This window comes from Amycolatopsis ponsaeliensis, assembly GCF_030182635.1.
GTDB lineage: Bacteria > Actinomycetota > Actinomycetes > Mycobacteriales > Pseudonocardiaceae > Amycolatopsis > Amycolatopsis ponsaeliensis.
The window spans coordinates 1-115,343 of sequence record NZ_JAPZLD010000038.1; the positions used below are offsets into that span (position 1 = coordinate 1).

The following is a 115,343-nucleotide window of genomic DNA, read 5'->3' on the forward strand; positions in this document are numbered from 1 at the left end:
CGCGGCTGACCTGAGCCCCGTGGTCAGCACTTCGGAACAGTCACTTCCCGAGCCTGCCGACTACAAGGATAGGGCAGCGGCTTCCTCGTCTGCTTGACACAGAGGGGAGCCATGAGCGTGCGTCCGGCGGACGACCGCTCAGCGGCATGAAGAGACAGTGGCCGGATAGGCTCTTCCTCGTGGAGGCTGGGGAGTTCGCAGTTATCGATCAAGGCTGGGACGGGCCGTTCTACCGAGTTCGGACCTCGGTCTTCGAGGTGACCTTCATGGTCGGCGGTGGCGAACGAATCGAGGCGGTGGAGAACGTCGATGCCGAAGTGCGCTTGCCCGACGGCTCTCGCTGGAGCGCGACGATCTTCACGCTGGCCGAGGTCGAGCGTCTTATGTCGGAATGGGCTGAGACGGGAGAGTACGGCGGGGGCGGTCACTTCTGGTGCTCCGATGGCCTGATTGTCGGTGCGCCCGGCCTGGATCACATGATCATCGCGCTGGAGGGCCTTTACCAGAGCGGCGACTTTCGCGACGCCCTGAATCGCCTCGATGAACCGGCCGGGTAGTTCCGGCAGCACGGTCCGAGCTGGACCGGATACAGCATTCCCTATACACGCACCTCGGCATGAGCGTGCATCCCGCGCGATTGGTGCGCGGATCCCTGCGATCGAAACTCGCTCGCCATGGCCGGCGCCCGCGACCTACCATCGCGACGAGCCGCCCAAGGCGCATCTACCCGGTAAGGATGGGTCCTACCCGTCGCACGGTGAGGGTGGCAGCCCGTTCGAGCCGGGCCGGGTCCGGGGAACCCGCTCCTCGACGGGAGGTGTCGGGGGTTCCCGCCTCAACGCCCGCACCGTGGCATGACCGGACGTTCGGCGACTGTGCGGCGATACCTCCATAACTGTGGTGCGTCCGGCCGGGTGACCGGGGAGGATCATCGCGTGGAACCGGCGAATGAGGTTGATGATCCGCGCGCGCGTTTCGAGGCGAGGCTGAAGGGGCTCCGGGGCCGTCGGCTCTTACACCTACGGGGTCGAAAGTCCTCGACGGCCGGATCGAAGACCATCTCAGCTTAGGTGACGAGGGCCCAGAGCGCATCGGGCCCGACGCCGGTCCCGGGAGCCTGTGGGACCGGTACCTGCGGACGCCGATTCGCAGGACCGCCGCGCATTGGGAGCGGCTGGAACTGGGGCCGAGCCTGCGAGCCGATGGCAGTGTCGGATCCGTGCAAGCTGTGGACGTGCCGATGGCAGTGCGTCTCGACTTCGCCGCGGGAGCGGTGTGGTTCGTCGCTGCCGTCCCGCAGCCGCCGGACTGGCAGCGCGTGTTCGGGGAGGCGACGAGATCATGGTTGTCTTCTCGCCCGAGAAGATGCGCGACCTGAGCTTCGGCGACGCCACGTTCGGTCAACAGTCCGGGTAAACGCTCATCGGCCGGAGCGGACGTTGGGCCAATTTTTCGTCGCTCAGTGGCCGTAGGAGTAGCGGAGATCGGCAAACAGCAGTTGGTTGAGCCGTTTCCGGAGGTGTCCGGTCTTGCTCTGGTCGGGGGCTTCGTCGGGGGTGAGCAAGGTGAATCTCAGGAGGGTCCCTCCGTCGGGTGAGGCCGTCAGCGTGAAATGTATCTGATCATGGGGCCGGCTTGGCCACAGTGATGACCACGTCGCGTGGCTCGGTTTCTGCGCGGTCAGGACTCGGGGTTCGACTTCGTCGGCCAGCAGGGAGAGCCACGGATGGGTTTCTGGCCGGTGAGGTTCCACGAGTGAGTTCCAGACGACGTGTGGAGGTGCCGGCAGGGTGCGCGCCCGCGAACCGATCTCGATCACATGAGCAGAGTATGTCGAACCGTCAAGGTGCACACACAGTTCGACATGACAAGGCAATCGGATGATCGACGGGGCGGGCAGGGGCGGCAACGCAATATCCGACGCGTCCAGGATGACGGATCGGTGACTGGACGTCGTTGGCTCAGTCGGCGGCCGGCCGCGGTGAGGGCTGGACCGTTCTGCGCCAGGCCGTCCGGAGACCTTCCAGTTCGTGGCGGGGGAACGGACGGCCCCACCGGGTCCGGTAGCCGGCCTCGCCCAGGTCGTCGGCGACGGTGTCGAATGCCCTGAGCACGGCTCTGGCGAGCGTGGTCGTTGGCTGCTCGCTCTGCCAGAGCAGGCTTCCCTCGTGTTCAGGTGTCTTCCAGTCGACTGCTTCGACAAGGCGGATCGTGACCGTGTCCGCGCGACGATGGAGAAACCAGCGGTAAACGGTGGGTTCGGCCTCGAACTCGGCCTGGGTGTGGGTCTCATGAAGGATGATCCTGGCGACGGCCCTCAGCAGCTGCTCGGGACCCTCGGTGACATAGGAAGCGAACGCTTCGGCGCTGGTGTGCTCGTCCTCGACGGAGCAGAGCGCCCAACCGTGGTGCTTGATCGTCCAGGTAAGTCGCACGTCCGCATTGTGGCCGGACACGATGGCCGCCGTCATCCGATTACCACTGTGGGCAGCCGGCTGCAGCGGCGTCCGCAATTCGGCATGTGCGGACAGTCAACCGAACGCGCGCCTCGCGGCATGAGCAGACGTTGGGATGTGGGTGGTTCGGTGTGGCTTGTGGCGGTCCACTCGGTTTGGTCGATACTGGTGGCTGAGAGTCCGGCGTTCAGGCGAGGGGTTGGTGTGATCGAGTCGGCGGAGCTGGTGGTGGCGGCGCTGGCGGCCGGTGCCGCGGCAGGAGCACGTGAGACGGCGTCCACGGCGGTGAAGGACGTCTATGCTGGCGTGAAGACGCTGGCGGTGCGGGTGCTGCGCCGCGCGGAGTTCGTGCCGGCCGAGGTCGTGGAGATGGTGAAAGCCGATGCGGTCACGCCGGCCGGGGACGAGAGCGGCACCGCGGGGCGCCGTGAGCTCGCCGCCGCACTGACCGCAGCGGACGCCGGGGCCGACGAGGAACTGGTGGCGGCGGCGCTGAAGATGCTGGAGCTGACCGACCCCGACGGCACCCAGGCGGGCAAGTACCGGGTCCAGTTGCACGGCAACAAGGGTGTGCAGGTGGGGGACCACAACACCCAGACCAACACTTTCAGGTGACCCGGCCTTCGATGACCAGTAACACGACGTCCTCGCAGCCTGAGCCCTCCCGTCCTGCTGCTTCGGAGGTGAGCAACAGCCTGGGTGTTCAGGTCGGCAGCCACAACACCCAGCGTAACTACCACACCGTCATGCAGGCTCCTCTGGCCGCGATCGAGTCGGTGCTGGCTGCGCCGGGCCTGTCCCGTCTCCCTCTCGACACGGCGCTGTTCGTGGGTCGCAATACTCGGGTGCGCCGCCGGGGCCTTCTCACGGTGCTTACCGCCCGGCTGGCAAAAGCCGATGCCAGTTCCTTAGCGAAGTCCGGGTCTTGTGCGATGTCGCGGCCGAGGTTGAGTCGCATCGTCTCCGCTTCGACCGGGTCCGACGGGTGTTCGGCGAATCGTGCGAAAACCTCGGAGCGGAATGGATCGGAATAACGTGCTTCTAGCAGGCTCTTCAACCCCTCCAGCTGTGCGTCGTATGCGGCAGTCCCCTCTGTCGATCTCCGGAGAAGATAGTGGGAGAGCACCGACACCGTTCTCCGGGACAGCTCGTCTTCAGTCATCGAATCCTCCGCGCACTTGGCCGGTAACCCACTGGTGGGTGAGCATACGCACAAAAACGATCACCGGTGTGTCGGGGGCGGACAACTGATCCGACTGGGAACTTTTCGTAAAAAACGACGCGCGAGAACTTCTCAGAACGTATTCGTCGGCGGCGCTAATCAAGCAAGCGGTACGAACCGGTAATCGGCCTCGTTTCCTAGGGCTTCGCACGCCGCGCACACGGCTCGAACTGGGCTGGCCTCCTGCTGTGCGTTCTTGAGCCCACGAACACAGCTCAGCTTGGAGGGCGAGGAACGACGATGCCCGTCGGCCAACACCGGCGCCAGCCGGACCGACTGTACCAGCCGCCAGGCCGAGGCTGGCCGCGCGAAGGAGGTGGGCTCGCAGCCGATTCGAGCAGTGCCACAGTACGCCGAACTGGTCTCCGTGTACGCGACCGCCAGCCAACACAAAGGCAAGTTCGACTTCGACGTCGGATTCTCGCCTTCGCCTAGGACGACACCCGGCGCGTCGACTACGGCACGACTGTCCAGAACGTTTCACTAGGGCAAGGCTCGCCATTCTCTCCGGGTACGCCCTCATTCGCGGAGTTGTTCCCACCCTTGTAGCTGACCTTGAACGCGCGCATCATGGTCAGGTGACCGAGAGTCAGCGTGTCGAACATTTAGACGATTCAAGCAGGAAGATCGCCAGAACTCGACGGCGATTTGTCCGAATTGTCGGCTGGGATGCCCGGGGGACCCACGTACTTGCATCCGGGCTTTTCTATGCATTTCTTATCTGCCGAGTTGTCACTTTGAGTGGATCAGCGGTCGTGCCCGTCTTAGCCCTGTACGAACCCGAACGCATTGTTATCGCAGCTGTCGGCGCGGTAGTGTTTCTTGCCGAGGTGGTGATCCGAGTAGCAAAACCTGGAGAGCACGCTCTATCGCAGAACCTTAAGGCGGACGCGCTCTTGTTCGAGCACAGGCGTTTCATAACCGGGGTTCCGCCATATGACAACCCTAAGGACAGATTCGAGCTGTTCTGTGCAGGTGTTTCAAACGCCAGGCGCGCGAATCAACAGTCTGAGCGCAGGATACTTGAGCAGACCTTCCAGATAGAGTCGAAACTAGGAGATGCACACCCGAGAGCCTCCGAATCGGAGTAAATTCCGCGCGCGTCGAACCTGAAACATACGAACATCTGCGTGCGATTCACGTCAGGCAAGTTTGATTCCACCCGAGTCAACTCAGCTTTCAGTTCGCGCTTGACGATCCGCGCACAGCACGTCGCCGTTCTTGACCGATAGGTCCAGCTCGCTTCTCATTTCTGGCTCGGTTGACGCCTTCCGAATCCCTCGTCGCCTTGGGGGGAATCTATTTGTCGACGCCAGTTGGCCCACACATACTGCTCCGCTGCCGTGATCTTCCGCCCTGAGGTCGAGCGTGCGAGCTCGTTCACGCGCTTCTGACGTGGCCGGTGACCAGGTAGCTCGATGCGCAAGATCGAGCATCGCAGTCCCGCGGGCTAATCCGCCGCAGCCGAGTCGACTACTCAGACTGGACCGCCTAGCGACCTGCGGCGCCGTCGTCGACCATCCCAGGCCGCAGCGGCCGGCTTGACCCCACAGGTTGCAGCTTGTGCCGGGGTAGTGCACATATTCGAAGGTGCCATATTCACCGAGGGAGTTCTGGCACGCTAGAGACACCGCATCGCCCGCGGCAAGCACGGCGGTCTCGACCGCAACTACCCACCGCTCGGCCATTCGGGTGGTCGGTATCCCACGCAGGAACGAGGCGAGCGTGGCCAGCGATCACTAGCCGTAGTGCACCGTAGAGTCGTACGCTCTCGCGTCGGGAGGCATAGTGGGGCGGATGGTGTGCGTCCACGGCATAGGCCAGCAGGTCGCCGCAGAACAGTTACTCCTGTGTGACTGGACGCCCGCTCTCCCTGATGGGCTCACCCGCTCTGGCCACGACGGGACATCGACCGCCGACGATGTTGTGAAGGGGTTTCTGCGGGAACCTGTTCCGTCCGGCCGGAGGGCTGCTGACAGTCAGGGGGCCAATGTTCACCGCCGACGACGTCGACTCTGGCTTCGAGGAAGGGTTGCTTCGGGTGTGGTGGCGGGCGGCCGCGAGGATGGACCCGAAGGTGGTGGTGGCCGCGCCGCCGGAGGCGGACACGCTGGTTCGGGTGCCCGGTTCGGTGCAAGTCGTGTTGCAGGTGCTCTCCCGGTCGCAACTATTCGGTGGCGTGGCGTTGCGTGCGTTGATGTTCGATCTCAAGCAGGTCCGCCGCTACCTGGAAGACACGGGGTTGCGGGAGGCAGCGCGGCCTGCGGTCGGCAAGTTGAGGTGCGGGTGGTGATAGGGCACTCATCGGGGTCAATAGTGGCCTGCGAGACGGTCGCGGCGACGCCGGGCCACGAGGTGCGGGCGCTGGTGTCCCAGGGGTCACAGCTTGGGATTGCAAACCTGATCTTCGATGAGCTAGACCCGGCCCCGCGCGGCGGGCTCGGCGCCTGGCCCGGCTCACACCAACTGCCCGGACTATCGTCGGTGACCGCGACGAGGTCATCACGCTCGAGAAGGATCTGCAACCTCGGTTCGGACCGACGAGCTTACCGGGCTGCGATCGGGGAGGCCTGTGCGACCGATGATTCACGACGGCTGCGGCGCTACCTCACCGCGACCGTGAGCGCGAAACATCCCAAGGCACCGTGGGACCGGTCATCGCAAGTCGAGGCATGCGACGAGGTCATCACGCTGTTCGCCGATGACCTCGGCAACCAGCACGTCAGCGCCCCGGGCGCCGGGCCGAGCAAGGACCAACCGTAATGGCGCGGTCGGTCAGTTTCGCCCATGCTGTCCGGCTCCTCGGCGGCCACAACAGCAAGCTGCTGAGCGCAATCGACACCGCCGCCGGCTGGCTAATGGTGGGCGCCGCCCCGCTGGCCGGAGAGGTGCTCAGCTGGTTCGATCACAAGGCTGACCTGAGTCGCTTGAGCCAGGAGGCGGTCCGCGGCTTTTACGAATTGCAGAGCGGGCTCTCTAAGTACAATCGCGCCGAACGGATCGAAGCCGCTCACACGGTTATCGTCATTGCCGCCTTCTTCGACGGGCTCAAAGAGGTTCGGCTGCCGACCAAGCTGACCCGGGCTGGTCAGATCGCCATCGGCACCGGAGGCGCGGCGATGTCCGGCAAGTTCGTCACCCAAATCATGTCGGCTGGACGGCTCTTGCCTGACGAGGGCCAAGCACCGGAGGATTTCGAGCAGGGCCTGCGTGGCTACTACCGGAACATGGTCGACGAGGTGAACGAGCATCTCGACGGCCTGGCAGTCGCCAGGAACCTGTCCCGTGCCGAACGCCGCCGGATCACCGAGGCGCTCGGCGTGGTCGCCGACCGGGCCCTTGGCTGTTACCGGAACTCGATGCTAGAATTAGCCAATTTCCCCGACTTCGTCTTCTGGGCCCAGCGCCAGGAACACCGAGCTACTCGGGTGGGCATCTCTGAGGTGAGGGACGACATCGTCGAGTTAAGGGCGATGCTGCGGGACCGCTACGCTGGACAAGCTCCTGACGAACAGCGGGCCCGACTCGCCAAGGCACACCTCGAAGACCTGCGGACCCGCACTACCGGTGTTGGCCCCCTTCCCAACGGTGTACGGGTTCCCGCACTGGACGAACTCTACTTGACCCGCCGTATCCGAGTGATGGACGTGACAGCGCCCGACCAGGTGAGTGAGGAGAGCCGCTGGGCGAGCCAAGAATGCCGCGACGATCCATGGCAGTTCCTCGGCGACCACTTGCAATCGGACCGCGCGGCCCGGGCGCCGCTGTTTCTGGTAGGCGATACCGGATCGGGCAAGACCGCGTTTCTTCGGATGGGCTGCGCATTGCTCCCGGCCGAGAGATTCCTGGTGGTGCGGATCGACCTGCGGCGTAAACCTGAACTGGTCGAGATTCAGGACCATATCGAAGAGGCGATGCGCGCAGCCACCGGAGAATCTTTGAACTGGCCGTCGTTGACACCCCCTGGTCGAGAGATCCAGCGCGTGGTCGCACTCGACTCATTCGACGAGTTCCTCCAGGCCACCGGCGCCGATCAGGCGGACCTACTCGAACGCGTCGCCGAGTTCCAGCGCCGAGAGTCCATTCAAGGTCGTCCTGTCGCCGTGGTAGTAACCAGCCGTACCGCCACGGCGGACCAAGCCCGGATCCCGGAGGGCACCCTCGCCATTCGTCTTGAGCCCTTCGGTGAGCCGCAGATCCGCGACTGGATCGCGTGTTGGAACAGCATCAACCCGGAAGCATCGCTGACCGTGGAGGCGATACTGACCCATGGCGATCTCGCTGAGCAGCCACTCCTGCTTCTCCTACTCGCGGTCCACGCCGCCGGTCTCCGACCGGCTGGCGGCCCGTACGAGCACGTACTCGGACTCCTGGCTGCCCGCGAGGTGGCCAAATATCGCCCTCAGCTGCATCGGCGCGAATCCACTGTGGAGACGGATCTCGGCATGCTCGCCGAGGCCGCGTTGGCGTCCTTCAATCGAGGCGACCGGTGGATCAGCGAAGCCGACCTCCATTGTGCTCTTAACAATGTCGAGCGGGCTTGGCCCCTAGCACTGCCGCCGACTGACTACGTGCTCGCACGCTTCCCGTTCCGGCGGCGGGGGCAGGGCTACGCCTTCACGTACTCCGCCTTCGCCGACGTGCTCGTCGCTCGTCTCATTTGGAACGAGCTTCGCAAGATCGAGAACGCGGACTATTCGGTGCCAGTAGCCGGGATCTCCGATGAGGACCTGCGAGGTCTTCTATCGACCCAGACGTTGGGACGCCGCCGCACGGTGATCGATTTTCTTACCGACATGATGACGGAGCTGCGGCCGAGCGCTTCAAGAAAGATCAAGGACCTGTTGGTGCGCATGTTCAGAGCAGTCCGGAGCTCGCCGGCTCAGCACGAGTTTCGACGTACTCTCATCTATCGCGCCAATCTGCTGCAGCTCCTGGTATGCGCACCAACGGAGAACGTCAGGGCGAGTGAACTATTTCCCGACCCGCTGGACCCGATCGCCGAGTGGCGCGCCCAGGCAATGCTCTGGGAGTCGCAACTCTCTCCAGAGAACAGACAGAGTCTGATCGACGCCATCACCGTGGAGCGCATCGAGGAGAACGGCGTCCGCGACATCCGCCTAGGGCCAGCACATGACGGTTGGGCCCCCGGCGCGATCGACCCGGCGTGGTCCTCGGGCCGTCCCAGCGCGGACCCCGCCGCATCTGGATTGAACTGGACCGATCTCCGGCGGAGGGCGAACTTCCGGTGCGACCCCGCCGACGACATCATGCTTCACGCCGTAGAACCGCTGTTTCGCCATTTTGACGGCACCGGCTGGCTCACCTCCGCGACTGCACTGCTGACCCTCTGGACAGCACCCTCACCCGAGGCTTATCAGCGATGCGCGCACATCGCGATCTCCGAGTCCTGGGCGCCCAGCGCCCAGGTCCAGTTCTTGGAGCTGCTGCTGCCGCATCTCAGTGCGCCCGGTCACATCGGCGCCGGAGAAGCAGCCGAAATCCTTCACCGGCTCGACGAGTCACTACGCCCGTACCTAACACCCCAACTCAGATCCAAGATGGTTGAGTGCCTGCTGACCCATCTCGACCGTGGCGAGAGCGGGCACGACGTCGCCCATGTCCTCGGAGCGATGCTTATCCCGGATCTTGAGGGCGTCGATACGGCGGTCGCTGCCTTAGCCCTGATCAGGCTCTTCGAGAGCAGTTTTCCCCGGCCTGCCGTCCGGCAACTCGCCTCCCAGCAAAATTTTGACGCGCTCGTCAGTAACGTCGGGGCGGAGCGACCCAGTCTGGTCAAGCGTCTTGCCCAACTAGCGCCTGAGGCGGCACGGCATGACGGAAAGGCAGGATGAGGGCCATGGCTCAGCGGTCACTTAGCTACGCCGATGCGGTCCGCCTACTCGGCGGCAGTGACAGCAAGATCCTCGGCGCGTTCAAACGGGTCGCAGGCCTTCTCATACTCGGTCCTGCTCCTCTGACGTCAGATGTTCTGACCTGGTTCGACGCGAAGGGCGAACTGGTACGCCTGAGCAAGGCGCTAGTCGGTCGGGCCGCTGAGCGCCAGGACGATCTCTCGCAATTCGACCGCATGCAACGCCTCGAAGCTGCACACACCATCATCGTGGTGACGGCGTTCTTCGAGAGTCTGGGCGAGGTTCGGCTACCGGTCGAGGTGACCCGCAGCGAGCAGCTCGCCCTCGCGGGGGGCGACCTCAACGGGATCCATGACTTCGCCGACCAGATCCAGTCAGTCGGGCGTGTGGTGCCCAACCCGGCGCAGACTGCGGGGTCTTTCCGCACCGACCTGCGCGACTACTACCTGGGGCTCGCGGATCGGCTGCATCAGTTCATCAGCGGTCTCGCCGCTTGGGATCAGTTGGCCGCGACCGAGCGGAATCGGCTCACACGGGAGTTGGTGGAGACGGCCGAGCGCGCCATCGACCGCTATCAGGAATCGCTACGTCGGCTGGCGACCGATTTCCCTGAGATCCAGGTATGGATTTTGTACGGGGAACATCAGGTGAATCTTGCCACTTTGACCGAGCGCGAAGAGGTGCCGGACCCGTTAATCCCAGGAAGAGCGTCCGACGCCACGCGGCAGCGTTTGGCCTCTGCGTACCGATCCTCCTTGCAACAACCTCTCGCCCGGCCCGGTGACTTCGCTGGAAGCGTTCTTTTCCCTACGGTCGACGAGGCCTATGTTTCGCCTCTTTTTCGGACCGCCGAAGCCACGCACGACGCCCGCATCAACGATGAGTCGTGGTGGGCTGAGCAGCCGATCCACGAAGCCCTGGAGACGTTCCTAACCAACCACCTCACATCTGCGAGGGCGGCGCGAGCGCCACTGATGGTGCTAGGTCAGCCAGGTTCGGGCAAGTCGCTGTTGACCAAGATGCTCGCCGCACGCCTGCCGTCCGACAGCTTCCTGCCGATCCGTGTCCCGCTGCGTCACGTGTCAGGCGACTTCGACATTGAACATCAGGTCGACCAGGCGCTCCGTATAACCACACACGAACGCATCAGCTGGCCTGAACTAGCCCGGTCCGCCGGCGACGTCTTGCCCGTCCTGCTGCTGGACGGATTCGACGAGCTCCTCCAGGCAACAGGGGTAAATCACAGCGACTATTTGGTGAGGATTGAGCAATTCCAGCATCGCGAAGCTGCACAGGGTCGTCCGCTCGCGGTGATCGTGACCAGCCGAACGATCGTCGCCGGTCAGGCCACGACACCGGCCGAGACCATCGCCCTGCGTTTGGAGCCCTTCGACGACAGCCGGGTGGGCGCATGGCTCGACAGCTGGAACCGCACCAACGCCACCGAGTTCGCCCGCCGCGGCCTGTCTCCGCTAGCGCTGGACACCGTCTTGTCCTATCGCGAGCTTGCAACGCAGCCGCTCCTGCTGCTGATGCTCGCCCTATACGACGCCGACAACAACGCCCTGCAACACCACGCAGCCGATCTGCCGACTCACAAACTCTACGAACGTTTGGTCAGCGGTTTTGCCTCCCGCGAAGTCAGCAAACTCCGAGCCGGCTTGTCCGGACCCAGCCTCTCGGAGGCGACTGAATTGGAGATCGGCAGGCTGTCCGTGGCGGCTTTTGCCATGTTCAACCGCGGCACACATTGGGTCACTGATTCAGACCTCGATGCCGACCTGAGAGCGCTCGACATCGCCCCCGAGAGTTGGCTGGCCCCGGCGGGAATGCGGAAGCCGACCGCTGCCGCTCAACTGATCTTCGGCCGGTTCTTCTTCGTCCATGAGTCCCAAGCCGCCCGGCATGAGACGCCTGTACGTACGTACGAGTTCCTGCACGCCTCCTTTGGCGAGTACCTGGTGTCGCGGCTCAGCTGGGAGGTGCTTCAAGCTGAGGCCGCCCGCGCGGCTGCCGCGCGCCGGTCGTTCAGACGTGCCCACGTGGAAGACCACTTGCTACGGGCGTTGCTGTCCTACCAGCCACTAAGTAGTCAACCCACCATCCTCGCGTTTCTCGACGGACTAGCCGGGGAGACGCCAGCCAACCAGGACAGCATTCGAAGCCTGGTGCTTACCCTGTTCCGGAACGCCAACCACGCACCGGGACTGGACCGCTATGCGGCCTACCAGCCGCACGTGCCAGGGGAACCGGCTCGCTGCGCAACCTATTCCGCCAACCTGCTGCTCCTCAGTCTGTGCATCGGGGCCGTCCGTGTCAGTGAGCTATATCAGGACCGGTCTGATCCAGTAGACGCGTGGCACGACCAGACCCTGCTCTGGCGCTCCCAGCTTAGTGCGGGCGGATGGCAGAGCCTGGTCGACGCGATCACCCTCGAACGGATCCGGGATGGCGAGCAGCGCGACGTCCGGCTCACGATGGGCTCCGGCCCGCATCAGCCGGCCATCGACCTGGCCTGGACGTTTGGCCATGACCCGGATACGCGCAGCGATCACTCGCTCCGCGCAATTGGCGGGTCAGCGGACTGGTTACGTCGCGAAAGCTATTTCCAGTGCGGCGTGCACGACGACCTAGTGCAGCATGCGGTCGAGCCACTCACCGCACGTCTACTCTGGACCGTGACCACGTTCACCGGCGTCGACACGGAACGGTTCCAATCAGTCGCGCACGCTCTGGCCGAGGTGCTAGCCGATCCGTCCCCCGCCGCCTACCGCGCGGCCGCCGCAATCGGTTCCCACGACGGACCGCCCTGGACCGGCGGCGAGAACATTCGATTCTGGCGGCTCCTGTTGGACCGGCTCGGCACTGGCGCCGGGGCGGATCCACTGACGGCGGCTGATGTCCTCGGAACGCTCCTCAACCAGGTCCGCGACGACGAGATCCCCGCCCTCGCGGACGGTATCCTACGATGCGTGCTGACCTATCTGGGCCAGGACCAGGAGGCAGACCTCGAGCTGGCGCGCCTGGTCGGTGTGGCTCTCGCCGTTGGTCTCGAGGCCGCCGATCTTGTGCTCGCCATCGATGCGCTGGTGCGTGCACACGAGTTGGGCCTGCCGGCGCCGATCCCAGCTAGGTTGCTGGACAGCACGGAGCGGGCTCGGCTCCTGGACCGGGTCAACCCGATCCGCCCTGATCTGCGGGCTCGTCTCGAGGCGCTGATAGGAGCGGGCTCCTGACCGCTTCATTCCGCCGGGGAGATGAAAGCAGCTGCAGGCTAGCCGCCAAATTCCCCTAGGCACGGAGTGAGTGCTGCTGGCGCAGTGGGACCTCGGCGCTTACGTGGGCAAGGTGGGCTGCTGGTGGCGGTGTCGTTCGTCGCTTACCTGGTCGGGGCATTCCTGGAGGTCGACCCGCTGCACCTCTGGGAGCACGGCGGCCAGCCGCAGTGGATCAACCGGGTGCCGGACCGGGCGCGGCGAGGGCGCTTCCGCCTCATCGGGACCTACCTGCTGTCGGACCAGACCCACCGCGACCTGCACGACTTCACCGCTGAGGTCCGCAGCGCCTCCAGTTGAGCCGCGCTTTCCTGCGCGTGACCGGGCATGGATCGGCTAGATCGCTTGCAACATTGCAGCTTCTCGGCTTGACAGCGGGCGGAACGTCTCGCAGTATCCGAACAAGTGTTCGATGACGGTTCGGGTTCGCTCGCGGCTTCCCCTCGCGGGTGTCTCCGGTGCGTGTTCGTGGTGCTGGAGGTGCGTGGTGGCGGTGCCGGAGGCGGTGGCCGGGCTCGCGGCGATCCCCGGCGTCCGTACGGCTGCCCAGCTGGGTGCCCCCGACGCGGCCGTCTCGGCTCCGGCCGGGATGCTGCCGGTGACGCCCGTCCTGGCCAAGCTCCTCCCCGGTGGCGGACTGCGTCGCGGCACCGCCGTGTCGGTGTTCGGCTCGACGGCGCTGATCCTTGCGTTGCTGGCCGAAGCCACCTGCGAAGGGTCGTGGGCGGCGGTCGCCGGCCTGCCGGAACTCGGGGTGGCCGCAGCCGCCGAACTGGGCGTCGAGCTCGATCGGCTCGCCCTGGTTCCTAATCCTGGCGCCGAGGCCATCGCGGTAGTCTCGGCGCTGATCGACGGGTTCGACCTGGTGGTCCTTGGCCCCGTCCTCGCCCGCGCGACTCAGCCGCAGGTCGCCCGCCGGCTGGCTGGGCGCGTCCGCAACCGGGGCGCTGTTCTGCTCACCGCCGGGCCATGGCCAGGAGCGGACCTCGAACTCAGCGTCTCAAGGCGTCGATGGCACGGCATGACTGATGACGGGTTCGGTCATCTGAAGGTCCGCGACGTCGTGGTGACCAGCCGCGGCCGCGGTGCCGCCGCCCGGCCACAGGCCCACCCCGTGCGGCTGCCAGGCCCCGGCGGCGCCATCGTGGCCGGCCAGCCCCGTGTCGGTGGACGGCCGACCGAGGTCGCCGGATGAACCGCAGCACGAGGCCGAGGCGCTCACCGTCCTCGCCCAGCCCGTCCCGGTCTCGCTGATGACCAGCGACCAGTCCGCCGGCATCGTTCGCTCGGGCGAGCGCGGTGAGTTCGGCGATCTTGTTCCGGTCCGGCCGGGTGCCGGCAGGACGGCGGTGTGCCTGCGTGACCACCGGCTCGACCTGGACCTCGACGACAAGCTCGCGCCCTACAGCCACCGCTACAAGCTGCACGGCACCCTGTGCGAGGTCTGCCGCGCGCAGGAGGGTCTCGATCCTTCTGAGCACCGCCTTGCCGAATGGGTGCATCTCGATGTCGCGGCCCAGTACACGCCGGAGATGGCGCCAGGTGCGGGCCTGGTGGTGGTCGTTCACCAGCCACCGGCCGGGACGCTCAGTGGCCGGATCGAACTGCGCCTCGACGGCCGCGAGGTCGCCACGGCGACCGCCTCGATCTGCGGCTCGTGCCGGACGGCGACCCTCGACTACGTCCACGTCACCGCCGAGCACCGCCGCCTCGGCTACGGCCGCACGCTCGTGGCGGCCGCGGTGGCCCGCGCGCCGGGGTACCGGTGGACGGCGCCGCTGCCCCGCGGGCTGGTGGCCTCGTCGTTCCGGGCGCGCATCGCGATGCGTCGAGCTGGACCGCCGTGCGCTCACAGCGGTGGCGACGATGTCGGTCGATGAACGCGCAGGGACTGGATCAGCCGGCCGTGTCAACCGACGTCCGGGACGGTTTCACCGGGGCTGCATCGAGTCGTAGAGGGCCTGCGCGATGGCCTTGACCTTGTCCTTGCAGCTCTGCGTGTCGTCCGAGGCGGCGTTTGCGTCGTCGATTCCGACCTTGAACGTCGCGTTGCTGTCCAGGACGACCAGGTCGCACATCTTGCCGTTGGGAGCCGGTCCCCACGCCGCGCGCTCGCCGAGATGCGTTGCCGGGTCCAGCACGTAGCCGCCTGATGAGGTGCCGATGTCGAATCCTGTGCGCTGCCGCGCCACGGTGTTCACTTCCACGTCCAGGTGGACCGTCACGGCGTTCGCCGGGTCGGTGAAAGTGCACAGCCAGCCCTTGCTGCCTTGCAGCGGCGTTTCCGAGCTCTTCGGCGACAGGTTCCCGACCCGGGCGGCGACATCGTCGCAGCTGGCCAGCGGCGACGACCCGTACTTGCCGTCACTCGCGTCGTAACTACTGCCGCCGCGGTTGAGCACGGCGAAGACCCCGACGGCGATACCAGCCACTACGACCACGCCGATGGCCACGATCGCGATGATCCAGCCGGTGGTGAGCCTTCGCTTCGGCGGCGGTGGCCCTCCGTAGTACTGCGGGAAGCCCGGGGGAACCGGTGCGTTCACGACTGTGTCTCCCGAGTCACAGGTTGACCGCTTGCGGCCATTGGCCTCCGGGCAGCCGGGGGTCGTTCATCAGCCCCTTGGCGTCGCGGATGCTGGCCAAGGTACCCATCAACCGGGTGGCGATCTCGGCCAACCGGTTGATCCCGTTGGTGACCAGCCCGCCGATCGCACCAGCCAGGTCCTTGGCCGCAAAAGGAATCCCAACGACGGAGGCAGTTTCGAGTGAGGCCGTTACCAGCGCCCCGAGGAAGTCGGCGACGATCTTTACCAGGCCGGTCATGAACTCGACGTTGAGCTTGGCGATGTTCATCAGCCAGCTGCTGATCGCATCGGCCTTCCCGCCTTGCCCGCCGATCGCCTCCACCGCGTCCCGCTGGGTCTTGGCCCGGTTGCGGTATTCGGTGGCGGCCGCGCCCTCCCAGTAGGCCAGGTTGGGGTCGGCAGGAGCTTCCACCGAGCCCACCATGGCGGAGAAGTCCTTCTGCACGTGGTCCTGCCAGTTGAAGCTCTGCACGATCAGCGACACGACCGGCATGTGGTGTTCAACGGCGTACTGCACCAGCTTCACCAGCTTGTCCAGACCGTCACGGACTCTCTTGAGCGCGTCGGAGATCCAGATCAGCGCCGGACCGAGGACGTACTTCCAGTCGTTGACGTGATGAACGGCGGCGTTGAACTTGTCGATGACCTTGTGGATCTCGCCCTCGATGGTGTTAAACATGCCGTCGAGAGGACCCGTGTAGGCCTCGGGGCCCGCTGGTGTGGTCATGGCTACTGTGGTGCCGTTCCGTAGATCTTCTTCAGGTCGATTTCGGTGACTTGCTCGGCCAGTTCGTACATCTGGGCCGTCTTCTGCAGCGCGTCGTCGACCTGGTCGAACTCGAGTACGGCTCCCGTGATCGCCGTTTCCACGTACGAGCGCAGGGATTCGTAGGTGTCGCTCAGCAGCGACGCGTTGAACGCTTCGGTGGCCAAAGTGAGGGGATCGCCGACGAAGAACGCCATCGGGCCCAGTGTCGCGTTCTGCACGACGGGTTTCACCTTGCTCACGGTGTCGGCGAATCCACGCCATTTCGTTCCCTCGACGCGCACCGCCGAGGTGATGACCTTGTAACCGACCATCGTCAGTCCCCCCTAGTCGTCGTACCGGAACTCGAATACGTCCTCGTCGTCGTCCTGCGACGGCGGCCGGGTCGAATGCGGCGCCGTCTCGGCGATGGACGCGGCGAGGCTGGCTGCCGCGAAGAGCTCGAGGACGTCCAGGCGCAGCCGGTCCGAGCCGGCGTTTGCCAGCGCGTTGACCGATCCGCTCAGCCCGGCGGGGCTTCCGCCTCGCAGGTGCAGGACGAAGAACCCTCGCGGGCTCCTGATATCGCTGGGCGGGGGCGTCGTCCGGCTCGCGTCGAGACGATGGATGTGTTCCAGCTGGTCGTCGATGTCGTTCATCCGCGCACGGATCGCCGCGATCCATTCGTCATACGGCAGGGATTCATCGAGGGCGGGCAATTCCGCCGGCCTGTCCGCTGCCGCTGGGTCTCTCGTGTTGGCGAGTTCGACGACCATGGCGCGCTGAATGGCGGTGACGTAGGTCTGGAACAGCACGCCGGCGAGTTGCGGGGCCGGTATCCGGGATACCCAGCTGCGTTGGATGCCGACGTCGGTCACCTTGCGTTGGGCGTCGACCGCGATTCTGATGGTGCCGCTGGCGTCCCGCGCTTCGTACTCGGCGGCGGGCTCGACTCTCTCGCCGCCTGGCTGCAACAGCTCGTTGAGCTGCGCGTCTACCGCGGCAACGCTGGGCATGTCGAGCTCTGCGAGCACGACGTGGTCAAGATTGAACGCCAACGGTCCTCCCCGTGCGGCCATGACTGGCTCTACCGTCGCGACGACCATACAGGTAGGTAGTTTCTTTCGCGCCGATTCACCCGTACGGGGGACTTAGACGACCTTGTCGGCAGTCACATACGCGGATTTCTGACCCAAGAGGACTGGGGCAGAAGAGGGGATCAGGCAATGAGAGTAAGGGGAGAGGCCGGGAAACGTTCGTTGAGGAGTATTTCCACGAGGCCCGGTAGCTCAGCCGGCAGCAGCTTGTCCGCACACTGCGACAGCTCGGCGACTGGCCACCAGCGCCGCTCGATAAGACCGGCGCGCTCGTTAGCGGTGTGCTGGAGGGTGACCTGCGGTGCGGTCCGGTCGGTGCGGGCGAGATAGACGTGGTCGAGGCGATGGTGGTCGCGGCCGCGGTAGGTGAAGCGGCTTTCGCGGGTCCAGAGCTTGCGGCCGATCTCGTCCAGGACGATCCCGGTCTCTTCGGCAATCTCGCGCCGCGCAGTGTCCTCGAGCTTCTCGCCGGGGTCTTGGCCGCCGCCGGGAAGTTCCCACCAGTGGTGGGTGGGGTCGTCGGGGTCGCGGGCGTGGATGAGCAGGACCTCGTCGTCGCGGTTGAGCAGCAGAACGCGGGCGCCGACCCGCAGGGCCGGTTCGCTGGCGACGGTCATCCGGTGGGTCCTCGTGCTCGGCAGCTGGAGTGGCGGCCGGGCAAGAGTACCCAGGTTCAGAAGAGCGTTGCCTCGCGGTCCGCGGCCGGGTCGGACGTTATCGGCGACGAGGTCGCGGTCAGTGCCAGCTCGACGGCGAGTCCCGAATGGTCCGTGAGCGTCGGCTCGCCGCGGCGGGTGTCGTGGACGTACGAGCAGCTGGTCAGGTGCTCGACCAGCGAGGTGGCAGCGTGGGCGTGGTCGTAGCGGTAGCCGAGCTCGGCGCGGCGGGCCCAGCTGTGCTCGACGGCAGTCGGGTGCAGCGTGCGGAAGGCGTCGGCGAGGCCGTGGCGCTGGGTCAGCTCGGTGTAGAAGGCGGTCTCGAACGGCGCGAATTGCCCGGGATGAGGTGGTACGTGTCCGGGTTCGAGGACGTTGAGATCACCCAGAAGAAGGACCGGCGCATCGTCGGCGGCGGCCTCGTACGCCCGGTGGAAGGCGTCGATCCAAGAGCGCTTGCGGGTGGTCTTCACCTCGGTGGCGTCGCGAGAAGGAACGTACGCACCGAGGATGCGCAGCGGCCCGCGCTCGGTGTCCACCACGATGCCGGCCAGCCGAGCTGGCAGGTACGTCATCTCGGCGCCGATGGGGTCCACTGTGGACTTCAGACTAGAGAGCAGCATGACGCCGCGTTCCTTGTCGGGGTGGTCGGGGTAGGTGACCGACCAGCCGGCGTCGGTGAAAGACTCGGCGATGAGGTGGGTGCCGGGGCCGGAGCCGGTTTCGGTGAGCACGAAGACGTCCTCGTCGCGGCGGGCGAGCCAGTCGCGTTGGCGGCGGGCTCGTTCGAGGGCGGGGTTGCCGACGTTGAGGGTGAGGACGGTCAGGGGCATACCGAGGTCTCCGTGCGGGTGCGGTGGATCAGGTCGATGATGGTGCCAGCCGTGGCCTGGGGATCGTCGGCGCAGTCGACTACCTGGACGGGCCAGCCCTGGTCGCGCAGGAACGTCGTGGCCGCCAGGTAGCCGTAGGTCTCCCGGAAGCTGCTCCCTGGTGCCCGTTCGAAGCGGCTGTGCCCGCCGCGCGTACGCAGCCGCTGTTCGATCTCTGCCGGAGCCGAGCTGAGCGTGCACACGAGGTCGGGCCGGTAGACGCCGTGGTTGAGGGCCCAGACGACGTCGAGGGGGATGTCGTCCATCCCCTGCAGGACCAGCGACGAGGCCACGTACCGGTCGCAGAGCACGACCTTGCCCTCGGCCAGGGCCGGGCGGATCTCGGTGGCCAGCTGGTGATGACGGTCGGCCGCGCAGAGACAGGCCAGGGTCATGTCGCGGTAGGTGTCGGTGCCGTGCCGGGCCAGCTCACCCAGGGGAGCGCGGGACGGCTGGATGGTGGCGTGCACGGGGACACCGTCCGTGTCGAGAAGCTCGGCGACCAGCTTGGTGATCGTCGTCTTCCCGACTCCGCCAGGCCCTTCGAAGGTCACCAACGTTCCGGGCAGGCGCGGCGCGGTCACGCGACGTCCAGCGGCAGCAGGCGGTGCCCGTCGGCGACGACGGGGCATTGCTCAGCGTCGACGTCGCCGATGCGCCCGCCACTGGCGACGACGGCGGCCGGGCAGCCCTTACCGCAGGCGGGCTCGATGCTGCAGGACGTGCAGGTCGGGTTCGCGCCGACCTGGAACCGGTCGTGGAAGCGGTAGGCATCAAGGCGGGCGGCGATGTCGCGGTCGGTGAAGATGTTGCCGACGATGAAGTCGGTGTCGGGATGGCGGGAGATCGGCGTGCGGGCGGCGAAGACGAGGTAGGGGCAGACGGTGACCTCGCCCGGGGTGAAAACGTAGATGATTGTCCCGGCTTCGCAGCCGGCCAGCGGTTTGCGGCCGGTGTTGGGGAAGCGGATGTGGGCGATGTCGAGGTCGGGGCCGTCGAACGGCGCGGTCAGCTCGAAGATCTCCTGCATGTGCATGGTGGTCTTGGCCAGTTTCCGCTTCGACTTCACACCGCGGCCCATGCTGCCCAGCGGGTTGAGCAGAACGTAGCGGGCGCCGTTCTCGCGGGCGAACGCGCACAGCTGCACGTATTCGTCGTTGGCGGCCAGAGAGTTCGGGGTGCACAGCAGTCCCTGCAGGAGCCCGGCCGCGGCGAGCTTGCGGACGTTGGCCACCGTCACGTCGAACGAGTCGCGGTCGCCACGGAACAGGCCGTGCGAATCGGCGGCAAACCCGTCGAGGGAGACGTTGACGTGGACTCCGGCCGTGGCGAGTTGCCGGATGAGCGTGTCGTCGAGCTCGGTGGCGTTCGTGCAGATACCGACGTCAATCCCGGCGTTGCGGAAGGCGTGCACGATGCCAAGGAAGTCCGGATGGATGGTCGGTTCCCCGCCGGTCAACGTCACCCGTCGCACTCGGGCGTCGGCCAGGCGGGGGACGACCTTCTTGACGACCTCGGTGAGCGGCATGTCCTTGCCGCGCTTCGTCGCGGAGACGAAGCAGTGCGCGCAACGCAGGTTGCACCGCTCGGTGATCTGCACGAGTGCCTTGCGGTTAGGGGTGTCGACGGTGGTGCGGAAGTAGCAGCTCGATGCCTGCTCGTCGACAGCGATCGGACGGACGGTCATCGTTCGGTCCTCCAAGTCAGGCGAGCTGGTGGCGGTGAACCGAGTAGACCACTCGATGCTCGCTGGAACAATAAATAAGCTGTAAGTGCTCGAAAGAAAATTTCGGAGTATTCTGGCTACTGTTGCTCGAACTAGAACTGGAAATATCCGAGTGGAAACATGTGAGGAGACGCTGGTGACGGACTCGGAAGTCGCCGAGTTGCTCGGCTTTCCGGCGGAGCTGCTCGACACCAGCCTCGACCAGCTGCGGACGCTGGCCGTCGTCCACGCCACCGGCAGCGCACAGCGAGCTGCCCGGATCCTGCAGCGGTCGCAGTCCAGCGTGCAGAAACAGCTCGACACGCTGAACGACGCCGCGCTCCGGCTGATGGGCGAGGCACTCGTCGCGAAGCAGGGCCGCGGGAAGGACTTCCTGTTCACCAGCTCCGGCGACGAGGTCGTCGCGCTGGCTGCGAGCACGCTGCGCGCCTGGGCCGAACGTGTCCACGGTGCCCGCCGGCGGGTCGGGTCCACCATCACGGTGGGCACCACCGAATTCACCGTCGAGTTCCTCGGCGAGGTCTGGCCACAGCTGCGCGACACCTTCGAACGCCGGGGTATTCAGCTCAAGATCGAGCACGTCCGGACCCGCGACCTGCGGGCCAAGCTGGACGCCGAACAGGTCGACCTCGTGTGCGGCTCGTTCGCCGCCGAGCGCGACCGCGGCCCGGACGTGCCGCACGACTTCCTCGAATGGCACCGCGAACGCGTCGCGCTGCTGACCAACCTGAGCGTCCGCGAGCTTCCCGACCGGCCGGTCGCGCGCGACGCGCTGGCCGCGCTGCCGCTGCTCACGCCGACCGCGGGCCTGCTGGCCGACTTTCTCACCCGCTGGTACGGCCCGGAGTACCGCGGCAAGCTCCACGTGGTCGCCGACATCGACGCGCTCAACTACGGCCTCAACCTGCTCAGCAGCAAGCTGATGTTCGGCTGCCTGCTCACCACCGAGCGGGTCGCCGACGCGGCCGTCGAGGGCCGGCTGCCCGGCGCGAACCTCCGCAAGATCGAGCTCGGAACAGGCTACGAACCTGCGCTCGAAATCGTCACCGGGATCTTCGCCCGCGCGGGCGAGCGGCAGCGGTACGCCGCCGACCATCCGCTCAATCTGCTCTGGGACGCCTTCGCGGCCGCAGCACCGGCTGCTCGCGCTGCTCAGCATGAACCCACCGCCACTCGGTAGTCAGCTGCTTTCCGTTGCAGAGCACTGAAAGTCCCCAGGTAGCGATTCACCGTGTCCGAATCGGACAGGTACGTGACCGTGTGCTCGTGCCGCAGGACGACGGCGAAGATCCTGTCCGCCGTCTCGTAGATGACGAAAGGTTCGGTCGTTCCGGTGACGCGCAGGCTGTCCGGGACGAGCTGAGTGCTCATGCGACCCGTCGCCGAGGTGGTGAGGTGCTGCAGCTGTGCGTCCCGGATCTCCGCGGAAAGGAACTCGTGGTCCAGTGCGGCCGCGCCCAACAAGACGGTGTGCCGGTGATGAGGATTCCGGTCGACCTGCCGGACCTGGCGAGTCAGGATCTCCAGGTCGACGTCGTCCGGCTGACTGGTCCGGCCCAGAACCGCGTGCGCGTACTCGGATGTCTGCAGAAAGTCAGGCACGACGCGCGGCGCCCACTCGTAGGTGTGAACTGCGTATCGCAAGTACACGTCTTGGAGACTGGCTTCGCCAGGCGCGAGACTCTCGATATGGCTGGCCCGCTCCGCCTGCCCGTGAAGCCGCATCATCAGCTGGTACTCGGCAGGTGTCACCTGGAGATAACCGAGATACCAGCCGAGCTGTCCGACATCGAGCGGTCGCACCCCCGTTTCCCAGCCCGAGACGGTGGATGGATTGAACCCCAGTTTGACGGCCAGCTGACGGAGGCTGATTCCCCGGTTGTCGCGAAGCTCTCTCAGCCTGCTCCCGATTACGTAGAGGCCAGGGAGGTGGGAAGGTCCGTCGGTCATGCCGGACGCCGTTCTGTGAGGTGGAGGCGCCGCGGAGTCGGTGCGATGCCCGAGTCGGTGTCGGCGGCGTGGGACTGGAGAAGATCGAGCAACTCTTCGACCTTGTCGGCGACTTGGCGCTGTTCATCGGCGGTTGCGGTGCCGTCCCGCAACTGAAGTGCGAGCAGGCCGGTTCGGGTCTGTGTGGCTCGGATCGCGTCGATGAGCTTGGCAGTGTCACGGAACATGGAAACTCCGGTCGAAAGTTGCGGTGTCTCCGAAGTGGACAGTCGGCGCAACCCTGCGAGGACGCGGCAGAGAAGGACGAACTCGGCTTCTTCGGCGTGTCGTAGGTCGACTTCGGAAGGCCATTCTTCTTTTTCGTTTGCTGGCATCGTGGTTCGCCCCAGTGCGGAACCGGGTGGCCGAGTTACGTTTCGGGGTGCACGACTCCGCCACTGGTCGAGTTGGTTAGGCGTGCTCGGTCACGTAGCTGATCGCGAGATCCAGGGCCGAGTCGCGGTTCGTCGGAGGCAAGGGAAGGCTTGCGAGATCGAGACTTTCCGAGACTCGACGTACCCAGCGGTCTGCGAGACGGCGGAACTCACGTTCGTCGTCATCGCGGTTTCCGTCTTCGGCGTGGGCATCGCCCGCCACCGCGGTTCGGAACAGCAGGTTGTAGTTCGAGCTGTGGTGCCGAACCAGGTCTTCAAGGTGCTCGATCTCCGTGTCGCTCGCTTCGTCGCCGCGATACTCAAGTGCGGCCCGGTAGTACGCCAGCGCGTCTGGGACGGCACCGTTCACCAGGATGATGTCAGCGTGCGCCCACGCCTCCAGTTCGTCGCTGATGCCGCGGGTGATGAACCACATCGTGGATGCCCAGGTGTGGTTGTGGAGGATCGGTATGCCCAGCCGCTGGGCCCGCTCCACGAGAGCTGGAATGGTGGCGACCTGATAGCCGCTCTTCCGGAGTTCCAGGGACAGGCGGGAGACGAACGTGCTCTTTCCTGTCAGGTGCGGACCCATGATTCCGATGGCCAACGGCCGCTCGGACGCTGTGGGCATCACTGCGCCCGGCCTTCCGGGTTCCTCAGATCAGGTATTGCTGTGCCGGATACCGGCTTGGTGGTTGTGGTCACGGGGTTCCCTCCTGCATCGTGGCGTCGGAACGATCACCATGGGACCCTGACCAGCTATGATGCGGGAAGGGGGTAAACGCCGAAACTGCGATTTACCCCCTCGGACAAATCCGGAGAACGACGTGACTGACGAACTGAGCGAGACGCGGCCGGCTGCGGACCATCTCGCCGGGGAGATTCGGCGCATCCGTCTGGCTGCGGATCTGAGCCAATCCGAGTTGGCGCGGAGGATTGGCTACACGCGCAACTACGTATCCATGGCCGAGCGGTTGGGACGAAACCTGCCTTCCCGTGAACTTGTAGACGCGCTGGACCGTGGACTGCACACGGCGGGTGACTTACGACGCCTTTGGGAGGCGGCGAAGCAAGAACAGGCGACACTGCGGCGCGAGAACCAGTCGCAGCGTGCGCCTCAGTTGAGAGACGATGTCGTCCGTGCCGGTATCCCGGCGCTGCGGCGAGCGCTGCTGGCGTGCGACGAGCCGGATGACGGCCCGGTTCGGCCATCGCATGTCCTGGAAGCGGCCGTCGCCAACGCGACGGAGCAGCGTGTGCAGGCGCGCTATGCGCAACTGGTCGCCGACTTGCCCGATCTCCTGATGGAACTCGGGCGGGCGCGCCACATGGCGACCGACGAACTGGAACGCGGTAACGCGACGGAATTGCTGATCCTGGCTTACCGCGCAGCTGATGGGGTGGCCTTCAAGTACGGCTACTCCGATCTTTCCGGGCAGATCATCACAGCCATGCGCCTTGCCGCAACGGAGATCGACCGGCCGCTGCTAGACGCCGCCGTCGCATACGTGCGCACTGAGACGTTCTTTGCGGCCAAGGACTTGCCCTCCGCACACCGTTCCTTGATCCGGGCTATCGATGGGATCCCGACCTCCGCGTCCACAAGGGACGCTGCTGTCGCGCGTGGCGCGTTGGCGATGCGGGCTGCGGTGGTCTCCGCGCGTGCAGGTAAGGCCGATGAGGCCGGCGACCACATCGCAGACGCGTATCGAGCCGCCGAGCACACGCCTGAGGGCATCTACCTCGGAACCGCCTTCGGTCCGGCATCGGTCCGAATCCACGAGGTCGCTGTCGCCCAGGAGTTGGGCGACAGCCCGACGGCCGTCCAGCGCGGCACCGGCTGGCACCCGCCGCGTGAACTCCCCGCTGAGCGTCGGTCCCACTTCTACATTGACCTGGCTCCGGCGCAGGTCGAAGTCGGCCGACTTGAAGACGCCTTCGTTTCACTCCAGATGGCCAAACGTGTCGCGCCGCTGCACACGCGGGAACATCCGCGGGTCAAGACGGCGCTCAAGTCTCTGCTTCGCGGTCAGCGAACGGTCAGCGACGAGCTGGCCACCTTCGCAGCCTGGGCCGACGTGAACTGATCAGGTCCTCGCGACCAGTTTGGGCAGTTCGGCCAGCGAGTCGATGACCCAATCGGCGCTCGCCTGGACGGCCGGATCGTCGGCCCACAGGTGTCCCCAGGGGCCGCGGCGGATCAGTGCGGTCCACAGACCCGCCCGGTGACCGGCGATCACGTCGTTGTCGCGGTGATCGCCGACGTAGAGCAGGTCGCTGGCGGCGACATCCGCAAGCTCGACGACGCGCTGGAAGAAGACCGGGTCGGGCTTGGCCACTCCCCATTCCGCGGAGGTCGCGATGGCGTCGACCGGGAGGTCGAGGTCGCGGAGTAGACGTCCGGCCTTCGTCGTCTGGTTGCCGGCAAGGCCGACCCAGAGCCCCTTCTGCCGGAGTTCCGCGAGCGCTGGCCGAACGTCGGGGTACAGGTCGGATTCGCCGATTTGCTCTCCGTTGCCAGTCTCCTCGCGACGTTGCCGCTCGGCGGCGACGTCGAAGTCCGGCTTGAAGTACCGGAACGTCTCGGCGTTGTCCCGCCCGATTGCGGTGACCGCGCCGAGCACGGTCGAGAACGTGTGCCGGCGGACTCCGATCCAGTCGGCCCAAGCGTGCCACTCGCGCGTGTCGTCGAGCACGGTCTCACCGATGTCGAGGACGACTGCCCTCACCGGCATGGCGCTTCCTTCCCGTCGGGGACGTACGGCGCCAGAGTCTTTCATCTCGTCTGCAGCGCGGCGGGACGCCCCTTGACCGTCACCAGCTCTAGCCGACCGAGGTTGGCCAGGTCGGCGAGCGGGTCGCCTGCGGTGACCAGCAGGTCCGCGGAGAGGCCTGGTGCCAGTTGGCCGGTGGTGTCGCCGATACCGAGCGCTTCCGCGCTCGTCGTCGTGGCCATCTCGATGACGTGTTCGCGGTCGAAGCCCAGGTGCTCGTAGAGCTGAAGGGCCCCGGCGTAGTTGTCGAACCCCGAGCTTCCCGCGCCGGCGTCGGTGCCGGGGATCATCCGGATGCCGTGCTCGGTCATCCACTCGAACCGGCTCGCGACCTGGTCAGCGCGGGCTGACCCCAGGCGGTTCATGAAGCCTCGCCAGTCCGAGGGCCAGGCGACGCACGCGAAGATCCCGCGCTCGGCGATCTTCGCGGCGACGTCGTCGCGCAGGTCGTAGCCGCCGCCACCCTCGCGCAGCCAGGTGCAGTGCTCGATGGTGGCGACGCCGGCGTCGGCGGCCGCGGCGATCGCGTCCGTGCCGTGAGCGTGCGCCGCGACGGGCAGCCCGGCCTTCGAGGCTTCGTCGACGATGGCGGCCATCTCGGCGGCGGTGAACTGGCTCTCCCACATCGACGGCGAGTTCGGGGTGATCTGGCCGCCGGACGCCATGACCTTGATGACGTCGGCGCCGAGTTCCGCGTTCTGCCTCACCCGCGCGCGGAGCTCGGCTTCGCCGTCGGCGGCGCCGCCGAGGAACCAGCAGTGCCCGTCGGGGACGGTGATCGGCGGCCCGGAAGCGACGATCCGCGGCCCTCGGGTGTGCTGGTCCCGGAACTGGATGGCGGCGCCGTCGCGGTCGCCGAGATCGCGGACGGTGGTCACGCCGGAGCGCAGAAGCTGGTCCGCGCGTTCGGCCAGCTCCGTGTGGGTCGCCTCGGCGGCTGCTCGCGCCGGGTCGCCGCAGGCGTCGAACACGAGGTGGACGTGGCAGTTGATCAGGCCGGGCAGGATGGTTCCGTCGGGGAAGTGTTGACGTTCGGCGGTGGGCGAGGTCAGTCCTTCTGCGGCCGCGCGCGGCCCGACGGCGAGGATGATGCCGTCCTGGATGAGCACGGCTCCGTCGGCGATCTGGTGGCCCGCTGGGCCGGGAAGGACCTGGTCGGCGGTGATGAGCTGCTGACGCACGAGCGGGGACCTTTCAGGCGGGGACGCACAGCTGGAACACGGCGATTTGCCCCATGAAGGGCAGTACCTGCTCTGGGGGCGCGTCACCGGGGAAGGGCCATTCGTCGGAGACGCGGGGGAGGCGGGAGAGGTAGCGGGCGACCGCTGTCGCGCCGCCTTCGTCTTCCACGAGGAGAGCGTTGCGGGACTCGTGCTCGTCGGGCTCGACGGTGCATTCGCCGGCTGCGAGGAGGTTGCGGACCCAGTCGCGGTGTCGGCTGGGTGAGCAGATGTACTGGACGCCGTCGAGCTGCATGAGCGCGATCGGAACTGCTCGTGGCTCGCCGGTCGTGCGGCCGGCGACGGTCAGCACCCGCAGTGCGTAGTGGCCCTCGCGGTGTGGCTGGGGATCTTGCGAGCGGATGCGTTCGAGCATCTGCTGGTTCCGGTCGCGGATCTCGGCGTTCGAAACCGTGGTCACGTGGCTCCTTCCCGGGCGAGGGCCCGTGAGAGGTGGATGAGCTGCCGGACATCGGAGTTGATGCCCGAGTCTTCGGGAGCCGCGACGAGCACGCCCGTCCGGCTGGTCGGTGTGCGGCCGCTGGCCTGGAGCTGAAGCGCGTGATGAAACGTGCCGAGCTGCTGGTCGGCGGGACGCTCGGCATCGAAGCCCGCGTCGACGAGCTGCGGGCTGAGCTGGAGCAGGCCGTCCCGGATTTCGATCACACGCCGCCAGTACCGGTGGCCGACCCGGTGGGGAAGCAACGTGTCGAGCCAGCTCTGGGTGGGCGCGTGGTCGAGGGTGTCGGCGGGGAACACCGTGTGCAGTGCCCGCCAGAGCGGCCACAGCTCGGCGTAGGCACGACGTCGGCGTAGCCAGGTCCTCAGCGCTGCGAACCGAGCCGCGAGGCCGACCGAGAACACGCCGAAGAGGAACACGAAGGTGCAGATCGGGACCAGCCGAGTGGTCAGCTGCATGATCGAGGCGCCGTATCCCGGGTGGCCCGCCCAGCGGATGATCGTGACGACCGTGCGGGCGCCGGTCGTGACGGCGGTGGCGACGAGCGCGACGGTGAGGACGTGAAGTCCGAACCGGGCGCGGCGGCTGGACTCGCCGGCGTACCGGAGTGCCCAGCGCGCCGCCTGCACTGCCGCGTAGAACATGTAGCTGCCGCCGATGATGTAGAACGGCGCCACGCCGGGATGGCTCATGTCGTTCGGCAGAACCCCGGTCAGCGGGTAGGCGCTGTCGCGAACTCCGGGCGGGAGCACGAGAACCGCAGCGGTCATCGCCAGGCAGACGCCAACGAGGATCGCCGTTTCGGTGCGAACCCGCCGCCATGAACCGCCCGCCGAGATCAGGAAGAAGAGCAGGAGGGCATAGCGCGAGGTGTTCAGCGCGATGTTCGTCAGCAGCTTCACCGTGCTCGATGACGGCAGCTCGCCGAACACCGTCCGGGTGAACGCGACGAAAGTGGAAGCGCCGAGCAGCTGACACGCCACGCACACCACGACGGCCCACAGCGCCGGATCGCGTGGCGAACGGGCCAGCCGGTAGAGGAACCAGGCCAGCACGAGCAGCAGGAAGTTCGTGAGGTTCACAGGATGTCGACCGGGTCGCCGAGGGACGTCTGCGCGCGGCGCGCTCGCGGTGACCGGCCGGGCAGGCTGATCTCCTGGGCTTTGACCGTGGCCTCCAGCAGGACGGTCGCGAGCGCTTCGGCTTCCTGCTCGTACTCGTTCTCGTAGGAGGTACGGCGGCGCAGGGCCTTCCGGATGACGTCGGGCGGGATGTCGGGCAGCAGCTGGCGCCACATCGAGTCGTCGCCCTCGTCCGACGGATGATCGGCGAGGAGGTGGCCGAGCTCGTGGGCGATGATGTGCTCCTGGTGAAACCGCGTGGTTCCGGTGCCCTGGTACAAGATGATGTCGGCTGCGGTCGTCTTGATCCACAGGCCGAACGGACCCGGCACCTCCATCGGAACGGCCAGCAGCCGGATGGGCTTACCGCGGCGCTCGCCGAACCGGGCGCAGATCTCGGCCATCGGCGTCGGGCCTTCGACGCCCGCGGCGCGCAGCTCTGACCGCAGCCGACGGCGCAGGCCGGCGATTCGCCGGGCGCGGTGCACGCGTTGAATCTGGATGCTCACGACGGTCCTCCCAGGCCGTTGTTGATCACCTTTGACCGATCGTCGCAGATCGGCCGCGGTGTTCGGCGGGTTGGACAGCAAGTCACCCGGATGTGTGGTTCTCGCCGCCGCGGCTGGCTTGGAAGTCGATGAAGTCAAGGACGCTCGGCAGTACATCGGGGGAGAGAGCGCTCGCACGGAACGCGATGTCGCGAACACCCTGCTCGGAGAGGCGCTCGAGCATCGCGTACTGCCCCTGGAGCTGGCGGGCCCGCTCGCTGTTGCCGAAGTACTCGAGATCGACGTCGAAATATGCCGCGAGTTCCATGGCCAGCCTCAGCTTCGGTTCGTTCAAGCCCTTGATCAGGTTGTACAGCTGGCTCTTGGAGATGCTGACGTCGTCGGCTACCTCGGGAACGGTGTACGAGCGCCCGTTGTCGTGCTTCTTGAGGTAGATCAACCGCTCGAGAAGTACGCCGAACGGCTCGGCCTCGTCGCGCTGCGGATCCTTGGACTCGGACACGTCCACCCCCTTCGGATCGGATTCCAATTTCTTGGAATCTGGACCGCGATGCGTCCGGTTTGTTTGACTCTGCGTTCAGGCTTTCGTACTGTCGAAGTTGATCACTCCAATTTACTGGACCTCGGGCATCGCAGGAACCGCCCGATCGAGTGTCTGCCACCAGGTCCAGTTGACTTCCGGGTCCCCGCCCAGGCAGATGCGTCACCCGGCGCGTCTCGATGCGCGGGGAGGCGCGATGAGGACGATCGACAGCTTCGCGGCGGCGGTGCACCGTAAGCGGAGAGAGCGTGGCCTCACGCTCGGCGAGGTCGCCACGATGGCCGGCTACAGCGCGAGCTACCTCTCGAAACTGCTGCACGGCCACCGCACGCTGCTGCCGGCCGTGGTGCACGACCTCGATGCGGCGCTCGCGGCTGACGGCGAGCTGGACAAGATCGCGGCAGATCAGCGGGGCGACTCCCGCGCGGTGACCCGCCCCGTGCAGTTGCCCCCCGCTGCCCCTGATTTCGTCGGTCGTGAAGAACAGCTCCAAGCGATGGACCACGCGCTGGTCACCCAAGGCCGTCCCGATGCGACCGTCACGATCGTCATCGAAGGCGGGTTCTGGACCGGCAAGACCGCGCTCGCGGTGCACTGGGCATCCGTCATCCAGGCTCGCTTTCCAGGTGGGTGCTTGTTCGCCGACCTGCGCGGACTCGCGCCCGGCGCACCGGCCGACCCGGAGGAGATCCTGGACGGATTCCTCGTGGCTCTCGGCGTGAGCGCCGCCGAGCTGGGGACCTCCAGTCTGCCGACCCGGATCGCGCGTTACCGATCGCTGCTCGCCCAGCGTCCCGCGGTCGTGATCCTGGACAACGTCGCCGACTACCGGCAAGCCGAATGGCTGCTCCCCGGCGCTGGCAGCGTGGCGCTGGCGACGAGCCGGGAACGGCAGTCCGGCCTGCTCGCACGCACAGGTGGAACGGCGATCGAGCTGCCGCCGCTTGCGACCGAACAAGCGCTCGAGCTGCTGGGACGCCGAGCTGGGGAGGCGCGCGTGCGAGCCAGCGCGGCCACTGCCGAACTGGTCGTCGAGCGGTGTGGTTGCTTGCCGATGACGGTCCTCATCGCCGCCGAGCACCTCCAGCGCCACCGGGAGACGTCGCTGGACGACCTGGCCAGGCGACTGGATTCCGACAAGACTCGCCTCGACCTGTTCACCTCGAGCGATCCGGCGGTGAACATCCACGGCGTCGTTGACGTCTCGTATCTGGCCCTGCCGGCCATGGCGAGGCGGGTCTTCCGGTACCTCGGGGTCGGGCCGGCCAACGTCGTCGGAACCGAGGCGGTCGCCGTCGTCGCCGAGCTGGACCTCGAACGCACCCGCGAAGCCCTCCGGCTGCTGGCCGAGGCACACCTCGTCGAGCCGCTCGCCGACGGCCGGTACCGGATCAGCCCCTTGCTCCGCGCCTACGCGCACCAGCGTGCGCTGGTCGGGGAGCGGCTCTGCGAGATCGAGCGCGCCCACGACCGAGCCCTGCGTTGGTACGCCGCGACGGCCTGGAACGCGAACAACACGCTGATCCCCAGCTGGGCGGACAGCGGGATCACGCCGGTGAACCTGGCCGGGGTCGAGCCGATGTCCTTCAAGGACGGCGGCTTCGACGCGGCGATGGCCTGGTGCGAGCGAGAGGTCCCCATCGCCCTCCAAGTCGCGCGAAGCGCGCGGACCTACGGGGCGAAGGACGTCTTGTGGCTGCTGCCCACGGTGTTCCTGCCGTACTTCGTGCTTACGCGCAGCTGGAACACCTGGCTGGTCGCGGCGCACGACGGGCTGGCGGCGGCTCGCGCGGCCGGCAGCGACGCCGGGATCGCGCGGAGCTTGGAGGCCCTCGGGTGGGTGGAGCACGAGCTCGGCCGGACCGACGACGGCATCGCTCACCTCGAGGAGGCGCTCCGGCGCCACGACGAGCTTGGTGATGATCGCTCTCGGGCCTGGACGGCGTACGGGCTTGGCCTCGCGTACGTGAGTCGTGACCAGATCGTCGAGGCACGAGAGCTTCACGAACTCGCTGACCGCTTGTTCACGGACTCCCACGTCAAGATCGGCCTTGCTGTGAATCGCGCCGCGCTGGCCGACGTCTGCGACCTCCTCGGGGATTCGGAAGTGGCCATGAAGTTCGCGCTCGACGCGCTGGATCGAGCGCAGGCCTTCCGGTCCAAGGCGGTCCTCGGAATCGCGCACCAACGCATCGGCGTATTGCTCACCCGTCGCGGTCGCCACCGAGCTGCACTGAAGCACTTCGATGACGCGTTGGCGGTTCGGGGCAGGAGCTGGCAGCGGTGGGGCGCGGCGGAGACGTTGATCTCCCGAGCCGAGGTCCTTCATGAGCTGGGGCAGACCGCGCGGGCGCGGGACACGTACGGTGTGAGTCTCAAGATCCTCGATGCTCTGCGGGACGGTAGAGCAGCGGAAGTCCGTACTCGACTCGCTTCGCTGGACGCGGTTATCGCCAGCCCCTGAGCTTGCGCCGAGGTCGGAAACGTCATCCCCTTCCGCGGGATGTCAAGCCTGCGGGCCAGGAAGCTCCCTCCGCGGCCGACGTGCCTCGATGGCCGGAAAACTGGCTTGTCGATTGAACAAGCCGTCCACGGCATCGGCGATCTCTTCCCGATCTCCGGTGGGGGGCACGCTGCCCAGAGTGTCGACGGCGTCGTTTGCGACGTCGTCGGTGCGGCCGGCCAAGAGAAGCCGCTCCTTGCCGTCAGCGCCCGTGAAGCGTGCTTGGACCTCGTTGGTTTCCTCGCCGTGACAGCGTGCGCCAGACGTAGGATCCCAACGACCCAAGAGTGCCGAGGCCGGCGAGCGGGTAGGAGATCAGCGGGGTCATCGGCCGGCCGCCATCAGGACGCACACGACGCTCGAAATCAACGCTGCCGCGCCGAAGCCGATCGTCACGGCGACGAGGTTGTCGGTGGCCGGAACGAAGACGTAGGCGAGCAGGTTGGCCACGCCGACCGAGAGGGCGAACATGGCGGCGGAGACGGCCAGGTTCTTCTCCTTGCGAGGGATCGTTGCCGCGAGGACCTCGCTGACGCTGCCGAACGTGAGCGCCCCGCCGATCACGAACTGTTCACCCTTGGACAAGATCATGTCGAATGACACGTGTCCGCTGTGCAAGCCCCGAAAGATTTCGGTGTAGATGGGGAACGCCGCGAGAAGCACGCCGGTGAACAGCCACAGCACGATCCTGCGGACTCGGAGCATGCTCACGTCCTCGACGGAGATGTAGCCGTCAGTCTCTGCCACGACAAATCGGTCGAACTTGCGCCTGGTGGTGCTAGGGCCTACCGATGCTCTGTCCGAGTGAACATGAACGCCGTGTGGGTTTCCGTCGGCGACCGACCTTATTGGCGAAACTGATTTTCATCTTGACTGAATCGGCACCACGATGGGACTGAACGAGCACAGGTTTGTGTCTCTTTTGCAGTTCCCTGATCGCCGGTTCAAGTCCAAAGTGGAGTCAACAGAGCTTGCAAGTTCAGGCAGGCTCAAGGTGAATCCGTGGAGGAAGAATGAGTTCCCGAACCCTGCGTTCCAAAGCCATCCGCATCCTGTGCATCCCCATCGCGGCGCTGACGGTCGGCCTGGCAGCTGCGAGTCCCGCCGGCGCGGCTTCCCAGGTCCAGCTGCGCGAGCAGTGCGGCTACCTCGGTGGCGGCGAGTACCGGCATTGCGACAACGGCACGGGCACGAGGGTGGACCTCGACGTCCGGGACATCTGGGGCAACCTCTACCGCTACTGCGTCGGACCTGGCACGACCAATCTCCAGCCGGTGATCCGCTGGAGGGTCGTCGGCGCGTGGTGGAACGGCGGCGTCGGCTGCTACGAGGGATACGAAGGTCCGGCGTAGTCACGAACTCGAGGACGGCTCCCAGTCCTCGGCCAGTCGACGCGGCGGGCGCCCTTGCTCCCTCTGCAGCGCCCGCCGCGTCGGCATCAACTCGATCAGCCGGTGATCGCGAGCATGGCCGTCATCCCAGCCAGAAGGCACGGGCCGAACGGAACGGCTGCACCTCCGCCGCCCTTACGCGGCACGAGCAGAAGAACCAGCGCCGCGAACGACGCGAGCACCAGCGTGCCGGCCAGCTCAGCCCAGCCGGACCACCCGGTAACCAAGCCGACGACGGCCGCTAGGCCCACGTCACCGGAGCCGACACCGCCCTCGACCAGGACGGCGAGCACGAGATAGAAGCCCGCAGCGGCGAGCATCGCCCAGAGCGCCCGGACTCCCGGAGCCGCGTCGGAGCGTGCGACGCACAACCAGCCCAGCCCCACAGCACCGCCGAGCAGCTGGGGCACCACGACAATCCGAGGTAGCCGATGTTCCACCCAGTCGATGATCGCGAGCGGAACGCCCAACGCCAGCACGAAGGCGTAGATGACCAGCTCACCGCGAGTGCCGATGCGCCAGCCGAGCACGGCGAGCACCAGCGCCGTGATGATCGCGCCAAGCCACCACGACGACGCGATACGGGCTCGCTGACGCAGAAGCCGCCCGGTGAGCAGGCTTCCGACGGCACCCAGCACAAATCCCGCGCTCGCCGCGACGACGGCGGGCCAGGCGTTCACCACGCCTCCGACACGCCGTCCGCGCTGATTCCCGTCCCCATGACGCCATGCTGGCCAGCTCGCCAGGCCGGCGCACCACTCGTCCTACCAACGGGTGAACCTCCGCCGACGTGGTCCTTCGGGGCGGGCGGCCAGCTGATCATTCCAAGGGGAGGGGAATCCATGAACCTGCGTCGAACGGCCTGCATCACGATCGCCGGCTCCGCGATCCTGCTGATTGCCGGCTGCAGCACAAACGAGCCCAGCCGACCCACGGCCTCGTCGAGCGCGCCGATGACCACGAGCGCAGCACCGCAGCCGAGCGACGTCGCGACGCAGCAGGCCACCGCTGCGTACCTCGGCATGTGGAGCGACATGGCCGACGCGGCCACGACGTCGGACTGGCAGTCGCCCAAGCTGGTTCGGAACGCCACCGCGGAGGCGTTGCAGACCATCTCGCGCAGCCTGTATGCCGATCACTACAACGGCTTGGTCACCAAGGGACGTCCGCTCAGCTACCCGCGCGTCCTGTCGGCGGAACCGCCTGCCAGTCCGACGGCCGTCACGATCACGGATTGCGGCGACTCGACGAACTGGCTGAAATACCGCGCCGACAACGGCCAGCCCGCCAACGACGGGCCTGGTGGCCGCCAGCAGATCGAGGCTCTGGTCAAGAAGGCAGTCGACGGCTCCTGGAAGGTCACAACCTTCGCCGTTCACGAGGTCGGATCATGCTCAGGCTGAACAAGGCCGCAGCACCTACCGTGGTGGCATTCAGCGTATGGCTCCTGCTGACGCCGCATGCTCATGCGAATGGCTGGGGCAACGTACATTGTGGACAGGATGGCAACCCGTCCTGCGAACTCGGTGCTGGACGCGACGGCGAGGCGAAGCCACAGCCGCCCGCGAGGCCGGGAAAGCCTGCAGTGCCACATCCGGTGCCTGGCCAGGAACCGCCGTCGGGCGACAGCATCCTCGGCGGCAAGGACACCTCCGCTAAGTGCTCTTACGTCCGCAGTAACTACCAGCCGCCCGCGAACGGCGTGCAGACCGTCGCGTTCCGGCTGGATCCTGGCGGTGGCGGTTCGTGGTACGTCTACCGGTGTTCAGGACCCGGCTTCCGTGACGGCTTGTACCGAGCCCCGATTTGGCTCCCGGACGGCGCGGTACCCGCGGAAGCCGCGCCGCCGTCGCCGCAGGAGCTGGCCGACCAGGCCCACGCGCAGCTGCGCTTGCCTGCCGTACGCATCGTCGCGAACCCGGCAGGTGACAAGCTCGTCAGCCTGCCGACCTGGCTGTGGCTGGACCGCGCAAGCTGGGGAACCCAGCAAGCGACGGCGGCCGTCCCCGGCGTCTCCGTGACGGCCGCCGCCACGCCGACCTCCGTCTCGTGGTCGATGGGCGACGGCGAGACCGTCAACTGCTCCGGCCCAGGGACTCCGTTCTCGGCGGGTGCGGATCCGGCGGCCGCTTCGCCGGACTGCGGCCACACCTACCGCCGGTCCTCGGCATCAGCACCTGCCCACCAGTTCCCGGTCCGGGCGACCGTGCACTGGACGGTGGCGTGGTCAGGTGCCGGGGCGAGCGGCACCTTCCCGGACATGACGACCTCCGGCTCGGCGGCCTTCCGCGTCGCCGAGGTCCAAGCGCTCGGCACCGGACACCGCTGACACGTCCAGCCGGTCCCCGCACGTTCAAATCTCCGTTTCCGCTGTGCACCAGCGATTCGCTCGAGTGCACGGCGCGGTCGAACCATGCCTGGGAGGCACGTCGTGACCAGCATCCGTACCGGTGAACAAGGCGCCGGACCCGAGGTGGGTTCCGCGTCGTGGGTGGGAAAGAACGGGAAGTTGACCGCGGTGCCGACCGGGCGCCGAACCCGTCGGCGCCTGCCGCACCTGCTCGTCGGGGTCCTGCTCGTGGTGGTCTGCGTCGGTGGCGCGCTGTGGTGGTCGAGCAACGCACAGGACCGGGTACCGGTGCTGGCTGTGGCTCGGCCGCTGAGTGTCGGGCACGTCCTCGAACCGGCCGACGTCCACGAGGTCGAGATCTCCGCAGCCGACGCGGTCGCCACCGTGCCGACCGAGCAGGCGTCCGCCGTGCTCGGACGGCGCATGGCCACGAGCCTCGGCCCCGGCTCCCTGCTCACCCCGAGCAGTGTCGGTCCGGCGACGATTCCCGCCGCCGGGTACGCGGTCGTGGCGGTCGCCCTCAAGCCAGGGCAGTTCCCGCTGGAACTCGCGCCAGGTTCACCCGTCCTCGTTGTCCTTGCCACGTCGCCGCCTTCGGCGACTCAGCTCGCTGGAGACGATTCGACGTGGCCGGCGACGGTGACCGGCGTCGCCAAGGCGGAGACCGACCAGAACACCGTGATCTCGCTGCAACTGCCCGGCACCACCGCGCCAGCGCTGGCCCGCGTGCCGGCCGGTCAGGTCTCCCTGGTCCTGCTCGCCGGAGGTGATCGCTGATGTTGATCGCCCTGGCCAGCGTGAAGGGTTCGCCCGGCGTCACCACCTTCACCGCGGCACTGGCCGCCACCTGGCCGCTCACCGTCCGCCGACTGATCGTCGAATGCGACCCAGCCGGCGGAGACCTCGCACACCGATTCGGGCTGCGTTCCACGCCCGGCCTGCTCAGCCTGGCCGCCGCGGCCCGCGGCTCCACCGAACCCGAGGTGCTCTGGAACCACGCACAGCCGCTACCAGGCGGGACGCAGATCGTGTCCGGTCCGCCCGGCAGTCATCAGGCGCGCGCCGCGCTAGGCGTTCTTACGGCGTCCGGTTCGCCGGTGTACGGCGCCGGGCGGGAGTCCGACGTGGCGATCTTCGCCGACTGCGGGCGAATGGACCCGGGTTCACCAGCGGAACCGCTGATCCGCCACGCAGACATCCTCCTGCTGCTCTCCGGCACACACAACGACGAGCTGGCGCACCTGGCCGGCCGAATCCCCGAGCTGGGCCGAACTGCCACCCGTCCGTGCCTCGTGCTGACCGGCGACGGGCACCCGACCGCTGAGGTCGAGCGCGAGCTCGGGATTCCCGTGATGGCGAGGATTCCTCACGACCCGGCCACGGCTCTCGCCGGTCACGGCGTGGCCGGACGACGTGGGAAGGGTGGACTCGTCCGCGCTGCCGGCGTCGTCGCTCGAGTTCTGCTCGGCGAAGCCATCCCGACGCAGGCGGCTGACTTTCCGCATCCTCCGGCCGTCGGCTCACAGATTCCCGGTGTGCCCCCTCAGCAGCTTCGGACGTCCAGCGTCCGCGGCGCCCCACCGGAACTGCTGCACAACGGGGTCGTACTCAGGAAGGACGCATCGTCATGACCGTGCTCGACGAACACCGCCGACTTGCCGCGCAGGACGGAGCTTCGGAGGCGCGGCTCCGCGCCCACCTCCGCCACGCACTTGCCACTGAGCTGCCCGGCCGTGCCGAGGAAGATTCGAGCCCAGACACCGGCGAACGCCGCCGCGAACTCGCCCAGGACGTCCTCCGGGCCGCGAGCGCCGCACACAGCGAGGCCGAGCTGGAAGCGGGGCGCGTTCTGCTGCCGGCTGAGGTCGAGGCGCGCGTCGCCGAGGCCGTGCTGGACGAGGTCTTCGGCCTGGGCGGCCTGCAGCAGCTGCTGGACGATCCCTCGGTCGAGACGATCAACGTCAACAGCTTCGACCGCGTTTTCGTGCAGTACGCCGACGGCTCCCGCGCCCAGGTCGCCCCGGTCGCGGCCTCGAACGACGAGCTGACCGACCTGATCCGCACCCTGGCCGCCCGCGCGTCCTCGGAGGAGCGCCGGTTCGACCGTGGCTCACCCGCGCTGAACCTCCAGCTCCCGGGCGGTGAGCGGCTGTTCGCCGTGCTCGGGCTCACGGCCGGCGGGATCACTGCGTGCTCGATCCGACGCCACGGCTACCTCACCACCAGCCTCGCCCAGCTGCGCCGCCGGGGCACCCTCGACGTCGGCCTCGAACGGTTCCTCCGCGCGCTCGTGAGGGCCCGCAAGAACGTCCTGATCACGGGCGGCACCGGTATCGGCAAGACGACCCTCCTGCGCGCGATGGCCTCCGAAATGGACCCCCTGGAGCGCATCGTCACTATCGAGGACGCCTTCGAGCTCGGCCTCGGTATCGATCCGGCACGCCACGCCGACGTCACGGCACTGCAAGCCCGGGAGGTCAACGTCGAGGGCGCCGGCGCGGTCAGCCAGGCCGAACTCGTCCGCTGGGGCCTGCGGATGTCTCCCGACCGCGTGATCGTCGGCGAGATCCGAGGGCCGGAGGTCATCCCGATGTGCAACGCGATGTCCCAAGGCAACGACGGCTCGATGGCGACCCTGCACGCGAGCAGCTCGAAGATCGCCTTCACCCGCCTCGCCTCCTACGCCGCGCAGGGCGCGGAGCGGCTGCCGCTGGAGGCGACCGCTCTGCTGGTGGCCTCCAGCGTGCACTTCGTCGTGCACCTGGCCAAAGCCGCCGACCGCACGACCAGGGTGGTCTCCTCGATCCGCGAGGTCGTCGACGCCGACGGCGGCACCGTCGTATCCAACGAGATCTACCGTCCCGGATCCGACCTCCGCGCGCGCCCGGTCGCGGGCGCCCTGCGCGCGGGCACGCTCGACGACCTCGTCGACGCCGGGTTCGACCCCGACCTGCTGGCGAGGCCGGAAGGGTGGTGGGCGTCGTGACCAGCACCGTGATCGGCGCCGTCACCGGACTCGGCGCCGCGGCGGGGCTGCTGCTCGTCCTGTTGGGGCTCCGACGGCCTCCGCTGGCGCCCGGACCGCGGTCGACAAGCGGCAGCTTGCCTTGGCACACCGACCGGCGCTGGGGATTCCGCTTGGCTCTCGCCATCGGTGCCGGGCTGGTGGCCGGTGTCGCAACCGGTTGGGTCGTGGGAGGTGCCCTCACCGCCGCAGCGGTCTGGTTCCTGCCGGCACTCGTCGGACCCGACCGCGCTCACACACGGCGGGTCGCCCGTATCGAGGCTGTCGCGTCCTGGACGGAGATGTTGCGCGACACCCTGTCGGCCGCGGCTGGCTTGGAGCAGGCGATCCTCGCGACCGCGCCGCTGGCTCCGATGGCGATCCGCGATGACGTCGCCACCCTTGCGCTGCGGCTGCGCAGTGGCCACCGTCTCGTCCCGGCCTTGCGGCTGCTGGCCGAAGGCCTGGCGGACCCGGCGGCGGACCTGGTCATCGCGTCGCTGGTCTTGGCCGCCGAGCACCAGGCCCGGCAGCTCGGCGACCTGCTCGGTTCCCTCGCCGAAGCCGCCCGCGCGCAGGTGGCGATGCGCATGCGCGTCGAAACCGGCCGCGCCCGCACGCGCACCTCGGTCCGGGTCGTCGTCGGGACGACGATCGCGTTCGCGGTCGGCGTCGTGGCCCTCAACCGCGGCTACCTCACCGCGTACGACAGCCCGCTCGGCCAGGCCGTCCTGCTCGTCATCGGCGCGCTCTTCGGCGGCGGGTTCTCCTGGCTGACACGGATCGTGGGCGGCGGTGGCGCACCGCGCGTGCTCTCCCTGCGCGAGCCGCCGGAACCCGAGCCGGCCGCCGCGGCTGTCGGGTGGGGAGGTGAGCGGGCATGATCGCCGTCGTCCTGGTGGGCACCGGAACCGGACTTGGCCTGTGGCTCGTCCTGACCTGGGCAATTCTTCCGCAGGAGACTCTTCGAGGCCGCCTCTCGGAGACGGCCCCGCTCGCCGAGGTCACCGACACGACGTGGGCTACCGCCCTGACGCGACCTCTCCTGCCCGGACTGCGCGCGCTCGGCCTGCCGGGGGAGCGCCTCGAACGCGACCTGCGCGTGCTCGGCCGCGGTGCCGACACGCACGTGGCAACCAAGTTCGTGCTGTGCTGCACGGGGCTGCTCGCGCCGCTGCTGCTTCAGGGGCTGCTTGCCCTCGTCGACCTTCAGCTCGGCATGGAGCTGCCGTTCGTCGTTGCGATCCTGCTGAGCATCACCGGCTTTCTCGTGCCCGACCTCGAGGTCCGGGCGAAAGCCGCGCGTGCACGTGCAGAGTTCCGCGCGGCGCTGTCGGCGTTCCTGGACCTCGTCTGGATCACCCTCGCCGGCGGCGCCGGAGTCGAGTCCGCCCTGCTCGCGGCCGCGGACGTCGGGCAAGGCCCGGCATTCGCCCAGCTCCGTCGCGCGCTCGCCGCCGCCCAGCTGACCCGCACCACGCCCTGGGCGACACTGCGCCGCCTCGGGGAGGAACTGGACATCGCCGAGCTCGCTGAACTCGCCGCGTCGCTCGCCCTCGCCGGCACGGAGGGCGCCAAGATCCGCGCGTCGCTGTCGGCTAAGGCCGGTGCGCTGCGCACGCACCTGGTCGCTGACGCCGAGGCCGAGGCGCAAGCCGCGACCGAACGCATGGCACTGCCGGTGACCTTGCTGTTCCTCGGCTTCCTCGGGTTCATCGCCTATCCGGCCGTCACGCAGGTCCTCAACGGCCTCTGAAATGTCCACAGGAGACAACCATGCTGCTCTACATCCGAATCCTCTGGAACCTCGTCACCGCCCGGATCCTGCGTGTGCTGGAAGACGACGACCGCGGCGAGATCACGACCACGGTCATCGTCACGGCCCTGATGGCCGTGCTGGCGATCGCGCTGATCGCGATCATCGCGGCGAAGCTGACAGCGAAAGCGAACAGCATCGACCTCGGCTTCGGCGGCTGACGTGCTCACACGCAGTCTTCCCTCAGCCACCTGGCGACGCGTCCGGCGTGCGCTGGCGGGGGAGCGAGGAGCGGTGACCGCCGAGCTGGTGATCGCGACGCCGTTGCTGCTGCTCGCGCTGCTGGCGATCATCCAGTTCGCCCTCTGGTCGCACGCTACCCACGTCGCCCAGGCGGCCGCCTCCCAAGCCCTGTCCGCGACGCGCGTGCAGGACGGCACCACCGCGGCCGGGCATGACGCCGGGCAACGGCTGCTCGACGACCTCGCCCGAGGGCCGCTGCGCTCGCCGCGAATCGAGATCGTCCGCACCACGACCTCGGCGTCGGTGAGCGTGCAGGGCGAGGCCGTCGCGGTCCTGCCCGGGGTGCACCTGCACGTGCACGCCGAAACCGCAGGCGAGGTTGAACGATTCGTTCCCGACGCCTGATCCGAAGGGAGAAGACCGTGCCATTGCTGGAAAAACCCGAGCCGGTGACCGAAGGCGACTTCGCCGACGGACCGGACGTCATGCTCTGGAATCCGGCCCTCACTGCGAAACGTTGGCGCAGCGTGTCCATCCACGCCTTCGTGTCGCGATGCTGCACGACCCAGTTCGTGATCGGCCTGCTGGTCTTGGCACTGGGGATCCGCATCGCGGAGTCCATCCCCGGCGCGCTGCTGGTCGGCGGAGCCGGCGCGCTCGTATTGAGCTGCCTCTGCGATGCGGCCATCACCGTGCTCTGCCTGGATACCGACCACAGTCACCCCCGCGGGCGTCCTTGCCGACTGGAGCGGGCTCCCGGCGAGTTCTTCCTCCGCGGCCGCGATTTCGCCGACCTCGGCCCACGAGGTCACTACGCGGCCATGCAGCTGATCGACCTCACCGGCGAGCTGCACTCCACAGTGGTCTGGGGCTGGCTCCCTTCCGGGCTTCCCGAGAAAGCGCACCAGCTGGCGTGGGAAGCGTTGATCCGCTTGGACCGCTCTCGAACTGCGCGTCAGAACGCCGCCCAACTCACGGAGGTGCCCGGCGAGGCCGAGCTCGCATCGGCGGTAGCCGCCGCGGTCGAGAAGTTCGACGACGAACTCGACGAGCTGGTCTTCGAGCTCCAGAGCTGTGCGACGCTCGCCCGGGCATGGGAAGCGAAGCTACGTCACGACCAGTTCGTCGAGCACGCCGTCGCCGTCCAGGAGGACCTACAAGCCGCCTCGATCGGCCCGGTCGCGGCACTCGCCGAGGACCTTCCGCGGTCCGTCTTCGCGTACGTCACCGCAGCCCGCGATCTTATGGCAGCCGGACCTTTCCCCTGGGAACTGCGGACCTCAACCGGGGAGGCGGCCCGGTGACCGCCTCACGCTGGGTTCGCTGGTGGCGGGCCGAACGCGGCTCGGTGACCGCCGAGGCCGTCTTGGTCACGCCGGTGCTGGTGATGCTGCTGGTCTTCGTCGCCGTGGTCGTCCACCGCGGCGTCGACGCGAGGCTCCGGCTCGACGACGCCGCGCACCAGGCGGCACGGGCCGCCAGCCTCCAGCGCACCCCGGCGGCCGCCGGCGACGCAGCGCAAGCCACCGCCACCTCAGCGCTCGCCCAGGCGAACGTGACGTGCCACAACGCCCAGGTCACCACGACGACCACGGCTAGCCCGGGCAGCACCGTCGTCGTCAACGTCCGGTGCACCGTCGACTTCGGCCAGGCGATGGTCCTCGGCGTGCCTGGCAGCAGGACCCTTACCGCCTCGGCCAGCGAGATCGTCGATCTCTACCGCTCCCAACCGACCGGCGGGAGCGCGTGATGACCACCCATCGGCAGAAGACGTGGTGGCGTGCGGAGGAAGGACGGGTGTCGGCCTTCGTCGTCGTCCTGGCGCTCGGGCTCGTGCTCCTGGCGGGCCTCGGGCTGGACGGTGGCCTCGCGCTCAGCGCCAAGGTCCGCGCCACCGGGCAAGCCGAGTCCGCCGCGCGCGCCGGCGCGCAAGCGATCGACCTCGCCGCCTACCGCGCGCGCGGCGAGTTGCGACTCGTCCCCGCGGACGCCGACGAGCTGGCTCACCGGTACCTCGCCGGAATCGGCGCGGTCGGCACCGTGACGGCCACGGTCGACGCGGTGACCGTCACGGTCACCACCAGCCAGCGCACCCAGCTGCTGTCCCTCATCGGCATCCGGGCCATCGGCGCCCACGGCAGCGGCGCTGCACACCCCCAGCGCGGTATCGCCGCGCTCGAGCCCTGACCACCGGAGGAGAAATCATGATCACAACCGACGAGATCGAACGGCGCGTCGAGAAGGTCGACGCGGAGAAGAGCGCGAGGAGGACGGCCGCAGCCCGCGAGGTCGGCGACCTCGCGCACCGCCGTGCCGCGCTGGCCGAGGAACTGGCCGAGGTCGAACGCAAGCTCGGCACCGTGCTCGCCGCGGCGGCGGACGTCGTCGGCGTCGACGAGCTGGCCGAGTTCACCGAGGTCGCGGCCGCCGACCTCACTAAGTGGCTCACCGCCGGCAAGCCCCGCGCCCGACGCGGACGACCGCCCGGAAGCCGACGGCCGAAACCGGACCCGCATCCCGGGGCCGCGCCGTCGGAACTTCGACCGAGGCCGCAGGTCCCCGATCCGGAGAACCCGGTCGTTCAAGGCCAGCGAAGCTGAGTCGGGGCACTGTTGTGCCTGCAGAACGGCAGACCAGAGCCGGACCGCGGCGAGCTCGTCGTGCGTTCCTGCGCGCCGCACGACGGCTGCTGCAAGCCGGCGTGGCGCTCACGCTGCTGTCCGGACTGTGCGCCGGGCTGCCGTGGGCGCTGGTGCAGTTCATCGGCTGGCCCCTGCCGGATCACCTGCCCACGGCGGCAGAGCTCGGCGGGGTCCTGACGGCTCCGCTGTCGACAAGTCTGCTGCTGGACGTACTCGCGTGCGGCGCGTGGCTGCTGTGGGGCGCGTTCCTCGTCGAGCTGGCCGGCTGTGTGCGCGACCTCGTCTTTGCCGCCGGCCGGCCGGACCTCAGCCGTATGGGCAGCCCGCTCCGCCGGGTCGCCGCGGTGCTTATCGCCGCCGTTGTCGTGTCGTTCGTCAGCCGCTCTGCCCTCGCCGCGTCCGGCGGGAGCAGCGGAGTCCAGGCCGGGGTGAGCTCGTCGGCCACCGCGCGGTCTGTCGTCGGTGACGTCGCGGAGGAAGTCGAGGTGGTGCGGCCACCATGCGACGGTGTCCACGATTCGCTGTACCGGATCGCGCAACGCCGCCTCGGAGACGGCGACCGGTGGCCGGATATCTGGCGCCTGAACACCATGAGCACCCAGCCCGGCGGTCGCACGCTGACCTCGCCCAGCCTGATCCATCCCGGCGACCAGATCCATCTACCGCCGACGACCAGGCCCGTCCAGCCGAAACCACCGCAGCTGCAGCCTCCGCCCCCACCCGCGGCTGCCTCCCCGCCGAGCCTGGTTGTGCCTCCCGTCGGCTCACCGGGCTCTGGCTCGTGGGAGCCCGGGGTGTACGTCGGTGTCGGGCTGGCGAGCGCGATCAGCGCGGCGCTGCTGGTCGCCCGACGACGGCAGCGCGCCGGCTACCGGCCCGGCAGCGGCCGGCGCGACGAGCTGCCCGTCGCGCCGGTCGTCTATCAGCTGCACCTCGCGCACCAGCACACCCTCGGCGGACTCGACGAGGCCGATGTCGCCGGCGCGGCAGCGGATGGTGACACCGCCGAGCCCGGTACAACGCCCGAGCTGGGGGAGCCCGCCGATGAGGCCGCTGCGGAACTGGCGCTGGACCTCGCGGCGACGCACGGCCTCGGACTCATCGGACCCGGCAGCCACGCCGCCGCCCGCGCGCTGCTGCTCACGGCCATGACCTCCACCAGCCACCCGGAGGTCGTCGCACCAGCTGCGGATCTGCGTGGCTTACTCGGCGTCCCAGATCATGGCGCCGAACTACCGGAATGCGTCCACGTCGTCAACGACCTCGCCGCGGCCCTTGCCCGCCTCGACGGCCAGAATCCGCCCGGCAGCGCCAGCAGAATCCTCCTGGCGAGCGTGCCGACAGGCGAACCCGATCACACCCGGCTACAGCACGCCTTCGCCGAAGCCCGCGCGAGGACGACGATGCTGCTGCTCGGCCAGTGGCACCCCGGCGTCACGGCCTACGTGGACTCGACGGGCGCCATCACCGCCACGTCACCCGGGCCGGGGGAGCCGCTACGCGGCCGGCGAGCCTTCTCCCTCCCCGAATCCGCGACCCGCGAGCTGTTCGCTCTCTTCGATGCCGCACACGGGGCTCCGGACGACCACCCTGAGCCTGCGGCCGAGTTGACTCATGGGTTGGAAATCGCAGGCCCTCCGGCCCTCGACCACGCCGAAGCGATACCTGAGCCGACCCCGGTGCCGACCGTCGAATCCCAGCACGACGTGGCCACGCCGCTGGTGCTGTCGGTGTTCGGGCAGCCGACGTTGTCATGGCGACCGGACGTCACCAGCCCGGACCACACCGTCGAAGTCACCGGCAGCCTGTCCCGACGGCTGTGGGCGCTGCTGATCTACCTCGCCCTCCATCCCGGAGGAGTTCCGCGCGCCGCGATCACCGACAGCCTGTGGGCAGATCGTCCAGCACGGGACCCGGCTGCCGTGCTGCGCACTGTCCTGTCCCGACTCCGCAGCACCATCGACAAAGCCACCTCGCCCGACCTCGGCGACCTCGTGGTCACGCAGCACGGCCGGTATCGCCTCGAACCCGCGGTCGTCGAGGTCGACTACTGGGTATTCGCCGACGCGCTCGCTCGACGCCGCACCACGACCGACGACCAGCAACGTGCCGCGGCCTACGCCGCGATCGTTGCGAGCTACGGGGGCGAATTGGCGGCCGGCGTCGAAGCCGAATGGCTCATCGCACTGCGGGAAGGCGTCCGCCGTGACGCCCTCGACGCCGTCGCTGCCCTGGCACGCGCGCGGGTTCAGAGTGATCCCGAGTCCACGCTGGAGTTACTGGAATCGGCGCGGGACTTCGACCCGCACAACGAGCTGCTCTATCGCGACATCATGCGTCTCGAACACAACCTCGGCCGGCACGACGCGATAGCCAGGACGCTGCGCCTGCTCGAAGCACGCCTCGCCGAGATCGACGAAACACCGACCGCCGCGACAATCGAGCTCGCCGAGCGCCTACGAGAACGCCACATTGGCATCGCGATCCCGAAGGCCTGAATCATCCGTGTCGAGGCCTTCGAAATGCCTCTACATCGAAATAGCTGATCACCCGCGACCGATGTTAGTGTCGACCTGCTGATAGTCATCGCGCAGAAAAGTCCCACGGTGTCTCCGTTCAAATTCGCCCTCATTCGTCGCGTCACCCTCCGGGGTCCGCGACGCTTCGCGTGGACAGATACGGCGTCGTGCCGACTTTGCGAGTGGACTGTGTACTGGAGCTGTTCGAGCTGGATCTCGACCCTTCGGGTACCCGCCAGCCGCCGGGAGTGCCCATGCACCTGCCGATCGCACTGGCGTTCCGTGTGCCGCCTAAGGCGGATCCCCTGTGTGCGCGCATACGAGCAGGTCAGCACATATATGCAGGGATCCGCTGATATCCCAGACTCGCTTGGCGACAAGCAGGTAAGCACATCAGGCCCGCCCCGTCGGTCCAGCTGCTGTGATCCGGTCCCCGTGGCCCCGCTTCGACGGTCATCTCACCTCGTGTCGACAGCTGCTTCCCTTTCTATTTTGTTCTTTCAAATGAAATACACATCCCGTTCCTTTGTTGGGGCCGCCGCCGACTGTTCGGCGCCTGTGACCTGCGAAAACGGTTCGGCGGAATGTGCATGACTTCTTGATTTAAACTGGAATTCGTCACCCGAATGGGGCGCGTAAAGGTATTGTGCGCACCGGGTTTATCGAGCTACTTTTGTTGTGTCACCCGGAAAATCCGGAAACCAAATCAAGGGTCGCAACGAATCGTTCTGATTCGCCGCAACGCCCGCCCCCCGTCCAATTGGAAAGGAATACCCGCGATGACCACGCCCACCCCGCCCGCCACGGCACCCACCACCGGGCCGACCACCCCGGCGGGTGGGACGGCGACCCGGCTCCGCAACGGCGAACTCCGCGCGATGGTCGCCAAAGTTCTCGCCGACAACCCCGCGACCATCCACACCCCGGGCGGCATCGCGCACACCCTGAATCGCTCATCCGGCGCAGTCGGCAACGCCTGCAAAGCGTTGACGGACAGGGGAGAAGCTGAACTCGCCGTGACTGCACCCCTGGCCTACCGGGCGACCGCGACGACAGCGGCCACCGCCGCAACCGCCATCACCCCCGCGCCGCCACGCGCACCCCGTCCGCCACGTCGCACGCGGCCCGCGATGACACCCGCCGCGCCCCCAACGACGGCCGCACCGTCCGGTGCTGGCAGCGCCACCACCCGACCGGCGCGCAAGGTCACCGGCCCGGTGAAGCGTCCGAACGGGATGGACTATCACCCCCGGCTGCTGTCCGGGATGCCCGACGTGACCGCGCTGGCGCGGCTGCGCGACGCCGGGGTCGCCGCGCTGCTGTACGGCCCGCCCGGCACCGGAAAGACCTCGGTGGTGGAGGCAGCGTTCAACGACTGCCTCACCGTTCAGGGCGACGGCGACGCCGTGGTCGCCGACCTGGTGGGCGACTACACCAAAACCCCCGACGGTGACTTCGTGTTCGTCCACGGCCCGCTGGTCCGCGCGATGCGCGAGGGTGTGCCGCTGTTCATCGACGACGCCACCCTGATCCCGCCAACGGTGCTCGCGGTGGTCTACCCCGCGATGGACGGACGCCGCGAAATCGTGGTCAAGGCCAACGGCGGCGAAGTCGTCCACGCCGCACCCGGGTTCTATGTCGTCGCCGGTCACAACCCTGGCGTCCACGGGGCGATCCTCACCGACGCGCTGTCCTCCCGGTTCTCTGTGCACATCCAGGTCTCCAGCGACTACGCCCTCGCCGAACAGCTCGGGGTCGACAAGAAGGCCGTGCGGGTGGCGCGCAACCTGGCGACCCGGCAGGAGAAGGGCGAGATCGGGTGGGCGCCGCAGCTACGTGAGCTGCTGGCGTTCAAGAAGCTCGCCGACGCGTGGGACCTTGACGCCGCCGCCGGGAACCTGGTCGGGATCGCGCCGGAAGAGGACCGCGTCACCGTCGCTGCCGTGGTGCGCGACGTCTTCGGCAAAACGGTCACCCCACTCGCCCTCGGTGCCCGCATCACCACCAAACCCTGAACCCCCACCCCCGCGAACCTGTCGCGAAAGGACCCGCGCCATGACTGCCCACTTCGCCGCTGACCCGGCCGCCACCGGTGCCGCCGTGTTCCCCGCGCGCCCGGAATGGCTGACCCTGTCCGCCGCGTTCGCCGACGAGGTCCCCGTGATCGCCGACCGCGACGACCTCGTGGTCAGCGTCGCCCCCGGCGCGGGCGGCGGGGCACCCGCCTGCTTCTACCCGCACCGCGCGCTGATCGAAGTCGACGGCGACCACCTCGGCGTGGACCTCGCCACCGTGGACCCCGCCAACCTGTCCGACCGCGCCCGCTACGCCCCGGCATGGGGTGCCCTCACCCACGAGTGCGGCCACGCCAAACACACCGCGTGGGAGCCCCCGGACGGCGCCCCGCCCGCCGTGGTCGCCGCCGCCATGCTGCTGGAAGAGCCCCGGATGGAGGCGGCGCACATCCGCCGCCGCCCGGACGACCGGCACTGGCTGCGGGCGTGCGTGCAGGGCATCGTCGCCACCGACCTGCACCTGTACGCCGACCCCGCGACGGCACCGAAGATGACCGCCGCCGACGCCGCGCGCACCGCTGCGCTCCTGCTGGGACGGGCCGATGGCGGAGTGCTGAGCCACGCCGAGGTGTACCCGGTGGCCCGGGCCGTCGAGGGCGTGCTCGGCAAGGAGGTCCTCGGCAAGCTGCTGGCGGTGTGGCGGCAAGCGCTGCGGACCGCCGACGACGCGGGCGAGCAGATGCTCGACCTCGGGCGGCAGTGGTGCGAGATCCTCGGCACCGACCCTGACAGCACGGACTCGGCCTCGCCGCCGGCCTCGCCCGGGACCTCGGACCCGTCGGACGGGGCGCCCGGCCCCGGCGCACCCGTGAACCCGTCACCGCTTACGGATGCCATCGCCGCCGTGCTGGGCAGCGTTGCGGCGAACGTCGCGGGCGAGAAGGCGCCCGAGGACCCTGCCGCCGTCGCCGCTGCCGCGAAGGAATGCGAAGACGCCGCTGCGAGGAAAGCCGCACGGGTGGCGCTGGGAGTGTTCAGCATGGGCGGTGCCCCCGACGGCGACACCCTGACGGCGGGCACCCGGCCGCCCACACCGGAGGAGCACACAGCTGCGCGGGTACTCGCGCGGGCCCTGGACACCGCCGGAACCCGGGAACGGGTGGCCGTACGTTCCACCTCGCAGGTGCCGCCGGGGCGACTGCGGATGCGCGGGGTGCGTGCCGCCGAAGCCCAGCATGCCGCCGGGGCCGTGGTGACCGCCGAGCCGTTCACCCGCACCATCCGCAAACCGGTTCCCGTGCCGCCGCTGCGGGTAGGGATCGCGTGCGACGTGTCCGGCTCGATGGGCTGGGCGCGCGCTCACGTGGCCTCGGCGGCCTGGATCCTGGCCAACGCCGCCCGCCACACCCGCGTACCCGCCGACACCGCGAGCGTGATCTTCGGACACCACGTGCGCCCGCTGACCCATCCGGGCAAGCTGCTCGCCGAGGTCACCGAATTCTGCTCCCGCGACAACTACGAGGACATCCCCCGAGCGCTGGACGCCCTCGACGGCGCCCTCGGCCTGTCCCGCCCCGGCGCGGCACGGCTCGTGGTCATCGTGTCCGACGGCGAATACCGTGCGACACCCCGCCGCCACGGGCAGAAGAAGCTCGACCGCCTACGCGCGTCCGGGTGCGCGGTGCTGTGGCTGACCACGAGCCACACCGACACCCCGCTCGCAGGGGCCACCGTCCACGTCCTGACCGACCCCACCACGGCCGCCCGTGCCATCGGCCACGCCGCCACCACGGCATTGCGCGCGACCGCCCGCCGGTAGGCGCGTCGGGCGCCGCACCTATGTCCCTCCATACCCCCGAACAACAACGGAAAGGTGAACCGACATGGCTACCCGCGAAGAGCGAATCATCGGCGCAGTACTCGATCTGACATCCGACCTGGCCGAGTCGTGGGGCCTGGCGACCTATGTACGCAACTACGGCTACATGACCAGCTTATACGGCCGCATGGTGCTCCTCGGCCCATCAGGCGATGCCCTGCGCATCGATCCGGTAAGGAACCGACGGCCATGGGCCTACACCATCCAACCCGTCTTGCCGTATGACGAGGACGAATTCGCGACCGGGTGGGTCGAGCCTGCCGGGTACGTCCACCACCCTCGTCTGAAGTACCCGCCGGGCTGGTTCATGCCCAGGGACTATCGCCCACGCCCGCTGGTCGTGGAGACTCGCACGCCGATCAAGGAAGTGGCCGACCGCCTCGAAGAGGACGTGCTTCCCACTTATCGATACTGGGCCGACCGCATCCGGGCACGCAACGCCCGACGCCGTGAGCGACTGGCGCAAGAACGCGCAACCGCGCTCGACCTCGCGCAACAATTCGGCGGGCCAGTGCGTCTCGTGCCCGGGCTGCCGAGCGTCACCTCGTGCCGACTCGACGACGGGCAATCGCGCATCCAGTTGGACACTCGTTCGCCCTACGTGGAGATGTCGTTCTTCGTCCCTTGTGATCGCGCTGCCGCGATCACACCGCAGTTGGCTCGCCTGCTGGGTTTCGCCTCGACTACGACGACCTGAAAGCATTTCGAAGGAACAGCGCAAGCCCACACCAGAAATTTCGCCGGTTCAGGCGGACGTTGCAGAGCCCGGCCATCGTGGTGCGAGGCATCGCACAGGTCGCCCAGGGCACCGCGTCGGTCGGCGTTGACCAGATCGCCCCGCTGGACCTGCGCGCCCTCGCGGGCAAGAGTCGTGACTTCCGCTGACCCGGCCGCTCGACGCGACGGGTGTAGGGTCTCACGATTTGTGTCGCAATCTCGCCGTCGGTGTCATGCGAATGTCATCGACGACATTCTCGTGAGATTCCGCGTGGCACAAGTTGATGGTGGGCCGTTCGCGTGGTGTCGCCGACGCGCGCGCCACGGTCACGCTCGCAGTAATCGCACAGGTGTAGGTGTTGAGCCCATTAGATTCCGTTCTTGTTGCCGAGGAGGCCGTCATGACCGGCGGATCCGGGGATGCGCTGGTCAGGTTTCGGCTGCCCGGCGACCTTCGTGATGCACAGATGGCCGACCATTTTGGCCGGCACCGGGACCGCTGAACGGGGCTTACCTGAGCCTGCCCGGCCCCGGGACGGCGCTCGGCGCCCGGATCCTGGGCGAGTTCGGTGACGACCCACACCACTACGCCGACGGCAAAGGCCGCCGCAACTACGCCGGCACCTCACCGGATTCACCCGCGCCATCCCGCAGTCGCCGGGTCGTGCTGGCTCGTTACGCCCGCAACCGGCGTCTCGCTGACGCGGTGCATCAGTGGGCGTTCTGCGCGATGCGCGGCACACCGGGCGCCCGCGCCTACTACCAATCCCCGCGGGAGCGCGGCACCGGCCATCAGGCTGCTCTACGCCAGCTCGGCAACCGCCACGTCGGCATCCTGCACGGCTGCCTAAAGACCAGAACGGCCTACGACGAGGCCACCGCCTGGGCCCACCTTCAACCCCAGACTTGACTTTGAAAACATGGGATGTCTGCCGCAGGTGTCGAGGGTCAGTCCGGGTCTGCTGGCATGAGGCCGTTGCGGTAGGCCCAGATGACGGTCTGTACGCGGTCGCGGGCGCCGATCTTGGACATGGCTCGGCTGAGGTGGCTCTTCACGGTGCTTACCTCGACGACCAGGGCGGCGGCGATCTCGGCGTTGGACATGCCCTGGGCCAGCAGTTTGACGATCTCGGCCTCGCGGGCGGTCAGCGCGTCGGCGGTGCCGGCGGCCGGGCGTGGGGCGGACGCGGCGGCGGGGCGGCGGCGGGCGAACTCGCGGATCACGCGACGGGTGACCGACTGGTCGACCAGGCCCTGGCCGGCGGCGACCCGCCGGATGGCGTCGACCAGGTCGTCGGGTTCGGTGTCCTTGAGCAGGAAGCCGCTGGCGCCCGCCTCGAGCGCGCCGAACACGTACTCATCCAGCTCGAAGGTCGTCAGGACCAGAACCGCGGGGGCCGGTTCGATCTCGTGGACGATCTCGCGGGTGGCGTCGAGGCCGTTGCCGTTCGGCATGCGGACGTCCATGCAGACCACGTCGGGGCACAGCAGGCGGGTGAGGCGTACGGCTTCGGGGCCGTTGGACGCCTCGCCGACCACGCGGATGTCGTCGGCGAGTTCGATCAGGGAACGGAAGCCGGCCCGCAGCAACTGCTGGTCGTCGACGAGGAGCACCGTGATCACGGAGGTGGTTCCCCTTCTGCTCGCGGCACGGTGAGTTCGACCTGCCAGCCCCCGTCGGCGGCCGGGCCGGCGGTCAGCGTCGCGCCGATGAGCGTGGCGCGTTCCCGCATGCCGATCAGCCCGAAGCCGCGGCGGTCGCCGTTGGTGGGTGTTGCGACGACCGCGGGTGGGTCGTTGCGTACCAGCAGGGTGGTGCCGTCGCGGCGGTGCCGGATGGTGATCGTAACCGGGGCGCCCGGTGCGTGATCACGGGCGTTGGACAACGCCTCCTGCGCGACCCGGTAGAAGGCCATGTCGGCGGCCGGCGGGACGTCGCGCGGTTCCCCGGTGACGGTCAGCGAGGCGCCCTGGCCGGACGCCAGCTCGGCGATCCCGGCCAGGCCGGCCGCCGGGGCACCGTTGGTGCCGTCCTCCCGCAGGGCGCCGACGATGAAGCGGAGGTTGCTCAGCGCCTTGCGGCCCTCCTCGCGGACGGTGATCGCGCCGGTGCGCGCGGCCGCAGGGTCGCGTTCCACCAGGCGTTCCACCAGGGCGGCCTGCACGATCACCGAGGTCAGATGATGGGCGGCGACGTCGTGCAGTTCGCGGGCCATCCGGGTGCGTTCGGCGGCCAGCGCCGACTCGACCCGGGCGGCCTGGGCCCGGGCGGCCTCGGCGGCCCGGAGCTCGACGAGTTCGGCGTAGCGGCGGCGCATGGCGACGTTCTGGCCGATGAGGGCCGCGCCGCCGTAGGCGGCCAGGGCCACGAGAAGTTGCCCGGCGGCGCGGGCGACCACTGCGGACAGCTGCATCACGGGGGCGGGTCCGAAGGTGGCCGGCACCGCGCTGAACAAGACATAGCCGGCGATCTCGGTGCCGGCCGCCGCGGCGGCCAGGGCGAACGAACGACGTACGGTCAGAAGCGTGCCGCAGGTGTAGACCGCGATGGCGACGGCCGGCCCGCGCACCCCCTGCCCGGTGGGTACGACGGTGGAGAGCACGGTCTGCAGGACGAGCACCAGTGCGATGCACACCAGTGGCCGCACCCGGCGCAGGCACAGCGCGATCGCCTGCGCGGCCAGCAGGGTCAGCACGACGAAGCCGGTGGCGGTCACGGTCGGGTCGGGAAACCACAGCACGGTCGCCGACAGGAGCGCCACCAGCGCCGCGAAAGCACAGTCGCGGCGGAACGGCGAGGTCAGGCCGAGTGCGTCCCACGGCCGTACGGAATCGGTCATGGCCTGTCCGGATTCGGGGGGTCGGTGCGGGTGCGGCCGGGTCGCGGCCGCACCCGAGAATGGTCAGCGGTGCCGGGCGAGCCACTTGCCGATGTCGGCCAGCACGACCGGGTCGGGGTTGGCCTCGGCCGGGTTGTACTGGGGAGTCACGTTCAGGAAGTGACCCATGCCCGGGTAGGTGATGAGCTTGTGGTCGCGGTTGCCGGCCGTGGTGAGCGCGGCGTCGGTGACGATCGCACCGCGCACCCGGGTCTGGATGTCGGTCTGGCCGTTCAGCAGCAGCACCGAGCCGTGGTAGTGGACCAGGTCCTGGGCGGGGGTCGGGAACCGGGCGATGTCAACGAGGTAGTCGGCGAAGCCCTTCGGGGCGTTCGTGAGATTCGGGTACTTGGCGAAACCAGCGGCGGCCTCCACGGCCGGGCGCACCTCGGCGTCGATGGCCAGCTTGCCGTCGCCGTTCGCGTCGAGCCGGCTGTTGACCTTGTCGTCGTGCACGCCGTCGAGCAGCAGCGGGCGCAACTGCTGCGCCGTGTCGGCCGGTTGACCCAGCAGACCCTTGGTGACCTCGTCGGCGGTGAGCAGGCCGTCGCCGTCGAAGTCGAACTCGTCGTGCAACTGTCCCAGACCCGCTCCGACCGCCTGGTAATACACCACCTCGCGGGGCGTACCGCTGACCACGCCCATTTCGACGACGCCGGCCGGACCGGGGATGCCGTAGGTCCGTGGGGCGGCGGCCAGGTTGCTCGCCACCTGGGTCCCTTCGCTGTGGCCGAACAGGAACAGCCGCCCGGTGTCGACCCGCGACGACTTCGCGGCGAATCGTACGGCCGCGGCCGCGTCCCGCACCACCTGCTCATAGGGCTTGGCCGGATAGAGGAAGGCCGGATTATCGCTCAGCTTCGGGCCGACGTCGACGACGCCCCGCTTGTTGAAGCGCAGCACGGCGAAGCCCTGGTGGTTCGCCGTCTGGGCGACCTGCTCGAGCGGGGTCGCGCCGGTGTCGACGGTCTCGTTCAGGTCGTTCTTGCCGCTGCCGTGCAGCAGCACCACGGTGGGTAGCCGGCCCTTGGCGCCGCGCGGATAGGTGAGCTCGCCCTTCGACACCCACCCGCCGTCCATCGGGATCGTGACCTCGTCCCGGACGATCCCGGCCCAGCCGTCCGACGTCGCCGGCACGAGCGATGCCTCGGCCCGCGCGAACGGCACCGAACCAACCGCCACTGCGGCGGCGACCACGGCCACGGCCGCCCCGGCGAGGACCGACAGCGTTCTACGCTGGCGCCTTCGTTGCGAATTCGCGTGCTCGACCATGGTGAACTCCCTCGGGCTGCCGATGGCGCCGGCCGGACGACCGGCGCCGTGGCTTGAACCCTTCCGTCCACCCGTGGTCCGGCACATCCGTCGCAGGCCGGAACTCGGCCTTACGACCTCCGATGGAGATCGGGGCCGCGGATCGTGCGGTCAGTCCTTGCGGGCCACCCCGGCATAGAGGCCGACCGACTTCGGGTCGGGAATCTCGGTGCCCGCGGCCGGCCGCCACTCGCCGGCCGGCACTCGCCGGCCGGCACGATGCCGGGCTCGATCAGCGTGAATCCGTCGAACACCGCCGCCATGTCGGCGCGGGTCGCCGGCCACACGTCGGAGCGCCCCTGATCGAGCATCGTCCGGTAGGTCGCGATCGCCTCCGGCGTCTCGAAGTCCTGGGTCGCGTGGGACGCGAGCAGGTAACTGCCCGGGGGTAGGGCGGCCATCAGCTCGTGGACGAACTCGGCCGCCCGGGTGCGGTCGGTGATGAAGTGCAGCACCGCCAGCAGCACCAGGGCCACCGGCTCACCGAGGTCGAGGGTCTTCCCGCAGGGCGGGCCGGCGCAGGATCGCCTGCGGATCGTTCAGGTCGGCGTTGACGTAGTCGGTGCGGCCCTCGGGCGAACTGGTCAGCAGGGCCCGTGCGTGCACCAGCACCAGCGGGTCGTTGTCGACGTAGAGGATGCGGCTCTCGGGGGCGATCCGCTGGGCCACCTCGTGGGTTGTCGGCGGTCGGCAGGCCGGTGCCGATGTCGAGGAACTGCCGGATACCGGCCTCCTCGGCCAGGTAACCGACGGCCCGCCGGAGCAGGCGCCGATTCTCCACTGCCATGACCCGGATGGTCGGGAAGAACTCGGCGATCTCGTCGCCGGACTCCCGGTCGGCCGCGAAGTTGTGCTTGCCGCCGAGCAAGTAGTTGTAGCGCCGAGCGGGGTGGCCACCGAGGTGTCGAGGGGGTGATCCATGGATGCCATCATTGCTCGTCTGGGACCACGCAGCGATCTCAGACGACATGGCAGACATCGAGGTCAGAAGAACCGATCCGCCCCTGCTGAATGTGCTGCGGTCAGCTGGAAGTGAAGCGCTTCGGTGCCTCACACGTTTTCGTTGCCAGGCCGTTGGTGACGAGCTTTTCCAGGGCGTTGTTCACTGCGCCGCTGGACCGGAGCAGCTCCGTGCCGATCTTGGCGGGTCCGAACTCCTCGCCGGGATGTGTCTGCAGGAATGCAAGCACCATGTCGTACAGCGCGCCTTTGGACAGCCGTTCCCTCTTCGGTGCGTCCGTCGTTGCGGCTTCTGACGTTGCCGGGGCGCAGCCGGTGCCGACCTCGGAGTCGGGCACGGGCGAAGGATCGCCTTCTCGCGCGTCGGTTTCAGCGGTCGGTTCCTCCGTGCGCTGATCTGCCGTGTCGGCCGCCGCTTCTTCGGTCGTGGCAACTTCGGCCGCCTTGTCGTTCTGGTCGTCGTCGCGCAGCGTCCAAGTGACGGGGACCGACTGGTCTTTGCCTGCGGTCCGGGTGACCAATCCCTCGGCGGCCCAGCGGGAGAGAAGTTTCGACGCCGTGGAGCGTCCGACTCCGGCCGCGCTGGCGAGGGCCGCGGTTGTCGCGCCGGGATTGGCTGCCAGTGCGCGTCGTACCTTCGGTTCCGCGGTTTCCGGCTGGGCTTCGGTCGCTGAGGCGTTCTTGGTTTCGGGCATGACAAGCTCCGTTTCGGAAGAAGCGGTGGATGGTCATGCCCCGGCCGGGGCGTTCGCCCGCCGGTGCGCATCCGGTGCTTCGGGCTACACGTCTATGGACGCTCCGTGCACCGCTTCATGTCAAGCGTTCGTCCAAACAAGACGCATGTATCGCCCGGAAGTGCTTTTAGAAAGCTGTTTTCAGTGCTGCGTGGTCGGCCTGGTTGCGCCGACATAGTCGTCACCAGGGTGACGGTACGGCTCCACTTTCACTGCCTGCCCGAAGTCAGGGGCGTCGATCATGTTGCCGCCGCCGATGTACAGCCCGACGTGGTGGACGCGCCCAGTGGTCGCGTAGAAGACGAGGTCGCCGGGCAGGAGCGGCGCGCCTGCGGGCACGCGCGGTCCGGCGGCGTACTGCTCGCGCGACGTCCGCGGCAACGCGATGTCGGCAGCGCCGTAGGCGGCTCGGGTCAGGCCGCTGCAGTCGAAGCCGGTGTCACCGTTCTCGGGGCCGTTGCCGCCCCAGACGTAGGGCAGCCCCCGTTGCCCGCAGGCGTAGTTGATGGCGGTGAGCGCGGCGGACGTCGGCGCGGTGATGGTTCCGCAGTCCCCGCCACCGGTGTGCTCGCAGGTCACTCCCGCGACCGCGGCCACGATGGCTTCGGCGTCCAGCTGGTGCTGGCCGTAGGCGTCGGGTGTCCCGGAGCGCTGGACGGCCTGGGCGGCGTCGTTGAGGCTCATCTGTTGCCACCCGGGGACGGCCTGCAGATGCCGGTAGAACTGCGTCGCTGCGTAGGTGGGGGCCATGATCTGCTGGGGCGTGCCCCAGCCTTGGGACGGGCGTTGCTGGAAGAGGCCGAGGCTGTCCCGGTCGCCGTGGTCGAGGTTGCGCAGCGTGGATTCCTGGATGGCGACGGCGATCGCGATGACCCACCCGGGCTCGGGGACCTGCAGCTGCCTGCCAACCGAGGTGATGATCGCCGCGTTGGCGAGCTGGTCGGCCCCATAGCCAGGCACCCCGGCGGAGTTTGTGCCGCTGGGTGTGCAGGTTGTGCTTCCGGCGCCGGTGAGCGAGGTGACGACGGCTTGCGGCACGGCGCCGAGCAGCACCGGGAGCATCGCGAGCACGGCGGCGACGCCGACCGCGATCTTCGATCCCATGACGCACTCCTCGCGTGGTCAGGCCCCGGGCCGGCGCGCTCGGCTGGGTGTGGCGTCCGGCGGCATCGGAGACGGCGGCGGCAGCCGGTAGGCGACGGCTTGGCCGGACGTCGGGCCCGTCGCGTCGTCGAGGCCGGAGGACGCCGTCGGCGCGAGGGCTGGCCAGGCATGCGTCAGCTCGCTGAGCCGGTGCCGCGGCGAGGTAGCCCGGTTCGATGACCTCGCGTTGAGCGGGAGCCAGACCTCGTCGGCCGGGCTCGGGCACGCCGTGCTCGGATCGAGGAGGTCGGCGGCCGCGGTGGCGACGGGGACGTCGGCGCTCTGGTCGAGGTCGGCGTGGATACGGGCGAGCGCGGTGCGGGCGCCGGCTTCGCGGCGGCTGGTCGGTAGCCAGAAGAGGACCGGGGTGGCGATGCCGGTGGAGTCGGCGAGCCGGGCGTAGGCGAGCAGCTTGCGGGCGAGCTTGGTCAGCGACTCGCTGCCAGTGTCGTACTCGAGGAAGAACTCCAGCTCGCCGCCGATGCCGGCCCAGCGGCTGTAAGCGTCGGGGATGACGAGGTCGCCGAAGTGGCGGGCGCAGCGGGCCTCCGACCACCAGGCCGTGACCCCCTCACCATCTCGGACAGGGTCACGACGTCGGCTGCGTGCGATCAGGGAGGTGAAGAAGTCACCGACGCCGACGGTGTGGGCGAGGCGCTGGTTGTGGGCGACGGCCATCGCGCGGTCGTGCCGGTAGCCGAGGTCCTTGACCTCCAAGCCGTGTTCGGCGGCCAGGACGGTGGCGCCGGCGGGCCCGAGGACGTAGTGCATCGGCGCGGAGCCGAGCTGGCGGAAGGGCTGGAAGCGGCTGACGGCGCGCCAGAGGTACAGCTCGCGCAGACGCTGACTGGTCGAGCGGCTGGATGGGAACGCGGCGTCCAGGATCTGGGCGGAGGTCAGGACGCGGTGCTCGAAGAGCAGGGCCAGCAGCCATTTGTCCCGGGCGGTGAGCCGGGCCGCGAGCGCCGCCTGGTGCTCGACCGAGCTGGCCATGCGGGTCGTCGTCCGGCCTGGAAGTGGCTGCCGGAGCTGGTGCTGGCGTGTGGTCGTGGTGATCAAGGGGCCTCCGAACTGGACGTCAGAGCTGGGCGCGGCGAGGGTCGGTCTTGCGGTCTTTCGGCGGAGCCGTGGCGCCGACGGGTCTCGACGGCGAAGGCCGGGATGTGCGGAGAGCGGCGCGGATGTCTTTGGCGCGGCCGGGAATGGCGGGGCGCATCGGCGAGGTGGTCATGGTAAACGGCTCGGTTTCGGCGCCGTTGACGACCAGGCGGGCGCCGACGTGGTAGACGCCGAGGTGCGCGAGGTCGTGCTCGGACAGCCGCGGCGTCGTGTGGCGGGCGAGTTCGCGGGCGTCTTCGGGGGAGGCGTTGAAGAAGATCTTCGACCGGGCGTTGGTCGAGATGCCTTCCTTGAGCTCGCGGGGGAGCTGGCCGAGGTGCTGGTGCGCGAGCGTCATGGCGACGCGGAAGCCGCGGGCTTCGGCGAGCATGTCCTCGATGGGGTAGGGCAGGTTGAGGAAGTTGTGGCACTCGTCGATGACCAGGGAGGCGTCCGGACGTTCGCGTTGTGGGACGCGGGCGCGGCCGGTGGTGGCCTGCCAGGTGCGGGCGACGATGAGGGACCCGACGAGCCTGGTGGTTTCGTCGCCGAGGGAGCCCTTGGGGATCCGGACCAGGCAGATCCCGCCCTCGTTGAGGACCTGGTGCATGTCGACGGTGGAGCGGCCGCCGGCGATGGCGTCCTTGACGAACGGGCGCAGCAGGAACGCGCGGAGCTTGTTCATCAGCGGGGAGATGACTTGGGAGCGGCTGGAGTCGGTGAGCTCGTCGTACCACTCCCAGAACCCGGCGAGGACCGGGTCGGGCAGGCCGGCGGTGATCCGCGTCCGGAAGGCCTCGCTGGTCAGCAGCTTGGGCAGGTCGGCGAGCGTGGGTACGCCGTCCTGGGCGCGGAGGGTGAGGCAGGCGGCGCGCATGAGGTCGTCGGTGCGTGGGCCCCAGAACGCGGAGTAGACGCGGCGGAACACCGAGACGAGGTTGTCGACCTCGCGGTCGGTCTCGCCACCTTCGAGCGGGTTCAGGCACGGCGGCCGCTGTTTGGAGTCGGCGTCGAAGAGCACGACGCGGTCGGCGGCATCGCGTGGTAGCCGGGACAGGACGTCGGTGACGAGGTCGCCCTTGGGGTCGATGAGGACGATGCCGCGGCCGGCGTCCGCGTCGTCGAGGATCATGTTGCCGAGCAGGGTCGACTTGCCCGACCCGGTGGCGCCGAGCACGTGCAGGTGGTGGCGCGCGTCCGGCACGCGCAGCCCGACGGCGCGGGCGTGCCCGGAGTCGGCGACGCCGAGCGGCTTGACTTCGGGGCCCGGCACGGCGACGCCGGGCGGTGGGGCGACGGCTTTCGCGCCGGCGCGCTCGATGCCGGGGATCTCGGCGTCGACCGGTAGGTGCGCGATCGCCGCCAGCTCGGGAACAGATAGCAGGTCGCCGCGGCCGAGACGTCGGTCGGCGAGCGCTTCGGTGGGATGGTGGAGGCGGGTTCGGGTGTAGTGGTTGTGCTCGGTGAAGGCCGCGAAGCTCGCGGCCAAGGCATGAGCGCGACCACGGGCGGTGTCCCGAGCCCGCTGGACCTCAGCCTCGGGCGCGTCGACGGCCAGGTGGGCGGTGACGGCGTAGCGGATGACGGTCTCGTACTGGGACCCGCGCTGCTTGCCGACGATCGCGCGGTTCTGGGCGGAGTACTCCAGCGACAGCTGCGGGTCCTGGCTGACCCGGCGGGTATCGCGGGTGCGTCCGGACCGTGTTGTCGATGCTCCCGGCGTGAGCAGGTCGAGGACGCGGCCGCCGAGCCGCCCGGACGCGCCGGTGTGCACTCGCCGGGCCGCACGCCGAGCTTGACCGACGCGCTTGCCGGTGACGGGGCGGGCGAGGACCTGGACGCTGGCGTACTCGTCGCGGCCGAGGCCGACCGGTGCGCCGAGCAGCCCGCGGATCGGGTCGGCGTCGAAGCCGGTCCGGATCGGGAGCGCCTCGGAACGCGCGAGTCGCAGCTGGCCGCCGACCGCGACAGACCGTCGGCCGGCGGCGGGCTCGGGCAGCGGCGGACCGGCGGCGACGGTGCGGGTGTGGCAGCCCGGCCAGGCAGCTTCGATGGCGCGCTCGACGAGTCCGGGCGGGATCACGCCGGGCACCCACAGCTGCAGCGTGACGCCGTGTTCGGAGAAGCGGTACTCCCACACGAGGTGGGGCTGGCCGGCGAACCAGCGTCGCCAGCTCGGTCGCAGCAGGCCGACGAGGTTGGACCACAGCAGGGCGCCGCCGGCGGGGTCGACGGTCGGTGGGGCGAGCACGGTGATGCACCGCGCGTCGGCGACCAGCGTGGCGTGGCAGCGGCGTCGCCACCAGCGTCGGCCGATTGCCCGCCCGGCGATGACGGCAACGAACAGCGGCACGCCGACCGGCCCCCAGCGCAGCGCTTCGTCGGCCACGCCAGCGAGAACGTGGTGCAGGGCAGCCCATGGATCGGCCAGGTAGCTGCCGACCCAGCCCTGGTGGAAAGAGAAGTCGTGATCGGGCATCACGAGCGCGCTCCTTCACTGGCCGGTCCCAGGTCCACGACGTCGGGTAGCTCGGTGTCACCCAGATCGCGCGAGATCTCGGCGAGTTCGGCGGGGTCTGTGGTGACCAGGACGTTCTCCGTCGGCGACGCCAAGGCCTGAAAGGCAACCCACTCCGTGCCGGAGCCCAGCAGGCCCTGGCCGCGGTCGGCGGTGAGCAGGAACTGGCGCTGCCCTTCGGACAGGTTGAACGTCGCCGCGATGCCGTCGATCGCCTGCGGGGATTGGCGCAGCAGCACGGTGGTGGCGGCGTTGGCCACGATCGCGCGGCCGAGGTCGCTGCCCAGCACGTCCTCGATGTCCTGGGTCGCGACCGTGAGCCCGGCCCAGTGCTTGCGGAAGGTCTTCGACATCCGGAAGAGGAACTTCGCGCCCTCTGGGGATTGCATCAGCAGCCACGCCTCGTCGACGATGACCAGCCGACGCCGGCGGTCGGCCGGGTTGGAGACCCGCCGCCAGATCGTGTCGAGGGTCAGCAGCGTCCCGATCGCCTTGAGCTCGTCGGGCAGGTCCCGCAGGGAGAACACGACGAGGTGGCCGTCGGGCGCGGTGGTCGTGGGGCCGGAGAAGAGGTCGGCGAACGCGCCGTCGACGAACGGGTGCAACCGGGCGGCGAGGTCCGCGGCGACAACGTCTCCGCTGGCACCGAGGGTGTCGCGCAGGTCCCGCATCAACGGCGCCGGCCGCGTCCACGTTCGCGAGTCGGTGGTGATGCCGACGCCGGCGTAGGTCGCGATGATGGCCGTGTCGAGGACGGCGCGTTCGCCGGCGGTCAGCTCGGTGCCGAGGCACACGGCGAGCACCGTCTGCAGGAACAGCGCGCGCCGGGTCAGCGCGTCGCCCGGTGCGGTCCGCCGGCCGGACGCCGTGACGTGGATGTGCAGGTCAAAGGGGTTGAGCCGGACGCCGCCTGCTCCGAGGTGGACGTAGGCGCCGCCGACCTGCGCGGCGAGCCGGGCGTATTCGTCTTCGGGATCGATGACGAACGCTTGGACGTCGCGGTAGAGGCTGCGGAGCGTCTCGAGTTTGACCAGATAGGACTTTCCCGAGCCGGACCGGCCGAGGACGACGGAGTTGTGGTTGTCGCAGGCGAACCGGTCCCAGTGCACTAGCCCTTGGGAGCCGACGTTGTAGCCGTAGAGCACTCCGCTCGGCGCGGTCGATGTCGGATCCGCCGGCGGCAGGTCCGGGGAGGTGAACGGGAACGCCGCCGACGCGGCCGCGGTGTCGAACGTCCTTTTCAGACCTAGGGAGTCGAGGCCGAGCGGCAGCGTGGTGACCCAGCCCTGCAACGACCGGTATGTCGCCGGTTTGGCGTCCAGCAGCAGTGACGCGCACAGCGACCGCAGTGCGGAGACTTCCTCGGCGAGCGTGTCCTCGTCGGGTGCGTGAAGGGTCAGGTAGAGCCCGAACTTGAACAGCCGGCCTTCGCCGCGGGCGATCCGCCGCGAGAGATCGGCGGCGTCCTCGGCCGCCGCGTCGAGATCCGGATCGTCGAGGTGGTCGTGACGAGCGTGGTGGCGGCGCGAGGACTCGAGACGGGCGCGTTGCTTCTTCAGGCCGCTGGCCGCGGTTGCCGGGTCGACCGGCTGGACGTGGACGGAGACGTCGAGCCGGGCGGGGTAGGTCAGCAGGGGAGCGAGCCAGCCGGGGTAGACCTCTTGCGGGTAGCCGGTGACGCCGAAGGAGGCGACCCATTCGTTGCCGACCTCGAGGTGACGGGCGCCGACCGACAGCGCGTCCGGAGTGAACGCTCCGGCCGACGAACCACTGGGTTGGGTGCGGGACATCGCGGTCACCGTCCTTCGTCGTCGGTGTCGTAGATGCCGGCGGTCGCGGTGACGACGTCGTCGGCCCCGGCGAGTGCGGCCGAGGGCGGCAGGAACGTGTCGGGGTTGCACGCAGCAGCCAGAACGCCGGTCGCGGTCGCGGCGTCGAGGGCGGTGACGGTGATGCCGGCCGGGGTGAGCAGCTCGATGGCTTCGTTGAGCCGCCGCGCGAGCCGCTGTTCGGCGGCGTGGCGCGCCGCGGGATCGACCTCGCGCGCCGGGGCATCACGTCGGAGGTGGGACAGCACCGAGCTCGTGCTCGCGGCGACGGTGGGGCGGGTCGGTTCGCGCAGCACCAGGAGCACCTGGCGGCGCAGCAGGTCGGCGTGCTGGGTGAGCTGGGCGAGGTAGTCCGCGTGGTCCCGTGCGGCGGCTTCCAGCGCCGGGTGCGGCAGTCCGCCGGCCCGGTCGTGGAGGTCGGCGATCTGCGGTGCGAGGTCGAGGCGTTCGGCGCGGACGAGGAACTGCACCGGCGCGGTCAGCGAGTGCAGGTACCGCGCGAACGACGCGACGAGCGCCTCCTGCTCGCCGGGCGTGCGCAGGGAGAAGTTGACCGTCGAGCAGGCGGCGATCACCGCCAGCCCGTCCGAACCCAGATCCACCACGCCCGCGGTGCTCCCGTTCGTGACGCCGCGCGCCGGCAGCTGCAACGGCGTCGGCGCGACGTCCTCCCGCGACCGCCGCCCTTGCGTAGTGGCGGCGGTGAGCCACTCCGGCGCCGGCTGAACGCCCTCGGGCGCCGAGACCTGGTGACCGGGTGTGCGGCGCTGCCGGACCGCGGCCAGCAGGAGCCGGTCCAGAGCCACGCCGTCGCGGCGGCCGAGCGCGATCACCGTGACGGCCAGCCCGACCGGTATCGCAACGAGCAGGAACAACGGCAGCGGCAGGACGCTCCGGGTGGCGCCGTAGAGCGCGTACAGCAGCAGCCCGGTGACGCCGAGGATCGTCAGCTGCCGCGCGGTCAGCGGACCGAGCACTCGATCGGGGCGGTCGACGTCGGCGGGAATGCGCACGGGACGGGACATGACGGCGTACCTCACTTCGACTTGGGGCGACGCCGCCGAGGCGGCAGGTCCAGCGGCAGGGGCAACTGCGTCCCGGCCGGCTCTCGCGTCGGCGCGGCCTCCGGCTCAGGTGCTGGCGGTGGTGCGGGTTTCGGTTGGCGGCGGAGGCCGAGGGGGAGGGGGTACTGCCCGGATGCGAGCGGGCGGTTGCCGCTGAATGCGTCGGGAGCCGGACGTCGGCGCGCGCGGGCGCCGCGGTTGATCTGCCCCGACGGCGTGATCAGACCCGACCCGGTCTGTGGCGCACGGTTGGTCCGGGCGGGGTCGCCGAGGTCGTCGGCGAGGCTGCGCCGCGCGGGCCGCGGCGAATGCGGAGGCAGGTGGATCGGCAGCATCCCGGCGCTCGGGGCGATCAGCGCGTTCGGCAGCTTCGCCGGCGGCCGAGCGTTGCGGTTGATCCGGCCGTCCGAGGTCAGCAGCCCGGGTTGCCGCCGCGGCACGCCGGCCGCCGGGAGAGCGGCGAGGTCGTCGGCGAGGGTGCGTCGTGCTACCCGGTCCGGGTCGCGGCGCACGGTCATCGGCAGCCCGAGCTGATCGGCCGGCAGCGCATTCGGCAGATCCGTCAGCGGCAACGCGCGAGGGTTCGCGCGCATGCCCGTCTCGCCGTCGCGGACGCTCGGGGTGAACAGCGACAGCTGCCCCGGCCCCGGGCCGCGTCCGTCGAGCACGCCTGCGCGCGGAGGTTCGTCCCAGCCGCGTCGCGGAGTCGGGAACGGCTTTGCGACGCGTCGTGTCCGCATCGGCAGCATGAACTGCCCCGACCGCGTCGCGGGCGGATCCGCCGGCGCGCTCGGCCCGCTGGCGCGAGGTCGTCCGCTGCCCTTGCTGGCTGCGCCGGCGCCGGCCAGCAGGCCCATCGTCTTGTACGCGATCACGCCGCGAGCGAGGCGTCCGAGCATCGAGCCGCGGCCGGAACGCAGCGGGGCGAGGAACCAGAACGGGATCTTGATCAGCACGTACATCAGCGCGATGCACAGCAGCAGATTCACCAGCGCCGACACCGACGGCCCGAAGATCGTGAACCCGCCGGGGGCGAAGAAGACCTTCACCGTGACCACCAGCGTCAGCGACTGCCCGACCTGGATCGCCAGTACCCCGCCGACGCCTTTCCACCAGAGGTAGGCGATGCCTTCGATGTGGGGGAGGGCGTGGCACATCAACGCGATCGGGGCGCCGGCGATCAGCAGGATCGTCACGATCACCCGCACGATGAACACCACGAGCAGCACCAGCAGCATCGCCACCAGGCCGAGCCCGAGGACGCCGAGGAACAGGCCGCCGCCGTGCAGCGAGCCCTGAACCGTCGTGATCAAGCTGCGGGTCATCGCCGCCGGATCGGTGCCCTCGCCCAGTACCGCGGCGGAGAGGGCGTTGGCGATCTGGATGCCCTTGGTTGCGAGGAACAGCGACAGCGTTCCCGCGAGAAACCCGACGACGAGGCGGGGTGCGAGTTCTTTGACGGTGTAGCGGGCCTGCAGGGTCTGGTAGCTCATGATGATCAGCCCGGCCAGCAGCACGAGGATGACGTAGGCGGTGAGCAGGATGTGCCACGAGCCGGTCCAGGCGGCGCCGAGCGCGGGCAGCTGATCCGGTTCCGGCGTAGTCAGCAAGGTTTTGCCGAGCAGGTCCAGCAGTGGGTTCAACCCGGCCGCTACGACAGCGGCGAACAACGCGCTCGCGGCGACGATCATGCATCCGGTGAGGCTCGTCAGCCCGCACTCGGCGCTGTCCCCGCCGGCACCGTCGGGCACCGGCGCCGGCGGAACGGTGCTCGGGGTGAGCGTGGAGGGCTGAGGGATGCAGTTCGGCCCCTGACACGGCGTCGTGCTGTCGACCGGTGGAGCGCAGTCGGGTGCCAGGGAGCCGGGGAAGCACGACGCCGGAACCGGCAACTCGGTGATCGGCGGCAACGGAGACATCGGAATCGACGGAGTCGCGCTGGCGCTCGGAAAGTGACATGCAGGTTCTGCCGAGTCGGGTGCGCAACTCGGGTCGGGCGGCAGTGGCAGCGGCGGTTGGGCGTGGTCGATCGCGGCCGCGTGCCGCGGACCGGTCGCGGCCGAGCTGGAAGCGACCCCGCCGACCGCGATCACCAGCAGCACCGCCACGGCGACGAGCCACCGAGTGCGTCGCCCTCGACGGGTTTCGCCGGAGCAGTCCGGTGCGATCATGCGGCGCGACATCGTCTACACCCCGCCGACGATCGTTTTGAGGATCTCGACGACGATCGGCGCGAGCGCCGCCAGGCCGAACCCGACGCCGGACGCTTTGAACGAGCCTTTCGCCTTTTCGATCTCGCCTGGGTCGCCGGACGCCATGAGGTAGCGCAGTCCGCCGATGCTGAGGAAGACCAGCGCGACGCCGGCGAGGATGCCCATGATCCAGGCGCGGATGTTGGACAGGACCTGGTCGACGGACTGCGCGAGCGCGACGTACTGGACGGTTTCGGCGTGCGCTGCGGACCCGCCGAGTAGCAGCGCCGAGGCGATCAGCACGCCGGCCAGCAGGACCCAGCGGCGTGAGCGCCGCAGGGGAGAGGTCGGAGCTTCCGGCACAACGTCGGTGCGCCGACAGCTCGTGACACGAGCCAGCCGCCGGGAGGCCGCGTGGTGTGTGCGGCGGTTCGGCGGCCGCCGACCAGGGGCGTGCAGCGGGTGACGATGGCTGGGGCGGGACGGGATCAGTCGCATGTGGACGCCTCCTGAACGGCGCCCGGTTCCAGTTCGGACCGGGTCGGGTGAGGGCAGGCGGGCAGTCGGGCCCCGCGTTCACCAACTCCGGATTTCGGTGGCCGGGGAGACACCGGACGCCGCGACTTCTCCGCCCCCCGCACGCTGCGCCGCGTCCCGTTGCGCGGCTCACCACGGCGGTCCCGCGTCAACGACGCGCACTCGTCGCCGACGGTCCCGAGGTAGGTGGCGAGCCTGGCCTCGGCGCGGCGACGAGCTTGCTGCGTCGCCTTGTACGCCTGGCCTCGTGCGTTCGCGGCGTCGGTCAGCGACAGCTCGCCGAACCTCGTGTCCCCGATCAGCGCGGCCTCGGCCTCGGTGATAACGCCGGCGTCGACCGCGGCGAGCAGAACGAAGTCGGGATGCCCACCGACGTGCTCCTCGGTGGTTCCGCGCACGCCGAGATCGGCGACCGGCGCGGCGGCGTCGAGGGCCTGGCGCAGCGCGCGGTGTCCCGCCCGGAACCCGGCCCACCGCAGCCGCACCAGGATGGCCAGCCGGGTGAGGTCGACGTCGGTCAGCGCTTCGAGGAAGCCAGTCAGGACCGCGGCGTGGATGTCGTGGACGTCGCCGCGGAACCGGTTCGTCAGCTTGGCCGCGACCGGGATCATCACAGGCAGGGCGAGCCCGACGCAGGCGACGGTCCACGTGCTGCCCTCGGCGCGTGAGCGCGTTACGAGTTCCGTCCACACTGCGTCCCGGGTCTCTTGTGGACAGCTCTTGGCGCGAAGCAGCGCGCCGACCTCGTCCAGCGGCACCAGCCGCGGCGGGAGGCCGCGAACGTCGCGGCCGTCGAGGCTGACGGGGTGGGGTCCGGTGACGAGCCACGCGAAGGCATTGCGGGCGACGTCGAAGACGCCGGGCTCGGCGTAGGGGTTCTTCAGGTTCATGGCGGCACTCCTGGACGGCGGAATGTGACGTCGCCAGGAAGTCAGCCGGACCGCCTCAAAACCGCCTCAAGCCCAGGTCAGAAGCGCCTCGCAACCGTTTCAACAGCGTTTCAGCCCAGCTCACGGCGCCCGAAATTAGGTGAGTGGCGGCGCTGCGGCGATCCGGCAAATCGCCTTGGGATGACGGTGTCTCTTGCCGACCTCGTTTCCGGAGTTAGCCGGCGACAGTGCACACGCCGCCGGGTCCGTCTCGGCGGTACTCGCCACCGGAGGTCCGCTCGTGACTCACCGCCCGCCGCCCGCGGCCGACCGACCGTCCAACCGAGACGACTCGACCCGTCCACCTCGGACTCGCCGCGCCAACGGCCTCCCGTACCCGGGCGCACCCGTCTCCGACGCCCTGAGCGGCCCACCCCGCCGAACGACGGCGCGCAAGCCGCCTCGCGCGGACAAGAAGGACGTCATCCCGCCGACGGTGTGGACGACCGGACCGGAACCGATCGACCCGATGGAAACCTGGCCCGTGCCGATCATCGAAACGATCACCACTAGCTTCTCCGCCGCCGGCGCCCGGGTTCTGCTCGCCCCGTGGCCGAACGACGCCGAGCACGAGAGCGGCGCCGCCGAGCTGGTGGCCGCGCAGGACGCCGTGCTCGCGGCGGGGCGGGAGGTCGATGTCGTCCCCCTTGGCCGCGCCACGGAGACGTCGTCGCTGTCGAGGGTGTTCGGGGCCGGGTTCGTCGCCGACCCCCGCGACTCCGCGCAGCCGAGCGAGACCACTGACCACCCCGACGACCAGTCGCCGGCGGTCGGCGTTCCTAAGGCCGAGTTGATCATCACGACCTTGCCCGCGAACCGCGGAGCCGACGGCTCGGTCGAGGCGGTCGCGCTCGCCGCGGCCCAGGCGCTCACCTTCGGCGGCATCCTCGCGGTTTACACGCATAGCGACTGGTCAACGGGACGGCTGATCGACCCGTCGGGCCAGATGATCGCCGCCGCGCAGAACGCGGACCTGCTCTACCTCCAGCACGTCGTCACCCTGCTCACCCCGATCCGAAACGGGCAGCTCCAGGTTCCGCGATCACCGGCACCCGACGACGGCGGCGCCCACGCGCGAACTTCCGGCGCATCGGCGTCGCACGTCCGCGTGCACGGTGACGTGCTCGTTTTCGCTCAGGCACACGCCGACGTCGCACAGCGAGAAGACCTCCGATGACCGACCACGCGAAAGGTAGGTATCGCGCCATGGCCACCACTCCGCCGAGCACTCCGAACACGTCGGGCGACGAGCCGACCGTGCCGCTGTCCCGCGCATTTATCGACGCCCTCGACACCGCCCCGCCCGCCGGTATGCCGGTCGCCGAGGACGAGCTGCCGGTGTCGGTGTGGGCGACCGCGCAGACGTCACCGGCCGCACAGCGCAAGGGTCGGTACGTGCCGGAGTCGACCGCGCACCCGGCGAAGATGCTGCCCGCCGTCGCCGCGCACGCCATCGAGCACTACACGAGGCCGGGCGACGTCGTGCTGGACCCGATGTGCGGGATCGGTACGACGCTGGTCGAGGCGATCGACCTCGGCCGCCGCGCGGTGGGTGTCGAGTACGAGCCGCACTGGGTCGACATCGCCCGCGCGAACCTGCGGTTCGCGCGCAAGCTCGGCCAAGACCACGACGGCAAGGTCGTGCGCGGCGACGCCCGTCAGCTCGAGAGGCTGCTGCCGCCGGAGTACGTCGGGCAGGTCGCACTGGTCGTGACATCGCCGCCGTACGGGCCGTCGGTGCACGGGCTGGTGCGAATGGGCAAGGAGACCGAGAACGGAAAGGTCAGCAAGCGCCACTACCGCTACGGCAGCGCACTCGACCGCGGCAACCTCGCCAACATCGGCCACCACCGCTTGCTGGCCGGCTTCACCCGCATCCTCACCGCATGTGCCCGCGTCCTGCGGCCGGGCGGCCACGTGATGATCACGGTTCGACCGTGGCGCGAGCACGCCGAGCTAATCGACCTCCCGTCCCAGGTCATCGCCTGCGGCGTTGCGGCGGGCCTGGTCCCGGTCGAGCGGTGCGTCGCGCTGCTTGCCCGGTGCGCGGACACCGAGTTGGTCGTGCGCGGCAGCTTCTTCCAGCGCGACTTCATCCGGAAACAGCGTGAGGCGGGTCTGCCGCTGCATCTCATCGCGCACGAGGACGTCATTGTTCTTAGCAGACTGTCTGCGACCTAGTTTCACCAGCAGGCTCGATCGACGCAGCTGGGGATCGAAGGTTCGCATCGCGCTGCGTCTGACAGGTCGCGTAGGGTTTACGTGCGATGAAGAGGGGGCACGATGGCCGAGGTCGAAGATCAGCTCGCTTACCAGGTGGTCGAGAACGTGGAGGTCCTGACTGGCGAGCTGACCCTCAGTTCCGTGTTTGCTATCAAGCGCTCGCTTCAGTTCTCCCCCAACGATCGCGAGAATTGCAAGGCTGGCACACCCGGGGCCGTGCGGATGATACGACTGCGTGACATCTGGCCTGATGGCTCGATTAGGGATCCTGATACGGATCTTGAGTACTGGCGGTCCGACGTGCCCGATGCCCATCTGCTCCGGCCAGGTGATGTCCTGTTGTCGGAGATCGTGACTGGTGGCCGGCCCAAGGCCGCCGTCGTGCAGGATAAGGATCTGCCGGCGGTCGCAGTCGGCAGCGTTCTGATCCTGCGGCCGTTGCGCATGCTTGACTCGGAGCATTTGCGCCTGGTGCTGGCTTTCCTCCGGTCTACGGCGGTAGGCAAGCACGCGACGGGTGACTTCGGACGAGCTCGACTCGCCAGGAAGTCTTTGGAGACTATGGTGCTTCCGAAGGCTGATGACGGTCTGGCTGCGGCGCTGGTCGAGTTAGAGACAGCGGGTCGCCAGATCGGTGCGTGGAGTCTCGAAGCCGGGCGAGTTGCAGGTTCAGTTTTCGATGACGGACCGGGAACGGACGGGGCGCGCAAGGCAATCATCGCTGCGGGACAGCTGACGCGGCTACGGGCCGAGGCTGCTGCCCAGCTGGACGACTTCGGTTACGTCGTGCGTACCCGTTTTCCGTATCCGATCGCATTACGCTGGCGAGAGGTAGAAGCCAGGGTTAGCACCGAGGACTATCGAGACGCCTACGAGGCTGTCCTCGTCACCGCGGAGATCTTGCTCTGTTATTGCGCGTTGGTGACGGCGGCTCTGGCGCATGGCGCGAAGATCAAGTTGACTGCCGTGTCGACTCTGGGCGAGCGACTGGCCACCAAACCTGGTGGGCCGACTTTGGGGGACTGGAACGCGATTCTGCAGGAAGCGGGTAGCGCGAAGAAACGTCGCGGGCTGGCACCCGACCACCCGTTGCACGAACTGGGTGGTTTTCTGCTCGACGATCAAGCGACCGCAGCCCGTAAGAGCCTTTCGGAGCGTAGAAACGCGGAGGCGCATCTGCGCGCGGTGGATCCGGTCGATTTGCCGCGCGCAGTCAGCGAGGCGTTGCGGGAGCTGACGGTGTTGCTCGAGCGGGCCCGGTTTCTCGCCGACTGGTCTCTGGTCGATATCACGTCGGTGGTGTGGGACTCGCTTCAAGGTGAGGCGACGTTGACTATGCGCCGTTTGGTAGGTGACCACCCAGTAGTGCCAACCTCGACCATGTCTTACGCCAACAGCGCTGTGGATACTGGCAGTCTCTATCTGATTGATCGCGACCACCGCTTGTACCTGCTTCGCCCGTTCCTGGTCGGTGCTGTGTGCGCAAAATGTCGGACATGGTCGACCTTTCACGTCGACAAGGTGGAAGGTCAGCTCGCGCGGAAGAGCCTCGAACACGGGCACACTGCGCCTGACGAGGAAACGGATGCGCTACGTCAGGTCGGACTAGTGAGTTAGTCGGAGGCATCGGCTCTTGGCGATCGGCTGGCTGAGGTGCCGGATTGCCTTCGGCGCAGGACTAGCGTCGTGAGCGAGGCATCGCCGAGGTCGCAGTTCACAAGATCGAGTGCGGCGTGATGACGAGCTGCGGCGCTCTTCCGGTGGCCTCAGATCTGTTGCCCTTAGGTACGCGGCTATGAGGAGACGTCACGGTCTTCGACTGCCTGTGCCAGCTCAGTCTGGGTTCCTGATCAAGGGAGGCCCATGACTGAGCTTGGCGTTCGCCCGGCTGGCTGAATCTAGCGGGAGCATGTCGAGGCAGCGCAGCCAGGCTGGCGTTGTCGATGTCGCCGGCTCCGGCGCTGGTCAGGACCACTGATCAGGAGGAACGAGCTGAGATTCCAGCGTCGGAAGCACGGAATCCAGCGATGCGTCGGGCCACGCCTCCGGTGCTGGGCCGAATGCACGTCGGGCGGCCCGGACGGCCAGGGCGGCGTTGGCGCCACCGCCGATTGCTGCGCCGATACCGAACGGGACCACCCGGCCGAGCGCGATGATCCCTTGCTTGGTGCCGTACTTGGTGACGAAGTTCTTGCCCAGGACTTTGTTGACCTTGAGCAGGGTGCCTGCGGGCACCGTGCCGACGAGCTGACTGGCCCAGTGCTTTACCGGTGCGCTCGGCGACCTTGCCGATGGTCGTGGAGCCGGACTCGCCGAGCAGGATCCCCATGACCAGCGTGCGACGGCGTTCGATCTCGTCCAGCTGGCCGCCGTGGACCTCGGCGAGCGAGAGCACAAACAGGGTGCTCAGATCGAGCGAGGAGAAGAACTCGCCCGCCGACAGCGCCAGCGCGACCCGGTGCCGACAGCGGGCGCGGGCGCGGCCACGAGACGCTCGACAAGATCGCAACGAACGCCATTGGGCTTCGCCTCGGTGACGCCGAGCTTGCCCGCGATGCTTACGCCGACCTGCGCGAACAGGTCATTCGTTCCCCAGAGCGGTGGCGCAACATCGATGTGTCGGTGTCGCTTAGCCCTTGGAACGGCGGCCCGGCGCAGGGCAAGGACTCGATGTTCATTGCCACGATCCACTGGGAGTACGAGGTCCGGCCGACCAACTCGACGCTTCGCTTCGTGAGCACCAATGACCAGGTGGAGTACCGGGAGTTGCTTCGTGATCCGACGGTCGACGGCCAGTGGATGTTCGAGAAAGTCGGGGTTCTTGACGCGAGCTCGCAGGACACGTTCGAAGTTGTCCAGTTCGCCGTCGATGGGGCCAAACGTCCGATACGGCGGACGGTACGCAAGGGGGTGCACAGGTGTACACCGTCGCACTTGGCAAGACTGCGACGACAGGCAACGAAGTGACGATCTCGTACACCTACCGGATCCTCGTGCAGCGTCACGGGCATCTGCTTTATCTCGACCTACCCCGGCCGACGAAGGGGCTACACGTCCAGCTCAACTACGGGCAGGCGGGTATCCGCTACGTCAACGTGCTCGACTACTTCGCCAGCCCGGGCGCCTCACGTGTCGAGCTGTCGTCTGAGGCGGCGCCGACCAGGACGATAGATATCGGCTTCGACGGGTGGGTCTTCCCGCGGGCTGGTATGGCGTCCATGTGGGTACTCCAGGATGAACTAATCTCAACGGCGCCTGAGTCCCGGAACTTCAATTAGCGTTAGATGAGGGCGCTTTGACTTATGTGCCGTGGAATATTCAGCCACCAAGACGCGGCAGATCGTGCCGGAGCGGGAACGTCAGGGTTGCCGCGGACTCGCAGCAGCATTCTGTGATTCCGGGCAATCCCAAGCGCATATACGATCCGCTGCAGGATGGTTGAACGTATGTCTGATTTATCCCTTAACCACTGCGCTATGTGAAACGCAAGTGCGCGCTCCCAATAGGTGTCTTCGCTTTTGTGATCTAGGTGCCCAATTACCCGGGCGGCCATTGCGTGAGTTGAAGCAGGCAAACCTGGAGAGACTAAGAGTCGTTCGACGAAGCGGCGCCCTGGTGCGCCACCAAGGAAACGAAGTGCGTAGATCATGGCCTCCGCTTGATCTTGGTCTCCTTTCAGTCTGCTGCTAATCAACTCTTCGATCAAGACGTCTGCCAGTTGGGCGCCGTACGGCGTCACGGCAACTAATTTCGCTGAGTACATTCTTACGTCTGCGATAGGACTGAAAAGTATTTCATCGATAAGTATCGGCAACTGTTTATCGATAAATCTACCGATGCCGGTCGGCATCCTGGCGATCGTGGAATTGGTGACGCGATCGACTACGGCCTTCGAGAGATCGCTGTCGGCCAGTCGTCCCTGTGTGAGTACCTGAGAGAGCGCCAGGTCGTCGACTGTAAGTCGCGGAAACTTCTGCACAAACGAACGCTGATGAGTCGGAGACATTCGAAGAAGCTCGCCTATGAGAAGCCGTGTGTCATCTTCATATATGTTCGCTTGCAGAAGTTCGGCCAGAAGGTCCATTACGACGGTGAGTTGGGGTTCGCTGAAATGTCTGTACCGAACCTTTCGGACGCATGCTAGTAGCGCCCCGTAAAGCGCCTGACTATTGGTTGGGTTTGTCAGTTGACGTATCACCTGCGTGCTAGCATCTGGATGACGTGTACCCTCAAGTGCGCCGACGGTCTCTCCGAAGATCTGACCAGACCTATCCCGCCCTAGGCTGCTTGTGGCATCAACCGCGGCAGCCTGAGAAGCCGGATGTGCTAAAAGGCGGTTAAAGGAGGCAAACCGTGTCAACCATACCCGGTCCGAGATGATCGTTTCGGATACGAGTCTCTGAGTTAACGAACTCCAGTCCAGTGATTGAGTAGCCTCACGAGGGAGCGCGACCGTGAGTGCGATGGTGAGTTCTTCCCACTCCGAGGCAGTCATAAGTTGATCAGAATGAACCTGCTCGATCAGCTGGTTAACCCGTAGGAGACTGGCTCCTCCTTGGTTCGGGCGCACCTGAAGTGCATTGGCGCCGTCTCCGATAGGGGAGACGTACCAGTACATCGCGTCGATCATCGAGGTCAGAATGGTAGGTACTAGCCCAAGGATCTCTTCGTAGCGCTGTACTGCTGCCCGCGGAACGCGAATACGATTCGTTTCCCAGCGTGAGACCTTGCCCTGGTCGGCTGGTTCGGGCCAGCATCCGCCTCTGAACGCTGCGGCGAACGTACTAAGTCGATGCCAACGTTCGTCCTCCGAGTACAAGCGGTTGACGCGAAGAAGCCACGCTGCCCTGTGCCGTTGGACTGCCATGGCGCCCGAGGCGACCGGCTCCAGCTCTGAGCCGTACGGCCGGCCGCGACGCGCTCCTCCCGTATCACGCGACGTCATGTCACAAATTGTAGCGAAGTGGACGCCGGTCGGAGCACTGCAATAAATCGGCTCAGAGGCAGGACTGCGCTCTATCCTCGATCGAGACGCTAGCCACCGACTACCTGCCTTCCAAACGTGTCAACGACTAACGCTTGACAAGGATGTGTCGCCGTGACCAGTCCGTTCGCCAACATTGATGTGATGGCCAGCAACCTGCCGGAGGGGAGTCAGAGCGGGCAGCTACGATCTGTGATCATCGCGGAAACAGACTTCAAGGTTGACGAGCGGATCGGCGATCTGCTCGAGAAGATCGACTCTGTCGGATGCGCAGAGCGTGAGGCGTGCCGTCTCGCGCCGGCGTGGGCTGCGGCCCTTCCTGAGGGTGTCCAGCGAGCTGTCCTCATGCTCGCTCGTCTTCACCTGGCCGACGCTCTGGTGATTCGTCGGGTTCCGCTCGGCCGCATCGCCAAAGCTCGCACGCCGGTAGTGCACGGCGAAGCGAGGCGACTCGGCGGCTTCGAAGCAATGTGTCTAGCGATTGCGTATCTTTACGGGACGCCTGTCGGGTATGCAACTCAGCAAAAAGGAAGGATGATCAACGACATCGTCCCGCTTCGGCAGCAGTCTCACGTTCCCAACCACAGCGGCGGGTTTACGGAGAAATTCAAGTTCCACAGCGAAGACGCTTTTATGGCCTCCCCGCCCAACTTTATCCAGCTCGGATGCGTGCGTAACCCGACCAAGACTCCTCTGACTGTCTCCAGTATTTTACCTGGTGATATCGCCCCTGAACCGTATGCCGCCTTGCGGAGCAGTCGGTACCGCATCGGGGTAAATCCAGGGCAAGGGGGTACGCAGTTGGAGCCCTATCTCGGTGCCATCTTAGGCGGCGACAATGCACGGCCGAGTCTCCGCTTCAACGACGCTGAGACTACTTGTCTTGAGCCTGGCGATACGTCTCTGAACTCATTCGAGGAGACACTCGAACGAAACGCGACCGATGTCAACCTAGAGCCGGGCGATGTCATCATTGTTAACAATAGGAGGTTGGTGCATGCTCGGCGACCGTATGCCGCGAAATGTGATGGAACCGATCGATGGTTGCTCCGACTTGTTGCCTATCGTAGTATAGATACGGTGCAAGAACTGATTCCGGACGTCGAGTTCCCGATCCTGCACCCAAAGGTCATGAAATGATTGAAACCAGAACTACTATCGCTTGTGACAACGAGCAGCTATCTGTGGTTCGTACCTCGAGCGGCAAGCGGGATGCCCCGTGCGTTGTTTTGTTGCATGGCGCTGGTCAAGCGAACAAGGAGAGAACTCTTCCGCTGGCCAGAGATCTGGCTGGCGCGGGAGTCGACACAATCAGTTTCGACTTCTCTGGTCACGGCTACAGTACTGGCGCTTTGGAGAAGTTGAGCCTCGAGCGGCGGCTCAGGCAGGCGCGTGGAGTAATCGAGAACCTCACTAGCGACGACGTTAGACTGTTTTTGATCGGGTTCAGCATGAGCGGTCAGACTGTTGCAGACCTGATTCAGGCGTACGGTAGTCGTGTCGAGCGCATCGTGCTCTGTAGTCCGGCGGTCTACAGCAGGTCGGCTTGGCCGCTGGCCTTTGGTGACGGATTTACTGATGCGATCCGTATCTCCGACGGATGGCGTGATAGCAGCGCGCTTGAGAACCTCTCAGAGTTCGAAGGCCGAGCTGTTCTCGCCGTCCCAGGAGAGGACGTCGTGATCCCTACAGCTATTACTCACGAGATTGAGCAGTCACTGCATCGAAGCGCCGATTTGATCTGTCTGACGTTCGGCCAGGCAAGCCATCAGCTAGGGGCTTGGTTTGCTGAACGGCCCGAAGCTCGCAAGATGCTCATCAAGGCGCTCCTGACGGACTGACTTGGACTCGGCGGGCCGCCGGCTAGTGCAACCCCTGAGGTCCACTGGGGGGAATGTTACGGACAAAAACGTGACAGTACTGCGCCTGTTGTTACGTTTGCGTCACGTCAAGAGCTCGTTCAGAGTACTTGAACCGGATTTAGAAACACGTATCCGTGTTCTACGACTGTCCTGGTCGGAGCCGCTGGGTGTTCGGGGGCTCCACCGATGTCAAGGAGTCGATCGTGAAAGAAGCCGTGGCGGCAAGCGCGCCGACGAGGTCTCGGCATCTGGAACTGACGTTGCGTTCTTTCCGTTCAGCGGAGCTGCGCCGTCGGCGCCGGCCGTCGAACAGAGCGCTGCTTCTGGACCTTGCATCTCGTGTCATCCCCCTCTTGCTCGGGTACTCGTTGATGTTCGTACCGTGGCCGATCGACTATCTTGGAGTCGCGCTATTCGCGGTTGCGACCGTTTCGCTATTGGGTTCGTGGTTCCATGATGCGGTCCACGGTAATGTCCCGTGGTCTGCAATGGCTGCTAGGCTCGTCGAGCGCCTTGGTGCAGGCCCTTTGGGCATTAGTCCTCTTTGGTGGCAATACAAGCATGTACGTATGCATCATCGATATGTGAGCAATCCCGAGTTTGACCCGGATATCCAGTTTGGGCTACTGGCGCGAGTGTCGATTGCGCAGGACTGGTCCGTGTGACATAGGACTCAACATGTTCACATATGGTTCTTGATGCCTTTCGCAACTCTGAATATGCTGAAGCCCAACGAAGTCTGGTACTCGCGTCGATACCAAAAGTACAAAGAGTTTGGATCGGCGCCACCCGTCTGGGTCTTCCTTGTCGACAAGTACGTCGCCTTCGCCGTCGTGTGGATTCCGCTGTTCGTGTTCCGACCGCTGTCGGAGGCGCTCGTCGACTGGACATTGTTCATGTTGATAACAGGCACTCTGGCTTCTCTTATTACCCAAGTTCAACATAACACTGAGCTGGCGATCGGCGATGAGGAGTTCTCAGAGGTCTATCCATTATGTGAGCAACTTGTCCGAACGACCGATGTGGGAACATCCAGAGGGGCCTGGTGGTGGCTCTGCGGTGGTGTGAACTTCCACATCATGCATCACCTTGCCCCAACCTTGAGCTTTCTGGAGCTTCCTGCAGCGACGGGACGTCTGAAGAAGTGCTTGCGGGAAATGGATGTCGAATTGCCGGTTCATCAAACCATCTTCATGGCGGTGGTTTCCCATGCTCGGCTGCTCACGAAGCTTGCTCGACGTCCAGGGGATGAATCGGAACCGCAACCGATACGGGAGTACAGTTGACGAGACTAACCTCTATCACCACAGACGATGACGTCCCTGTCGAAGCGCCAGATCAGGTCCCTGACATAAATCCGTTCGAGGTCGATCCAATAATTCTGGGCAGATTGCATAAGTGGAACCTCAAGCCGTCGATCCTGGCGGTATGCGTAGGCGTTCTGTTTGTCGTTCTTGCAACCTGGACGGCCTCGATTTCGTCCATGTTCTTGCCTGGCAAATCCAGTCCAAAGATGTGGCCGGACCTGGTGGACTTTGTTTTGAGGAGGAACGGTGCTGGTGGACAAGTCCCGCTCTTGCGTGACTATCCGTCGCTTGTTCTTGGCGTCACGATTGGTGTGTCTATTTGTTTGGTGTACAGCTTATATCGTAACGCCTCCGTACTTCACTCGGCGATGAAGTCGGCCGGTTGTATCAAGTATAGTGAAGCTGGTCGCGTTGCGCTGACGGCCGCAGTGGACGAAGTGAATGCGAAGTTGCGCAAACGGGGCAAATACTCGTGGCTGGTGCTTGGGCTGGCGTTTGGGTTTACCCTGACGGTCAACCTTCTTCTGAAGAAAACGCTGTTCAACTTCCTGGAACCTGGAGGTCTCTACGATGATTGGTGGGCCAGTCTTCATCCTTTCCGTGTTGGCGGACTAGTCTGGTTGCTAATAGGCACTCTTGGCATATATATGGTATATGCGGAAGCCGTTTTGGGTTTGACCTACGTTCGCTTCCTGCAAAAATGTAAGGGTGACTATCAGTTCAAAGCCAACATGATCAATCCGGACGGCCTGTATGGGTGGTCTAAGCTTCGGCAAATTATTTCCAATATGGAGGCTGGTGTAGTTTGCACGCTACTGAGTGCGTGGGCAATGTCCTTCTTTGTACAGCCCTCACTTGGTAGTCCGGTCACGGTGGCTGTCCTCGTGCTTTTCGCTGGCGTCGTACTGTACGTCTTCATACAGGTGACGCTAAACTTTCGCCGACAGGTGCGGACCGATCGTAATGATCAGCGAGCAGAGATCGGTCGCAAGTTGCAGGAGGCGGCTAGGGAGGACTCCGTGCCATCGTCTCTTCGAATGCTCGTCGCCTATCAACAGCTTGAACTGGTCTCTCAGATTCCAGCTACGCCGATACGTCAACGTTGGCTCGTGGCCGGCGCTCTGTCGATCTTGGGACCGCTGTCTGCGATAGTGGTGCAGCTGGTCAAATACTTCACTCCGTAGGGCGTCGGGTTCGACGCCTCGTGGCGTATAATGGATGGGTATGATAATTTTGACGAGGAGCTCTTGATGATATCAATCGCGATCCAGGGCGGCGCGATGCGGTCTATTTACTGCGTCGGTGCTGTCCGTGCAATAGTCGAAGCTGGTTATGGTCATCAGGTAAAGACGATTCATGCGGCTAGCGCGGGTTGCGTATCTGCGGCGGTTCTGGCGAATCAAGTCTCTGACGAGAACGCACCGTCCGTTGCAGAGGTCACTGATATCCTTTTGTCAAGACTGGCAAGTACGCGATTTATTAATCAGCGTCGTTTGAACAAGATCGTCGATGTTGATTACCTTGTTGAGACCATGCGAGACGTCACGTCAATATCGTGCGCGACTCTTGGTGGGCAGGGAATCGTATTCGAGGTGGCTGCAACGGATGCTTACACGGCAAGTGCCGAGTATTTTGATGTTGCTAAATGCGAGAATGACGCTGATCTTGTTCTCGCGTTGCGTGCGACGATGGCGATACCGGTACTTTACCCAATCAAGGTGACTATAGGCGGCCGAAAGTATGTGGACGGTGGAATTTCGGACCCGTTGCCAGCCTTGAGGGCATTTCGACACAACCCAGATGTTGTCGTTGCAATCTCCAGTGTACCGTCTCTTACTCTGGCAGAAGTGGCGGATGGTAAAGAGGCGCGAATTATCCGATATGCACCCGGCATCTCGTCGTCGGTTCGGAATCTAATGTTGACCAGGAACCCGCTCGCTGGGGCTGTTGATAGCCTAATGGAGCTCGATTCCTTTATGGGCGCACGTGTTGTGCGGATCAGTCCTTCGGACCCCACCTTGGTCTGTAGCCGAGTAGAGACAGACGAACTGAAGCTGCGAAAACTGGAAGCGCTTGGGTATAGCGACGCTGTCAAGGCGCTCAGCCAACTACAGGTTGACTTGTAGTAGGCACGGCTGATTCGTCGGTGCCTGAGCTTACGGTTGGCGAGACTGACCCGGCGGGAAGTGGTTCAGGGTACTGTTTGAGTACAGATGGGTCTTGGATTAAGCCCGGCCACAATACGACGTGATACAGATCGTCGCCGTGGATGCCGTCACTCGAGATGGTTCCGAATCCCTTCGCGTAGACGCGCACGGTGTAGTCGCTGGTAGGCACTGCAGTGCGAGGCGGAGCGTCGCTGTAGTCGAGCATCGAGACGATGACTTTGCCCGACTCGACGTGCAGACCAGCCTCGGTGACGTGGTCTCAGCCGTCAAAGTTGTCGTCCGGCGCCTCGGATCGGACGTCGAGGATGACTGGCACAGTTGTGCGCCGTGCGGTGCCAACCCCGATCACGCCCTCGCGTGCTGCGATCATGTCCGTGATCAGTGCCTTCGCCCACGCGCGGTCCGGCTCGAACCGCGCGGTTTCGTCCTGCACCATGAAGCTGCTGTAGTCGGCGAAGACGTCGAGTTCGGCGTAAGCAAGCTGCTTGCTGCCGGGCGTGTCGGCCGGGGCGTGTTCAGCCATGAGGTGTACCTGAGCTCCGTCAGGTAGGTCGTGGATCGTCTGGGCGAGCGGGCCGCGGATGCGCATGCACGTGGCGACGTCCTTTATCACGACGTTATCGAAGTCGTACGGCCCGCCCATGGTGAACATCTGCAGTGGAATCAGTCGCTGGTCGTGCCCGAGCGCGCCGCGCTCGTTCTGCCAGGCAGTGGCGAACCGGCGGGCGCCGCGGACGTCCGGATCCTCGAGCAACCATGCTGCCCAGTCGTCGAGGCCGACCCCGACAGGCGTGCGTTCGGCGGTCTCCGGGTCGAAGACGACGACTTCGCGGTTGTCCGTAACCGCGAACTGGCAGCCGAAGAGGTCCTGGCCGAAGCAGAACAGGCCGTCAGCCAGCCCGGCGTAAGTGTCTTTCCAGGTCGATGGCTCGTTCCAGTGTCCGAGCTCGGGGCCGAGGCCGGCCGCACCAGCGTGGAAGACCTGCACCCCGGCGTTGAAGGCGGTGAACCCGTTCACCCGGGTGAGTAGCTCGGCGAGTTCGGCCAGCGGCCCGGTGTCGTGACCAAGGTCAAGCTGGATGTGGGGCCCGAGCGGTGCGCGGGCCGCGGCGAGCAGCTGGTCGAGCGGTCGCAGGTCGGTCATCTGTCAGTCCACCAGGATGGTGACGCGTCCGCCGTTGTCCAGGTCGCGGATCTGGTTTTTCACCGACGAGCCCGCGCCGCGGTTGTCAAACGGTTCGATGTACTTCACGGACGAACCTTCGCCGCCTTCCAGGAACACCGCCGGTGGGTACTCGTCGCGATCGTAGCCAGGCCTCGTCTTCGGGACCTGTTTCATCGATTCGGTGCGCCGGTCGTCCGCGCCTTCCCGGTCGATCGTGACGTCGGCCGGCGGGGTCCGCGGGAACGACTCGTCACCGCGCCACGACGTACCCATCTGTGCTTCGCGGGCATGGTCGGCGGCTTCGGGGTAGTCGCCCTGGTCGATGATCACGTAGTGCGATCCCTTGGGCTTCGGCTCGTCGCCGCTGAGGAACGCCTTGGCGTCGTTGCCACGCGCCCTGCAGCCAGTGCTCAGCGGCATCACCAGCGCGGTCGACTGCACCTCCGGCCTCGTGCATCGATGAGGTGAGGGTATTGCCGGCGTCTTTCAGGTCGTCCGAGCCGGTCAACTCCCCGACGTCACTGAGTACCCCGCCGACGCCGTCGCCGAGGTCATGAACGATGTCGCCAGCGGCGTGGACGAGGTTGTTGGTGATGTCGCCGGCCGTGTCTGTGAGAGTGCTCGTCACGTCGCCCAGGCCACTCGCCAAGTTGTGTCCAACGAACTCAGCGGCCGAGGTTAGCCCGTCGCCGACGTCATTGAGGAAGGTCGGCTCCTCTGGGGCACCGGCCTGGGCCTTATCGACCTGGCCGACTGCCTGGTTGCCTGCTGAGGCCAGCTGGTTTCGGGCCTCATTCAGGAGCGAGCGCGCCTGAGCACGCTTCGGCTCGCCGGGATCCTGGAACGGTGCCGCGGTCGGTGGCGGTTCGCTGCGGGACGCTGCTTCTCGCCCGGCCGCGGTGACGTCGCGGTCGTAGACGGTGCGGGCCTGGCGGGTGGATTCCTCGCCCAGGTTCCACAGGTCGATGGCTTGTTGTGCCTGCCCCTGCGCCCAGTCGAGCGTCGAGGCGTAGCCGTTGATCGCCGTGGCGGCCGCGTGGGAAGGCGTCGCCCGCAGTCAGCCAGCGGGCCGGTTCGGCGTGGGTGCGTTCGTGATACGCGTCGGCCGCCGGCCCCGACCAGCCACCGGTGTCCAGCTTCTTGAAGCCTTCGCCGATGCGGATCATGGTGTCGCCGTACACCGTGAGGTGGACGGTCGACGCCTGGATCTCCTTCGCCTCGCCGGGGACGAGCGCCTTCGGGTCGTCCGTCTCGCCGAGCTCAGCCATCGCTCATCGCCGTGGCGCCTGGGTCCGCGCCCGTGTCGTCGAAGATGCCCTTGAGCTTGTGCTCGTGTGCCTGGTCGGCCTTGATGTAGGCGCCAGCCGCGTCGACCAGGCGGCGGGACAGCTGCTCGCCGTCCTTGGTCAGGTTCTCGATGCCGAGCGCCCACCGGGTTGTGAACGACTCGTAGGAGTCGGCCAGCTTGGTGTGCCCGATGAACCTCCGGTCGCAGTCGATGTTCTCGACCTGCAGCTCGCCGAGGTCACCGAGTAGATCGGACAGCCCGAGCCCGGCGTACTTCAGTGCCTCGACGTCGACAGCAAAGCCGTCTGGCATCGCACCCTCCCCGTGGATGACCAAGATCGGCGTCCACCCTACGGCGTCGCGTCGACACGTTGAGCGACGCCATTCAAGCGTCACTCGTCGGCGGAGCGACTGCCGAGGACGTGCTCGCCGCCGGGCCGGCGGGGTGGCCGAGCTGGATGCCTTCGCCTTCCGGGCAGGTCGACGGATATCAGCGCCGAACTCGTCCGCAATCCTCGCCAGTTCCGCGGTCCAGGGTTGCTCCATGAGAAGTCTGTTGAACGTCGCGAACGCCTGCGCGAACGTGTGAAGGCAGAACTCGGGGCATGAGATGGTCTCTTCTGGATCCGGCATTTGTGTTAGCGACACAGCATCGCTTTGCGTCTTCACGAAGAACTGGACGCTCGTCATGGAGACGTGGCTGAAGCGGGACTCGGCAGCGTAGAACGGCTTGAGGCTGCTGTCGTACTCCTCGATGAGGTGCCAAGGCTTGAGCAGCCGTTCGTCCGGATGAGTTCTGCAGCGACCGGTTCAATACGTCAACAGCTGCGTCGCCTTCGTCAGCCAGCCAGACGAGGAAGAGGGCGTACTCGATGATCGTTCGTCGGTTTGGGCCAGCGCTGAAGCACACCTTGTCCCGGTGGGGCGTCAGCACGGCCCTGATCTGGTGGGCAACGGTGAAGAAGACGCCCCACCCAACCTGCGCCGCTCGGCTGGTTGGGTCAACGAGCTTGTACAGGTCCGGGTAGAGCAGCTTCTCAAGCTCAAGGATTCCGGCCTGCGGAGTGTTCTCGGTCACTCCGCCATGATGAGCGTAGCCGACGGAGGGTTGTCTGCGGGGGCTTCGTTGGCCTGCACTGCACGCCCGCGGGTGCAGCGCGACTCGCTCGTACGGCGTGCCCTTCTGTTCGACCGCGTTCGCTAGCGACTAGCCAGCCGGGGAGTCTCGGAGTCACCGGGGCAACGGGGAAAGTAGACGGCCAAGGGACATCGACAGGGCCACCCGCCGGGTGTCGAGATGGCGGGACTTCCTCCGCGTGACGACCACTCGTCGGAGTGAACATCGCGGCTACGCCATTCCCGCGGGTCGACACTGATCGTCTGAGCTCGAGCGCGTCGGTACTGCCACGCGGATCGGAGGACAGCCGTGACCAGCAGCGCTGAGCGCGATCCGTGGGCCGCCTTGGACGCATTGTGGGGCAAGGGAGCAGCGGAGCCAGTTGAGGTGACCGTAGACGCCACGGCCTTCTACGGCCGATGCTCCACGGAGGACAACCAGGATCCGCAGACCTCGCGAGGCTGGCAGCTGGGAAACGCTCGACGGTTCATCGAACCGCGAGGCGGGCGAGTTGTCGCTGAGTACTTCGACGTCGGCGAGTCCCGCTCGGTGCCGTGGCATCGGCGGCCGGCCGCCGCGCGGCTCTTGTTCGACCTGAAAGACCCGAAGCGTGGGTGGGCCGCCGTGGTGGTCGGTGAGGGGACCCGGTGTTGGTTCGGCAATCAGTTTTCCCTGACCGCGCCTAGACTGGCGGCGTACGGCGTTGACCTGTGGGTGCCCGAGCTGGGCGGGCGGTACGAGGCGCGGAACCCGTCGCACGCGATGCTGATGAGCCTGCTCGGAGGGATGAGCGAATCCGAACGTCGGCACGTCCAGCTGCGAGTACGCGCGGCGATGGACGCACAGGTTCGCAATGAAGGTCGGCATCAGGGCGGCCGACCTCCCTACGGCTACGTCGTGGTTGACGGCGGACTGCACCCGCATCCGCGCAAAGCTGCCGAAGGGCTCCGGCTCCGGGTGCTGCAGCTCGACCCGGACTCAGCGGAGATCGTGGCGCGAATCTTCGCTGAGTACCTGGAGAGCCGCACGGACCGCGAGATCGCGACAACCCTGAACCGCGACGGGATCCCATGCCCATCTGCGCGGTGTCCGGCGCAGAACCGACATCGACGCGGCGACGGCTGGCAGGCCAGCACGGTTCGCGCCATCCTAGAAAACCCCCGCTACACCGGATACGCCGTGTTCGGCCGCTGGTCGAAGCACGATGTCCTGCTTGACCCCGATGACGTGGCCGCCGGCCATGCCGTTCGATTCCGGCGAGCCGCTCTAGGCGATGTTGTGCGTTCGGAGCGACCCGCTCACCCGGGTATTGTGTCGGTGGCAGAGTTCACCCAAGTTCAACAGCTGCGCCGTGCCAAGGCTCATGGTGGCAGCATGGTCGAACGCGGCATGCGCCGTGCGGTGCACCGGTACCGCTTCCAGGGGATGATCCGCTGTGCACTCTGCGGCCGCAAAATGGAGGGTTCCGTCAACGGCGCTCGTATCTACTATCGTTGCCTCGCTCGGACGCTGCCGACCCGGCCGAGGTCGGCCGACCATCCGGCCTCGGTGTACCTCCGTGAGGATGCCGTCCTGGAGCGGATTGGTCCGTGGGTCGCAACGAATCAGCTGGCAGGGCTACCAGGCGCGGGCCAACGTGAGGACAACGCGGGGACGGCCGACGGGTACCGCGCTCTCGGGCTTGCCATTCGGTTCGACCCTAACGTGGCGACGCTGACGGCGATCATTGCTCCGAAACCTGTTGGACGGAACGAGCGGGCCGTCGAAACTCGACGCACATGGAGCAAGGTCACAGAACTACCCCGGCTGACGCACGGGCGAGACCAACCTCCTCAGGGTGGCTGACCGCGGATGTCATTGACGCGTGGGCTGCACCCTGGTAGCTTGTTGATTCTTCAACTAAAAAGTGGTTTGTGCAACTTGGTCTGTCCCTGAAGCGGCAGAGGTTGACCCTGGTGTGAGCTTTGAAGTGTGTATTGATATCTCTAATTCGGACCATTCACCTGCAGCAGATGAAGATCCTCGTGATCTGACGGTGGTGACTGATAAGAAGAAGGGAGACTCTAAAATGTCACTTAGGTTCCGTAAGGCCTTTGCGATTGCAGCACTGCTATTCCAGCTCTTCCAGGGGCAGACCAAGTTGCATAAACCATTCTATTGCTAGCAGCCGCCTTCTAACGAGCAGGGTCCGGCTCGATCAGCCGAACGCGCAAGTCACCGGGCCCGTCGCTGGCCTGCACCGTGACGGTGTTGGGCAGCAGACCGAGGAACTCCTTGAAATTCCGGCAGCCGTAGTTCCGCTCGTCGAAGGCCGAATCGAGAGTCAGCATTCGGGCTTTGAGCCAGGCTGCCACCGGTGTCGGCGTGTTGCTCTGCTTGATCGCCCGGACCAGCAGCTCTTCGCCGTGCTTGATGTCGAACGTCTTTTCGACCGTAGGCTTCGCGCTCGGTTCGACGGCTGCAACCAGGGTGCCCCAGTACTTGTACTCGGAGCAGACCGAGACCAGCCGCGGGCTGGCAGAGGCCTCGGTGCCGACGCCGACGACGTGCTTGCCGAACTCCCGTAGCCGCTGCACGAGCGGTGAGTAGTCGCCGTCGCCAGCCACCAGGAGATACGTCCCGACGTCCGGATGCGTGATCAAGGTTTCCATGGCGTCGACGGCCATCCGGATGTCAGCGGCGTTTTTCTGCTGGATCCCGAACCGCTGGATCTGGATCAGGTCGACGCCGTTCATAGCCAGGTCGTTCTGGTACTTGCCGAACTGCTGCTTCGCCCAGTCGGCGTAGGCGCGGCGGATCGAGGCGTTGCCGTAGTCACGGCAGACCAGCTCGAGTGCAGCGTACGGCACCGGGTTGGCCTGGTCGGGGAGGCTGTTGGCGGCGCCGATCGCCAGGTTCTCGAAGTCGATGAAGACAGCGACCTGATCGGCGTTGCCAGGCCCGGTAGCTGCGGTCATGTTGGCGCTCCGTTCATCGTCGGTGGCTGGGCGTTCCGTCAGGCCGCCTGGTCGCCTGCATCCAGAGGATGATGTCGAAGCAGCACAGCAGGCTGATGTCCTCGATGCCGCTGGCTACGGTGCCGGTCAGGAGCACTGATCAGGATGAACGAGGTGAGAATCCAGCGTCAGAGGCACGGGATTCAGCGATGCTTCGGGCCACGCCTGCGGGGCTGGGCCGAACGCACGTCGCGCGGCCCGGACGGCCAGGGCGGCTAGGGCGGCGTTGGCACCGCCACCGATCGCCGCGCCGATGCCGAAGGGGACCACCCGGCCGAGCACGATGATCCCCTGCCTGGTGCCGTATCTGGTGATGAAGTTCCTGCCCAGGACTTTGTTGATCTGGCGCAGCGTCGCGAGGGGCACTTTGCCGACGAGTTGGCGGCCCCAATGCTGACCGGTGCGCTCGGCGACCTTGCCGATGGTCGTGGAGGCGGACTCGCCGAGCAGGACGCCCATGACTAACATCCGCCGGCGTTCGATCTCGTCCAGTCGAATGCTGTGGACCTCGGCGACCGAGAGCACGAACAGGGTGCTCAGCTGAAGCGAGGAGAAAAACTCGCCCGCAGACAGCGCCAGTCCGATCCCGGTACCGACAGCGGGCGCGGCCGCAGTGGCCCCGACCGCGGCACCCGTTCCCGCCAGGGCGCTGACGTACATCCGCTCTAGGGTGCGGACGATCTCCGCCGGTGTCGCATCCGGCCTGCGCTGGCGCGCCCGAGCGATGTTCTTGCTGACCAGCGGTGCCTGCGCGCCGATGGCCTTGTCCAGCAAGTCGAGCACCGCCTGGCCTCGTCCGCTCGACTCCGGGACCGGTCCTTCGAGGGCGTCAGAGGCCACACCGAACTCCTTGCGTTGTCACAATTCACCCAGTTTCGTGCCGGAGTGGCCACGACCGTTCGCAGGTGTGTCCCTCGATGCTCATCGATGCCGCGGCGTCGACACTGACCAGTGCGGATAGTGCTCGTCGTACCGCTTGATCATCCGGGATGATCGTAGGGTGAAGTCGCGCTCGGCGGAGTGCTTGTTACGGCGGGGCGACCGGCATGCTGCACGGCCGCGCCGTCGTCGGGCTCCGGAATTCGTCGGCGACCCGCCGCGATCATGAAGCTGACCGCGGCAGCGCCACAGACCGTGGCCAGCACCCCAGCCCAGGTCGCGTTCATAACGATTGCAAGGTAGAGCTGGATCACGGCGACAACGCCATAGGTAACGGCGAGCGCTCGCCATGTTGCCTGACGTTCCATCAGGCACCTCCCGAAGCTTGCACCAGTACTTAGTCGCTTCGTTAGGTGCGCTGGTTACACGGGCTCGTCGGCCAAGCGACGGTGCTCGGGTCAGCTCTCGTCAGCCTTCTTCCGCGGCGCCCGTTTGCGGGCCGGCTTGGCAGCTGCATCCTCGACAGGCTCGGGTTCCCGTGCAACGGCTGGCTCAGCGGGCTCTCCGGCCTCGAAGGCTGCGTAGATCTCCTTCGAGATCCGTCCGCGCTCCGAAATCTCATAGCCATTGGCCATCGCCCAAGCACGGACCTGCTGGTTGTGCTCGCGGCTGGCCGCGCTGGTCGACTCGCCGCGGCTGCTGCCAGTGCCCGCCGTCGACTGGCCGGCCGCCACCTTGATCCGGCGTCCACCGGTGCGCCGACCGACCTCGATGTAGTGCGCGAACACGTCACGCAGTGCCTGCGCGTTCTTGTCGGACAGATCGATCTCGTACGAGACGCCGTCGAGGGCAAAGGGCACCGTCTGCGTGGCGGTCCCGCCGTCGAGGTCGTCGACGATTTCAACGAGGACTTTCTGAGCCATGAAGTAGGCCTTTCAACAGAATGACATGAGCACGCGATTAAGAGCGCATTATCGAGCATAGATTCAGTAGGCGGAGATAGCGGGCTGACACTCGGCGCCGGACGCCTCGTCGGCCGGACGAGCACCTTCGCCATAGCTCAGCCGCCTATACGCGAAGGGCGGCAAACCAGGTCGATTAGCTGGTCAGTCGCGCGGACGGGCTTCGTACGCGAACGCCAAGCCCTCGGGTGCGAGTGCGAGCAGGTTGGCAAGTGCAGGCTCGGTGTTTCGGCCCCACATCTTGCTGAGAATCCACGTCCGATCGGCCTCGCGTAGAGGCGACTCGATGAACCAGCGGCGCAGATTGCCTTTGGCTTTGGGGTATCGGGTGACGAACTCCTCGGCAAGGTCATCATCGCTGGGGGAGCCTGGCAGGCTGAGCATGCGCGGGCCAGGAATAGCTTCGGCCAGTTGGGTACCAGGCACGCCGGCGGCATGGAGTCCGCTCACCAGCGCGAGGACCGCTTGACGCTTGCGCAGCGGCTCGGTGGTCCCGTCCGGCGTGGTGATCACGTAGGGCGTCCAATCTCGCCCCTCACTGACCCGGGCGGCGCGAGCCTGAGATTCTCGTCGCCGAAGCTGAATGGTCAGGTCGGCAGCTTCCGGGAGGGGAATGACCTGCTGGACGTCGAGTAGTAGTCGCTCGCCGACCTTGTACGGGGTGAGCCGAATGCACTGGATGTCCAGGCCATACACCTCGTTCAGCCACAGGACGGTTGTGGTGATCTCCCTGTCGAACCCTCTGGACACCAACACCACGCGGACATCGCGCGTCAGGACGGCGTCCTCACCGCCGACGTCCTCAAGCCAGTCGGCCAGCTGGCCACGGGCGCTGTCCGCGGCGTCGGGCTTGACTTGAAGCAAGTAGCGCTCGTATGCCTCGCTGACGTCATCGAAGGTGAGGGCGGAGACCATCGCGGCGTAGCGCAGCGCCTGGAGCTCAAGATGGCCGCCGTCTGTGGTGCGTTTGAGCTCGATGACCACGGGCTTGCCCTCGCGGTCGATACCGAGAAGATCGATGCGTCGCCTGGCGCCGGCGAACTCGGCGAACTCCTCGCTGACGATGAGGACGTCTTCGACGACCGTGTCGATCTGTGCACGGAGGAGTCGCTGCAGATCGGCGCGCTCGAGAATTTGCTCGGAGGCGAAGGTCGACAACGGCACGGTCTTTAACTTGTCGGCGGTCAGTTCGAAGAGCGGCATGCGCGCCAGCTTCGCCGACCAATCTCGCTGTGGGAAGTACCGTCACGTCACAGCCGCATCGCCAAGCCGAGCACTGTCGTTCGTGCAACATGCTGGCCGCCACGGCAGCCGGTTCGTCGACAGATCACGATCTATCGACTGGGCTACGGCTCGCGCATGGCCTCGCCTTGACGTCCTTGCCGGTGCTACATCTGGACGATGGGTACGGACGCATACGGCCTCGGCCGCCTCGAGCAGTTGCCGAATCCCCGCGACATCTGGAAGCACGAGGCTGGCGACTTCACGCCCTGGTTGGCTTCGAACATCGACGTACTCAGTGACGTGATCGGCCTACCGTTGACCGTCGTGCGTCAAGAGGTGCTGGTTGGCGACTTCCGCGTCGACATCCATGCGACCGACCCAGACGGTAAGCACGTCATCATCGAGAACCAGCTCGAACCGAGCGACCACTCGCACCTCGGTCAGCTGCTCGTATACGCCAGCGGCCTTGAAGCGTCGATCGCCATCTGGATCACGACACGCCTCAGGGAAGAGCACCGGAGCGCGCTGGTCTGGCTCAATGAGCGCACCGACGCTGACGTCCGGGCCTTCGGGATCGAAGTCAGCGTCGTCCACATCGGTGCCTCGCTGCGTGCCCCCGTGCTCAACGTTGTCGTCGAACCCAACGACTGGGCAAAGGCGGCGAAAGAGACGTCCAAGGCGGTGGCTTCACCGAAGAACCAGCAGCGTATGGCCTTCTTCGAGGACGTCTTCGACCTGATGGCCACGACCTATCCGGCGATCCGGGCTCCGAAGACGCAGACCGCCAGTTGGTGCAGCTTCGCTTCTGGGCCGTTCGGCTACTACAGTCTCACCTTCACCAAGCAGGGCTACCGCGTCGAGATCTTCCTCGACACCGGTAGCAAGCCGTCGACAAAGCAGATATTCGACGGCCTTGCCGCCGACCGTGAGCTACTGGAGCAGACGGTCGGGTTCACGCTGGACTGGGATCGTCTCGACAACAACCGCAGCAGCCGTATCGCGACTTACCTGGCCGGCTTCGATCTCGACACCGCAGACGAAGACACCAGGCAGCAGGCGGTCAAGTGGAGCGTTGAGCGGGCGAGCGCGCTGCACCAGCACTTCGATGGCCGGCTGCGCAACTTGGCCAAGGCAGCCAAGGAAGCAGAGCAGGCCGCGGACCAGCTGGACGGAGAGGTCCAGTGACTGCGACCTCGGGGACGATCTCGGAACGTATCCTCGACACGCTGCGCACCAGCGCTCGTCCCTGGGATGACGACGAGCTCGCCCAAAGGCTCGGCGTCGCCCAGCGGCAGACGATTAACCAAGTCTGCCGCCGGCTCGCCGCCGATGGCCAGCTCCAGCGATATATCGGAAACGCCGGCAAGCTGGTCAACGCTCTCCGTGAGCCGCAGTCAGATGGCCGCGTCGTCGGAGCAGCGGCTCCGATCGAGCCCGTCAGTAACTCGATTGAGGTGACACCGGGCTCGAGTGCTGAGCAGCGGGCCGCCGAAGGCGTGATGATCGCCTACTTGGCTGACACGCTCGGCCTCAAGCTGGGGCCACAACGGATAGTGACGGCGACCGGCGCTCGAGTCGAGGTCGATGGGGCCGACGACAACCGCTCTTTGCTGGTCGAGGCGTGGGCTCACCAAGGACCGCCAAAGGTTGCGCAGAAACACAAGGTGCTGGCCGACGCCTTCAAGCTCGCCTGGATCGCGTCAACGCTGCCGATGCGGCCTCGGCTGATCCTGTGCTTCTCCGACGAGGCCGCCGCGAAGCCCTTCCAAACTGGTCGATCGTGGGCGGCCGCCGCGCTACGCGACCAGCACATCGAGGTCTTCGTTGCCGAGCTGCCGGAGCAGGTGCGCGCCGACATCCTCGCGGCTCAGCGCCGCCAGTACCGGTAGCTCCGCGCATCGAGGGAGTCCGGCCTGGTCGTGGTTGATCAAGGATCCGAGCTACGGCCGAAGGCAGTCAGACATTGGCGAGTCGACAGTAGCCGAAGAGATGAGTAGCCACTCGGTCGTGTGAATCGCGATATGGACGGATTGCCTGCGCGTCACGCTAACGGGTGTCAACCGCCATTTGGCGCGACTTGTCCCGCGGGTGCCGCCTACCGCCTGTCACTGGCCGCTTGGCGATGGAGCCGGGGTCGCTGCGAGGACTGTCGGAGCCTCGGCGCATCATGGGTTCACGCGGTCTTCACGGTCGCGGTAGAAACGCGGCCCCCTGTTCCAGCAGGGAGCCGCGTGATGTTCCAACTGAAAGTCCCGGAGTCGCATCCAGAACAAGGGAACGGTGGTGAGGGTAGAGGCGATTGCCGCAGCCCGCTAGTGCGAGCTTGATCACCGGCGGGTTCTTGTCTTGTTGGCTGTCCGGAGGTGGCGGCGTACGTGCGAGTGCGCCGTAGTTCCTCGCACCTCCCACCACCGAAGGGTTCTCCCTGTGCCCCCACGTTCTTCGTGCCGCCCGGTGTCCCTCTACCGTCTCGACGGTGGCCTTGACCTGGCGGAATACCTCTTGTCCGTCGAATCTGCCGACACCATCGTCAACCAGTATGTTCGGCTCGGTGAGGTGGAGTGCCTCGCGATGGGTGGCGTCCTGCGTTCGGACGCGCCGTCCTGGGCCGATCACATGCACTCTTTGACTGGCATCGACTTCAACTTCTCGGGCGACATGCCGTTCGGGGTGCTGCTCGTGCCCCTGCCGCCCTGGACGTACGCCCTGACCTGGGGCTCCGGTCATCTTCTCGTCGACAACGAACTGGTCGAGCAAGGCTTCGGCCTGATGTTCGGCATCCGCCGACTGGACTGCAGCCGACTTGGTCTGGTGGCTAGTTCAGCGCTGGACGTCACGGCTCGTGCGACGCAGACCTCCTTTCCGGGAGGTAGCGACCTGGGAGGCTTCCAGATCGAGCCCTACGGCGAGCTGGTCAACCGCATCGCCGGCCCCGCAGACCTCCGCGGCCTGACCTACGGCCGGGAGACCGGCAAGCCGTACCGCATCAAGGTCGGCAACGCGCTGTGGGCGCCGTTCGCACGTGAGCCGAAGGCTCTACTGGCCGACCTGCGAGCCGTCGGCGAGGCCGTCGACGAGTCGGACGACCACTCGGCGCTGCGCTTCGCTGCTCAGACACGTCCTTTGCCCAAGTCGTACATCAAGCGTGGCGAGCTCGAGTCACGGCTGGCCGCGGTGCTCGGCGGCGACGAGACCGCCGGCGTGCTGGGCCTGGCCTGGCCCGACGATGTTGTCCGCGACGTCGAGGAGGCCGGCTCCTTCAAGATCCAGCGGCTCGGCTCGTGGGGACCGTATGTCGTCGACACCAACATCGAACTGAGCGACTTCACCGAGCGGTTCAAGCTCATCTCGGCCCAAGATCGCCTGGAGAACCTGCAGGGCGCTCGAGTGATGACCTGCCTCGATGACGTCGGCCAGCATGAGTTCGGGTCGCTAACCTCCCTGCGGAAGTGGTTCGTGTTCGAGACGACCATCGACAACGTCCGGTACTGCTACCACCAGGGCAAATGGTTTCGCATCGGCGAAGGGTTCGTCGAGCAGATCCGTGAGCAGGTTGCAGCGCTCCTCGAGCACCGGAGCGACCTGTCGTTCCCCCACTGGACGCCGACAGGGAAGCGTGACGATGAGCACCGCTTCTGCGAGCTCACTGCTAAGCAAGACGGCTACATCTGCCTCGACCGGAACCTCGCATCGACGCCTTTCCATCCGCGGTTCGAACTCTGCGACATCGTCGGGCCGGCCGACGAGACGGTGCACGTCAAGTGGCTCGGCGGCGCGCCGGCCGCGAGCCATCTCTTCACTCAGGCCCAGGTCGCGGCCCAGGCCATCCGGGACGAGCCTGAAGCGATCCAGCAGCTGAACGACAAGGTTAGGGCGCTTGATCCGCTGCGGGCGACGATGGACCCGTCGGTGGTCGTGCTCGCGATCGCTGGCCGGACCTGGGACGTAGACCAGCTGTTCACGTTGTCTCAGCTCAGCCTGCTCCGGCTGCATCGGACGCTGCGTCACCTGCGGTGCACTCTGCAGTTCGCCGACATCCCATACACCCCGAAGACTCGATCGAAGGCCGCGAAGACCGCTGCTTGATCCGCTGGCAGACCAAGGACCGTCGCCAGACTTTCCTTCCTGATGCCCCTGAGCTGCGCCGATAGCACAGCTCAGGGGCATTACTCTCGAGCCTCTGTCTACGCGCCGGAGGAGACCTCATCAGAACGTCGGTGGGGCCGACTATCGTGAACTGATACCAGCAGCAAGTCACACTCGGTAACCAGAGGCTGCTACTCAGTGAGCGAAGGACGGACGACGAGGATGGCTAGGTCACTCGACCTCAAGCAGACCGCAAGGCTCAGCCGGACGACGTTGACCACGTCGAAGGCGGGGGCGTAGCCGTGGCACTCAGGAAGTCTGACCTTTACGGCTCTCTTTGGAGCAGTGCTGATGAACTCCGCGGCAGCATGGACGCCAGTCAGTACAAGGATTACGTCTTGACACTGCTGTTCGTGAAGTATGTGTCAGATAAGGCCAAGGCTGATCCGTATGCGCTCATCGAGGTGCCCGAGGACGGCTCGTTCGACTACCTGATCACGCTCAAGGGCCGATCGGACGTCGGCGAGAGGGTCAACGTCGCAATCCGCAAGCTCGCGGAGGCGAACGACCTCATGGGTGTCATCAACAACGCCGACTTCGACGACCCGACCAAGCTTGGCTCCGGCAAGGATCTCCAGGATAAGGTGTCGAATCTGATCGGCATCTTCCAGGACATGGACTTCTCCGGCTCGAAGGCCGAGGGCGACGACCTGCTCGGTGACGCGTATGAGTACCTGATGCGCCACTTCGCCACGCAGTCGGGCAAGAGCAAGGGGCAGTTCTACACGCCTGCTGAGGTGTCTCGTGTCATGGCGCAGCTGCTCCAGATCTCGGCCGGTACGCCGAAGTTCACGACGGTCTATGACCCTACCTGTGGGTCTGGGTCGCTGCTGATCAAAGTGGCAGACGCAGCCCCGAACGGCCTGAGCATCTACGGTCAGGAGAACGACAACGCTACGTGGGCGTTGGCTCGCATGAACATGATCCTGCACGGCAACGAGAGCCACGTGATTGTGCAGGGCAACACCCTGGCCGACCCGAAGTTCCGCGAGAATGATCGGCTGACCACCTTCGACTACCTCGTCGCCAACCCGCCTTTCTCTGTGAAGACTTGGAAGAACGGCGTAGAGAAGGACTATGGCCGTTTCGACGGTTTCGGCGCACCTCCAGACAAAAACGGTGACTACGCGTTCCTGCTGCACATGGTCAAGTCGCTGAAATCCACTGGCAAGGGCGTTGTCGTCCTGCCGCATGGCGTACTCTTCCGTGGCAACACCGAGGCCCAGATCCGGCAGGAGCTGATCAAGCGCGGTTATATCAAGGCGATCATCGGCTTACCGGCCAACCTCTTCTACGGCACGGGCATCCCCGCCTGTCTCATCGTGCTCGACAAGAAGAACGCCGTCGGCCGCACCGGAATATTCATGATCGACGCTTCCAAGGGCTTCGAAAAGGACGGCCCAAAGAACCGTCTACGCCCGCGCGACATGCACAGGATTGTCGACGCCTTCGTCAACCAGAAGGAGATCCAGAGGTTCTCTCGCATGGTGTCGCTGAAGGAGATCGCTGACCCGAAGAACGACTACAACCTCAACATCCCGCGCTACATCGACAGCTCGGAGCCTGAGGACATCCAGGACTTGCGTGCCCACCTCCAGGGTGGGATCCCGAACAGGGACCTGGATGCGCTGCAACCGTATTGGGATGCCTTCCCGAGCCTGCGTGCCGAGCTGTTTACGCCGTTGCGCGATGGCTACTCGGAGCTGGCAGTTGATAAAGTCGACATCCAGGCGACCATCACCCGCTCGAGCGAGTATCAGGCTTTTGCCGCAGGCACGAGCGAAACGGTTGCCGAATGGTGGGCCTCCCACCGCAAGATGCTGGTAGACATCACGAGCTCGACCCGGCCGAACGACTTAATCGAAGAACTCTCTGAGGCGCTGCTGGAGGACTTCCGCCCACGCCCGCTCATCGATGAGTACGGCGTCTATGAGCAACTCATGAGCTACTGGAACGCAACGATGCACGACGACGTCACTCTGATCGTCGGCGAGGGGTGGGACCCGGCGGCCAAACCACGTCCCGCGCGCTCGTGGAAGGACAAGAACAACAAAGCCAAGTATGAGGACTCCCACTTCGTGTTCGGCACTGGCGCCAACGCTAAGCGCTGGGTTATGGATCTGATCCCACCGGAGTACGTCATCGCTCGGTTTTTCCCGGAGGACAGGGTCAAGCTCGACGAGCTAATCGTCGAGCATGAGGCCGCTGTACAGGCCATCGAGGAGTACTTCGACGAGCACGCCGTCGAAGGCGGTCTGCTCTGGGATGCAGCGGACGACGACGGCAAGGTTACGGCAAAGCTCGTGAAGGATCGTCTCAAGGACGCAAAGGCTGAGAAGGCTGAGGCCGAGGAAATCGAGGCGCTCCAACAGGCAGTCAAGCTCATCGCTGCCGAGGGGGCTGCTAAGAAGGTCGTCAAGGACGCGACCATCAAGCTGAACGAGCAGGCACTCGCGCACTACGGCAAGCTCACGACCGAAGACATCCAGGCGCTGGTCATCGATGACAAGTGGGGTGGAACCATCCGCGGCCGAATTGGTGCGGAGGTGACGGCACTTCGTCAGGCATTGATTACGCGGCTGCGTGTGCTAGCTGACCGCTACGAGGCGACGGTGGGTGAGCTCGACGACTCCGTGAAGGAGCTCAGCACTAAGGTCGCTGCTCACCTCGCCGCTATGGGGGTGAAGGGATGACTTCGGAGTTCGCTGGACTGCCGGCCGATTGGGCCGTCAGAACGCTTGGGAGTCTCGGCCGGGTTGTTCGCGGAGGGTCGCCAAGGCCAGCGGGAGATCCTCGATACTTCAAGGGGTCGTTCGTCCCGTGGCTCACTGTCGCATCTCTCACCACTATCCCGCCCAGCCAGGTGTGGGTTACCGAGACGGGAGGCTTTCTCACAGAGGAAGGGGCTCGGCGCAGTCGGACACTCGAGCCAAACACGCTAGTCATTTCTAACAGCGGAGCGACCTTGGGCGTCGCCAAGATTCTGAAAATCCGGTGTTGCGCGAACGACGGTATCGGCGCGCTCATCGACCAGCACTCGGGCAATAAAGAGTTCATCTGTCAGTACCTGAACACTCAGACTGGATACCTGCGTGACGTGGTTGCGCCGGGAAACGGGCAGCCGAACCTGAACACATCACTGATCGAGGACATTGCGGTACCGTTCCCGAGTGAGCCCGAACAGGCAGCGATCGCTGCTGTACTGAGGGACGCTGATGACCTGATTTCGTCCTTGACAGCTGCCATCGTGAAGAGGCGCGCCATCAAGCTGGGCATGATGCAGGAACTGTTGACCGGTCGCACTCGCATTGGCAGCGTGGCTGGAGCTTGGCCGACAGTGAGGTTGCTTGATCTCGTCACCATCGCCAGCGGACAGGTCGATCCACGACGTCCTGAGTTTCGCGATCTTCCCTTAATCGCCCCTGACCACATCGAGTCAGGCACTGGTCGTCTCCTGGCGGTGAAGACTGCTGCCGAGCAGGGCGCGATCAGCGGCAAGTATCTTGCAGAGCCAGGCGACGTGATCTACTCCAAGATCCGTCCATACCTCCGAAAGGCACACGTTGCCAGGTTCCGGACACTGTGCAGTGCCGATATGTATCCGTTGCGTCCAAAGAGCGGCGTAGATCCCGAGTTCGTCCTTAATGCATTGCTCGGCGCGCGATTCACTGACTTCGCCGCTTCAGCGTCAATGCGTAGCGGCATCCCGAAGATTAACAGAGTGGAGTTGGCCGCATTCGAGCTCACTGTGCCTCCCTGCGAAGAGCAGCAGAAGATCGCGGAGGTATTGCTCGATGCTGACGCCGAGATTGCAGCTCTTGAGCGCCGCCTCGAATCCGCCCGCGCCATCAAGACCGGCATGATGCAGGAGCTACTTACTGGCCGCACCCGGTTGCCTGTGGAGGCTGTCTCATGAGTGACGTCGGCCAGAGAGAGCGCGAGACGCAGAACCGCGTCGTCAAGCTGTTCGTCGATCAACTGGAGTACGACTACGGTGGCAACCGGGAGGACTACGACAACTCCAACATCGACGAGACGCTGCTACGTCAGAACTTGGTCGCTCGCGGCTTCGACGAGGAGCTTGTCGGCCGCGCTGTTCAGCAACTCCTGACTGCCGTCTCCCTGGCGGGGGGTCAGTCGCTCTATGACGCCAACCGCAAGGTCTACGACCTGCTCCGCTATGGCGTGAAGGTCAAGCGTGACGTCGGTGAGAACTACGAGACGGTTTGGCTGATCGACTGGGCTAACTCGACGGCGAATCACTTTGTCGTGGCCGAGGAAGTCACTATCAAGGGCGAGCACGCCAAGCGCCCCGACTTGGTGCTCTACGTAAATGGTATCGCCCTCGGCGTCATCGAGCTGAAGCGCTCGTACGTGAACGTCAGTGAGGGCATCCGGCAGAATATCGGCAACCAGAAGCAGCACTTTGTGCGCCCGTTCTTCACGACGGTGCAGTTTCTATTTGCGGGCAACGACGTCGAGGGCTTACGCTACGGCGTGATCGAGACGCCGGAGAAGTACTGGCTGGAGTGGAAGGAGCCCAAGGCCAGCCCGATTGGGTCAGGTATCGCCAACCCGCTCGACCGCGCTCTGACGCAGATGGCCAGCAAGGACCGCTTCCTCGAGCTCATACACGACTTCATCGTCTTCGACTCGGGCGTCAAGAAGACGGCGCGTCACAACCAGTTCTTCGGCGTCAAGGCTTCCCAGGAGCGCATCCGCTCTCGTGAGGGCGGTATCATCTGGCACACCCAGGGGTCAGGTAAGAGCCTGACGATGGTCTGGCTGGCAAAGTGGATCCGCGAGCACCAGACCGACGCACGAGTTCTGATCATCACGGACCGTACTGAGCTTGACGAGCAAATCGAGAAGGTGTTTGGCGGCGTCAATGAGAAGATCTACCCGACCGAGTCGGGCACCGATCTCATCACCCAACTGAATAAGAGCACGCCGTGGCTGCTCTGCTCGCTCGTCCACAAGTTCCGCGGCTCGGACGACGATAAGGACCGCGACGAGGCTGGCGATGAGTTCATCCGTGAGCTCCAGGCCACAATCCCCGTCGGCTTTCGGGTCAAGGGCAACCTCTTCGTCTTCGTCGACGAGGCGCACCGCACTCAGAGCGGCAAGATGCATCGCGCCATGAAGAAGTTGCTGCCGGAGGCGATGTTCATCGGTTTCACTGGCACGCCGCTACTAAAGGCCGACAAAAAGAACAGTATCAAGACTTTCGGCAGCTTCATTCACGAATACAAGTTCGACGAAGCTGTGCGCGACGGTGTGGTGCTCGACTTGCGCTACGAGGCGCGCAACGTCGATCAACATCTCAAGGGCGCCGCACAGATCGACAAGTGGTTCGACCTCAAGACCAAAGGGCTCACCGACCTCAGCAAGGCCCGCCTCAAGAAGAGGTGGGGCACCATGCAGAAGGTCGTCTCGGCCAAGTCGCGCGCCGAGATGATCGTGCAGGACATCCTGATGGACTTCGAGCGGGAACCGCGCCTGATCTCGGGGCGCGGAAATGCCATGCTCGTAGGCGAGGACGTCTACCAGGCGTGCAAGTTCTACGAGCTGTTTGCCCAGGCTGGTTTCAAAGGCAAGGTAGCCATCGTCACGAGCTTCGTCCCGAATGCCACCGCCATTTCGAAAGAGGACGCTGGCGAAGGCGACACGGAGAAGATCCGCAAGTACGAGATCTATCGGCAGATGCTCGCCGACTACTTCAATCAGCCGGCCGACGACGCCGTGAAGCGGATCGAGGAGTTCGAGGCCGAAGTCAAGAGGCGCTTCATCGAGGAACCCGGTCAGATGCGGCTGCTGATCGTGGTTGACAAACTGCTGACTGGCTTCGACGCCCCGAGCGCTACGTACCTGTACATCGACAAGACCATGCGAAACCACAGCCTCTTCCAGGCCATCTGCCGCGTCAACCGTCTAGATGGTGATGACAAGACGTACGGCTACGTTATCGACTACCGTGACTTGTTCAAGTCGATTGACAAGGCTATCACCGATTACACCGGCGAAGTGCTGGACGGTTACGCCAAGGAAGACATCGACGGCCTGCTCAAGGACCGAACCGAGCAGGAACGCAAGGATCTCGATGAAGCGCTGGAGCACATCCGAGCGCTCTGCGAGCCAGTTGCCTCCCCCAAGGGCACCGTCGAGTACCAGCACTACTTCGTCTCGACTGTTCCCGGCGATGCGGATCAGATCAAGGCCAATGAGCCGAAGCGGATCGAGCTGTACAAGTCCGTAGCTGCTCTGCTGCGCGCGTACGGCGTGCTCGCCAACGACATGGATGCTGCCGGGTACGGCGAGGTTGATGCCATAGCCATCCAGAACGAGGTCAAGCACTACGTGGCGGTTCGCAACGAAGTCGAAGTTGGGGCGGGTGAAAATATCGACTTGAAGCAGTTCGAGGCAGGCATGCGTGCGCTGCTCGACACCTACATCCAGGCCGACCCCGCAGAGCCGGTTGCCACCTTCGACGAAGGTCTCGTACACCTGATCGTCGACCAGGGCATCGGGGCTATCGACGCCTTACCGCCTGGAATCAGAGAAAGCGATGAGGCCGTCTCAGCGACCATCATCAACAATGTCCGTAGGACCATCGTCGACGAGCGTGTTCTCAACCCGAGGTACTACGACCGGATGTCTGTACTCCTGGATGCACTTATCGAGCGGCGCAATCAAGAAGCAATCGAGTACGCAGACTTCCTCAACGAGCTTATCGACCTGACGCGACAGCTGGTCAACGGCGAATCGACGACGGCCTACCCGGATTGGGCTAGGACGCCAGCTCGTCGAGCGCTAGTGGACTTCGATTGGCCGGAGGGTTCAGTCGTTAACGCTGAGGACCTTCACGACGTCATTCAGAATTCTAAGGAGCATGGTTGGGCTGGAAATGCTATGAAGGAGCGGGCGCTGGCCCGGGCACTGGTCAAGGCGCTGCCGGCAGGACTCGATTCTGACGATGTCAAGCGGCTTATTGCCCTCCTGAAGGAGCATGATGAGTACCGCTAACGCTTATCTGACGGTTGCAGGACTCGGTGTCGATGTCATCTACAAGGACATCAAGAACCTGCACATCTCCGTTTACCCGCCGATGGGCCGTGTACGCGTAGCTGCCCCGGCGCGCACCGATGAGGACACTATTCGGCTAGCGATCGTGCAGCGCCTGCCGTGGATCAAGCGTCAACGTGAGCAACTACAGAATGCAGATCGGCAGACGAAGCGTGAGATGGAGTCGGGCGAGACACACTACGTCTGGGGTCAGCGCTACCTCTTGGATGTCTCGCGTCGAAGTGGGCACCACAGCGTCGAGGCCAAGGGACGGACTCTCTGGGTGGTCACCCCGCCGGGCGCAAACGCGGACGCCCGTCGCGCAACGCTCGATCGCTGGTACCGGCGCCAGCTGAAAGCAGCTCTGCCCGCGCTCCTCGACAAATGGCAGCCTGTGATCGGCGTCGAGGCAGTTAATGTTGTCGTCCGGCGCATGAAGACCAAGTGGGGGACGTGCGTCGCACACTCAGGCACCATTTGGCTCAACCCCGAGCTAGCCAAGAAGAATCCGCGATGCCTGGAGTACATCCTCGTCCACGAGTTGGTGCACTTCCACGAGCGTGGTCACGGCCCTCGTTTCGTCGAGTTGATGGATCACTACCTACCCGACTGGCGCTCCCGTCGCGACGAGCTGAACGATGCACCACTGGCCGACGAGGACTGGACCGAACGAGACTAACCTGCAGTAGGACACGCTGAGAGCGCAAGGTGAGCCCCCGCAGAGATCGGATTCGCGGCGTCTTTGTACGGACGTCCGGGCAGTCGTCACAGACGACCATGAGCACGCCGGCTACGCCTCGGGTTTGACGTCAGTGAGCATGTGCAGCCAGTACTTGGCGCCGTCGCCGGTGGCCCATGGCCAGAAGATGTCGCGGCGGTCCTCGGCAGGTGACCGCTAGCGCGACGTAGATCGGCCGTTTGGCGACTAGGCCCATCGCGGATCTCGACGTGGATCGCTTGGACGGGGGATCACAGGATAGACCGGGTCCAGTTGTTGGTTCTCCCCACCTGACCATGCCCTCGACGACCTTGTCGATGATCGTGGAGAGGAACATGGTTAGCGGGGTCGACCTTGCGGGTCCCGAATCAGCGCTCCCCGCTCGATCAGCCGGGCACGCACTGTGTTCGCCGTCGTGCCAGCCTGACTCCGATCCGGGCCAGTGACCATCCTGTTGCATAGAGTCGCACGGCTTCGCCGACTTGCTCTGTGGTCAGTCGTCTCGGATCTGCACACCGGCGCGGTGGAGGATGCCGCTCACGGTCTTCCGGTTGATCTTGAACTACGCGGCGAGGTCGTACACGGTCTGACCAGCTTGATAGGCCCGGGTCAGCTCATCGACCTGCTGGTCGTTCAGCTGCCTGGCTCGACGTTGCTTACTCCGTTTGGGTGAAGGTGTGGTAGATCTCACGGCGGAGGGCAGGCGATGGATCAGTGCTTCAAGCATCCTGACCTGCACGCTTGTGTTGTAGTAGCTTTCCCGGAGGTCCACTTCTTAAGGTTTTCACGCACATACGCGCCAGAGCGCCTTCGGTACCGGCCTTGGAGTCGGCCACTGCCTTGTCCCACCGCGCTTGCAGGCTTTCAAGGAGGCGTTGCTCGACTGCGGCGGCGATGTGGGAGTAGGTCTCTTGGACTTTGTCTTGGAGGACGTGGCCGAGGCGGAGGGCTTGGGCGATTTCGGGGATGCCGTCGTCGATCATCCAGGTTTTGTGGCTGTGGCGGAGGCCGTGGAAGGTGAGGCCGGGCTTGGCGGGTTGGACGCGGATGGCTGGGTTGGCGATGTGGAGGTTGCCGTCGGCGGCGGGGCGGAAGGCTCGGCGGGAGAAGTTGCTGCGTCGGTGCCATTCGAGGTTGGGGGTGACGAAGACCTGGCGGTGGTTGTGGGTGGTGAGGTGCCAGCGTAGGAGGCGGGCGAGGAATGGGGGCAGGCTGATGGTGCGTTCGGATTCGTCGGTTTTGAGGTGGCCGAGGTAGAGCGGGCCGCTGCAGGGTTCGTGGAGGGCGCCGATGTCGGGGTCGAGGTAGATGGTGCCGGTGTCGTCGTCGTAGAGGTCCGGTCCAGCCGCCGGTGACGATGAGGACGGCGCCGCACGCCCCGTATTTGAGGGCCGCTTGGTCGGCGACGTGGAGGACTTCGGCGGGTTCGCCCCAGATCTTGCGTGGCGTGCGCTGGGCTCGGCGGCGGCGCCCGCGGCGGCGGGCAACGAGTGGGTTCGCGGCGATCAGCTTCTCCGGGACGGCGTCGGAAAGCAGGAGGGAGAAGCACTTGATGATGCTGTCGACCGTGGTCTTCGCGAGCCCGGAGGCGCGCAGTTTCTTCTCCCAGGTGCGGATGCTGAGGTTGGTGAGTTCGGCGAAGGCGGTGTTGCCCCAGCGGGGGAGGATGTGGACTTTGAGGAAGCTGCGGTAGTTGGGTCTGCCCAGACTTCGGTTGACACCGGAGTTGACTGTTTCTCAGGCCGCTGCTGCGGTCGTGTAGATGGTCTCAAACTCGACCGGGGTGAGCTTGCCCAGGGCGCGTTGGCGGCGTTTGCGGTGGTATTTCGTCTCGATCCAGGACACGATCGCCAACCGGAGTTCCTCCCGGGCGCGCCACCGCCGGGTATCGAGAACGTTCTTCTGCAGCAACGAAAAGAACGACTCCATCGCGGCATTGTCACCACACGCACCGACCCGGCCCATCGACCCGGTCAGCCCATTGCTGCGCAACAGGGACCGGTAGGCCGCCGATCGGAATTGGGCGCCGCGATCGGAGTGGACCACCGCACCGTGCGGGTCGCGCAGCGCGATCGCGTTACGCAGCGCGCTGACGGCGAGTGAGGCCCGCATATGCGGGGCGATGGAGTATCCGACGATCTTGTTGGAGTAGCAGTCCGTGACCGCACACAAGTACAGCTTGCCCTCACCGGTGGAGTGTTCGGTGATGTCGGTCAACCACTTGGTATTCGGTGCGTCGGCGGTGAAGTCACGGCGCACCAGGTCGTCGTGCACCGGCGGCCCGGCCTTGCGGGAGAGGCCCTTCTTCCTGGCGTGCAGCGAGAAGATCTGCTGCATGGAGCAGATCCGCCACACCCGGTTCTCCGACGCCGCATAGCCGCGGCGGGCGAGTTCGTCGGCGATGAACCGGTATCCGTCGGCCGGGTCGTCGGCGTGGATCTCGAGCGCGGCGTTGATCAGCTGCGCGTCGTCCCAGTCGCGCTGGCAGATCGGGGCTGCGCACCATTGGTAGTAGGCCTGCCGGGAGATGCCCAGCACCCTGCATGTCACCGCGACCGACACCCGCACGGGGGCGCCGGCCGCAGCCAGTTCACGGACGAGCGGGAAGGCTATTTTCCCGGCAGATTGCCCTGGGCCAGGTAGGCCGCGGCCTTGCGCAGGACCTCGTTCTCCTGCTCCAGCAGGCGGTTGCGTTTACGCAACTCGCGTAGCTCGGCGGACTCGTCCCGGGTCACGCCGGGCCGGGTGCCGTCCTCGACGTCGGCGGCGCGCAGCCAGTTGGCCAGGCAGGATTCGGAGATCCCGAAGTCCTTGGCGACCTGCTTCAGCGGGGTCTCGCCGCGGCGGGCGACGGCGACGACGTCGTCACGGAACTCGCGGGGTAGGGCTTGGGCACGGTGACATCCTAATGAGACGTGAGTCGCCCGTCGGGCAGACTCGAGTCTGGTAGCCGCCGGCAGGTGAGCACTCGGACATCCTGGACGCTGAGTCCTGATGGAAGATCGTGCCCCTGCCGGTGGCCGGGAGAGTTGATCGCTGATGGGATGTCGTGCCCGCCCGCGTGGCGTGAGCACTGATTCATTAGGTCGCTGATAGTTCTCCCGCAGGCTGCTGCCGAACATGGCCACGGGAACGGGAGAACGGGTGCTGTTCGTAGGGGACGACTGGGCTGAGGCGCATCACGACGTCGAGTTGATGGACGTGGCGGGCCGGCGGCTGGCAAAGGCCCGGCTGCCCGAGGGCGTGGCGGGGATGGCCCGGCTGCACGCGATGATCGGCGAGCAGTTCGGCGAAGACGCCGAGGCCGTGGAGGTGAGGATCGGGATCGAGACCGACCGGGGTCCATGGGTGCAGGCGCTGATCGCCGCCGGATACACGGTGTTCGCTGTCAACCCGTTGTCGGTGGCCCGCTACCGGGAACGCCACGGCGTCTCGGGCGCCAAGAGCGACGCGGCCGACGCACACACGCTGGCCGACATGGTTCGTACCGACTCCCACCAGCTGCGCCCGGTCGCCGGTGACACCGCCGAGGCCGAGGCGATCAAGATCGTGAGCAGGGCGCACAAGACGCTGATCTGGGAACGCACCCGGCACACCCAGCGGCTGCGGCACGCGCTGCGCGACTACTTCCCGGCCGCACTGGCGGCGTTCACCGACCTCGACGCCGCCGACACTCTGGAGCTGCTGGCCAAGGCACCCGACCCTGTCTCGGCTGCGAAGCTGACCATCACCCAGATCACGGCCGCTCTCAAACGTGCTCGCCGCCACGACATCCCTGCCAAGGCCGCCTCGATCCAGGCCGTGCTGCGTGCCGAGCACCTGGGCCAGCCCGCCGTGGTCACCGCGGCCTACGCTGCCACCACGCGCGCCGCCGCGGCAGTGCTGACTGTCCTGCACGAACAGATCAAAGCCTTACAGGGGCAGGTCGATGCGCATTTTGGCCGGCACCCGGACGCTGAGATCATCCTGTCCCAGCCGGGACTGGGGCCGGTCCTCGGTGCTCGGGTGCTCGCCGAGTTCGGAGACGACCCCGACCGCTACGCCGATGCCAAGCGCCGCAAGAACTACGCCGGCACCAGCCCGATCACCCGAGCCTCCGGCAAGAAAACGGCCGTGCTGGCCCGGTTCGTCCACAACGACCGGCTCATCGACGCGCTCATGACTCAAGCGTTCAGCGCACTGAACGCATCGCCCGGCGCCCGCGCCTACTACGACCAGCTCCGCGCACGCGGCGCCCAGCACAACGCCGCACTGCGGCAGCTCGCCAACCGGCTCGTCGGCATCCTGCACGGCTGCCTCAAAACCCGCACCCTCTACGACGAGGCGACCGCTTGGTCACATCGTGCAGAGAAGGCTGCTGCTTGACATTCAAGCTCCTGGGATGTCTTCCAGGCAAGGCCGAAGCCTCACACATGAGGTGTCAACCAGACCCTGGGCAGACCCTTTCGCCGCATCACCCGACTATGCCGTGACATGTCGGGCCGATATGCGCGTCGAGGTCGGCTGGCGCGAGACGGCGGGTCGGTTCGTCGATGTCTAGTCGATTGCAGGCTCTCGGGGTCAGTCATGAATCCCGTATGATGACTTCGGGTAGTGTATCGCGATCGGAGGAGGTTGCCGGTTGCGCGGCGACGTGACAATCGTGCTGTGTGCGACTAAGTAACAGGATAAATAATGCGCCCACTCGTACGCGTGAGTTTGTGGCTCTGGCGTAGGGATTGGCGGCGATCTTGTCGCTCTTCAGGCATAGTGACGTTCCGGCCACGTGCTCGTGACGCGGCCCTGGCCCCTTGGAGGAGGAGCCATGCGTCTTACAAAGTTCGCCCGACTTGCCGCGGTGCCGCTGACCGTGCTTGGCCTGATGGTCGCTGTACCGGCGGTGGCTGATGCCAGTGGCCCGGTCTTCACCGTGATGAACACCAGCGAGACACCGCCGGACGGTGTCTACTTCCGCAACAGCGCTCACCCCTCAGATACCAGCCGGATCACAGGTCTGGGTGTCTACAAGAACGAGCGGGTGCAGCTCCAGTGCTACGCGTGGGGTGACGCCGTCGGCGGGTACCGCAACTCGCTTTGGTACAAGGTCGCCAACGTGAGCCGTCCAACCGCCGGCAGCCGGGCGGACGTCGGCTACTTGAACGGGCACTATGTCAACGACGGCAAGAATGCCAATCAGGTCGACGCAGGGGTGCCGCAATGTGGTGCTGCGACCACGTCGGCACCTGTCAATCCGACGTACAACCGCTCGGCGTCGGTGGCGTGGGCCGAGGCACATGCACAGGACCCGCAGGCCAATGGAACTCTCTGCACCTGGTTCGTGAGCAACAGCTTGTGGGCAGGCGGCTTTGCTCAGACATCCGAATGGCGAGCACACACCTACGCCGGAACGTATGTTCAGGGCTTGGTCGAGCACGTGCGTTCTCACGTGTCGTCGTCCTGGTCCAACATCACGGCCAACCTGACGACGAACGCCGTGCCTAACGCGGTTCCGGGTGACATCATCGTGTACGACTGGGGCGACGGTGGTACGACTTTCGACCACATGTCGTTCGTAGTCGACATCGCTTCTGGACAGTACCCAAACGTCAGTGAGTGGGGGCAATTCGACTTCAGCCGCCACCCCGAGTACAAGCTTACGCATCCTCGCTCGCCGTACGTCCAGCGAGGATGGACTTGGTCGACGATGCATCAAGAGTGGCTCCAGCGGGAACACTCGAATGTGAAGGTGTATTTGCTCCACATCAACGGTGGGTACTTTGCTCCGAATTTCTGAGTTGAGCACGCGCCTCGGCGACTCTGCGTTACTAGCGCAGAGTCGCCGAGGTGTTGTCTGTGGCGGATCTTCGTAATACAATTAAACAGATAAAACTGACCTGGGGTTTACTCCTGGTCGTCGCGGGGCGAGGCGTAGTGGCTGCCGCCGCGTGGTTCGGTCCGGTGGTCGTCGGACTCGTCGTGATGTTCACGGCCACACTGGCATCGACACGTCGCTCGACGAGTACTTTGGAGTTCATAGCGCGATCCTGTTGCTGTTCTTGCTCGGCCTTGCTGCCGCGGCACTGGGGGAGACGCTCTGACCCTTCGCCGACTTGCCGCTGATCGCGCTGGTGGCGGCGTTCCTCCCGGACGAGTTGAGCGGCACGCGGGCGACGGCACGCGGAAACCATCTCCCGATCCTGGATCCTGTCGGCGTCGGTTTCCAGAGGCCAGGGTGCATGCCACCGAAGCTGCTGCGTGTTACGTGAACATAGTTTTGCGCGATGTACAAAGGTGACAGCGATCGCTGCGTGTGTGGCTAGTCGAGCGCGAGTGGGTGCGTAAGTGCGACATTGGGCAGGATGGATCGGGTCGGCCGTGCTCGTCGTAGCCGTGGCCGTGGCTGGCAACCAGATCCTCAACGGCGGGGTCTGGGTGTGGTGGTGGATCCCGATCGCTGTGGCCCTGGCGGCAGCCCTGGGCGGGCTCACCCAGCTTGCTACCCGCCGTCGGAGCCAGCTGGCACTGGCTGTGGTCGACGAACTGGGCCAGCCTCCCTTGGTCGCGCAGGCGCGGCTGACCGAGCTGGGTATCTATCCCACCCCGTTTGGCGTGGATGGTAATTCCCCGTATGTGGCCCGTGATGTCGATGATCAGTTGGAGTCCGCGGTCAGGTCCCGGGGAGTGCTGGTGGTCCATGGACCCCGCCTGGCAGGTACGACCCGCGCCATGGCACACGCGGTCATTGCAGAATTGCCCGACTACCGAGTTGTGGTCCCCTCCGGCGGGTCCGTCCCGGTGGTTAGTTTGACCGAGCTGATCGCCGGGTCTGAGCGGTGGACTCGGCGAGGCGGGGTGGTGGTTTGGCTGGAACGGCTCGGTGCCGCCCACCTCGACCAGCTAGACACCGCGCTGCTGGAATCGGTCCCAACGGGGATGCTGTTGTGCCTGACTTGCGACAGCGACCTTGTTCATGGCCGACAACTGCGCGCCGAGCCCACTCGGCTGCTGCAACAGGGCGCAGAGACCCTGGCAGTAGTGGGAATCGACGTGCTTTCCTCCGGCGAACGCAACTGCGCCTCTAGAATGCGATCATATCGGTCGCTGTGGCCACTGCTAGACGAGCCCGAGCCGATCAGCTGGGGTCGACCTTTAGTGGCCTGGCGTCAACTAGAGCGGCTGCTGCAACCGTCAGGTGAGGAAGGGCTGGCACGGGTGGCGCTGCTCCGGGCGGTGACCGACTGGCGACGACTGTCGATGCCCGCGCAACTGACTCGCCCGGTTCTCAAGACCCTGTATCGGGACTACTGGCGTGAACTGGCTAGCACCAATGCGAAGACTGCGGTTTCCGTACTCGGCTTCGCCGACGCAGTAGCCTGGGCCCAGCAGTTCCGGCCCCGCTTGGTAGACCGGGTCGCCGAGCGACGCGGAAAGGGCGGCTACGTACCCTATCCGCTTCTGGAAATCGTCGCCGAACATCCCCAGTCCAGTGCCCGCTGGCCGGTCAGTGAAGTGTTGTGGGACTACGCCTCCCGGGAACTGGCTGAGTGCGATCGTCGGCGACTGGGAATGGCATGTTTGGACGCCCGGGACTATAGCCACGCCTGCATTCTGCTGGACACGATCCCTCTGTCCCAGCTCGAACCCGCAACGATGTATGAGCTCGCGAAGGCACTCGACAGCGTAGGCAGAACGGACTCAGCCCGACACTGGTACGGCCATACGATCGAGACCGGTCACCCCGACGGAGCTCCGATAGCGATGTACAACCTCGGCGCATTGGAATACCGACTGAACCGGGCCGACGAGGCCCGTGACTGGTGGCTACGAGCGATCGACACCGATCTCCCCGATGTGGCACCGGAGGCGGTGATCGCCCTCGGCGTGCTGGAGGTGGCTCAGGGTCGGGTCAATGAGGCGCGTGGTTGGTATGGCCGCGCGATCAAGACCGGTCATCATGAACGGGCGCCGAGGGCGATGGTTGCCCTTGGTGCACTGGAGGTGGCTCAGGGTCGGGTCAATGAGGCGCGTGGTTGGTATGGCCGCGCGATCAAGACCGGTCACCCCGAGCAGGCAGCGAAGGCAATGGTCAACCTTGGTGTTCTGGAAGAGGCTCAGGGTCGGGTCAATGAGGCGCGTGGTTGGTATGGCCGCGCGATCAAGACCGGTCACCCCGAGCAGGCACCGAAGGCAATGGTCAACCTCGGCATGCTGGAGAAGAGTCGGCGCCGGCCCAGCAAGGCGCGTGGTTGGTATAGCCGCGCGATCAAGGCCGGTCACCCCGAGAGCGCCTCAACGGCCATGTTCGACCTCGGTATGCTGGAGCTGGATGACGGTCGGATCGATGAGGCGCGTAAATGGTACGGCCAGGCGGTCGACACCGCCTGGCCCGATGTGGCTCCGAGAGCGATGGTCGGTCTCGGTTTCCTGGAGGTGACTCAGGGCCGAGTCGACGACGCGCGGGACTGGTACGGTCGCGCGATCAAGACCGATGACCCAGAGCAGGCGCCGATCGCCATGCTCAACCTCGGTTCGCTGGAAGCGGCGGAGAATGGGGTCGACCAAGCTCGCTACTGGTGGCAGCGGGCGGTCGATACCGATCGCCCCGACGTGGCACCGACAGCCATGGTCAACCTCGGTATGCTCCTGCAGGCGCAGGCGGGCCACGTCGACGAGGCGCGTAGCTGGTACAGCCGCGGGATCAAGACCGGGCACCCTGAGCAGGCGCCGAAGGCCATGATGTACCTCGGCGCGCTGGAGGCAAACCAAGGCAGGCTGGACGAGGCCCGCCACTGGTTGCGACAGGCTGCGGCAAACACGACGAACCCGGCAATAGCGGAGCGCGCCGTTCGAGAACTAAAGGTGACAGAACAACGCAGGAGCGAGAGCGACAAGGCGATCCGCTTCGCCAAATCCGGATTTCAATTCTACTATCCAAGTTCAGCTCCGGAGCCCTTGGGCAAACCAAGGCCCGCCACCGACGAACCAACCTGACGCCCGAACGTCCTCCGCCACCGTCCCGTAGCTGGTTTCGCGTCTATGGTCAGTCGTCGACGGGGATCAAGGGCCGACTCCTGGAGACGTGTGGTTGCACTGGGAGTTCCGTGTTCGCGGCCGCATGTTCCGAGAGCAACTGTCCTCAGCCCGAAGTGGGCGAGGAAATCATCCCCTTCCTGGACCGTGAGATCGCGCTATTCCTCGCTGGGTGTTTGGTCCGACGGCAGGCGGTGAATGCCCGATGGTGCGCGATTATGGCCTCGGGGTGGGTCGAGGCTTATCCCATCGTCGTGTCGAGCGTGGAGTGACCGCAAACCTTGGCCGCGATGCGTGAGGGCGGCCCGGAGTGGATAGCGTCGGGGACGAAGATCCTTCTGAAGTCGTGGGGCGCCATTCTGTCAGCGCACAAGTAATTCCCAGCAGAGGGCCATTTCCGCTCACGGGTTTCCCGGTCGCCGCGCTCACGGGATTCCGCACCGGGACGACGGGCCGTTCGCTCGGGATCTACGTGGTCACGATGAGCAGCGCTCGCCGAGGAGTGCGCGTCGCCTCGCCACTGTGAACTGCGCGCCACACGGCAATGCCGCAGACCGGGCTCGTGTTCGGCACGCCGCAGCCGACCCGCCGCGACCGTGACTCCTTGGCGGGCAAAGGATGCCGCGCTGGCTCGCATCCAGCCCCCGGCACCGCCGGGAGCTTGGCCCCGGTGGCTCGGGACGCGCGAACCTCGTGCCACGCCCAGCTACGAGTGTCAGGTCGGCCGGAGCCGCTCGCTCGTGATCCCGGTGAGGAACCCGTCGAACGAGGATCCGCCGTTTGGGCGTCCGACTCAGGCCCGCAAGACGGCAAGGTGGGGATTCCGGTGAGCGCGGCGACCGGGAAACCCGTGAGCGACGACACCATTCCTTACCTACCTCTGCTGATTCCTGGATGAGTCGGCCTGGGGCGCGGTGCTGGGATTGCTCCCGGTCCGTTTCCCCAGGCCGCTCGCCGAACCCGCCGTGCGCCTCTCAACGCAACGGGCTCTCCACGGTCTCTGCCGTCAGGCGTGGTCGGCCACGAGCCAGGGGTTGGGGATCTTGATGCCGCGGTACCGGTAACGAGTGATCGGAACCGCGGCGATGTTGAACAGTTCGATCCCGTCCACCGACGGCCTGCTCCACCGACCACTGTCGTCGGTGAGGCGTCGCCGAACGTCCTTCCACCTCCAACGATGCAGCTTGGCCCACCATCGGATGACCCTCCACCACACGAAGCTTTCGAGGGAACCCATGGTGTGCTTGCAAACCGCGTGTTTGAAGTAGTTGAACCAACCGCGCATGATCTGATTGAGCCTGATCAGCGTATTCCTGGGTGACTGCTGCGACAATCTGCCTGTCAGGGCACGGATCTTGTCCTTCAACGACCGGACAGGCCGGTCGGCGATGAACGTGTAGACGTACCACTTGTCCTTTCCTCGCTTGCGGCGCCGCTGGATGCGGAACCCCAGGAAGTCGAACGATTCGCTCATATGCACGATCCGGGTCTTGGCTGGCGACAGCCGAAGACCCAACGGCTCGAGCACATCAACGATGCCTTCGCGCACGGTGTGAACGTCGTCACGAGAACCATGCACGAGCACGACGAAATCGTCCGCGTAGCGGACGATTCGCCAGTTCGGCAGGCCCTTCGCCCGACGTCGAGCACGTCGACGAGGGGTACTCATCGCCCCTCCCGGCCGCCACGGCTCCTGCACGTGCTCGTCGAGCACGCTCAGGGCGACGTTGGCCAGAAGCGGAGACAAGATGCCCCCTTGCGGCGTTCCGGCGACGCTGTCCTCTCGGGTGCCGAGGTCGGTGAGGACCCCTGCTTTGAGGAACGACTTCACCAGTGCGAGCACACGCTTGTCCTTCACTCGGCGACGCACCTGGTCCATCAGGGCCGTGTGGTCGATCGAGTCGAAACACGCCTCGATGTCAGCATCGAGCACCCACTGGTATTCGTGGGTGCCGAAGTACTGGATCTCGGCGATCGCGTCGTGCGCGCGCCGCTGGGGCCGGAACCCGTACGAGACCGGCAGGAAACCGGCCTCGAAGATCGGTTCCAGCACCAGTTTCACTGCCGCCTGAACGACCCGGTCCGCGACGGTCGGAATACCCAACCTGCGAACCTTCCCGCTACCTCCGGGTTTGGGGATCTTGCGCTCCCGCACCGGAAGTGGCCGGAACACCCCGCCCTTGAGCTGGGTGCGCAGGTCGTCCAGGAACCCGGGAACACCGATGATCGCTTCGACGTCGACGGCGGTGAGACCGTCAACGCCGGGCGTGTTCGCACCGGTGTTGCCCGCGACCCGGTGAAACGCCACGAGCAGCGTCGCCGGGTCGTGCACGAAGTTGAACAGATCGTCGAACCTGCGGCCAGGATCGGCTGCCGCCCAACGGTGAAGCTTGGCCTGCATCCCCGATACCCGAGACCGTGTCCCCTGTGAGGTAACGGTTTCTGGTGCGTCGATGTTCATCGGCGCGTCTTTCGGCATTGCAGCCTCCTTCCCTTCTCGATACCGCTGCCGTCCTTCCCGATGTGCCGGGCTTTCCCCGGCTCGCAGTACTACGACGGCTCCGCCCCGTCCTGGACCGTTCGGCGGTCGACGCACCCAGCCAGGCACTCCGAACCGGATGTCCGGGTGCTGGCGGGACCAGGACGGTTCCCGTGTTCACTTTGCTTCGCTTGACGAAGGAGGAGCCCGACTCTGTCCCTGCGGCATCACCACGGCTATCCCGCAGCACGTCACCGTGGTCTCCTGGCCAACCGACGAAAACCAACCGAGGAGTTCCCCACCCCAGACGGGATGGGTGCGCACCGCTCCCGGCCCATATCCACCAGATTTGAGCCAGTACACGCTTAAGAGACGTAAACGCCGGTTCCTCGCGTACTCCTTTCCGTCCCGCTCGCCGGACCCGCACCATCTGGCAGTGCTGACACGTCCCGGCTTGGTCAGGGCTGCTTGCCACCCTCCCCGGCGTCACCCGGATCAGGCTGCCCTCAGCTCCACCCGCCCTGCTGCGACAGGGCAGGAGGTGAAGGTCTCTCACCTCCACTCGAAACACAGCGCCTCACGGCGCACTCGTCGCTTCGTGAAGACTGACCCCCAGGCGATCCTTGGGTTCGAGTACTTGTCGCAACACTCCCCCTGGTAGAGGTGGGTGTGCTGATGGCGAGGCGTGGCAGGAAACGGCGGCTGGAGATCGAGACCCGGTACTGGGAGCTGATTCTCTCGGGCGTGGGGACGGTGGAGGCGTGCCAGGCGGTCGGGATCGGCCGCGAGACCGGCTACCGCTGGCGAGCCGAGAACGGCGGGCTGCCGCCAGCCTTGGTCGCCGAGGACACGCGCTCCAGCCGATACCTGTCCAAGCTGGAGCGTCAGCGCATCGCGACATTGCGGTCGCAGAAGCTTTCGATCCGAGAGATCGCCCGGCGGCTCTTGCGCAGCGCGTCGACGGTGAGCCGGGAGCTCAAACGCAACCTCCGGCCGCACGACAACGGCTGTTACGACGCGGACCTGGCGCATGCCCGGACCCGGATGCGTGCTCGTCGTCCCAAGCGGACACGGCTGATCTTCGATGCGGAACTGCGGGCTGAGGTGCAGGCCAAGCTCGAGCTGGAGTGGAGCCCCGAGCAGATCGCCAACCACCTGCGCACCGCGTTCCCGGACCGGCCGGGCTGGCATGTCTGCCACGAGACGATCTACCAAGCCATCTACCACGGCGGGAAAGGCGGCCTGAGCCGCACGCTCACCAAGAAACTGCGGACCGGCCGGCCGATGCGCAAACGCCGTCGCCGTCCGGACGAGCGACGCAGCCGGTTCGTCACGCCCGCCCAGCTGATCGACCACCGGCCACCAGTCGTCTGCACCCGCACCCGAATTGGCGACTGGGAAGGCGACCTGATCGTCGGACGGGGCAATCGGTCCGCGGTCGCCACCCTCGTCGACCGCACCAGCCGCTACCTCAAGTTGGTGCACCTGCCCGGCGACCACAGCGTCGGAACCGTCCGCGACGCGCTCATCGCCTGCTTCGGGGCCTACCCGCGGACGTCCGCCTGACCTTGACCTGGGACCAGGGATCCGAACTCGCGCACCACAGCGAGATCGCCGCCCTGTTCCGCCAGGACGTGTTCTTCGCCCACCCTGGCAGACCCTGGCAGCACGGGACCAACGAGAACACGAACGGTCTGGCTCGTCAGTACCTGCCCAAGCGCAGCGACCTCTCGATCCACACGCCGGCCGACCTGGCGGTCATCGAGCACCGGCTCAACACCCGGCCGCGCAAGCGACTCGACTGGCGAACACCGCTCGAGGTCTTCCAGACCGCCCTGGCATCATAAAGATCGACACCGTTGTGACGATCGCTCGAATCCGCCATCCCTGAAAATTGACCCCCTCTGATGCTAGGAGGGTGCTGAACGTGGAGGACTGGGCTGAGATCCGCCGTCTGCATCGTGCGGAAGGTGTGCCCATCAAGGAGATCGCCAGGCGGCTCGGCGTAGCCTCCAACACGGTGCGGGCGGCGTTGAGCTCG

97 protein-coding genes and 9 pseudogenes (1 of these 106 running past the window's edge) are annotated in these 115,343 nt (G+C 66.3%); 53 read left to right on the top strand and 53 right to left on the bottom strand.

The window, feature by feature from the left end; all coding sequences use genetic code 11:
- Positions 1-179 precede the first annotated feature (179 nt).
- Complete coding sequence (locus QQ657_RS40480) at positions 180-557, top strand: hypothetical protein (protein ID WP_284747653.1); 378 nt, start codon at positions 180-182, stop codon at positions 555-557.
- A gap of 902 nt (positions 558-1,459) precedes the next feature.
- Here the strand turns inward: QQ657_RS40480 and QQ657_RS40485 are convergent.
- The gene (locus QQ657_RS40485; RefSeq protein WP_284747654.1) at positions 1,460-1,819 is read right to left on the bottom strand and encodes an SRPBCC family protein; all 360 of its coding nucleotides are present in this window, start codon (positions 1,817-1,819) and stop codon (positions 1,460-1,462) included.
- A gap of 142 nt (positions 1,820-1,961) precedes the next feature.
- Positions 1,962-2,471: a hypothetical protein gene (locus QQ657_RS40490; RefSeq protein ID WP_284747655.1), complete on the bottom strand. Its 510-nt coding sequence runs from the start codon at positions 2,469-2,471 to the stop codon at positions 1,962-1,964.
- 189 nt (positions 2,472-2,660) lie between these two features.
- Between QQ657_RS40490 and QQ657_RS40495 the strand changes: the two genes are divergently transcribed.
- The gene (locus QQ657_RS40495; protein ID WP_284747656.1) at positions 2,661-3,071 is read left to right on the top strand and encodes a hypothetical protein; all 411 of its coding nucleotides are present in this window, start codon (positions 2,661-2,663) and stop codon (positions 3,069-3,071) included.
- Between the two features lie 118 nt (positions 3,072-3,189).
- Here QQ657_RS40495 and QQ657_RS40500 read toward each other — a convergent pair whose 3' ends face one another.
- Complete coding sequence (locus QQ657_RS40500) at positions 3,190-3,618, bottom strand: hypothetical protein (RefSeq protein ID WP_284747657.1); 429 nt, start codon at positions 3,616-3,618, stop codon at positions 3,190-3,192.
- A gap of 638 nt (positions 3,619-4,256) precedes the next feature.
- Here QQ657_RS40500 and QQ657_RS40505 point away from each other — a divergent pair.
- From QQ657_RS40505 to QQ657_RS40535, 7 genes are all read left to right on the top strand, one after another.
- Positions 4,257-4,769, top strand: a complete 513-nt coding sequence (locus tag QQ657_RS40505; RefSeq protein ID WP_284747658.1) for a DUF4231 domain-containing protein — start codon at positions 4,257-4,259, stop codon at positions 4,767-4,769.
- Positions 4,770-5,668: 899 nt separating this feature from the next.
- A complete protein-coding gene (locus QQ657_RS40510; protein ID WP_284747659.1) occupies positions 5,669-5,971 on the top strand; it encodes a hypothetical protein in 303 nt (100 codons plus the stop codon).
- A 469-nt stretch (positions 5,972-6,440) separates the two neighbouring features.
- On the top strand, positions 6,441-9,533 hold the full coding sequence (locus tag QQ657_RS40515) for an NACHT domain-containing protein (RefSeq protein WP_284747660.1): 3,093 nt from the start codon (positions 6,441-6,443) through the stop codon (positions 9,531-9,533).
- A gap of 5 nt (positions 9,534-9,538) precedes the next feature.
- Positions 9,539-12,790 carry an NACHT domain-containing protein gene (locus QQ657_RS40520; protein WP_284747661.1) on the top strand — a complete coding sequence of 1,084 codons (3,252 nt, stop codon included), beginning with the start codon at positions 9,539-9,541 and terminating at the stop codon, positions 12,788-12,790.
- 123 nt (positions 12,791-12,913) lie between these two features.
- Positions 12,914-13,129: a hypothetical protein gene (locus tag QQ657_RS40525; protein ID WP_284747662.1), complete on the top strand. Its 216-nt coding sequence runs from the start codon at positions 12,914-12,916 to the stop codon at positions 13,127-13,129.
- Between the two features lie 187 nt (positions 13,130-13,316).
- Positions 13,317-14,024, top strand: coding sequence for a DnaE2-dependent mutagenesis accessory factor ImuA' (imuA', locus tag QQ657_RS40530; protein ID WP_284747663.1), 708 nt, complete (start codon positions 13,317-13,319; stop codon positions 14,022-14,024).
- A complete protein-coding gene (locus tag QQ657_RS40535; protein WP_284747664.1) occupies positions 13,996-14,709 on the top strand; it encodes a GNAT family N-acetyltransferase in 714 nt (237 codons plus the stop codon). The genes imuA' and QQ657_RS40535 overlap by 29 nt, the downstream gene beginning before the upstream one ends.
- A 51-nt stretch (positions 14,710-14,760) precedes the next feature.
- Here QQ657_RS40535 and QQ657_RS40540 read toward each other — a convergent pair whose 3' ends face one another.
- From QQ657_RS40540 to QQ657_RS40575, 8 genes are all read right to left on the bottom strand, one after another.
- Complete coding sequence (locus tag QQ657_RS40540) at positions 14,761-15,375, bottom strand: hypothetical protein (RefSeq protein ID WP_284747665.1); 615 nt, start codon at positions 15,373-15,375, stop codon at positions 14,761-14,763.
- 16 nt (positions 15,376-15,391) lie between these two features.
- Complete coding sequence (locus tag QQ657_RS40545; protein ID WP_284747666.1) at positions 15,392-16,144, bottom strand: hypothetical protein; 753 nt, start codon at positions 16,142-16,144, stop codon at positions 15,392-15,394.
- 2 nt (positions 16,145-16,146) lie between these two features.
- Entirely contained in the window at positions 16,147-16,497 is a 351-nt protein-coding gene (locus QQ657_RS40550) for a hypothetical protein (RefSeq protein ID WP_284747667.1), read from the bottom strand.
- A 12-nt stretch (positions 16,498-16,509) separates the two neighbouring features.
- Positions 16,510-17,220, bottom strand: coding sequence for a hypothetical protein (locus tag QQ657_RS40555; protein WP_284747668.1), 711 nt, complete (start codon positions 17,218-17,220; stop codon positions 16,510-16,512).
- A 161-nt stretch (positions 17,221-17,381) separates the two neighbouring features.
- Positions 17,382-17,876 carry an NUDIX hydrolase gene (locus QQ657_RS40560; RefSeq protein ID WP_284747669.1) on the bottom strand — a complete coding sequence of 165 codons (495 nt, stop codon included), beginning with the start codon at positions 17,874-17,876 and terminating at the stop codon, positions 17,382-17,384.
- 56 nt (positions 17,877-17,932) lie between these two features.
- Positions 17,933-18,748, bottom strand: coding sequence for an endonuclease/exonuclease/phosphatase family protein (locus QQ657_RS40565; RefSeq protein ID WP_284747670.1), 816 nt, complete (start codon positions 18,746-18,748; stop codon positions 17,933-17,935).
- Positions 18,739-19,371, bottom strand: a complete 633-nt coding sequence (tmk, locus tag QQ657_RS40570) for a dTMP kinase (protein WP_284747671.1) — start codon at positions 19,369-19,371, stop codon at positions 18,739-18,741. Before tmk ends, QQ657_RS40565 begins: the two co-directional genes overlap by 10 nt.
- A complete protein-coding gene (locus tag QQ657_RS40575; RefSeq protein WP_284747672.1) occupies positions 19,368-20,474 on the bottom strand; it encodes a radical SAM protein in 1,107 nt (368 codons plus the stop codon). The genes tmk and QQ657_RS40575 overlap by 4 nt, the downstream gene beginning before the upstream one ends.
- A 175-nt stretch (positions 20,475-20,649) precedes the next feature.
- Here QQ657_RS40575 and QQ657_RS40580 point away from each other — a divergent pair, with 175 nt between their 5' ends.
- Positions 20,650-21,693, top strand: coding sequence for a LysR family transcriptional regulator (locus tag QQ657_RS40580; protein WP_284747673.1), 1,044 nt, complete (start codon positions 20,650-20,652; stop codon positions 21,691-21,693).
- Here QQ657_RS40580 and QQ657_RS40585 read toward each other — a convergent pair.
- From QQ657_RS40585 to QQ657_RS40595, 3 genes are all read right to left on the bottom strand, one after another.
- On the bottom strand, positions 21,666-22,463 hold the full coding sequence (locus tag QQ657_RS40585; RefSeq protein WP_284747674.1) for a Scr1 family TA system antitoxin-like transcriptional regulator: 798 nt from the start codon (positions 22,461-22,463) through the stop codon (positions 21,666-21,668). The two genes, QQ657_RS40580 and QQ657_RS40585, sit on opposite strands and share 28 nt — an antisense overlap.
- Positions 22,460-22,837: a hypothetical protein gene (locus tag QQ657_RS40590; RefSeq protein WP_284747675.1), complete on the bottom strand. Its 378-nt coding sequence runs from the start codon at positions 22,835-22,837 to the stop codon at positions 22,460-22,462. The genes QQ657_RS40585 and QQ657_RS40590 overlap by 4 nt, the downstream gene beginning before the upstream one ends.
- Before the next feature lie 76 nt (positions 22,838-22,913).
- The gene (locus QQ657_RS40595; RefSeq protein WP_284747676.1) at positions 22,914-23,468 is read right to left on the bottom strand and encodes a DEAD/DEAH box helicase family protein; all 555 of its coding nucleotides are present in this window, start codon (positions 23,466-23,468) and stop codon (positions 22,914-22,916) included.
- A 235-nt stretch (positions 23,469-23,703) separates the two neighbouring features.
- Here QQ657_RS40595 and QQ657_RS40600 point away from each other — a divergent pair, with 235 nt between their 5' ends.
- A complete protein-coding gene (locus tag QQ657_RS40600; protein WP_284747677.1) occupies positions 23,704-24,963 on the top strand; it encodes a helix-turn-helix transcriptional regulator in 1,260 nt (419 codons plus the stop codon).
- Here the strand turns inward: QQ657_RS40600 and QQ657_RS40605 are convergent, their stop codons facing one another.
- The 6 genes from QQ657_RS40605 to QQ657_RS40630 all read right to left on the bottom strand — a co-directional run bounded on the left by QQ657_RS40605 (position 24,964) and on the right by QQ657_RS40630 (position 29,462).
- A complete protein-coding gene (locus QQ657_RS40605; protein WP_284747678.1) occupies positions 24,964-25,611 on the bottom strand; it encodes an HAD family hydrolase in 648 nt (215 codons plus the stop codon).
- Positions 25,612-25,652: 41 nt separating this feature from the next.
- A complete protein-coding gene (locus QQ657_RS40610) occupies positions 25,653-26,831 on the bottom strand; it encodes an amidohydrolase family protein (RefSeq protein ID WP_284747679.1) in 1,179 nt (392 codons plus the stop codon).
- A 13-nt stretch (positions 26,832-26,844) separates the two neighbouring features.
- Entirely contained in the window at positions 26,845-27,291 is a 447-nt protein-coding gene (locus QQ657_RS40615; RefSeq protein WP_284747680.1) for a PNPOx family protein, read from the bottom strand.
- Positions 27,288-28,412, bottom strand: coding sequence for an MAB_1171c family putative transporter (locus tag QQ657_RS40620; protein ID WP_284747681.1), 1,125 nt, complete (start codon positions 28,410-28,412; stop codon positions 27,288-27,290). The genes QQ657_RS40615 and QQ657_RS40620 overlap by 4 nt, the downstream gene beginning before the upstream one ends.
- Complete coding sequence (locus QQ657_RS40625; RefSeq protein ID WP_434056830.1) at positions 28,409-28,855, bottom strand: hypothetical protein; 447 nt, start codon at positions 28,853-28,855, stop codon at positions 28,409-28,411. The genes QQ657_RS40620 and QQ657_RS40625 overlap by 4 nt, the downstream gene beginning before the upstream one ends.
- A gap of 187 nt (positions 28,856-29,042) precedes the next feature.
- Positions 29,043-29,462, bottom strand: a complete 420-nt coding sequence (locus QQ657_RS40630) for a helix-turn-helix domain-containing protein (protein WP_284747683.1) — start codon at positions 29,460-29,462, stop codon at positions 29,043-29,045.
- A 196-nt stretch (positions 29,463-29,658) separates the two neighbouring features.
- Between QQ657_RS40630 and QQ657_RS40635 the strand changes: the two genes are divergently transcribed.
- Positions 29,659-31,965 carry a tetratricopeptide repeat protein gene (locus tag QQ657_RS40635; protein ID WP_284747684.1) on the top strand — a complete coding sequence of 769 codons (2,307 nt, stop codon included), beginning with the start codon at positions 29,659-29,661 and terminating at the stop codon, positions 31,963-31,965.
- Positions 31,966-32,007: 42 nt separating this feature from the next.
- Here the strand turns inward: QQ657_RS40635 and QQ657_RS40640 are convergent, their stop codons facing one another.
- Both QQ657_RS40640 and QQ657_RS40645 read right to left on the bottom strand, forming a co-directional pair.
- Complete coding sequence (locus QQ657_RS40640; protein WP_284747685.1) at positions 32,008-32,187, bottom strand: hypothetical protein; 180 nt, start codon at positions 32,185-32,187, stop codon at positions 32,008-32,010.
- A 141-nt stretch (positions 32,188-32,328) separates the two neighbouring features.
- Complete coding sequence (locus tag QQ657_RS40645) at positions 32,329-32,751, bottom strand: hypothetical protein (RefSeq protein ID WP_284747686.1); 423 nt, start codon at positions 32,749-32,751, stop codon at positions 32,329-32,331.
- Between the two features lie 266 nt (positions 32,752-33,017).
- On the opposite strand from QQ657_RS40645, the gene QQ657_RS40650 reads away from it, so the two are divergent.
- On the top strand, positions 33,018-33,356 hold the full coding sequence (locus QQ657_RS40650) for a DUF6355 family natural product biosynthesis protein (protein WP_284747687.1): 339 nt from the start codon (positions 33,018-33,020) through the stop codon (positions 33,354-33,356).
- Between the two features lie 95 nt (positions 33,357-33,451).
- On the opposite strand, the gene QQ657_RS40655 is transcribed toward QQ657_RS40650, so the two are convergent.
- On the bottom strand, positions 33,452-34,075 hold the full coding sequence (locus tag QQ657_RS40655) for a prepilin peptidase (RefSeq protein WP_284747688.1): 624 nt from the start codon (positions 34,073-34,075) through the stop codon (positions 33,452-33,454).
- Positions 34,076-34,237: 162 nt separating this feature from the next.
- Here QQ657_RS40655 and QQ657_RS40660 point away from each other — a divergent pair, with 162 nt between their 5' ends.
- The 18 genes and pseudogenes from QQ657_RS40660 to QQ657_RS40745 form a co-directional block, all read left to right on the top strand.
- Positions 34,238-34,798, top strand: a complete 561-nt coding sequence (locus QQ657_RS40660; protein WP_284747689.1) for a hypothetical protein — start codon at positions 34,238-34,240, stop codon at positions 34,796-34,798.
- Between the two features lie 194 nt (positions 34,799-34,992).
- Entirely contained in the window at positions 34,993-35,724 is a 732-nt protein-coding gene (locus tag QQ657_RS40665; protein ID WP_284747690.1) for a hypothetical protein, read from the top strand.
- 102 nt (positions 35,725-35,826) lie between these two features.
- Entirely contained in the window at positions 35,827-36,522 is a 696-nt protein-coding gene (locus tag QQ657_RS40670; RefSeq protein ID WP_284747691.1) for an SAF domain-containing protein, read from the top strand.
- Positions 36,522-37,376 carry a CpaE-like family protein gene (locus tag QQ657_RS40675; RefSeq protein ID WP_284747692.1) on the top strand — a complete coding sequence of 285 codons (855 nt, stop codon included), beginning with the start codon at positions 36,522-36,524 and terminating at the stop codon, positions 37,374-37,376. Before QQ657_RS40670 ends, QQ657_RS40675 begins: the two co-directional genes overlap by 1 nt.
- Positions 37,373-38,731 (top strand): TadA family conjugal transfer-associated ATPase, encoded by a 1,359-nt coding sequence (locus QQ657_RS40680; protein ID WP_284747693.1) that lies wholly within the window; start codon positions 37,373-37,375, stop codon positions 38,729-38,731. The genes QQ657_RS40675 and QQ657_RS40680 overlap by 4 nt, the downstream gene beginning before the upstream one ends.
- Positions 38,719-39,633 (top strand): type II secretion system F family protein, encoded by a 915-nt coding sequence (locus QQ657_RS40685; protein ID WP_284747694.1) that lies wholly within the window; start codon positions 38,719-38,721, stop codon positions 39,631-39,633. Before QQ657_RS40680 ends, QQ657_RS40685 begins: the two co-directional genes overlap by 13 nt.
- Positions 39,630-40,505 (top strand): type II secretion system F family protein, encoded by an 876-nt coding sequence (locus QQ657_RS40690; RefSeq protein WP_284747695.1) that lies wholly within the window; start codon positions 39,630-39,632, stop codon positions 40,503-40,505. The genes QQ657_RS40685 and QQ657_RS40690 overlap by 4 nt, the downstream gene beginning before the upstream one ends.
- A gap of 20 nt (positions 40,506-40,525) precedes the next feature.
- Complete coding sequence (locus QQ657_RS40695; RefSeq protein WP_284747696.1) at positions 40,526-40,726, top strand: hypothetical protein; 201 nt, start codon at positions 40,526-40,528, stop codon at positions 40,724-40,726.
- A gap of 73 nt (positions 40,727-40,799) precedes the next feature.
- Complete coding sequence (locus QQ657_RS40700) at positions 40,800-41,153, top strand: TadE/TadG family type IV pilus assembly protein (RefSeq protein WP_350310744.1); 354 nt, start codon at positions 40,800-40,802, stop codon at positions 41,151-41,153.
- A 17-nt stretch (positions 41,154-41,170) separates the two neighbouring features.
- Positions 41,171-42,052, top strand: coding sequence for a hypothetical protein (locus tag QQ657_RS40705; protein ID WP_284747698.1), 882 nt, complete (start codon positions 41,171-41,173; stop codon positions 42,050-42,052).
- Positions 42,049-42,498 (top strand): TadE/TadG family type IV pilus assembly protein, encoded by a 450-nt coding sequence (locus QQ657_RS40710; protein ID WP_284747699.1) that lies wholly within the window; start codon positions 42,049-42,051, stop codon positions 42,496-42,498. Before QQ657_RS40705 ends, QQ657_RS40710 begins: the two co-directional genes overlap by 4 nt.
- Positions 42,498-42,935 carry a pilus assembly protein TadG-related protein gene (locus QQ657_RS40715; protein WP_284747700.1) on the top strand — a complete coding sequence of 146 codons (438 nt, stop codon included), beginning with the start codon at positions 42,498-42,500 and terminating at the stop codon, positions 42,933-42,935. The genes QQ657_RS40710 and QQ657_RS40715 overlap by 1 nt, the downstream gene beginning before the upstream one ends.
- 17 nt (positions 42,936-42,952) lie before the next feature.
- The gene (locus QQ657_RS40720; protein WP_284747701.1) at positions 42,953-43,348 is read left to right on the top strand and encodes a hypothetical protein; all 396 of its coding nucleotides are present in this window, start codon (positions 42,953-42,955) and stop codon (positions 43,346-43,348) included.
- A gap of 101 nt (positions 43,349-43,449) precedes the next feature.
- Positions 43,450-45,888 (top strand): LysM peptidoglycan-binding domain-containing protein, encoded by a 2,439-nt coding sequence (locus QQ657_RS40725; RefSeq protein ID WP_284747702.1) that lies wholly within the window; start codon positions 43,450-43,452, stop codon positions 45,886-45,888.
- 800 nt (positions 45,889-46,688) lie between these two features.
- On the top strand, positions 46,689-47,924 hold the full coding sequence (locus QQ657_RS40730; protein ID WP_284747703.1) for an AAA family ATPase: 1,236 nt from the start codon (positions 46,689-46,691) through the stop codon (positions 47,922-47,924).
- Between the two features lie 40 nt (positions 47,925-47,964).
- Positions 47,965-49,743 (top strand): VWA domain-containing protein, encoded by a 1,779-nt coding sequence (locus QQ657_RS40735; RefSeq protein WP_284747704.1) that lies wholly within the window; start codon positions 47,965-47,967, stop codon positions 49,741-49,743.
- Positions 49,744-49,807: 64 nt separating this feature from the next.
- Complete coding sequence (locus QQ657_RS40740) at positions 49,808-50,500, top strand: hypothetical protein (RefSeq protein WP_284747705.1); 693 nt, start codon at positions 49,808-49,810, stop codon at positions 50,498-50,500.
- A 531-nt stretch (positions 50,501-51,031) separates the two neighbouring features.
- Positions 51,032-51,430: pseudogene (locus QQ657_RS40745) on the top strand (transposase); the annotation flags it as partial.
- A 38-nt stretch (positions 51,431-51,468) separates the two neighbouring features.
- Here QQ657_RS40745 and QQ657_RS40750 read toward each other — a convergent pair.
- The 14 genes and pseudogenes from QQ657_RS40750 to QQ657_RS40815 all read right to left on the bottom strand — a co-directional run bounded on the left by QQ657_RS40750 (position 51,469) and on the right by QQ657_RS40815 (position 67,675).
- On the bottom strand, positions 51,469-52,143 hold the full coding sequence (locus QQ657_RS40750; RefSeq protein ID WP_284747706.1) for a response regulator: 675 nt from the start codon (positions 52,141-52,143) through the stop codon (positions 51,469-51,471).
- Positions 52,140-53,360 carry a sensor histidine kinase gene (locus QQ657_RS40755; RefSeq protein ID WP_284747707.1) on the bottom strand — a complete coding sequence of 407 codons (1,221 nt, stop codon included), beginning with the start codon at positions 53,358-53,360 and terminating at the stop codon, positions 52,140-52,142. Before QQ657_RS40755 ends, QQ657_RS40750 begins: the two co-directional genes overlap by 4 nt.
- A gap of 63 nt (positions 53,361-53,423) precedes the next feature.
- On the bottom strand, positions 53,424-54,671 hold the full coding sequence (locus QQ657_RS40760; RefSeq protein WP_284747708.1) for an alpha/beta hydrolase: 1,248 nt from the start codon (positions 54,669-54,671) through the stop codon (positions 53,424-53,426).
- A 110-nt stretch (positions 54,672-54,781) separates the two neighbouring features.
- Entirely contained in the window at positions 54,782-55,186 is a 405-nt protein-coding gene (locus QQ657_RS40765; RefSeq protein ID WP_284747709.1) for an SAM-dependent methyltransferase, read from the bottom strand.
- Between the two features lie 4 nt (positions 55,187-55,190).
- Positions 55,191-55,689: pseudogene (locus QQ657_RS56820) on the bottom strand (SAM-dependent methyltransferase).
- Positions 55,690-55,732: 43 nt separating this feature from the next.
- Entirely contained in the window at positions 55,733-56,365 is a 633-nt protein-coding gene (locus QQ657_RS40775; protein WP_284747711.1) for a MarR family transcriptional regulator, read from the bottom strand.
- Positions 56,366-56,545: 180 nt separating this feature from the next.
- Positions 56,546-57,508, bottom strand: a complete 963-nt coding sequence (locus QQ657_RS40780; protein ID WP_284747712.1) for a C40 family peptidase — start codon at positions 57,506-57,508, stop codon at positions 56,546-56,548.
- Between the two features lie 18 nt (positions 57,509-57,526).
- Entirely contained in the window at positions 57,527-58,606 is a 1,080-nt protein-coding gene (locus QQ657_RS40785) for a replication-relaxation family protein (protein ID WP_284747713.1), read from the bottom strand.
- Between the two features lie 19 nt (positions 58,607-58,625).
- The gene (locus tag QQ657_RS40790; protein ID WP_284747714.1) at positions 58,626-61,124 is read right to left on the bottom strand and encodes a DUF8128 domain-containing protein; all 2,499 of its coding nucleotides are present in this window, start codon (positions 61,122-61,124) and stop codon (positions 58,626-58,628) included.
- A complete protein-coding gene (locus QQ657_RS40795) occupies positions 61,124-62,953 on the bottom strand; it encodes a VirB4 family type IV secretion system protein (protein WP_284747715.1) in 1,830 nt (609 codons plus the stop codon). The genes QQ657_RS40790 and QQ657_RS40795 overlap by 1 nt, the downstream gene beginning before the upstream one ends.
- A gap of 5 nt (positions 62,954-62,958) precedes the next feature.
- Positions 62,959-64,017 (bottom strand): PrgI family protein, encoded by a 1,059-nt coding sequence (locus tag QQ657_RS40800; RefSeq protein WP_284747716.1) that lies wholly within the window; start codon positions 64,015-64,017, stop codon positions 62,959-62,961.
- 11 nt (positions 64,018-64,028) lie between these two features.
- Positions 64,029-65,807, bottom strand: coding sequence for a TrbL/VirB6 family protein (locus QQ657_RS40805; RefSeq protein ID WP_350310745.1), 1,779 nt, complete (start codon positions 65,805-65,807; stop codon positions 64,029-64,031).
- Between the two features lie 435 nt (positions 65,808-66,242).
- Positions 66,243-66,587: a pilin gene (locus QQ657_RS40810; RefSeq protein ID WP_491047361.1), complete on the bottom strand. Its 345-nt coding sequence runs from the start codon at positions 66,585-66,587 to the stop codon at positions 66,243-66,245.
- Positions 66,588-66,736: 149 nt separating this feature from the next.
- A complete protein-coding gene (locus QQ657_RS40815) occupies positions 66,737-67,675 on the bottom strand; it encodes a sigma-70 family RNA polymerase sigma factor (RefSeq protein ID WP_284747719.1) in 939 nt (312 codons plus the stop codon).
- Positions 67,676-68,198: 523 nt separating this feature from the next.
- On the opposite strand from QQ657_RS40815, the gene QQ657_RS40820 reads away from it, so the two are divergent.
- The 3 genes from QQ657_RS40820 (at position 68,199) to QQ657_RS40830 (ending at position 71,554) form a co-directional block, all read left to right on the top strand.
- Positions 68,199-68,891 (top strand): hypothetical protein, encoded by a 693-nt coding sequence (locus QQ657_RS40820; RefSeq protein WP_284747720.1) that lies wholly within the window; start codon positions 68,199-68,201, stop codon positions 68,889-68,891.
- A 29-nt stretch (positions 68,892-68,920) separates the two neighbouring features.
- The gene (locus tag QQ657_RS40825; RefSeq protein WP_284747721.1) at positions 68,921-69,895 is read left to right on the top strand and encodes a TRM11 family SAM-dependent methyltransferase; all 975 of its coding nucleotides are present in this window, start codon (positions 68,921-68,923) and stop codon (positions 69,893-69,895) included.
- A gap of 102 nt (positions 69,896-69,997) precedes the next feature.
- Positions 69,998-71,554 carry a restriction endonuclease subunit S domain-containing protein gene (locus QQ657_RS40830; protein ID WP_284747722.1) on the top strand — a complete coding sequence of 519 codons (1,557 nt, stop codon included), beginning with the start codon at positions 69,998-70,000 and terminating at the stop codon, positions 71,552-71,554.
- A 348-nt stretch (positions 71,555-71,902) separates the two neighbouring features.
- Here QQ657_RS40830 and QQ657_RS40835 read toward each other — a convergent pair whose 3' ends face one another.
- On the bottom strand, positions 71,903-72,172 hold the full coding sequence (locus QQ657_RS40835; RefSeq protein ID WP_284747723.1) for a hypothetical protein: 270 nt from the start codon (positions 72,170-72,172) through the stop codon (positions 71,903-71,905).
- 683 nt (positions 72,173-72,855) lie between these two features.
- Here QQ657_RS40835 and QQ657_RS40840 point away from each other — a divergent pair.
- The gene (locus tag QQ657_RS40840; protein WP_284747724.1) at positions 72,856-73,215 is read left to right on the top strand and encodes a hypothetical protein; all 360 of its coding nucleotides are present in this window, start codon (positions 72,856-72,858) and stop codon (positions 73,213-73,215) included.
- 2 nt (positions 73,216-73,217) lie between these two features.
- Here QQ657_RS40840 and QQ657_RS40845 read toward each other — a convergent pair whose 3' ends face one another.
- Positions 73,218-74,567: a hypothetical protein gene (locus QQ657_RS40845; RefSeq protein WP_284747725.1), complete on the bottom strand. Its 1,350-nt coding sequence runs from the start codon at positions 74,565-74,567 to the stop codon at positions 73,218-73,220.
- A 468-nt stretch (positions 74,568-75,035) separates the two neighbouring features.
- Here QQ657_RS40845 and QQ657_RS40850 point away from each other — a divergent pair, with 468 nt between their 5' ends.
- The 5 genes and pseudogenes from QQ657_RS40850 to QQ657_RS40870 all read left to right on the top strand — a co-directional run bounded on the left by QQ657_RS40850 (position 75,036) and on the right by QQ657_RS40870 (position 80,216).
- Positions 75,036-76,061, top strand: a complete 1,026-nt coding sequence (locus QQ657_RS40850; RefSeq protein ID WP_284747726.1) for a TauD/TfdA family dioxygenase — start codon at positions 75,036-75,038, stop codon at positions 76,059-76,061.
- On the top strand, positions 76,058-76,762 hold the full coding sequence (locus QQ657_RS40855; RefSeq protein WP_284747727.1) for an alpha/beta hydrolase: 705 nt from the start codon (positions 76,058-76,060) through the stop codon (positions 76,760-76,762). The genes QQ657_RS40850 and QQ657_RS40855 overlap by 4 nt, the downstream gene beginning before the upstream one ends.
- A 392-nt stretch (positions 76,763-77,154) precedes the next feature.
- Positions 77,155-78,069, top strand: a pseudogene (locus QQ657_RS40860) (fatty acid desaturase family protein).
- A 104-nt stretch (positions 78,070-78,173) separates the two neighbouring features.
- Positions 78,174-79,274 (top strand): hypothetical protein, encoded by a 1,101-nt coding sequence (locus tag QQ657_RS40865; protein WP_284747728.1) that lies wholly within the window; start codon positions 78,174-78,176, stop codon positions 79,272-79,274.
- A gap of 66 nt (positions 79,275-79,340) precedes the next feature.
- A complete protein-coding gene (locus QQ657_RS40870; RefSeq protein WP_284747729.1) occupies positions 79,341-80,216 on the top strand; it encodes a patatin-like phospholipase family protein in 876 nt (291 codons plus the stop codon).
- A 301-nt stretch (positions 80,217-80,517) separates the two neighbouring features.
- Here QQ657_RS40870 and QQ657_RS40875 read toward each other — a convergent pair whose 3' ends face one another.
- The 5 genes and pseudogenes from QQ657_RS40875 to QQ657_RS40890 form a co-directional block, all read right to left on the bottom strand.
- Complete coding sequence (locus QQ657_RS40875; protein WP_284747730.1) at positions 80,518-81,402, bottom strand: hypothetical protein; 885 nt, start codon at positions 81,400-81,402, stop codon at positions 80,518-80,520.
- Between the two features lie 3 nt (positions 81,403-81,405).
- A complete protein-coding gene (locus QQ657_RS40880; protein WP_284747731.1) occupies positions 81,406-81,864 on the bottom strand; it encodes a NucA/NucB deoxyribonuclease domain-containing protein in 459 nt (152 codons plus the stop codon).
- A 328-nt stretch (positions 81,865-82,192) separates the two neighbouring features.
- Positions 82,193-82,480 (bottom strand): annotated as a pseudogene (locus QQ657_RS56825) (putative T7SS-secreted protein); the annotation flags it as partial.
- Positions 82,473-82,691, bottom strand: a pseudogene (locus QQ657_RS56830) (putative T7SS-secreted protein); the annotation flags it as partial. The pseudogenes QQ657_RS56825 and QQ657_RS56830, both read right to left, overlap by 8 nt.
- Positions 82,684-83,022 (bottom strand): hypothetical protein, encoded by a 339-nt coding sequence (locus tag QQ657_RS40890; protein WP_284747733.1) that lies wholly within the window; start codon positions 83,020-83,022, stop codon positions 82,684-82,686. The gene QQ657_RS40890 and the pseudogene QQ657_RS56830, both read right to left, overlap by 8 nt.
- Before the next feature lie 1,114 nt (positions 83,023-84,136).
- Here QQ657_RS40890 and QQ657_RS40895 point away from each other — a divergent pair.
- Complete coding sequence (locus tag QQ657_RS40895) at positions 84,137-85,672, top strand: recombinase family protein (protein ID WP_284747734.1); 1,536 nt, start codon at positions 84,137-84,139, stop codon at positions 85,670-85,672.
- A gap of 329 nt (positions 85,673-86,001) precedes the next feature.
- Here the strand turns inward: QQ657_RS40895 and QQ657_RS40900 are convergent, their stop codons facing one another.
- From QQ657_RS40900 to QQ657_RS40920, 5 genes are all read right to left on the bottom strand, one after another.
- Positions 86,002-86,784, bottom strand: a complete 783-nt coding sequence (locus tag QQ657_RS40900; protein ID WP_284747735.1) for an NYN domain-containing protein — start codon at positions 86,782-86,784, stop codon at positions 86,002-86,004.
- 126 nt (positions 86,785-86,910) lie between these two features.
- Positions 86,911-87,663: a hypothetical protein gene (locus QQ657_RS40905; protein ID WP_284747736.1), complete on the bottom strand. Its 753-nt coding sequence runs from the start codon at positions 87,661-87,663 to the stop codon at positions 86,911-86,913.
- 140 nt (positions 87,664-87,803) lie between these two features.
- Positions 87,804-88,070, bottom strand: coding sequence for a hypothetical protein (locus tag QQ657_RS40910; RefSeq protein WP_284747737.1), 267 nt, complete (start codon positions 88,068-88,070; stop codon positions 87,804-87,806).
- 90 nt (positions 88,071-88,160) lie between these two features.
- On the bottom strand, positions 88,161-88,625 hold the full coding sequence (locus QQ657_RS40915) for a histone-like nucleoid-structuring protein Lsr2 (RefSeq protein WP_284747738.1): 465 nt from the start codon (positions 88,623-88,625) through the stop codon (positions 88,161-88,163).
- A 183-nt stretch (positions 88,626-88,808) separates the two neighbouring features.
- Positions 88,809-89,867: a PDDEXK family nuclease gene (locus tag QQ657_RS40920; RefSeq protein WP_284747739.1), complete on the bottom strand. Its 1,059-nt coding sequence runs from the start codon at positions 89,865-89,867 to the stop codon at positions 88,809-88,811.
- 198 nt (positions 89,868-90,065) lie between these two features.
- On the opposite strand from QQ657_RS40920, the gene QQ657_RS40925 reads away from it, so the two are divergent.
- The 7 genes from QQ657_RS40925 (at position 90,066) to QQ657_RS40955 (ending at position 101,775) form a co-directional block, all read left to right on the top strand.
- Positions 90,066-91,073: a DUF4268 domain-containing protein gene (locus tag QQ657_RS40925; protein ID WP_284747740.1), complete on the top strand. Its 1,008-nt coding sequence runs from the start codon at positions 90,066-90,068 to the stop codon at positions 91,071-91,073.
- On the top strand, positions 91,070-91,777 hold the full coding sequence (locus QQ657_RS40930) for a hypothetical protein (protein WP_284747741.1): 708 nt from the start codon (positions 91,070-91,072) through the stop codon (positions 91,775-91,777). The genes QQ657_RS40925 and QQ657_RS40930 overlap by 4 nt, the downstream gene beginning before the upstream one ends.
- Before the next feature lie 565 nt (positions 91,778-92,342).
- Complete coding sequence (locus QQ657_RS40935; protein ID WP_284747742.1) at positions 92,343-93,974, top strand: TIGR04141 family sporadically distributed protein; 1,632 nt, start codon at positions 92,343-92,345, stop codon at positions 93,972-93,974.
- Between the two features lie 302 nt (positions 93,975-94,276).
- Entirely contained in the window at positions 94,277-96,727 is a 2,451-nt protein-coding gene (locus QQ657_RS40940; protein ID WP_284747743.1) for a type I restriction-modification system subunit M, read from the top strand.
- The gene (locus QQ657_RS40945; protein ID WP_284747744.1) at positions 96,724-97,950 is read left to right on the top strand and encodes a restriction endonuclease subunit S; all 1,227 of its coding nucleotides are present in this window, start codon (positions 96,724-96,726) and stop codon (positions 97,948-97,950) included. The genes QQ657_RS40940 and QQ657_RS40945 overlap by 4 nt, the downstream gene beginning before the upstream one ends.
- The gene (locus QQ657_RS40950) at positions 97,947-101,057 is read left to right on the top strand and encodes a type I restriction endonuclease subunit R (protein ID WP_284747745.1); all 3,111 of its coding nucleotides are present in this window, start codon (positions 97,947-97,949) and stop codon (positions 101,055-101,057) included. The genes QQ657_RS40945 and QQ657_RS40950 overlap by 4 nt, the downstream gene beginning before the upstream one ends.
- Positions 101,044-101,775, top strand: a complete 732-nt coding sequence (locus QQ657_RS40955) for a M48 family metallopeptidase (RefSeq protein ID WP_284747746.1) — start codon at positions 101,044-101,046, stop codon at positions 101,773-101,775. The genes QQ657_RS40950 and QQ657_RS40955 overlap by 14 nt, the downstream gene beginning before the upstream one ends.
- 85 nt (positions 101,776-101,860) lie before the next feature.
- Here QQ657_RS40955 and QQ657_RS57010 read toward each other — a convergent pair.
- From QQ657_RS57010 to QQ657_RS40965, 3 genes and pseudogenes are all read right to left on the bottom strand, one after another.
- Positions 101,861-102,145 (bottom strand): annotated as a pseudogene (locus tag QQ657_RS57010) (transposase); the annotation flags it as partial.
- Between the two features lie 388 nt (positions 102,146-102,533).
- Positions 102,534-103,301, bottom strand: a complete 768-nt coding sequence (locus QQ657_RS40960) for a site-specific integrase (RefSeq protein WP_284747747.1) — start codon at positions 103,299-103,301, stop codon at positions 102,534-102,536.
- Between the two features lie 250 nt (positions 103,302-103,551).
- Positions 103,552-104,690: pseudogene (locus QQ657_RS40965) on the bottom strand (IS3 family transposase); the annotation flags it as partial.
- Between the two features lie 268 nt (positions 104,691-104,958).
- Between QQ657_RS40965 and QQ657_RS40970 the strand changes: the two are divergent.
- The 3 genes from QQ657_RS40970 (at position 104,959) to QQ657_RS40980 (ending at position 110,784) form a co-directional block, all read left to right on the top strand.
- Positions 104,959-106,179: an IS110 family RNA-guided transposase gene (locus QQ657_RS40970; RefSeq protein WP_284747748.1), complete on the top strand. Its 1,221-nt coding sequence runs from the start codon at positions 104,959-104,961 to the stop codon at positions 106,177-106,179.
- 439 nt (positions 106,180-106,618) lie between these two features.
- Entirely contained in the window at positions 106,619-107,587 is a 969-nt protein-coding gene (locus QQ657_RS40975) for an amidase domain-containing protein (protein WP_284747749.1), read from the top strand.
- Positions 107,588-108,168: 581 nt separating this feature from the next.
- A complete protein-coding gene (locus QQ657_RS40980; protein ID WP_284747750.1) occupies positions 108,169-110,784 on the top strand; it encodes a tetratricopeptide repeat protein in 2,616 nt (871 codons plus the stop codon).
- Positions 110,785-111,829: 1,045 nt separating this feature from the next.
- Here the strand turns inward: QQ657_RS40980 and ltrA are convergent.
- Positions 111,830-113,302 carry a group II intron reverse transcriptase/maturase gene (gene ltrA, locus QQ657_RS40985; RefSeq protein WP_284747751.1) on the bottom strand — a complete coding sequence of 491 codons (1,473 nt, stop codon included), beginning with the start codon at positions 113,300-113,302 and terminating at the stop codon, positions 111,830-111,832.
- Between the two features lie 675 nt (positions 113,303-113,977).
- Between ltrA and QQ657_RS40990 the strand changes: the two are divergent.
- Together QQ657_RS40990 and QQ657_RS40995 are read left to right on the top strand one after the other, a co-directional pair.
- Positions 113,978-115,149 (top strand): annotated as a pseudogene (locus QQ657_RS40990) (IS30 family transposase).
- Between the two features lie 71 nt (positions 115,150-115,220).
- A pseudogene (locus tag QQ657_RS40995) lies at positions 115,221-115,343 on the top strand (sigma factor-like helix-turn-helix DNA-binding protein) (its annotated part continues 162 nt past the right edge of the window); the annotation flags it as partial.

Excerpts from the sequence above, each read along its gene's own strand:
- QQ657_RS40490 (WP_284747655.1), bottom strand. The coding sequence starts at position 2,471 with ATGACGGCGGCCATCGTGTCCGGCCACAATGCGGACGTGCGACTTACC.
- QQ657_RS40500 (WP_284747657.1), bottom strand. The coding sequence starts at position 3,618 with ATGACTGAAGACGAGCTGTCCCGGAGAACGGTGTCGGTGCTCTCCCAC.
- QQ657_RS40510 (WP_284747659.1), top strand. The coding sequence starts at position 5,669 with ATGTTCACCGCCGACGACGTCGACTCTGGCTTCGAGGAAGGGTTGCTT.
- QQ657_RS40515 (WP_284747660.1), top strand. The coding sequence starts at position 6,441 with ATGGCGCGGTCGGTCAGTTTCGCCCATGCTGTCCGGCTCCTCGGCGGC.
- QQ657_RS40520 (WP_284747661.1), top strand. The coding sequence starts at position 9,539 with ATGGCTCAGCGGTCACTTAGCTACGCCGATGCGGTCCGCCTACTCGGC.
- QQ657_RS40545 (WP_284747666.1), bottom strand. The coding sequence starts at position 16,144 with ATGACCACACCAGCGGGCCCCGAGGCCTACACGGGTCCTCTCGACGGC.
- QQ657_RS40550 (WP_284747667.1), bottom strand. The coding sequence starts at position 16,497 with ATGGTCGGTTACAAGGTCATCACCTCGGCGGTGCGCGTCGAGGGAACG.
- QQ657_RS40560 (WP_284747669.1), bottom strand. The coding sequence starts at position 17,876 with ATGACCGTCGCCAGCGAACCGGCCCTGCGGGTCGGCGCCCGCGTTCTG.
- QQ657_RS40565 (WP_284747670.1), bottom strand. The coding sequence starts at position 18,748 with ATGCCCCTGACCGTCCTCACCCTCAACGTCGGCAACCCCGCCCTCGAA.
- QQ657_RS40575 (WP_284747672.1), bottom strand. The coding sequence starts at position 20,474 with ATGACCGTCCGTCCGATCGCTGTCGACGAGCAGGCATCGAGCTGCTAC.
- QQ657_RS40585 (WP_284747674.1), bottom strand. The coding sequence starts at position 22,463 with ATGACCGACGGACCTTCCCACCTCCCTGGCCTCTACGTAATCGGGAGC.
- QQ657_RS40590 (WP_284747675.1), bottom strand. The coding sequence starts at position 22,837 with ATGCCAGCAAACGAAAAAGAAGAATGGCCTTCCGAAGTCGACCTACGA.
- QQ657_RS40595 (WP_284747676.1), bottom strand. The coding sequence starts at position 23,468 with ATGGGTCCGCACCTGACAGGAAAGAGCACGTTCGTCTCCCGCCTGTCC.
- QQ657_RS40605 (WP_284747678.1), bottom strand. The coding sequence starts at position 25,611 with ATGCCGGTGAGGGCAGTCGTCCTCGACATCGGTGAGACCGTGCTCGAC.
- QQ657_RS40625 (WP_434056830.1), bottom strand. The coding sequence starts at position 28,855 with ATGGCCGAGATCTGCGCCCGGTTCGGCGAGCGCCGCGGTAAGCCCATC.
- QQ657_RS40635 (WP_284747684.1), top strand. The coding sequence starts at position 29,659 with ATGCGTCACCCGGCGCGTCTCGATGCGCGGGGAGGCGCGATGAGGACG.
- QQ657_RS40650 (WP_284747687.1), top strand. The coding sequence starts at position 33,018 with ATGAGTTCCCGAACCCTGCGTTCCAAAGCCATCCGCATCCTGTGCATC.
- QQ657_RS40660 (WP_284747689.1), top strand. The coding sequence starts at position 34,238 with ATGAACCTGCGTCGAACGGCCTGCATCACGATCGCCGGCTCCGCGATC.
- QQ657_RS40675 (WP_284747692.1), top strand. The coding sequence starts at position 36,522 with ATGTTGATCGCCCTGGCCAGCGTGAAGGGTTCGCCCGGCGTCACCACC.
- QQ657_RS40680 (WP_284747693.1), top strand. The coding sequence starts at position 37,373 with ATGACCGTGCTCGACGAACACCGCCGACTTGCCGCGCAGGACGGAGCT.
- QQ657_RS40690 (WP_284747695.1), top strand. The coding sequence starts at position 39,630 with ATGATCGCCGTCGTCCTGGTGGGCACCGGAACCGGACTTGGCCTGTGG.
- QQ657_RS40695 (WP_284747696.1), top strand. The coding sequence starts at position 40,526 with ATGCTGCTCTACATCCGAATCCTCTGGAACCTCGTCACCGCCCGGATC.
- QQ657_RS40715 (WP_284747700.1), top strand. The coding sequence starts at position 42,498 with ATGACCACCCATCGGCAGAAGACGTGGTGGCGTGCGGAGGAAGGACGG.
- QQ657_RS40720 (WP_284747701.1), top strand. The coding sequence starts at position 42,953 with ATGATCACAACCGACGAGATCGAACGGCGCGTCGAGAAGGTCGACGCG.
- QQ657_RS40730 (WP_284747703.1), top strand. The coding sequence starts at position 46,689 with ATGACCACGCCCACCCCGCCCGCCACGGCACCCACCACCGGGCCGACC.
- QQ657_RS40735 (WP_284747704.1), top strand. The coding sequence starts at position 47,965 with ATGACTGCCCACTTCGCCGCTGACCCGGCCGCCACCGGTGCCGCCGTG.
- QQ657_RS40740 (WP_284747705.1), top strand. The coding sequence starts at position 49,808 with ATGGCTACCCGCGAAGAGCGAATCATCGGCGCAGTACTCGATCTGACA.
- QQ657_RS40755 (WP_284747707.1), bottom strand. The coding sequence starts at position 53,360 with ATGACCGATTCCGTACGGCCGTGGGACGCACTCGGCCTGACCTCGCCG.
- QQ657_RS40760 (WP_284747708.1), bottom strand. The coding sequence starts at position 54,671 with ATGGTCGAGCACGCGAATTCGCAACGAAGGCGCCAGCGTAGAACGCTG.
- QQ657_RS40775 (WP_284747711.1), bottom strand. The coding sequence starts at position 56,365 with ATGCCCGAAACCAAGAACGCCTCAGCGACCGAAGCCCAGCCGGAAACC.
- QQ657_RS40780 (WP_284747712.1), bottom strand. The coding sequence starts at position 57,508 with ATGGGATCGAAGATCGCGGTCGGCGTCGCCGCCGTGCTCGCGATGCTC.
- QQ657_RS40790 (WP_284747714.1), bottom strand. The coding sequence starts at position 61,124 with ATGCCCGATCACGACTTCTCTTTCCACCAGGGCTGGGTCGGCAGCTAC.
- QQ657_RS40795 (WP_284747715.1), bottom strand. The coding sequence starts at position 62,953 with ATGTCCCGCACCCAACCCAGTGGTTCGTCGGCCGGAGCGTTCACTCCG.
- QQ657_RS40800 (WP_284747716.1), bottom strand. The coding sequence starts at position 64,017 with ATGTCCCGTCCCGTGCGCATTCCCGCCGACGTCGACCGCCCCGATCGA.
- QQ657_RS40815 (WP_284747719.1), bottom strand. The coding sequence starts at position 67,675 with ATGAACCTGAAGAACCCCTACGCCGAGCCCGGCGTCTTCGACGTCGCC.
- QQ657_RS40825 (WP_284747721.1), top strand. The coding sequence starts at position 68,921 with ATGGCCACCACTCCGCCGAGCACTCCGAACACGTCGGGCGACGAGCCG.
- QQ657_RS40830 (WP_284747722.1), top strand. The coding sequence starts at position 69,998 with ATGGCCGAGGTCGAAGATCAGCTCGCTTACCAGGTGGTCGAGAACGTG.
- QQ657_RS40845 (WP_284747725.1), bottom strand. The coding sequence starts at position 74,567 with ATGATCGACGCGATGTACTGGTACGTCTCCCCTATCGGAGACGGCGCC.
- QQ657_RS40855 (WP_284747727.1), top strand. The coding sequence starts at position 76,058 with ATGATTGAAACCAGAACTACTATCGCTTGTGACAACGAGCAGCTATCT.
- QQ657_RS40870 (WP_284747729.1), top strand. The coding sequence starts at position 79,341 with ATGATATCAATCGCGATCCAGGGCGGCGCGATGCGGTCTATTTACTGC.
- QQ657_RS40875 (WP_284747730.1), bottom strand. The coding sequence starts at position 81,402 with ATGACCGACCTGCGACCGCTCGACCAGCTGCTCGCCGCGGCCCGCGCA.
- QQ657_RS40890 (WP_284747733.1), bottom strand. The coding sequence starts at position 83,022 with ATGCCAGACGGCTTTGCTGTCGACGTCGAGGCACTGAAGTACGCCGGG.
- QQ657_RS40900 (WP_284747735.1), bottom strand. The coding sequence starts at position 86,784 with ATGACCGCAGCTACCGGGCCTGGCAACGCCGATCAGGTCGCTGTCTTC.
- QQ657_RS40910 (WP_284747737.1), bottom strand. The coding sequence starts at position 88,070 with ATGGAACGTCAGGCAACATGGCGAGCGCTCGCCGTTACCTATGGCGTT.
- QQ657_RS40915 (WP_284747738.1), bottom strand. The coding sequence starts at position 88,625 with ATGGCTCAGAAAGTCCTCGTTGAAATCGTCGACGACCTCGACGGCGGG.
- QQ657_RS40920 (WP_284747739.1), bottom strand. The coding sequence starts at position 89,867 with ATGCCGCTCTTCGAACTGACCGCCGACAAGTTAAAGACCGTGCCGTTG.
- QQ657_RS40925 (WP_284747740.1), top strand. The coding sequence starts at position 90,066 with ATGGGTACGGACGCATACGGCCTCGGCCGCCTCGAGCAGTTGCCGAAT.
- QQ657_RS40945 (WP_284747744.1), top strand. The coding sequence starts at position 96,724 with ATGACTTCGGAGTTCGCTGGACTGCCGGCCGATTGGGCCGTCAGAACG.
- QQ657_RS40950 (WP_284747745.1), top strand. The coding sequence starts at position 97,947 with ATGAGTGACGTCGGCCAGAGAGAGCGCGAGACGCAGAACCGCGTCGTC.
- QQ657_RS40955 (WP_284747746.1), top strand. The coding sequence starts at position 101,044 with ATGAGTACCGCTAACGCTTATCTGACGGTTGCAGGACTCGGTGTCGAT.
- QQ657_RS40975 (WP_284747749.1), top strand. The coding sequence starts at position 106,619 with ATGCGTCTTACAAAGTTCGCCCGACTTGCCGCGGTGCCGCTGACCGTG.
- ltrA (WP_284747751.1), bottom strand. The coding sequence starts at position 113,302 with ATGCCGAAAGACGCGCCGATGAACATCGACGCACCAGAAACCGTTACC.